At 49.8% G+C, this 115343-nt stretch carries 99 protein-coding genes (1 of these 99 running past the window's edge); 53 read left to right on the top strand and 46 right to left on the bottom strand.

The features are described 5' to 3' along the window. The 8 genes from IEX02_RS11035 to ahpF all read left to right on the top strand — a co-directional run. Window positions 1-1237: the 3' portion of a Gfo/Idh/MocA family protein gene (locus tag IEX02_RS11035; RefSeq protein WP_188694731.1), read on the top strand. 131 nt of this gene lie to the left of the window's left edge; 1237 of the gene's 1368 nt are visible here — the last part of the coding sequence; the start codon falls outside the window, past its left edge; its stop codon occupies window positions 1235-1237. Between the two features lie 109 nt (window positions 1238-1346). Next, window positions 1347-2624 (top strand): D-tagatose-bisphosphate aldolase, class II, non-catalytic subunit, encoded by a 1278-nt coding sequence (locus tag IEX02_RS11030; protein ID WP_188694729.1) that lies wholly within the window; start codon window positions 1347-1349, stop codon window positions 2622-2624. A 12-nt stretch (window positions 2625-2636) separates the two neighbouring features. Then, window positions 2637-3773: an SIS domain-containing protein gene (locus IEX02_RS11025; RefSeq protein WP_188694726.1), complete on the top strand. Its 1137-nt coding sequence runs from the start codon at window positions 2637-2639 to the stop codon at window positions 3771-3773. A gap of 2 nt (window positions 3774-3775) precedes the next feature. Then, window positions 3776-4696: an ROK family protein gene (locus IEX02_RS11020; protein ID WP_188694724.1), complete on the top strand. Its 921-nt coding sequence runs from the start codon at window positions 3776-3778 to the stop codon at window positions 4694-4696. Further along, window positions 4693-5835 (top strand): N-acetylglucosamine-6-phosphate deacetylase, encoded by a 1143-nt coding sequence (gene nagA, locus IEX02_RS11015; protein ID WP_188694721.1) that lies wholly within the window; start codon window positions 4693-4695, stop codon window positions 5833-5835. The genes IEX02_RS11020 and nagA (IEX02_RS11015) overlap by 4 nt, the downstream gene beginning before the upstream one ends. 10 nt (window positions 5836-5845) lie before the next feature. Next, a complete protein-coding gene (locus IEX02_RS11010; protein ID WP_229702192.1) occupies window positions 5846-7168 on the top strand; it encodes a sugar MFS transporter in 1323 nt (440 codons plus the stop codon). A 140-nt stretch (window positions 7169-7308) separates the two neighbouring features. Further along, window positions 7309-7878: an alkyl hydroperoxide reductase subunit C gene (gene ahpC, locus IEX02_RS11005; RefSeq protein ID WP_188694718.1), complete on the top strand. Its 570-nt coding sequence runs from the start codon at window positions 7309-7311 to the stop codon at window positions 7876-7878. 113 nt (window positions 7879-7991) lie between these two features. Further along, the gene (gene ahpF, locus IEX02_RS11000; RefSeq protein WP_188694716.1) at window positions 7992-9548 is read left to right on the top strand and encodes an alkyl hydroperoxide reductase subunit F; all 1557 of its coding nucleotides are present in this window, start codon (window positions 7992-7994) and stop codon (window positions 9546-9548) included. Between the two features lie 34 nt (window positions 9549-9582). Here ahpF and IEX02_RS10995 read toward each other — a convergent pair whose 3' ends face one another. Further along, window positions 9583-10176, bottom strand: a complete 594-nt coding sequence (locus IEX02_RS10995) for a nucleoside deaminase (RefSeq protein WP_188694712.1) — start codon at window positions 10174-10176, stop codon at window positions 9583-9585. A gap of 230 nt (window positions 10177-10406) precedes the next feature. Here IEX02_RS10995 and IEX02_RS10990 point away from each other — a divergent pair, with 230 nt between their 5' ends. Continuing rightward, window positions 10407-10967 (top strand): PhnA domain-containing protein, encoded by a 561-nt coding sequence (locus tag IEX02_RS10990; protein ID WP_188694709.1) that lies wholly within the window; start codon window positions 10407-10409, stop codon window positions 10965-10967. Between the two features lie 33 nt (window positions 10968-11000). Here the strand turns inward: IEX02_RS10990 and IEX02_RS10985 are convergent, their stop codons facing one another. Both IEX02_RS10985 and IEX02_RS10980 read right to left on the bottom strand, forming a co-directional pair. Next, a complete protein-coding gene (locus tag IEX02_RS10985) occupies window positions 11001-12032 on the bottom strand; it encodes a patatin-like phospholipase family protein (RefSeq protein WP_188694706.1) in 1032 nt (343 codons plus the stop codon). A gap of 72 nt (window positions 12033-12104) precedes the next feature. After that, a complete protein-coding gene (locus IEX02_RS10980) occupies window positions 12105-12536 on the bottom strand; it encodes a DUF3224 domain-containing protein (RefSeq protein WP_188694702.1) in 432 nt (143 codons plus the stop codon). A 157-nt stretch (window positions 12537-12693) separates the two neighbouring features. Between IEX02_RS10980 and IEX02_RS10975 the strand changes: the two genes are divergently transcribed. Then, window positions 12694-13710 (top strand): 2-dehydropantoate 2-reductase, encoded by a 1017-nt coding sequence (locus IEX02_RS10975; protein WP_188694699.1) that lies wholly within the window; start codon window positions 12694-12696, stop codon window positions 13708-13710. Between the two features lie 5 nt (window positions 13711-13715). Here the strand turns inward: IEX02_RS10975 and IEX02_RS10970 are convergent, their stop codons facing one another. After that, a complete protein-coding gene (locus tag IEX02_RS10970; protein WP_188694696.1) occupies window positions 13716-14567 on the bottom strand; it encodes a transporter substrate-binding domain-containing protein in 852 nt (283 codons plus the stop codon). A 115-nt stretch (window positions 14568-14682) separates the two neighbouring features. Between IEX02_RS10970 and IEX02_RS10965 the strand changes: the two genes are divergently transcribed. Beyond that, complete coding sequence (locus IEX02_RS10965) at window positions 14683-16107, top strand: YfcC family protein (protein ID WP_188694691.1); 1425 nt, start codon at window positions 14683-14685, stop codon at window positions 16105-16107. A 42-nt stretch (window positions 16108-16149) separates the two neighbouring features. Here IEX02_RS10965 and IEX02_RS10960 read toward each other — a convergent pair whose 3' ends face one another. The 3 genes from IEX02_RS10960 to IEX02_RS10950 form a co-directional block, all read right to left on the bottom strand. Continuing rightward, window positions 16150-16455 (bottom strand): hypothetical protein, encoded by a 306-nt coding sequence (locus IEX02_RS10960; RefSeq protein WP_188694689.1) that lies wholly within the window; start codon window positions 16453-16455, stop codon window positions 16150-16152. Between the two features lie 37 nt (window positions 16456-16492). Next, on the bottom strand, window positions 16493-17881 hold the full coding sequence (locus IEX02_RS10955) for a DEAD/DEAH box helicase (RefSeq protein WP_188694685.1): 1389 nt from the start codon (window positions 17879-17881) through the stop codon (window positions 16493-16495). 93 nt (window positions 17882-17974) lie between these two features. Further along, complete coding sequence (locus IEX02_RS10950) at window positions 17975-18856, bottom strand: LysR family transcriptional regulator (RefSeq protein WP_188694682.1); 882 nt, start codon at window positions 18854-18856, stop codon at window positions 17975-17977. A 362-nt stretch (window positions 18857-19218) separates the two neighbouring features. On the opposite strand from IEX02_RS10950, the gene IEX02_RS10945 reads away from it, so the two are divergent. From IEX02_RS10945 to IEX02_RS10935, 3 genes are all read left to right on the top strand, one after another. Next, window positions 19219-22242 carry a TonB-dependent receptor domain-containing protein gene (locus tag IEX02_RS10945; protein ID WP_188694679.1) on the top strand — a complete coding sequence of 1008 codons (3024 nt, stop codon included), beginning with the start codon at window positions 19219-19221 and terminating at the stop codon, window positions 22240-22242. Between the two features lie 62 nt (window positions 22243-22304). After that, window positions 22305-23882, top strand: coding sequence for an N-acyl-D-amino-acid deacylase family protein (locus IEX02_RS10940; protein ID WP_188694677.1), 1578 nt, complete (start codon window positions 22305-22307; stop codon window positions 23880-23882). Between the two features lie 23 nt (window positions 23883-23905). Continuing rightward, entirely contained in the window at window positions 23906-26494 is a 2589-nt protein-coding gene (locus IEX02_RS10935; RefSeq protein ID WP_188694674.1) for a M14 family zinc carboxypeptidase, read from the top strand. A gap of 235 nt (window positions 26495-26729) precedes the next feature. On the opposite strand, the gene sppA is transcribed toward IEX02_RS10935, so the two are convergent. After that, window positions 26730-28589, bottom strand: coding sequence for a signal peptide peptidase SppA (gene sppA / locus IEX02_RS10930; protein WP_188694671.1), 1860 nt, complete (start codon window positions 28587-28589; stop codon window positions 26730-26732). Between the two features lie 230 nt (window positions 28590-28819). On the opposite strand from sppA, the gene IEX02_RS10925 reads away from it, so the two are divergent. After that, entirely contained in the window at window positions 28820-30847 is a 2028-nt protein-coding gene (locus IEX02_RS10925) for an NADPH-dependent 2,4-dienoyl-CoA reductase (RefSeq protein ID WP_188694668.1), read from the top strand. Window positions 30848-30861: 14 nt separating this feature from the next. Here IEX02_RS10925 and IEX02_RS10920 read toward each other — a convergent pair whose 3' ends face one another. Beyond that, on the bottom strand, window positions 30862-31065 hold the full coding sequence (locus IEX02_RS10920; RefSeq protein WP_188695732.1) for a hypothetical protein: 204 nt from the start codon (window positions 31063-31065) through the stop codon (window positions 30862-30864). Between the two features lie 64 nt (window positions 31066-31129). Here IEX02_RS10920 and IEX02_RS10915 point away from each other — a divergent pair, with 64 nt between their 5' ends. Both IEX02_RS10915 and IEX02_RS10910 read left to right on the top strand, forming a co-directional pair. Then, window positions 31130-31684: an NAD(P)H nitroreductase gene (locus IEX02_RS10915; protein WP_188694665.1), complete on the top strand. Its 555-nt coding sequence runs from the start codon at window positions 31130-31132 to the stop codon at window positions 31682-31684. Between the two features lie 44 nt (window positions 31685-31728). Next, window positions 31729-32295 carry a hypothetical protein gene (locus IEX02_RS10910; RefSeq protein WP_188694662.1) on the top strand — a complete coding sequence of 189 codons (567 nt, stop codon included), beginning with the start codon at window positions 31729-31731 and terminating at the stop codon, window positions 32293-32295. 32 nt (window positions 32296-32327) lie between these two features. Here IEX02_RS10910 and asnS read toward each other — a convergent pair whose 3' ends face one another. Then, window positions 32328-33725: an asparagine--tRNA ligase gene (gene asnS / locus IEX02_RS10905; protein ID WP_188694659.1), complete on the bottom strand. Its 1398-nt coding sequence runs from the start codon at window positions 33723-33725 to the stop codon at window positions 32328-32330. A gap of 177 nt (window positions 33726-33902) precedes the next feature. Between asnS and IEX02_RS10900 the strand changes: the two genes are divergently transcribed. Then, complete coding sequence (locus IEX02_RS10900) at window positions 33903-34289, top strand: hypothetical protein (RefSeq protein ID WP_188694656.1); 387 nt, start codon at window positions 33903-33905, stop codon at window positions 34287-34289. Here IEX02_RS10900 and bioA read toward each other — a convergent pair. Continuing rightward, window positions 34286-35551, bottom strand: a complete 1266-nt coding sequence (bioA, locus tag IEX02_RS10895) for an adenosylmethionine--8-amino-7-oxononanoate transaminase (protein ID WP_229702191.1) — start codon at window positions 35549-35551, stop codon at window positions 34286-34288. The two genes, IEX02_RS10900 and bioA, sit on opposite strands and share 4 nt — an antisense overlap. A 104-nt stretch (window positions 35552-35655) precedes the next feature. On the opposite strand from bioA, the gene bioB reads away from it, so the two are divergent. The 5 genes from bioB (at window position 35656) to IEX02_RS10870 (ending at window position 39846) form a co-directional block, all read left to right on the top strand. Further along, the gene (bioB, locus tag IEX02_RS10890; RefSeq protein WP_188694651.1) at window positions 35656-36705 is read left to right on the top strand and encodes a biotin synthase BioB; all 1050 of its coding nucleotides are present in this window, start codon (window positions 35656-35658) and stop codon (window positions 36703-36705) included. A gap of 5 nt (window positions 36706-36710) precedes the next feature. Further along, entirely contained in the window at window positions 36711-37868 is a 1158-nt protein-coding gene (gene bioF / locus IEX02_RS10885; protein WP_188694649.1) for an 8-amino-7-oxononanoate synthase, read from the top strand. Beyond that, a complete protein-coding gene (locus IEX02_RS10880; RefSeq protein ID WP_188694646.1) occupies window positions 37858-38628 on the top strand; it encodes a methyltransferase domain-containing protein in 771 nt (256 codons plus the stop codon). The genes bioF and IEX02_RS10880 overlap by 11 nt, the downstream gene beginning before the upstream one ends. Continuing rightward, window positions 38625-39296, top strand: coding sequence for a dethiobiotin synthase (bioD, locus tag IEX02_RS10875; RefSeq protein WP_188694643.1), 672 nt, complete (start codon window positions 38625-38627; stop codon window positions 39294-39296). Before IEX02_RS10880 ends, bioD begins: the two co-directional genes overlap by 4 nt. 73 nt (window positions 39297-39369) lie before the next feature. Beyond that, a complete protein-coding gene (locus tag IEX02_RS10870; RefSeq protein WP_188694640.1) occupies window positions 39370-39846 on the top strand; it encodes a DUF4442 domain-containing protein in 477 nt (158 codons plus the stop codon). Window positions 39847-39863: 17 nt separating this feature from the next. Here the strand turns inward: IEX02_RS10870 and upp are convergent, their stop codons facing one another. The 3 genes from upp to IEX02_RS10855 all read right to left on the bottom strand — a co-directional run bounded on the left by upp (window position 39864) and on the right by IEX02_RS10855 (window position 43260). Continuing rightward, the gene (upp, locus tag IEX02_RS10865) at window positions 39864-40490 is read right to left on the bottom strand and encodes a uracil phosphoribosyltransferase (protein WP_188694637.1); all 627 of its coding nucleotides are present in this window, start codon (window positions 40488-40490) and stop codon (window positions 39864-39866) included. A gap of 11 nt (window positions 40491-40501) precedes the next feature. Then, window positions 40502-41194, bottom strand: coding sequence for a dipeptidase PepE (pepE, locus tag IEX02_RS10860; RefSeq protein WP_188694634.1), 693 nt, complete (start codon window positions 41192-41194; stop codon window positions 40502-40504). Between the two features lie 134 nt (window positions 41195-41328). Next, window positions 41329-43260: a metallophosphoesterase family protein gene (locus IEX02_RS10855; RefSeq protein ID WP_188694631.1), complete on the bottom strand. Its 1932-nt coding sequence runs from the start codon at window positions 43258-43260 to the stop codon at window positions 41329-41331. A gap of 237 nt (window positions 43261-43497) precedes the next feature. On the opposite strand from IEX02_RS10855, the gene htpX reads away from it, so the two are divergent. The 5 genes from htpX to IEX02_RS10830 all read left to right on the top strand — a co-directional run bounded on the left by htpX (window position 43498) and on the right by IEX02_RS10830 (window position 48169). After that, window positions 43498-44370: a protease HtpX gene (gene htpX / locus IEX02_RS10850; RefSeq protein ID WP_188694627.1), complete on the top strand. Its 873-nt coding sequence runs from the start codon at window positions 43498-43500 to the stop codon at window positions 44368-44370. A gap of 72 nt (window positions 44371-44442) precedes the next feature. Then, the gene (locus tag IEX02_RS10845; RefSeq protein ID WP_188694624.1) at window positions 44443-44910 is read left to right on the top strand and encodes a low molecular weight protein-tyrosine-phosphatase; all 468 of its coding nucleotides are present in this window, start codon (window positions 44443-44445) and stop codon (window positions 44908-44910) included. Window positions 44911-44912: 2 nt separating this feature from the next. Further along, a complete protein-coding gene (locus IEX02_RS10840) occupies window positions 44913-45872 on the top strand; it encodes a FecCD family ABC transporter permease (protein WP_188694621.1) in 960 nt (319 codons plus the stop codon). 1 nt (window position 45873) lies between these two features. Beyond that, window positions 45874-46614: an ATP-binding cassette domain-containing protein gene (locus IEX02_RS10835; protein ID WP_188694616.1), complete on the top strand. Its 741-nt coding sequence runs from the start codon at window positions 45874-45876 to the stop codon at window positions 46612-46614. A 208-nt stretch (window positions 46615-46822) separates the two neighbouring features. Beyond that, window positions 46823-48169, top strand: a complete 1347-nt coding sequence (locus IEX02_RS10830) for a class II 3-deoxy-7-phosphoheptulonate synthase (protein WP_188694614.1) — start codon at window positions 46823-46825, stop codon at window positions 48167-48169. Between the two features lie 49 nt (window positions 48170-48218). Here IEX02_RS10830 and ppsR read toward each other — a convergent pair whose 3' ends face one another. Beyond that, on the bottom strand, window positions 48219-49031 hold the full coding sequence (gene ppsR / locus IEX02_RS10825; protein WP_188694611.1) for a posphoenolpyruvate synthetase regulatory kinase/phosphorylase PpsR: 813 nt from the start codon (window positions 49029-49031) through the stop codon (window positions 48219-48221). 160 nt (window positions 49032-49191) lie between these two features. Between ppsR and ppsA the strand changes: the two genes are divergently transcribed. Then, complete coding sequence (ppsA, locus tag IEX02_RS10820; protein WP_188694608.1) at window positions 49192-51567, top strand: phosphoenolpyruvate synthase; 2376 nt, start codon at window positions 49192-49194, stop codon at window positions 51565-51567. Window positions 51568-51624: 57 nt separating this feature from the next. On the opposite strand, the gene IEX02_RS10815 is transcribed toward ppsA, so the two are convergent. Continuing rightward, entirely contained in the window at window positions 51625-52185 is a 561-nt protein-coding gene (locus IEX02_RS10815) for a phosphoribosyltransferase (RefSeq protein WP_188694605.1), read from the bottom strand. A 160-nt stretch (window positions 52186-52345) separates the two neighbouring features. On the opposite strand from IEX02_RS10815, the gene IEX02_RS10810 reads away from it, so the two are divergent. The 4 genes from IEX02_RS10810 to IEX02_RS10795 all read left to right on the top strand — a co-directional run bounded on the left by IEX02_RS10810 (window position 52346) and on the right by IEX02_RS10795 (window position 57976). Further along, window positions 52346-52903, top strand: coding sequence for a GNAT family N-acetyltransferase (locus tag IEX02_RS10810; protein ID WP_268237413.1), 558 nt, complete (start codon window positions 52346-52348; stop codon window positions 52901-52903). 27 nt (window positions 52904-52930) lie between these two features. Then, entirely contained in the window at window positions 52931-54670 is a 1740-nt protein-coding gene (gene dauA / locus IEX02_RS10805; protein ID WP_188694598.1) for a C4-dicarboxylic acid transporter DauA, read from the top strand. Between the two features lie 89 nt (window positions 54671-54759). Next, the gene (locus tag IEX02_RS10800) at window positions 54760-56982 is read left to right on the top strand and encodes a YgiQ family radical SAM protein (protein ID WP_268237412.1); all 2223 of its coding nucleotides are present in this window, start codon (window positions 54760-54762) and stop codon (window positions 56980-56982) included. A 118-nt stretch (window positions 56983-57100) separates the two neighbouring features. Then, window positions 57101-57976, top strand: coding sequence for an ion transporter (locus IEX02_RS10795; RefSeq protein WP_188694597.1), 876 nt, complete (start codon window positions 57101-57103; stop codon window positions 57974-57976). A gap of 8 nt (window positions 57977-57984) precedes the next feature. Here the strand turns inward: IEX02_RS10795 and IEX02_RS10790 are convergent, their stop codons facing one another. The 13 genes from IEX02_RS10790 to IEX02_RS10730 all read right to left on the bottom strand — a co-directional run bounded on the left by IEX02_RS10790 (window position 57985) and on the right by IEX02_RS10730 (window position 77436). Beyond that, window positions 57985-59250, bottom strand: a complete 1266-nt coding sequence (locus IEX02_RS10790) for an MgtC/SapB family protein (RefSeq protein ID WP_229702190.1) — start codon at window positions 59248-59250, stop codon at window positions 57985-57987. 58 nt (window positions 59251-59308) lie between these two features. Then, window positions 59309-60556: a sensor histidine kinase gene (locus tag IEX02_RS10785; protein ID WP_188694595.1), complete on the bottom strand. Its 1248-nt coding sequence runs from the start codon at window positions 60554-60556 to the stop codon at window positions 59309-59311. Continuing rightward, window positions 60543-61226, bottom strand: coding sequence for a response regulator transcription factor (locus IEX02_RS10780; protein ID WP_229702189.1), 684 nt, complete (start codon window positions 61224-61226; stop codon window positions 60543-60545). Before IEX02_RS10780 ends, IEX02_RS10785 begins: the two co-directional genes overlap by 14 nt. Before the next feature lie 10 nt (window positions 61227-61236). After that, window positions 61237-62373: a type 1 glutamine amidotransferase domain-containing protein gene (locus IEX02_RS10775; protein WP_188694592.1), complete on the bottom strand. Its 1137-nt coding sequence runs from the start codon at window positions 62371-62373 to the stop codon at window positions 61237-61239. A 101-nt stretch (window positions 62374-62474) separates the two neighbouring features. Continuing rightward, complete coding sequence (locus IEX02_RS10770; RefSeq protein WP_188694588.1) at window positions 62475-63389, bottom strand: alpha/beta hydrolase family protein; 915 nt, start codon at window positions 63387-63389, stop codon at window positions 62475-62477. 100 nt (window positions 63390-63489) lie between these two features. Further along, window positions 63490-64572, bottom strand: a complete 1083-nt coding sequence (locus IEX02_RS10765; protein WP_188694585.1) for an acyltransferase family protein — start codon at window positions 64570-64572, stop codon at window positions 63490-63492. 76 nt (window positions 64573-64648) lie between these two features. Then, window positions 64649-65941, bottom strand: a complete 1293-nt coding sequence (nagP, locus tag IEX02_RS10760) for an N-acetylglucosamine MFS transporter NagP (RefSeq protein ID WP_229702188.1) — start codon at window positions 65939-65941, stop codon at window positions 64649-64651. Window positions 65942-66014: 73 nt separating this feature from the next. Continuing rightward, window positions 66015-67136, bottom strand: a complete 1122-nt coding sequence (nagA, locus tag IEX02_RS10755) for an N-acetylglucosamine-6-phosphate deacetylase (RefSeq protein WP_188694579.1) — start codon at window positions 67134-67136, stop codon at window positions 66015-66017. 13 nt (window positions 67137-67149) lie between these two features. Then, window positions 67150-68148, bottom strand: a complete 999-nt coding sequence (gene nagB-II / locus IEX02_RS10750; RefSeq protein WP_188694576.1) for a glucosamine-6-phosphate deaminase NagB-II — start codon at window positions 68146-68148, stop codon at window positions 67150-67152. Next, window positions 68148-69041, bottom strand: coding sequence for an N-acetylglucosamine kinase (gene nagK, locus IEX02_RS10745; protein WP_188694574.1), 894 nt, complete (start codon window positions 69039-69041; stop codon window positions 68148-68150). The genes nagB-II and nagK overlap by 1 nt, the downstream gene beginning before the upstream one ends. Before the next feature lie 133 nt (window positions 69042-69174). Next, the gene (locus IEX02_RS10740) at window positions 69175-71724 is read right to left on the bottom strand and encodes a family 20 glycosylhydrolase (RefSeq protein ID WP_188694572.1); all 2550 of its coding nucleotides are present in this window, start codon (window positions 71722-71724) and stop codon (window positions 69175-69177) included. 1135 nt (window positions 71725-72859) lie between these two features. Continuing rightward, window positions 72860-74344 carry a tryptophan halogenase family protein gene (locus IEX02_RS10735; protein ID WP_188694570.1) on the bottom strand — a complete coding sequence of 495 codons (1485 nt, stop codon included), beginning with the start codon at window positions 74342-74344 and terminating at the stop codon, window positions 72860-72862. A 74-nt stretch (window positions 74345-74418) separates the two neighbouring features. Next, the gene (locus tag IEX02_RS10730) at window positions 74419-77436 is read right to left on the bottom strand and encodes a TonB-dependent receptor (protein ID WP_188694562.1); all 3018 of its coding nucleotides are present in this window, start codon (window positions 77434-77436) and stop codon (window positions 74419-74421) included. A 388-nt stretch (window positions 77437-77824) separates the two neighbouring features. Here IEX02_RS10730 and IEX02_RS10725 point away from each other — a divergent pair, with 388 nt between their 5' ends. From IEX02_RS10725 to IEX02_RS10700, 6 genes are all read left to right on the top strand, one after another. Beyond that, complete coding sequence (locus tag IEX02_RS10725; RefSeq protein ID WP_188694559.1) at window positions 77825-78865, top strand: LacI family DNA-binding transcriptional regulator; 1041 nt, start codon at window positions 77825-77827, stop codon at window positions 78863-78865. Then, a complete protein-coding gene (gene cobB / locus IEX02_RS10720) occupies window positions 78866-79585 on the top strand; it encodes a Sir2 family NAD+-dependent deacetylase (RefSeq protein WP_188694556.1) in 720 nt (239 codons plus the stop codon). Continuing rightward, window positions 79579-80214 carry a LysE family translocator gene (locus tag IEX02_RS10715; RefSeq protein WP_188694553.1) on the top strand — a complete coding sequence of 212 codons (636 nt, stop codon included), beginning with the start codon at window positions 79579-79581 and terminating at the stop codon, window positions 80212-80214. Before cobB ends, IEX02_RS10715 begins: the two co-directional genes overlap by 7 nt. 131 nt (window positions 80215-80345) lie before the next feature. Next, complete coding sequence (locus tag IEX02_RS10710; protein WP_188694550.1) at window positions 80346-81092, top strand: hypothetical protein; 747 nt, start codon at window positions 80346-80348, stop codon at window positions 81090-81092. Next, a complete protein-coding gene (locus IEX02_RS10705; RefSeq protein ID WP_188694548.1) occupies window positions 81085-81864 on the top strand; it encodes a glucosaminidase domain-containing protein in 780 nt (259 codons plus the stop codon). The genes IEX02_RS10710 and IEX02_RS10705 overlap by 8 nt, the downstream gene beginning before the upstream one ends. Beyond that, window positions 81861-82514 carry a DUF2987 domain-containing protein gene (locus IEX02_RS10700; RefSeq protein WP_188694544.1) on the top strand — a complete coding sequence of 218 codons (654 nt, stop codon included), beginning with the start codon at window positions 81861-81863 and terminating at the stop codon, window positions 82512-82514. Before IEX02_RS10705 ends, IEX02_RS10700 begins: the two co-directional genes overlap by 4 nt. Before the next feature lie 32 nt (window positions 82515-82546). On the opposite strand, the gene ttcA is transcribed toward IEX02_RS10700, so the two are convergent. The 11 genes from ttcA to ccoN all read right to left on the bottom strand — a co-directional run bounded on the left by ttcA (window position 82547) and on the right by ccoN (window position 92527). Further along, window positions 82547-83455, bottom strand: coding sequence for a tRNA 2-thiocytidine(32) synthetase TtcA (gene ttcA, locus IEX02_RS10695; protein WP_188694541.1), 909 nt, complete (start codon window positions 83453-83455; stop codon window positions 82547-82549). 162 nt (window positions 83456-83617) lie between these two features. Beyond that, window positions 83618-84550 (bottom strand): universal stress protein UspE, encoded by a 933-nt coding sequence (gene uspE, locus IEX02_RS10690; RefSeq protein WP_188694538.1) that lies wholly within the window; start codon window positions 84548-84550, stop codon window positions 83618-83620. A 95-nt stretch (window positions 84551-84645) separates the two neighbouring features. Then, on the bottom strand, window positions 84646-85371 hold the full coding sequence (gene fnr, locus IEX02_RS10685) for a fumarate/nitrate reduction transcriptional regulator Fnr (RefSeq protein WP_188694535.1): 726 nt from the start codon (window positions 85369-85371) through the stop codon (window positions 84646-84648). Window positions 85372-85452: 81 nt separating this feature from the next. Then, window positions 85453-86127, bottom strand: a complete 675-nt coding sequence (locus IEX02_RS10680; protein ID WP_188694532.1) for a sulfite exporter TauE/SafE family protein — start codon at window positions 86125-86127, stop codon at window positions 85453-85455. After that, on the bottom strand, window positions 86120-86296 hold the full coding sequence (gene ccoS / locus IEX02_RS10675; protein WP_188694529.1) for a cbb3-type cytochrome oxidase assembly protein CcoS: 177 nt from the start codon (window positions 86294-86296) through the stop codon (window positions 86120-86122). The genes IEX02_RS10680 and ccoS overlap by 8 nt, the downstream gene beginning before the upstream one ends. Beyond that, the gene (locus IEX02_RS10670; RefSeq protein ID WP_229702187.1) at window positions 86296-88665 is read right to left on the bottom strand and encodes a heavy metal translocating P-type ATPase; all 2370 of its coding nucleotides are present in this window, start codon (window positions 88663-88665) and stop codon (window positions 86296-86298) included. The genes ccoS and IEX02_RS10670 overlap by 1 nt, the downstream gene beginning before the upstream one ends. Before the next feature lie 13 nt (window positions 88666-88678). Then, a complete protein-coding gene (locus IEX02_RS10665) occupies window positions 88679-89167 on the bottom strand; it encodes a FixH family protein (RefSeq protein WP_188694527.1) in 489 nt (162 codons plus the stop codon). Between the two features lie 179 nt (window positions 89168-89346). Further along, window positions 89347-90300, bottom strand: coding sequence for a cytochrome-c oxidase, cbb3-type subunit III (gene ccoP / locus IEX02_RS10660; protein ID WP_188694523.1), 954 nt, complete (start codon window positions 90298-90300; stop codon window positions 89347-89349). After that, the gene (locus IEX02_RS10655; RefSeq protein ID WP_188694520.1) at window positions 90293-90478 is read right to left on the bottom strand and encodes a cbb3-type cytochrome oxidase subunit 3; all 186 of its coding nucleotides are present in this window, start codon (window positions 90476-90478) and stop codon (window positions 90293-90295) included. Before IEX02_RS10655 ends, ccoP begins: the two co-directional genes overlap by 8 nt. 1 nt (window position 90479) lies before the next feature. Continuing rightward, the gene (gene ccoO, locus IEX02_RS10650) at window positions 90480-91085 is read right to left on the bottom strand and encodes a cytochrome-c oxidase, cbb3-type subunit II (protein ID WP_188694517.1); all 606 of its coding nucleotides are present in this window, start codon (window positions 91083-91085) and stop codon (window positions 90480-90482) included. Window positions 91086-91099: 14 nt separating this feature from the next. After that, on the bottom strand, window positions 91100-92527 hold the full coding sequence (gene ccoN, locus IEX02_RS10645; RefSeq protein WP_188694514.1) for a cytochrome-c oxidase, cbb3-type subunit I: 1428 nt from the start codon (window positions 92525-92527) through the stop codon (window positions 91100-91102). A gap of 247 nt (window positions 92528-92774) precedes the next feature. Between ccoN and IEX02_RS10640 the strand changes: the two genes are divergently transcribed. Continuing rightward, window positions 92775-93224 carry a hypothetical protein gene (locus tag IEX02_RS10640; RefSeq protein WP_188694511.1) on the top strand — a complete coding sequence of 150 codons (450 nt, stop codon included), beginning with the start codon at window positions 92775-92777 and terminating at the stop codon, window positions 93222-93224. 20 nt (window positions 93225-93244) lie between these two features. Here the strand turns inward: IEX02_RS10640 and IEX02_RS10635 are convergent, their stop codons facing one another. The 3 genes from IEX02_RS10635 to IEX02_RS10625 form a co-directional block, all read right to left on the bottom strand. After that, the gene (locus tag IEX02_RS10635; RefSeq protein ID WP_188694508.1) at window positions 93245-94816 is read right to left on the bottom strand and encodes a cation:proton antiporter domain-containing protein; all 1572 of its coding nucleotides are present in this window, start codon (window positions 94814-94816) and stop codon (window positions 93245-93247) included. A gap of 93 nt (window positions 94817-94909) precedes the next feature. Next, the gene (locus IEX02_RS10630; protein WP_188694505.1) at window positions 94910-95362 is read right to left on the bottom strand and encodes a hypothetical protein; all 453 of its coding nucleotides are present in this window, start codon (window positions 95360-95362) and stop codon (window positions 94910-94912) included. A gap of 114 nt (window positions 95363-95476) precedes the next feature. Further along, on the bottom strand, window positions 95477-95869 hold the full coding sequence (locus IEX02_RS10625) for a YbaN family protein (RefSeq protein WP_229702186.1): 393 nt from the start codon (window positions 95867-95869) through the stop codon (window positions 95477-95479). Window positions 95870-96217: 348 nt separating this feature from the next. Here IEX02_RS10625 and IEX02_RS10620 point away from each other — a divergent pair, with 348 nt between their 5' ends. Then, entirely contained in the window at window positions 96218-96583 is a 366-nt protein-coding gene (locus IEX02_RS10620) for a DUF1428 domain-containing protein (RefSeq protein WP_188694499.1), read from the top strand. Window positions 96584-96626: 43 nt separating this feature from the next. Here the strand turns inward: IEX02_RS10620 and IEX02_RS10615 are convergent, their stop codons facing one another. Beyond that, window positions 96627-99170, bottom strand: coding sequence for a TonB-dependent receptor plug domain-containing protein (locus IEX02_RS10615; RefSeq protein ID WP_188694496.1), 2544 nt, complete (start codon window positions 99168-99170; stop codon window positions 96627-96629). 252 nt (window positions 99171-99422) lie between these two features. Beyond that, entirely contained in the window at window positions 99423-101024 is a 1602-nt protein-coding gene (locus IEX02_RS10610) for an inorganic phosphate transporter (protein ID WP_229702185.1), read from the bottom strand. A gap of 142 nt (window positions 101025-101166) precedes the next feature. On the opposite strand from IEX02_RS10610, the gene modA reads away from it, so the two are divergent. The 9 genes from modA to IEX02_RS10565 all read left to right on the top strand — a co-directional run bounded on the left by modA (window position 101167) and on the right by IEX02_RS10565 (window position 111265). Next, the gene (modA, locus tag IEX02_RS10605; RefSeq protein ID WP_229702184.1) at window positions 101167-101925 is read left to right on the top strand and encodes a molybdate ABC transporter substrate-binding protein; all 759 of its coding nucleotides are present in this window, start codon (window positions 101167-101169) and stop codon (window positions 101923-101925) included. Then, window positions 101915-102613 carry a molybdate ABC transporter permease subunit gene (gene modB / locus IEX02_RS10600; protein ID WP_188695664.1) on the top strand — a complete coding sequence of 233 codons (699 nt, stop codon included), beginning with the start codon at window positions 101915-101917 and terminating at the stop codon, window positions 102611-102613. Before modA ends, modB begins: the two co-directional genes overlap by 11 nt. Beyond that, window positions 102600-103661, top strand: a complete 1062-nt coding sequence (modC, locus tag IEX02_RS10595) for a molybdenum ABC transporter ATP-binding protein (RefSeq protein WP_229702183.1) — start codon at window positions 102600-102602, stop codon at window positions 103659-103661. The genes modB and modC overlap by 14 nt, the downstream gene beginning before the upstream one ends. A gap of 141 nt (window positions 103662-103802) precedes the next feature. Continuing rightward, complete coding sequence (locus IEX02_RS10590; protein WP_188694493.1) at window positions 103803-104492, top strand: GntR family transcriptional regulator; 690 nt, start codon at window positions 103803-103805, stop codon at window positions 104490-104492. Then, a complete protein-coding gene (prpB, locus tag IEX02_RS10585) occupies window positions 104489-105367 on the top strand; it encodes a methylisocitrate lyase (protein ID WP_188694490.1) in 879 nt (292 codons plus the stop codon). Before IEX02_RS10590 ends, prpB begins: the two co-directional genes overlap by 4 nt. 138 nt (window positions 105368-105505) lie before the next feature. Further along, window positions 105506-106633: a bifunctional 2-methylcitrate synthase/citrate synthase gene (prpC, locus tag IEX02_RS10580; protein ID WP_188694489.1), complete on the top strand. Its 1128-nt coding sequence runs from the start codon at window positions 105506-105508 to the stop codon at window positions 106631-106633. A 160-nt stretch (window positions 106634-106793) separates the two neighbouring features. Continuing rightward, window positions 106794-109391: a Fe/S-dependent 2-methylisocitrate dehydratase AcnD gene (gene acnD / locus IEX02_RS10575; protein ID WP_188694486.1), complete on the top strand. Its 2598-nt coding sequence runs from the start codon at window positions 106794-106796 to the stop codon at window positions 109389-109391. Between the two features lie 301 nt (window positions 109392-109692). Beyond that, the gene (gene prpF / locus IEX02_RS10570) at window positions 109693-110877 is read left to right on the top strand and encodes a 2-methylaconitate cis-trans isomerase PrpF (protein ID WP_188694484.1); all 1185 of its coding nucleotides are present in this window, start codon (window positions 109693-109695) and stop codon (window positions 110875-110877) included. A 118-nt stretch (window positions 110878-110995) separates the two neighbouring features. Then, window positions 110996-111265 carry a hypothetical protein gene (locus IEX02_RS10565; RefSeq protein WP_188694482.1) on the top strand — a complete coding sequence of 90 codons (270 nt, stop codon included), beginning with the start codon at window positions 110996-110998 and terminating at the stop codon, window positions 111263-111265. A gap of 17 nt (window positions 111266-111282) precedes the next feature. Here the strand turns inward: IEX02_RS10565 and IEX02_RS10560 are convergent, their stop codons facing one another. Beyond that, complete coding sequence (locus IEX02_RS10560; RefSeq protein ID WP_188694479.1) at window positions 111283-112800, bottom strand: phage tail sheath family protein; 1518 nt, start codon at window positions 112798-112800, stop codon at window positions 111283-111285. A 236-nt stretch (window positions 112801-113036) separates the two neighbouring features. On the opposite strand from IEX02_RS10560, the gene IEX02_RS10555 reads away from it, so the two are divergent. From IEX02_RS10555 to IEX02_RS10550, 3 genes are all read left to right on the top strand, one after another. Further along, window positions 113037-113912 carry a helix-turn-helix transcriptional regulator gene (locus tag IEX02_RS10555; protein ID WP_188694476.1) on the top strand — a complete coding sequence of 292 codons (876 nt, stop codon included), beginning with the start codon at window positions 113037-113039 and terminating at the stop codon, window positions 113910-113912. Between the two features lie 268 nt (window positions 113913-114180). Further along, a complete protein-coding gene (locus IEX02_RS20585; RefSeq protein ID WP_373285002.1) occupies window positions 114181-114333 on the top strand; it encodes a hypothetical protein in 153 nt (50 codons plus the stop codon). Between the two features lie 239 nt (window positions 114334-114572). Continuing rightward, on the top strand, window positions 114573-115190 hold the full coding sequence (locus tag IEX02_RS10550) for a hypothetical protein (protein ID WP_188694472.1): 618 nt from the start codon (window positions 114573-114575) through the stop codon (window positions 115188-115190). The last annotated feature ends 153 nt before the right edge of the window (window positions 115191-115343 follow it).

The following is a 115343-nucleotide window of genomic DNA, read 5'->3' as shown; positions in this document are numbered from 1 at the left end:
GCTCACCGTGGCACCTATGCATACAGTACGCGCCGCCATTATTGGGGTTGGCCAGCGGGGTGTCGGTTTTGTTCGCCACTTATGCAATATCGACGGTGTAGAACTTAAGGCAGTATGTGATATTGACGCTGAGGTCACGGCTAGAGCGGTTAAGATTGCCGTTGAAGAAGGGCATGCAGCACCTGATGTATACGGGAAAAGTGATTTCCACTACCGGGATATGCTGGCCCGTGATGATCTGGATATCGTGATTATTGCTACGCCCTGGCGCTGGCACCACCCCATGGCCAAAGACGCCATGCTGGCCGGTAAACATGCCTTTGTTGAAGTTCCTATGGCCACCACTATGGAAGATCTGTGGGACTTGGTGGACACCTCTGAAGCGACGCAAAAAAATTGCATGATGATGGAAAACGTCTGCTACGGCCGTGATGAGTTGATGGTGTTGAACATGGTGCGTCAGGGGGTATTTGGCGAGCTGTTGCATGGTGAAGCTGCTTATATACATGAGCTACGCTGGCAGATGAAAGAAATCGAGCGGAAAACCGGTTCATGGCGCACTTATCACCATACCCGTACCAACGGTAATTTATATCCGACTCACGGTTTGGGGCCAGTTGCCCAATATATGAATATTAACCGTGGCGACAAATTCGAATATATGAGCTCCATGAGTTCGCCGGCTCTGGGGCGTGCTGCTTATGCTAAGCGCGAATTTGGTGCTGATCATGAGCGCAATCACTTGCACTACATTGCGGGTGATATCAATACCAGCATAATCAAAACGCATCTGGGTCGAACCATTATGGTTCAGCATGACACCACCACGCCGCGGCCTTATACCCGCTTGAATCTGATTCAAGGCACCAATGGTGTGTTTGCCGGTTTTCCAAACCGTATTGCCCTTGAGCAGGGCGGTTCGGGTAATTTCCATGAATGGGATTACGATATGGAGAAATGGTACAAGAAATACGACCATCCGCTGTGGACACGTATGGGGCAGGAAGCCGAGCGCAATGGCGGCCATGGAGGGATGGACTTCTTAATGGTGTGGCGCATGATTTACTGTTTACGTAATGGTGTTCCCCTTGACCAGGACGTATATGACGGTGCTGCCTGGTCGGCTGTTTTTCCGCTTTCCAAAGAGTCTGTCGCCGATCGCGGCAATTCTAAAGACTTCCCTGATTTTACCCGTGGCCAGTGGCAGCACGGTAAGCCACTGGGTATCGTTAGCTGACAAGGTAAAGTGCCGGTATTGGACCGGCTATCACTCATTCATTAGATGTGCTGCGAGGGATACTGCCTGTCGCAGCCAGTTTTATTACTCAGAAATGAGGAAGGTTTTCATGCATCTTCTCCGTGAACTTTTTGCCGCCAACCGTGGTGGAAAGGCGTGCGGTATTTACTCTGTGTGCAGCGCGCATCCTGTTGTGCTCAAAGCTGCCATACTGCAAGCCAAACAAGACCACTCCCTGTTGCTTGTTGAGGCAACGGCCAATCAGGTTAACCAGTTTGGAGGATATACCGGCATGCAGCCGGCTGACTTCATCGGCTTTGTACAAAGCCTGGCCGATGATAATAACTTTAGTCGCGAGGATTTACTGTTCGGCGGTGATCATTTGGGGCCGGTATGCTGGACAGATAAACCCGCTAATGATGCCATGGCCTTATGTCAGGGATTAATTCAAAGTTATGTGGAAGCCGGCTTTGAGAAAATTCATTTGGATACCAGCATGCCTTGTGCTGATGATCCACAAGCATTAAGTGATGAAGTCATTGCTGAACGTGCTGCTATCTTGTGTGAGATTGCAGAACAGACGTCCAAGAAGATGGGACGAGATTTATGTTATGTCATCGGCACTGAAGTGCCGCCCCCTGGTGGTGTTGACGAGCTGGAAGAACATCTGGCACCAACCCCGGTAAACAATGTCATGCATACCCTCAAGGCGCATAGAGCGGCCTTTGCAGCTAGGGGACTGGATGAATCAAGCTGGCACAAAGTGGTAGCCATTGTGGTCCAGCCCGGCGTGGAGTTTGATAACAGTAAGGTGCATGACTTTGTGCCCCAACTGGCCACTGATTTGTCCGCTGCCATTGAGTCTGTTCCAAGACTGGTGTTTGAGGCACACTCTACCGATTATCAATCCCGCTCTGCTTTATGTGAATTGGTAAAAGGGCACTTTGCTATTTTAAAAGTAGGCCCGGCTCTGACCTTTGCCCTGCGAGAGGGGCTCTTTGCGCTGGCGCATATCGAAGAGGCCTTGATTGCACCAGAGCAATGTTCCGACTTGAGAGCGCGCTGTGCAGAGCTTATGCTCGAGCAGCCCAAATATTGGCAAAAATTCTACCCCCACGCCGAGCAACAACCCTGGCTACGCTTTTTCAGCTACAGTGACAGAATTCGCTACTATTGGAGCCAGCCTGACCTACAGGCAGTGGTGAACCAACTGTTTGCCAACCTCTCTGGGGTGACCATTCCATTACCTTTGTTGAGTCAATATTTACCTGTGCAATATCAGGCGGTTCGCGCTGGCCAAGTGAAAGCCGAGGCCGAGGCCTTGTTACTCCATAAAATTGCCGACGTACTGAATGATTACGCGCAGGCATGCCATTTCCAGAATTAAGTAGGAAACATTATGACCGACCAGGTTTATCTCGGCTTTACGTATACAGAGCTTGAGCAAAAGAACGCCGTCTGGACCGCCAGAGAAATCAGTCAGCAGCCCAGGCTATGGCAAATGTTGTCTGAAACCTTAGCTGCCCGTAAAAACCAATTAGACAGCTGGCTAGCGCCTATATTGGCTGAGCCTGTGCTGAGGATCATCATGACCGGTGCTGGTACCTCTGCCTATATAGGTGAAGCCTTACAGCCTCATTTGCAAAAGCATATGTCACTGACCCCGGGACAACGGATTGAGGCGGTTAGTACCACGGATATTCTCAGTAATCCGGATATGTACTTACAAAGCGCTGTACCGACTTTGCTGGTGTCCTATGGTCGCTCTGGTAACAGCCCGGAAAGTAAAGCTGCGGTGCAACTGGCTAATCAATTGGTTGATAAATGCTGGCACTTGGTGGTCAGTTGTAATGGGGAAGGAGCGTTGGCGAAAGCTTGTGAAGGCAATGACCGCTATCAGTTGTTACTGATGCCTGAGCAAGCGCATGATCAAAGCTTTGCCATGACCAGCAGCTTTACTTGCATGATGCTGTCTACATTACAGTTATTTGCACCTAATGAAGCTCAGTTTGAACGGATGCAAGCGTTGGCATTGGGCATTCTAGCTGAGCAAGTGGATGGCATTGCCAATTTGGCGACACTGGCCTGTGAGCGGCTGGTGTTTCTGGGGGCCGGCCCGCTCAAGGCAATTGCCAGAGAAGCGGCCTTGAAGGTCTTGGAGCTTACGGCGGGACAATTGCCCAGTTTTTATGAGACCCCGCTGGGGTTCAGGCATGGTCCCAAGTCGTTAATTAATACGGCCACACAGCTGGTATTGCTGCCCTCGGCCGACCCGTACACCAGTCGTTATGACTCGGACTTACGCCTGGAGCTTGAAAGAGATGGCCAGGTATTGCATCTCGGTGCGCCGCTGCCCTTATCCCAAATTCAGGGACTGGAAGACGCCTGGTTAGGGTTTCCCTATATTCTGTATTGCCAGATCATGGGTTTTTTCAAAGCGTTGCAGCATGGGGTAGGCCCCGATAATCCTTGTCCTACCGGTGAAGTGAACCGCGTGGTGCAAGGGGTGACGTTATACCCTTTCACGCAGGACTGATTATGCATTACGGCCTGGATATCGGTGGTACGAAAATGGAGTTGGCAGTGTTTGATGCCGAGTTTTCGTGCCTGGAGAGAATACGCCGGGAAACACCCATTAATGATTACCGGATATTTCTAGCCGGTGTCGTTGAATTGGTTGAGATGGCGGATACCAAATACGGCGCCAAAGGCTCGTTGGGCATTGGCTTACCCGGTGTTATCAGCGCCCAAGGGTTGGCGCTATCCAGCAATGTGCCCTGTTTGACTGGTCAACCGATCACTGCTGATTTGGCATCTGTATTAGAGAGACCGGTGGCTTTAGGGAATGACTGTCGATGCTTTGCCTATTCAGAAGCCAGGCTGGGCGCAGGAAAAGGCCACTCCAGAGTGCTTGGCGTCATTATTGGCACTGGCTTAGGTGGTGGGCTCTGTGTGGACGAAGAGCGCTTTGCGCCAAACAGTCAACTGGCCGGTGAATTCGGCCATATGGGTTTACATGCGGCGGTAGCGGCGCGCTGGCAGTTACCTGTTTTGCAATGTGGCTGCGGGCTGAGTGGATGCGCAGAAACCATAGTGTCGGGAAACGGCCTGGGCAGGCTTTATCAACATTTCGGTGGTCACAGCGGCGATACCTATCAGTGGTTGACTGCCTATCGCCAAGGTGAGGATAAGGCCATAACGACCTTTAGGTGTTTTATGGATGCGCTGGGCTCAGTGATCGCTGGGCAGATTTTGGTGTTAGACCCAGATGTGATTGTGTTGGGGGGCGGTTTATCTGCCGTTGATGAGATTCGCACTGCGTTGCCTGAAGCGATTCAGCAGCACTTGTTTAGTCATGCACCGCTCGCCCCAGTCGAACTTGCCGAAGGCGGGCCTGCAAGCGGTGTTCGCGGCGCAGCATTACTGGGCGCAGAACTGTGTGAGGAACAAGGTTTATGAGCGCATCTAATTACTGGCTGGTTGCCGAAAAAGCACTGATTGGGCGAGATTGGTTAAGCCCGGCGTATTTGCATATTGTTGAAGGACGCATTCAGACCATCTCTCATCAACCCCCAACACAAGAGCAAGTGCATCAAGCCGGTGAGGGGCTTTTGGTTCCTGGCTTTATTGATGTACAAGTGAATGGTGGTGGGGGCGTACTGCTCAATGACAGCCCAAGCCGAGAAGGTATCCGGCAGATATTTTCGGCCCACGCACAGTTTGGCACCACAGCCATGCTACCGACCCTGATTACCGACAGTGTTGAGGTGATGCGACAAACCGCTGAGGCCATTGCCGAGGCCATTGCCGATAATGAACCTGGCATTGTCGGTGTTCACTTTGAGGGGCCGCATATGTCGCTGGCTAAGCGCGGGGTGCATTCTCCTGCTTATTTGCGTGAGCTCAGTGAGCAGGAAATGGCGGTATTTGCGCGCCAGGATCTGGGAGCCAAAGTCATTACCCTGGCCCCTGAGGTGGTTAGTCCTGAGCAAATTCGTCAATTGGTCAGTATGGGAGTCCGAGTCTGTCTTGGTCATTCCAACGCCACGGCATCCCAGGTGCAAAGTGCCCTTGAGGCGGGTGCTTGTGGCTTCACTCATCTGTATAACGGTATGTCTGCTTTGACTTCTCGTGAGCCCGGTATGGTGGGCACTGCCCTGGCTGATGCCGACAGCTGGTGCGGGTTGATTTTGGATGGCCATCATGTGCACCCGTTGTCTGCTAAGTTGGCTATTCGCGCCAAAGGTATCGAGAAAATTATGCTGGTCACCGATGCCATGCCACCTGTGGGAACCAATCAAACCGACTTTGCCTTCTATGGTGAGCGCGTGGTACGTGAAGGCAGTAAACTCACGGCACCGTCCGGCTCACTGGCCGGTTCGGTATTGGATATGGCGGGGGCGGTACGCTATGTCGTGCAAACCTTGCATTTACCGCTTAACCAAGCGGTTTATATGGCGTCAGCCAGCCCCGCCGCCTTTTTGGGAATGAGTACCCAGCTGGGTTCACTGGAGGCAGGAAAGCGCGCCGACATGTTGTTGTTAAATGCAGATCTTAAAGTGCAACGCAGCTGGATAGCGGGCCACCCCTTAAACTGAGGAATCTGGTATGAACAAGGTTTGCAAAACCAACGGCAATAACATCTGGTTGCCTATGTTGGTCATCTCTATTTTGTTTTTCCTGTTTGGCTTTGTCACCTGGCTAAACGGCTCACTGATACCCTTCCTCCGTATCGTCTGTGAATTAAATGAATTCCAGGCTCTATTGGTGACATTCGCTTTTTATATTGCCTATGTTGTGATGGCTTTGCCCATGTCAGCGTTACTGGACAGAATTGGCTACAAGAAGGGTATGGTGGCCGGGCTTGGCATTATGATTGTGGGCGCGCTGGCCTTTATTCCGGCCGCGCTGAGTGCGCAATTTGGCCTGTTTTTACTGGCGCTTTTTGTGTTAGGAACCGGTCTGACTATTCTGCAAACGGCATCCAATCCTTATTTGGTCTTACTGGGGCCGCCAGAGAGTGCCGCCATGCGTATCTGTGTGATGGGACTGTTAAACAAAGGGGCGGGTTTTATCGTACCTATTGTTTTTACCGCCATTATACTGACCGGGATGGACAGCTATACCCCTGACGCTTTGGCTGGCCTGTCAGACTCTGAGCGACAACTGGCGTTGGATGCGTTGGCACACCGGCTAATCGTCCCTTACTTGTGGATGGCGGGCATGTTATTGGTGTTGACCCTGATGGTAAAGTTTGCACCGCTCCCCGAGCCGGGTGACGAATTGCGGGGCAGTGAGGGTAACAAAGTACGCCGACGCGAGGTATTAGCCCACCCGCAGTTAATACTGGGCGTTATTGCCTTATTCTTCTATGTGGGCGTGGAAGTCATCGCTGGTGATACTATTGGCCTGTTTGGTCAGCAACTTGGCGTCAGCCATTTCGGGGCGCTGACATCTTATACTATGGGCTTTATGATGCTGGGTTATTTACTTGGCGTTGTGGCTATTCCCAGGTTTCTGAGCCAAGGGCAGGGCTTGCAGTTGTCAGCCATAGCTGGTGTGCTGCTCAGTGTCGCGGTGATCAATGCCGAGCCTACTTCCAACACGCTGTCATCGGGCCTGCTTGGCTGGGTAGGGGTGCCGAGCGTGCCAGACCCTGTTTTTTACGTGGCGCTGCTTGGGTTGGCCAATGCGCTGGTGTGGCCCACGGTGTGGCCTTTGGCATTGCAGGGTTTAGGCAGATTGACCGCCACCGGCTCAGCGCTGCTGATTATGGGAATTGCAGGAGGCGCTTTGCTGCCTTTGCTTTATGGTTATCTGGCCCATCAGTGGTTGGACAGCCAGTCCGCCTATCTGATGCTGGTACCTTGTTATGGCTATATCCTGTTCTATGCCTTTAAGGGGCATAAGTTGCGTCATTGGTCACAATAAGCGGAAAAGGGGGCACCCCCTTTTCTAATCTAAAATACCAATCTCATGAATTGAATCAATCAATTATCAAGATTAAACCCGATTGAGTACACTTCTTCCTGTCTTAGAGGCAACCCTTTTAAACAATGGAGAATTCATCAATGACTCAATCACTTATCAATACTAAAATTCTGCCGTTCAACGCCACTGCTTACCACAATGGTGAATTCGTACCGGTTTCTGACAAGGATCTGGCCGGCAAGTGGGCGGTAGTGATGTTCTATCCTGCTGACTTCACTTTCGTATGTCCGACCGAACTGGGTGACCTGGCTGACTACTATGACAGACTGCAAGCCCTGGGTGTAGAAGTTTACTCTGTATCTACTGATACTCACTTCACTCACAAAGCCTGGCATGATGCATCTGAAACCATTAAGAAGATCAAGTTCCCAATGGTGGGTGACCCAACTGGCCGTATCAGCCGTAACTTCGGTGTGATGATTGAAGAAGAAGGTCTGGCACTGCGCGGTACTTTCGTGATTAACCCTGAAGGTGAAATCAAAGTAGCAGAAGTTCATGACCTGGGTATTGGCCGTAGCGCTGCTGAACTGTTCCGTAAGGTACAGGCAGCACAATACGTTGCCAACCATGACGGCGAAGTTTGCCCGGCTAAATGGCAGCCAGGTGAAGAAACTCTGTCTCCTTCGTTAGACCTGGTCGGCAAGATCTAAACCCCGACCCCGGGGCCTGATATCAGGCCCCAGCTTATCCCTTATTTACACCTTACACCGACATCCAGTTGCCGGTGCAGGGAATGTTTTGCCCAGTGAATGTCGAGGTAGTGATGTTAGACAACAATTTAAAAGACCAACTGAAAACCTATTTAGCCAATTTGAAACGCCCTGTGGAGTTGGTGTTGGCCACCGACGACAGCGAGAAATCCCAGCAGTTACTGGCACTGGCGCGAGACATCGAAGAACTGTCAGATTTGGTGAGCTACCGACTGACCACAGAACCCCAGCGCGTTCCTTCCATGCAGGTGAGCAGTCCTGATACTGGGACATCTATGGCCTTTGCCGGGTTGCCCATGGGGCATGAATTTACCTCCTTGGTACTGGCGCTGTTGCACAGTGGCGGCCACCCGATCAAGCAGGAACAGAGCATACTTGAGCAGATTAAAGCGCTGCCGGGGCCTTTGCACTTTGAAACCTATGTATCATTGAGTTGCCAGACTTGCCCAGGGGTTGTTCAGGCGTTGAATTTAATGGCTGCGGTTAACCCACAGGTCAGCCATGTGATGATCGATGGGGCCCTGTTCCAGGACGAAGTCAGCCAGCGTAATGTGATGGCTGTCCCCAGCGTATTTTTGAATGGCGAGAGTTTTTCTCAGGGCGCGATTACCCTGGAGAAAATTCTGGCCAAAGTGGATACCAATGCAGCGGCACGCCAGGCCGATGCGTTAAAAGATAAAGCCGCCTTTGATTTGTTAGTGGTTGGCGCGGGCCCCGCTGGTGCATCTGCGGCTATCTATGCCGCACGTAAAGGCATTCGCACCGGCGTGGTTGCTGATCGCTTTGGTGGTCAGGTGGCCGATACCGTGGGGATCGAGAACTTTATTTCGGTAAAGAAAACCGAAGGCCCCAAACTGGTGGCCAGTCTGGAAGAGCATGTGCGGGACTACGACGTGGACATTATGGCCAATCAACGAGTAGTGAACCTGCGAGAAGGTGACATGCTGGAAATTACGCTAGAAAACGGCGCTGTGCTGAAAAGTAAAAGTCTGGTGTTGGCTACAGGAGCGCGCTGGCGCGAAATGAATGTGCCTGGTGAGCGTGAATATCGTGGTAAAGGCGTAGCGTACTGTCCGCATTGTGATGGTCCGCTGTTTAAAGGCAAGAAAGTCGCCGTTATCGGTGGTGGTAACTCGGGTATAGAGGCTGCAATTGATCTGGCCAATATCGTTGAGCACGTCACAGTGTTGGAATTTGACAGTAAATTACGGGCCGACGAGGTATTGGTACGTAAAGCTCGCTCGATGGCTAATATCGATATCATACTCAATGCCCAAACAACAGCAGTCAATGGCGACGGCCAGCGTGTGCAAGGTCTGAGCTATAAAGACCGGGTGTCCGGCGAAGATAACCAGCTTGAATTGGCGGGTATCTTTGTGCAAATCGGACTGGTACCTAATACCGAGTGGCTTAAAGACAGCGGCGTGGAACTGACAGCGCGCGGCGAGATTGTCACGGCTAGCAATGGCGAAACCTCGGTTAAAGGTGTATTCGCAGCCGGAGATGCGACAACGGCACCGTTCAAGCAAATTATTATTGCTATGGGGAGTGGGGCTACGGCGAGTCTTGGCGCCTTTGATTATCTGATGCGTTCGTCCGCACCAGCTTAATAGATGATGGAGAAGGGCCAACAGGCCCTTTTTTTTATCCATTATAAATAGGGCCACCGGAGGCCTGATAGGAGTTGAGTACCGCTTTGGCCGCATCGCGCTGCAGTTGTCGTTGAATCTGTATGCCGCGCTTCTCAAGGTAGGTATAGCTTTGGCTAAACACCGGGCCTTCATCAAAGCCGATAGCTCTGGCATCATCGCCGGTTGCGGCACAGACCAATCGCTTTACGCCACTCCAAAGTATGGCTCCCAGGCACATGGCACAGGGCTCACAGGAGGTGAAAAGTTCACAACGGGCATTATTTTCCGACAGGCTAAATGTCTTTAACCGTTGCTCTGCCAGCATAATTGCCATCATCTCACCGTGCAGGCAGGAATTATGCGCGGCCATGACCTGGTTGACACCCACAGACAACACCAGTCCGCTGTCCATATCAAAAATGGCGGTGGCAAAAGGGCCTCCCTGGCCATCCTTAACATTTTGCCTGGACAGCGCAATGGCCAATGCCATTTTATCCGCATCTGTCCGATAGGGAGTTGACCAATCGGTGGTTTGCTTGGCCCAATCTGGCAGTTGGATAATAGTGCTGAGCTTAGTGTGCTCTGCAATAGGGGGGAGTCTGTCCATTATTTCTCCGTGCTTAGGGGGCTGCGTGTGTCAGCTTTCTGTAAGGCGACAACTACAGTACCTTCACAACGCCTTGAATTAGCGTCTAGCAAGTGCCTACAAATGACACACAGCTGCTTAATCATACTCAAAAGGTCAATAGGTTTTAGTAAACCTTAAGTAACTTCCGTTGCTGCGTAAAGCGTTCAAAAGTGGCATAATGCGCGCCCGCTACACAACGAGAGATGATCATGTCTATAGAACAAGCCTTGATTGAGCGCGCTGGTGCCAAGTGTGAATTATGTGCCGCGACCGAGAATCTGCAAGGGCTGGCTGTGCCACCCATAGATCAAGTGAGAGTGGATAACCATATTCTGGTTTGTCAGACCTGCCAATCTCAAATTGAAGGAAGTGAACTGGACACTAACCACTGGCGCTGTTTGAATGACAGTATGTGGAGTCAGGTGCCGGCTGTGCAGGTTATGGCGTGGCGAATGCTGAAGCGCTTATCCTCTGAAACCTGGGCACAGGATCTGCTGGATATGTTGTATTTGGATGAGGAAACCAGCACCTGGGCGCAAAAAGGTGATAATTCAGACCGAGAGCCAACCTTGGATAGCAATGGTGCCGTCCTTAGCGCCGGCGATACCGTGGTACTGATTAAAGATCTGGATGTGAAGGGCGGTGGTTTTACCGCTAAACGTGGCACTGCAGTGCGTGGTATCAGCCTGACTGACAATCCTAAGCATGTGGAAGGTCGTGTCAACGGTGTGCGTATTGTACTGGTGGCTGACTACCTGAAAAAAGCCTGATAACTAGTCTAATCTGTATACAAAGTCAGCCCGTTAGCCCAGTCGGTTAACGGGCTGATTGTTTTTGTCTTCAAACCACTGGAAGTAGGTCTCCGCCCCTTGAATACCTTGTTCCAGTAGGGCCTGCTTCTTTTGCTCGCTGATATCAAAGTCGGTGGTCCCGACATCCAAGGTATTAATATATAAGGTGCGTTGCCAATCGTCGCTGTGTAAATGCTGGTTCTCCTGCACCTGCATCAGGGCGCCAATCAGCGCCTTAGCGTAGTCGGAAAAGTTTTTAATGGGCTTACCCTTGGGGCGCTCGTCGTACCGAAACAGGGCCAACTCTTCTTGTTTATCCAAGCGTAGTCCCAAGGTTTGCCGATTGTATATATAGGGGCTGCGATTTGGGTGTGCCAATAAAAAGCGGGCATTCTCTTTGTTATAGTAGGCTGTACTACGCGCCGCCTGCGATTCCGCTGTATCTACGTATCGCTGACGGTCAAATAACTTAATGGGGTAATTACGCATTACGCCGCCATCCACATACAAGTCCTGATTCTCGCCAAAACGCATGGCGGCAAAAAATAGCGGAATAGACATACTGATACGCACCGCCTGAACCAGTGGCATATTGCCATGGCGTTCATGGGAAAATACTTCCGCATAGCCAGTGGAAAGATTGGTTCCTATTACGTGCAGGTCGGGCAAACCTTGTGCTTGCAAGTCAGCAAAGGTTGCCATGCCATGACCGAGCTTTTCATCAATCAGGGCCATCAGCCAGTCAGAAAAGTAATCGCCTTTGTGCCAACCATAATCCTTTGCCAGTCGTCGGATATCGCGGATTACGCCAAAGGAGTCATCCATAAAGGCTTTAAAATCGGTGGAACGCAGTATGGTCAATTGTTGGTCAATATCAAAGCCCAGCGCAAACAATAACGCGTTAATCGCCCCGGCACTGGTTCCGCCTACCCGACGAATGCCTGTCAGGTGTCCCCGTTGGGCCAGCACCTGCATGGCACCCACGTAGGCGATGCCTTTCACACCGCCGCCCTCAAAGATCAGATTGCGAAATTGGCTGGTCATTTGGGTTAGTCTTGTTGCTATGATGCTCTAACGCTAGTTGAACATTGGCAAAGATTCCAAGTCTGGCCGTCGCTAGGACATGGATTCGTCGGGTGCGTCTACAGACTCAGGCTCTGGCAGGCGGTAATCAAACACATAGCTATGCTGGCCCCCACTGAGGTTAATCAGCATGCGTCCTGACAATCCTTGTAATTGCCCAGTGGCCGAGTGAGGTAATACCTCCAACACCAAATGCTGATTGGCGCCTTGCATGGTGCCGTAATGCTGCATGACAAAGCTACCCTGACGTCCGTCCAGGTTGCCGCTAACTTGTTCGATGGCCACATAACCTGCAGCTTGCTTGTCGGCATGCTTGGCACTGAGCATTTCGCCTTTGCTTTGCCCTTGTAAATCACCGCTGAATGTTTTGTCGATGGACATTCTGCCTAATGTGATACCGTCTTTGCCCTGTGTGTAGCTGGGAATAGACTGGACCCTGACTTCAAATTCCCCTCTGGCTTGCATGTGTTTTCCTTGAAAAGGCGCTTGTTATTTTGTCCATGTTAACAATGCCTCAGCGGAATTTCACATGGTTTAAATTTGTCCATCTGTGCCTCTGAGACTTGCTCATCTATTCGGGTTGTCTCTATGATTCAGACAATAACAAAAATGAGTAACAATAATGCAGCATGTGGTGTTTGGTGCCGGACTAATTGGCGGTTACCTGGGGGCGATACTGGCTTATCGAGAGCAGAATGTCAGTTTGGTGGTCAGGGAGGCAGCCCGGCAGCGCTGGAGTAACGGAATCAGGCTCAGCGATTATCAAGGTCATCAGGCTGGCCCCTTGTATCCTGTGATATATGGTAGTAACTGGCCAGAGCATGCCCAACCATGTGACATCTTATGGCTGACGGTAAAATGTACGCAACTGGCTCAGGCGGCCTTGGATGCGCAGCCTTTTGTTGGCCCCCAGACACAGATCTATTGTTGCCAGAACGGGGTAGGCAGTGAGTCTCTGGTTCGTGCTATTTATCCCAATCATCAGGTATATAGCGTGATAGTGCCTTTTAATGTGGTGGAGTCTTCACCCGGGTGTCTGCATCGGGGGTCAGAAGGAGCGCTGACACTGGAAGCGGCCAAAACCGGTCTAGGCAATGATTGGTTGGTATCAAGCCTGGATTGTGACTTGATGCCAACCCAAAGTGCTGCGCAGATGCAGGCATTGCAATGGGCTAAGTTACAGTTGAACTTAAGTAATGCAGTCAATGCGCTGGCCGACATACCGGTAAAAGCCATGCTAGAGCAACGCGGCTACCGACTGGTGTTAGCCGCGTTAATGGATGAATTGTTAGGTGTCTGTCAAAGCCATCAGATTACCTTACCTAAGTTGACTCGATTGCCGGCGGGATGGCTACCCTTTGTATTACGCTTACCCGATTGGCTATTTACCCGTGTGGCCGCCGCGATGCTGGCTATCGACCCTGGTGTACGCACCTCCATGTGGTGGGATCTGCAACAGGGCAAGGATACCGAGATAGCCTATCTCAATGGTGCGGTTATCGAACAGGCACTGAGTTTAGGGCTTAATTGCAGAGTGAATCAGGTTATTGTCACCCTGATTCATCAGGTGGAGCAGGGTAAGCTCAAGATGGGCTTGTCGGCTGAACAGTTGCTGGAATACACCGGGCTGAAGTCATAGGTCTGTTAGGGACGATACCAAAATCGTTCTTGTTCAAGCGGGGTTGCTTGAGGCAACAGTGGATTCCACAGAGAGAGTACTTTACGTTGAGCGAGGCCAGCTTTATCCACGGCGTGCTGATGATACAAAGTAAACAGGCGGTCAAACTCGCCACTTTCCTGCATACGCAATAAACCAGAGGTGACGCCGGTAGCGAGTTTTTGATCGGACTTTCTAAAGAAAAAATACATCGCGGTGGGGTAATACAGTACTAGGTGCTTTTCAACCACCAAGTCATGTTGGTAGTAGTCTTGCTCGCGCCAGATTTCTAATACCGAGCGGGGAAAGGCAACCCCTCTGTCATGCTGTAACATATCAAATAGCCCTTCGATATGCGGTGTACCATAAACCCGTAAACCATTAGCGAGCAGTACATGAGTATCGGGCCAGCCTCGTCCTTGTAGCAAGGGGAGTCTGGCTAACCCGCTCAGATCACTAACCTCCTCAAGTAGGCTTTGCGACTGCGGCTTGATCAATAGCAGACGCCAGCCATAAAGTCCTTTGTAGATGGGAATGCGCACCGGAAGCAGATTTTTCTCGCGCTCAATACTTGTCATGGTCCAGACGACATCTATTCCTTGATCGTCTTCCAGTTGCTTTAATGCGCGACTTTGCACCAGACTTTCAGATGATGCCTGTAACTTATAAGGTAGGCCTGCCGCACTCAATGCCCCCTTGAGCAGTGCTTGTGGGTAGTCAATAATCGTGCTGTCTTGCCTGGCGGGACGGGGGTAAGTCAAAGATTGTTCGGCGGATGCTTTGGGGCCGGGTGCAAAGAGGGCCAACATCAATAAAAAGTAGCAAAAGCGCATAAGCAAGTGTTCTTCCCTGAGGTCCTGACAGCCTGATAAGCAATTTACCGCCCTTAGAATTGCCGTTAACGGTGAGTTTGCGTAGACTCGCCGTCTTTATAACAAAAGCACATAACAACAGATGACACAAGGATTCAAAGTTCCCCACACCTTAGTTTTGCTGCTCGGCATGATGCTGGTGGCTTTCCTCGCTACCTGGATAGTGCCACAGGGCTTTTTCGATACGGCAGTGGCCGATAATGGCAGGGAGATGGTGATACCCGGCACCTATACTCTTAGCGACAGCCGTAATTATCTTACTCCCTGGGATTTTTTAACTGCCATTCCGCGTGCGTTGGCGGCAGCACAGGACGTGATTTTCTTCGTTTTTATTGTGGGGGGCGTGTTATCCATCGCGCGGGCGACCGGTACTATTGATGCTTTGATAGGGCGTTTATTGGAACGCTTTGGTCATAAGCCCAATTTGCTGATTTTTATGGTGGTATTTTGTTTTGCTTTGGCATCGGGTGCCATTGGTACGGCGGGGGAGTACATTCCCTTTGTCCTGATTCTGGTGGCTTTATGTAAAGCCATGCGTCTGGATGCCATGACCGCCGTTGGCATGATTGTGGCTGGCTATGGTATTGGCTATGGTGTCTCGGCTTTTAATCCCTTTACCGTATTGATTGCCCAACAGATTGCCGGCGTACCTGTTTATTCGGGACTGGAATGGCGTCTGGCGATTTTTGTGCCCTTTGTTCTAATAGGTTTTCATCACGTGTGGTCGTATGGCAAGAAGGTACTGGCCGACCCCGATGCTTCACTGACCCGCGATCTAACCTGTCCACTCAGTGGTACGGTGCAAGGAGGCTATCCTAAGTTAAATGGGCGTCATCAACTGATTCTGCTTGGATTTGTGGCGTCTTTGGTCACCGCGGTGTGGGGTATTGCCACCAAAGGCTGGTATTTGTATGAGCTGGGCGGGGTATTTATTGCTTGGGGCATCTATACTACGCTGGTTGGTCAAATAGGGGCCGATGTGGCCGCCAACCGCTTTATTGACGGAGTGAAAGATCTTGCCAGCACGGCCATGCTTATCGGCGTGGCACGCGGCATCGCCTTGATTCTTGAAGACGGACAAGTTCTGCATTCTCTGGTGTATGGTATGTCGCTGCCCTTGTCTTACCTTGGCGCTGAACTTGCGGCAGTAGGCATGTTGATCATCCAGACCATCCTTAACCTGTTTATTCCCTCCGGTAGTGGCCAGGCTTATGTAACCATGCCGCTTATGGCACCCGTTGGGGATCTGATTGGGGTGACTCGCCAGGTGGCAGTGTTGGCCTATCAGTTTGGTGACGGGTTCTCCAATATGATCATTCCTACCAATGCGGTGTTGATGGGCATTATTGGTATGGCAGGGGTGCCATATCATCTCTGGTTCAGGTTCTGCTTGCCGCTGCTGATGAAATTGATGCTGGCGGCGGCTGTGGTACTGATGCTGGCGGTGACCTTTGGATATGGTGAAGATGTTCAGCCGCAAATTGCTCAGCAGAGCCAACAAGGATAAAGAAAAATGGCGCCAGCAGGCGCCATTTTTGGTTTTACTCTGTCAATCATGCTTGGGCGTTATGGCGGCCAACCTGGCGACCTTAGTTTTTGCCTCCAGTGCGCCACGCTGGGGCCTATCGCCAAAGGGAAACAACAATATCCCTAGCGGTACCCGCCACAGCAAAGACCACCAGTTAAGGGGGCCTTCACCATAGCGGGCGTTCAATGCAGCAGCAGACAGGGCCCCGCGCTCTTTTAGCTCTGCGTAAATAGCCCATGCCCGCTCAGGGTAGCGGCTATCATCCACCCGCACAAACATATCCATAAGTTCATCGGTGCTTAAGTCTGCCAGTTTATTCTGATTCATCTCACATCCTTGTAATCAACAAAATAGCGGCCAGGGTTTAGGCTTGGGAGTCACCTTCGGTAAAGGGGGGCTCATGCATAATTTCGTCCTGCTCGACATCCAGTTCTTCATCAGCAGGTCGGCGGGCTTTTTTGCGTACCAGCACCTTGTCACCAATTTCAACACCAGACATGGTGTTCACCCGTTTGACCTTAGGCTTGGCTTGTTGCCAAACATTTCCGTCACCCTGTGCTGTTTTGGACTTGGCGGACTTACCTAGCTGGCGTGCAGGTTTAAGGCCCTTGAATTTACCTTCCAGGCCTTCAATGACTTCAAACTCAATGCTTTGTTCCAGCAAGCTCTTTATCGCCACAAAGCTTTGCCAGTCTTTCGGACCTACCAGTGACACCGCATGACCTTTATTGCCGGCACGACCTGTCCGCCCGATACGGTGTACGTATTCTTCGGCCATTTTGGGTAAGTCAAAGTTCACCACCAGCGATACTTTGAGTAAATCCAGGCCTCGGGATGCCACATCAGTGGTCACCAGTATCTGGTGATGACCGCGAGCAAACTCATTCATAATATTGCTGCGCTGTGATTGGCTTAGGTCACCGGACAAGGCGATGCTGGTCAGATTCCAGTCCTGCAACAGCTTTGCCAGCCTGTCGGTATCGGCACGGGTGGCGGTAAATAAAATGGCTTGGCGATAATCTTGCTTTTCCAACAACGCCTTTAGCAAAGCTTCTTTATGCTCAATATGATCAGCCAGAATAAAGCGCTGTTCTATATCCGCATGTTGCTCACCGGCACTGCCCAGACTAATGCGCTGTGGCGCCTTAAGCAGGGTTTGGGTCAGATAATGTAATTCAGCGTTATCCAAAGTGGCGGAGAACATCATAGTCTGACGTTTACGGTGATCGGCCTTAGCATGAATATGTTTTAGCTGTGGAGCAAAACCGAGGTCCAGCATACGGTCAGCTTCATCCAGAATCAGTAACTCAAGGCCATTGAGAAACAGCGACTTATCCGTTAGATGATCGGCCACCCGGCCAGCAGTACCGACGATAAACTGCGGGCTTCGCTTTAGTGCCTTAACCTGATCGTTGAAGTTTTCGCCGCCTAAAATCAACGCCACATTGGCGCTGGGGCCGTCTAGCAGGGCGCGCAGTTGCAAAAACACCTGCTTAGCCAATTCGCGGGTTGGCGCGAGGATCAGAACGCGAGGATCTTTTTTCGACAGAGGCTTGGTTCTCAACACTCGCTGAATGGCCGGAACCAGATAGGCCAAGGTTTTTCCTGAGCCGGTCTTTGAGGATACAATCAAATCCTTACCCAACAAGGCATGAGGCACGGCCTGCGCCTGAATATCTGTGGCCTGATTAAAGCCTTTTAATTGCAGGACGTGTTGTAATCTGTGATCAAGTGGCAGGTCGGAAAAAAGCAATGAAGTGATCCGGTGACAAATTTGCCGCCAGTATACGTTGTTAGACTGCGTTGAGCCAGAAAAGGCCGACAGAGCTTGTCGGCCGTGCAGGTATTATTGAGAAATTTCCGTTTTCAGGTATTTAAGGAAGGCTTCACTGACCTTGGACAGTGGCCGGTTATCCAGATACAAGCCGTTAATCTTAAAGGTTAAAGGGGGAGCAAAAGAGGCAATGCCTACCTTGTCCGACAGATTTCCCAGCGCGGTAAACTTATCTATGGTGCAGCAACCCAGCCCTTGCGCCACCATACGGGCGGCAACATAATAAGAGGTGACCTGCAGATTACTTTCTACCTGCACACCGTCGTTAGTGAGTCTGTCATAGGCCAGTTCACCCAATGGACCACTGTCCCAGATGCCGATAAGCTCAGTTTTGCCAAGCTGTTCGGGGCTCAGCACTTTAGGTTCGTCTGGAAATTGCGCTTTGGGGTACAAGATCACAATTTCCCCTTCGCCGCATTCAATTTTAGTGACGCCAGGCATAGGCGGAGAGGAATAAAGCAGGGCCAAATCACAGCGATGTTCTGTCAGGGCCTGCAAAGCCTGGTCATTATGCGTGGTTTCCAGATCGAAACGAATATTAGGATGCTCCTGGCGAAACTTTGCCAGCGCCTTGGGCACCACATCAAACCCCAGGGCAGGGGTGAAAGCCAGGTTGATTTGTCCAAAGTCATTACGTTTGATGTTTTCTGACATCTTGCGAATTGAACGTAACTGACGATAGGTTTTGTCTACCTCGGTAAACAACATATCGGCTTCCGGGGTAGGAATTAACTGACCTTTATTACGATGAAATAGCTGGAAACCCAATTGCATCTCGGCATGTGCCAGCACCTTACTGACAGAGGGCTGTGAGACAAATAGTAGCTTGGCGGCGCCTGTTATGGAGCCGGTGGTGTATACCGAGTGAAATACTTCTATATGTCGTAGCCGCATGCTTTATACCCTCGCAAAGAAAACCCGGTCACCTAAAGAGGTGGCAGGCTACCACCAACTTCGAGCGACATATTGTGACGAATCTGACTTGGCCCATAAACCAGGGTTATGGGATTGGTGCATATTACCTGTAATTGGCATGATATTGTCCGGCATTTAACCTGATAAGTCGGCAATTTGCCGCGTCAAGTGGCCGGCCTGCCTGCGCTATGGCATAGTCCGGCACCGCGCGAAAATAGCATAACTCCAGGTTATGAGATGCAAATTTACTTTTAATTGCGCTTGGACAACTTATTCAGGATTGTGTAGGCACCACAACAATAAGGTCCGTCTTTGGCGGCCAAACTCAAATGGGGATAGTCATGAAAACATCCAACAGCAACAAGTGTAATCTGAGCCCATTGGCTCTGTGTATTCTTACCGCGCTTGGGAGCAGCGCGGCAATCGCCCAGCAAACTACTGGTGTTGAACGCACCGAAGTTGCCGGCGCTCAAGTGCAGAACACGGAGAGTACTGCTGCTAAGCTGCAAAAGGAGCAGGAGCAGGATTTAGAAAAGGTGGTCGTGGTTGGTTCAAGCATCAAGGGCTTGAACGTAACCGGCGCATTGCCTGTTTCACTGATGGATCAGAAAGATATTGATGCTATTGCCGCTACCTCAGGTGCGGATTTGTTTGCAGCTATTCCTTCCAATGGCAACGTAAATTTCAATGGTAACGATGTAGTCAGCGGCGTATATGCGTCTCGTGGTGACGTAGCCTCTATTAACCTGCGCAGCATCGGTACCGGTAACACCCTAGTGTTGCTAAACGGCCGCCGTTTGGTTCAGCACCCCGGCTCACAAACGGAAAACTCCGTACCTGTGACCACGGTGAATATGAATGCCATTCCTGTTATGGGCATTCGTCGTGTGGAAGTCCTGCATGACGGTGCTGCGGCAATTTACGGCTCTGACGCCGTTGCCGGTGTAGTAAACAGTGAAATGCGCAGCGACTTCGACGGCTACCGTTTTGATGTGCAGTACGGAGAGGCGGAGAACACCAGCCGTTCCAAGCTTAATATGAATATGCTGGGTGGTTGGTATGTGAATGATCAGGCCACTAACCTGACCTTGTCCATGAACTACTACAAAGCCAGTGACGTGATGGCATCTGAGTTGCCTTATGCCGCTTCCGCTGACAGACGCTCTTATCTCGAGGGAACTTCATGGGAGGGAGACACTCAGTTTAGAAATACTTCCACCACAACACCTTGGGGCCGTTTTGATGCCAGCCAGGGCGTAAGTGGATTAACTACTGGTGCCGGTCGTTTCCATATTGAACCTGTTGATGGCTCGGACAGTAATCAAGAATGTGTTCTGGCCAATGGACTCTGTATCGATAGTGGTTCCATCAGTTCAGACCAGCGCTTTGATACCAACCAGAGCCGCACTATGATTCCTGAGACGGAGCGGGCGAACGCGTTCTTGTTTATCAACCATGAAATGGACAGTGGCACTGAGCTGTATGGTGAGCTGAGCTACTATTGGGCTGAGTCTAATTCCCAGCGCGCTGAGACTGCGACGCTGACGTCCGCGCCGGTTACGATTTCTAAAGATGCTTACTGGAACCCGCTGGGTTCTGGTGTGAACCGTGTTAGTGGATTTGATATTCCTGCCGAAGGCTTGGATGTCAAAATTGACGCTTATCGTGTAGTTGACGCTGGTGTGCGTAAAATTAATGTTGTTAACAAAACATACAGAAGCTTAGCCGGTGCCCGTGGTAACTTTGGTAATTGGGATTGGGATAGCGCGGTACTGTATTCTGCGGCTAAGACCGACGATACCACTTACAACCGTACCAGCCTGACCAAATTCCAGCAGGCGGTAAACCGCACTGACGAAAGTGCTTATAACCCATTCTGTGGTGCAACCTGTAACAGCCAGGCAAGCATAGATCCATTTTTGGTTAACATAAGCCGTGTGGGTGAAACTGAGCTGGCGTTGGTTGATTACAAATTATCTAACCCCAGCCTGTTCAGCCTGCCCGCCGGTAATGTTGGGGTTGCTTTCGGTACAGAGTGGCGCTACGAGAGCTTTGAAAATGATTATGACGACCGTTTGGACGGCACCACTGTCTATACCGATGCGGTAACGGGCACTGTCTATGAAACCGACGTTATGGGCTCAAGTGGTCAGCCCGATGCCGATGGTTCTCGTAATGTATTTTCTGCCTTTGTAGAATTGGCCGGTCCGTTGGTCAGCCCTGAAATGGACATTCCGCTGGTTGAAAAACTGGACTTCCAGATTGCAGGCCGTTACGAGCGTTATAACGATGTAGGTAGCGTATTCAAGCCCAAGGCGGTGTTGTCTTGGTATCCTGCACAGAGCGTACAGATTCGTGCCTCTTATGCTGAAGGTTTCCGTGCACCAAACTTAGAGCAGTTGCATACTGCACGTACAGCCAGAGTGAATTACCCCATTGACTACTACCGTTGTCAGGCGCAAATCAACAAGGGTGAGATCGAAAGCCTAAGTGCCTGTAGTGGTAGTGACAGTAGTGAAAACATTCGTTTTGGTAACCCGGATCTGAAACCAGAGAAGGATTACAACTATGGTTTGGGTATGGTGTATACCCCGGCCTTTGTTGAGAACCTAACTCTGACCGCCGACTTCTGGCGTATTGAACAGGAAGACTTGGTAGGTATTCGTTCTTATCAGAATATTGCCGACCTGGATTACCTGTATCGTATGAACGGTTCAAGCAACCCGAACGTGATTCGTTCAGCGCCTACCGCAGATGATATCGCCTTTTTCGCAGGCTCTGGCTTGGAAGCGGTTGGCGATATGATGGATATCTATGGCTTGTTTGAAAACCTGGACTCACGCACTACCGAAGGTTTGGATCTGGGGATTTACTACAAGCTGAACCGTACGGCTTTCGGCGACTTTGACTTCAAACTGAACGGTGCCAAGCTTCTTGAGTCGTATCAAAGCGTTGATGAAGAGTCTGCCAAGCTGGCTGCTCTGGGTATTAGCCTGGATGATGTGGGTGACATGATTCAGATGGACGGCCGCCCTGAGTGGCAGGCATCCGGTACCATAAGCTGGCGCAATGGTAACTGGGGAGCAGGTTTATTCGCTAAGTATGTAGGTGATTTTTACGACACCAGTGCAGTGAATGATGAAACCGGCGAGTTCTGGCATGTGTCTTCCTGGAACACTGTCAGCCTGTACGGCCAGTATAGCTTTGACGAAGGCGCGATGGACGGCATGCGTCTGCGTGTTGGGGTACGTAACCTGTTTGACCGTGAGCCACCTCTGGCTGACGAAACCTACGGTTATGATGCCAGCCTGCATAGTGCCGAAGGCCGGTACTTCTATGTATCTTTACAGACCAACTTCTTCTAAGTTGAGTCATTTATCATAAAAAAGGGCGAGTTATCGCCCTTTATTTTTTCAGGAGTATACCTATGGGCAATGTGTTCTCACCTTTAAGTGCCTTAAGTTCGGCACTGTTGGCGGCCGGTTTGTTAGCAGGGTGTTCAGGAAATGCCGAGCTTAGCGCTGACTACCTTATTTCCAGTCAGCATATCTACACCGGAGAAGGCCAAAAGCCAATGGCAGGTGTCGTGCTGGTTAAAGATGGTAAGATACTAGATGTATTGCCGGAAGCACCTGCGAATTTACGTGTGACCAAGCGCATCGATGCCGCTAATCTGGTAGTGGCACCTGGCTTTATTGACCCTCATACCCATGCCTGTAATGACTTTAATCAAGGTAAGCCCAACCTGAATGCCAATTACCTGACTCAGGGCGTCACCACGGTATTTTGTGGCAATGACGGCGGGGGCAATGTTGAGGTAGGTGCAACCTTCGATTTGTATGAAAAGCAAGGTATTGGCAGCAATGTAGCCTTGTATGTGGGGCATGGCGCGGTGCGTACTGAAGTCATGGGCCGGGAGAATCGAAAAGCCAGTGTCGATGAGCTTGAACAAATGAAGGCCTTGGTTGAAAAGGCCATGCACGAGGGCGCGTTAGGCTTATCAACCGGGCTGTACTATGTTCCTGGTAATTATGCTGACACGGCTGAAGTTGTGGCTTTGTCTAAGGTGGCCGCCCAATTTGGTGGGGTGTACGACAGCCACATTCGCGACGAAAGTAGCTACCATATTGGTCTGGTTGCGGCGGTACAGGAAGTGCTGGATATTGCTCGCGACGCGGATATTCCTGTTCACCTTGCGCACCTCAAAGCACTGGGTGTGGATGTTTGGGGAGAGAGTCAAACCATCATTAAGATGGTAGAGGATGCCCATGCCAAAGGCTTACAGGTTACGGCCGATCAATATCCCTGGAAAGCCTCCGGAACCAGTGTTGCCGGAGCGTTGATGCCACGTTGGGCGCTGGCTGGTACCACAGAAGAATATCACGCCAGATTGAAGGACCCTGCGCAGTTGCCCGGTATCAAGGTAGAAATGCAAGACAATCTGCGTCGCCGTGGCGGTGCGGAGTCCTTATTGATCAGCGATCCTACTGCCGGTGAGTTGCGTGGCAAGACGCTAGCACAAGTCGCAACAGAAAGGGGCGTTGATCCTATTGAAGCCGCATTGCAGATCATTTTGGCCGGTAATGCCAGGGTGGCCAGCTTTAATATGTCTGAGCAGGATATTGAAGCCTTTATGCAGCAGGATTGGGTGGTGACATCCTCTGACGGTAGTCCCGGCCATCCACGTAAGTATGCCTCTTTCCCTAAAAAGTATCAGGCTTATGTACAGGAAAAACCGCTGTTAACCCTAGGTGAATATATTCAGCGTAGCAGCGGTAAAACTGCCGAGATTTTTGGCTTGGCAGACCGCGGAAAACTACAAGCTGGTTATGCTGCCGATTTAGTCTTGTTCGATGCAAAGCAGTATGCACCGCGTGCTGATTACATGCATCCAGAAGCGTTGAGTGAAGGTGTGCAATGGCTGTTTGTTAATGGCGTTGCCGCCATAGAGGAAGGAAAACTGACCGGTGAGCTTGCCGGCCAGGCCCTACGTAAAAAACCATAATATAGAAGTTGAGCTACATACAGATGTTGATTAGAACCCTTCCCCGTACCCTAAAAGTGGGATTGATATTGGCAGGCTCGGTATTTAGTCTGTCAGTGCAGGCAGATGTTCGGGATGCACAGACCTTTTATCCGCAGGATGTTGGATTTAATCCGACTATTCCTACGCCTGAAGCTTTTTTGGGACACCCATTGGGTAAACGGGTAGCGCGCAATGATTTAATGGTGAGCTACCTTAAGCTGCTGGCAGAAAAATCGGACCGCATCCAGTACGAAGTCATCGCTCGCAGTCATGAGAATCGTCCTATTGTCACCCTGACTATCAGTAGTCCCGAGAATCTGGCTCGCCTGGAAGACATCCGCGCTGCCCACTTGGCTTTGCAAAAGCCGGGTAATAAGAAGGCCATCGGTCAGGACATGCCGGTAGTGAGCTGGGTTAACTACGGGGTACACGGTAGTGAAGTCAGTTCAACCGATGCGGCTATGCCGACGGCTTACCATTTGGCTGCTGCGACCGGTGAGCAAATCGACCGCATTTTAAAAGACAGTGTGATCTTGCTGACCGCCAGCTTCAACCCGGACGGAAATACACGTGAGTCAGGCTGGAACTGGACCTTTGGTTCAGAAGTTCCGATGACCGATGGGGTGAGTGCGCAGCACGGTGAGCCCTGGCCATCAGGTCGCACTAACCACTATTGGTTTGATTTGAACCGTCAGTGGATGTTACAGCAACATCCTGAGCCGGTGGGTTGGGTAGCCAAGTTCCATCAGTGGCGGCCAAATATGGTAGCTGACTTCCACGAAATGCATTCGCACAAGTCATACTATTTCCACCCTGGTGCGCCGGACCGGGTCTTTCCTTTGATTGGAAAAGACGCCATGGCGCTACTCAGTGATGTGGTGCAAGGGCCGCGCGATTTCATGGATAGCGAAGCCCGCCTGTATTTCAATGAAGAATCTTATGACAACTTTTATATAGGTAAGGGTGCAACCTACCCGCATATGTATGGCAGCTTAGGTATTCTGTTTGAACAATCCAGTACTTCAGGTGAACTGAATACCCCTCGTGGTTTGCTATCGTTCAGAGATAACATCCGTACCCAATATCGGGTTGGTATATCTCTGCTCGACAGCGCGGCGGCGAAGCGTGAATCTTTGCTCAGTTTCCAGCGTAAGTTTGCTGATGCAACCAAGTCACTGGCTGAAGATGATAAAACCAAGGCCTATGTATTCTCTGTACCTGGTGATGATGCGCGTGCTTTCCATTTCCTGGAACTCTTACACCGCAACCACATTGAGGTGAAGCGTCTTGCCCGTGATATCAAAGTTGAGGGTAAGGTGTTTTCTGCCAGCAATGCCTTTGTAGTGGAAACTGATCAGCCCACGTACCGGATGATCAAAGGCATGTTTGAGCGTATCACCCGTTTTGAAAATAACACCTTCTACGATGTGTCAGGCTGGACTATGCCATTGGCCTTTGGGGTGGATTATGCTGCAGTGACCAGCCGGTCTTTCAAGACAGGTGATACGGTGTTACCGGCTTTCCCACGTCAACCTGCACCAGCAAAAGCTGATGTGGCTTATGTGTTTGACTGGAGTCACTATTATGCACCGCGTGCCTTGTACCGTTTACTTGATGCAGGTTTCCGTCCGCGAGTAACCACAGAGCCGTTCACTACCGATTCGGATAAAGGCAAAGTTACTCTGGGTCGTGGCAGTATTATGATGTCAGTGGGCTGGCAGGGCGGTGCAAAGCCGGACGAGCTGCATAGTCTGATGAGTCAGATAGCCCAAGAGGACGGTGTGCCGGTTTATGCCGTTGGTACCGCGTTCACGGCCAGCGTTGGCATGGATCTGGGCAGTAACCTGATGCTGGAACTGGATCAGCCTAAGGTGCTGCTGGTTATTGGTGAAGGTATTTCTCAGTACGATGCGGGGGAAGTCTGGCACTTACTGGACAAGCGTATGCAAATGCCCGTGGTGTTGCTGCATAAAGACAAGCTGTCCTGGGTACGTTTGCAGGATTACAGCCACCTGGTAATGGTGGGGGGAAGCTACAGTGATCTGGCCGATAAAACCGTGCAGAAAATCGATACCTGGGTCAAAGACGGTGGCACAGTGGTGGGTATCCGTGACGGTGCCAAGTGGGCAGGACAAAAATTACTTGACTTGAGCCCAGTTAAGTTCAATAAGGGTAAGCTGGCCAGTGCGCCTCGTATCGATTACGCCAACAAAGAGAATGCCGAAGCACAAGACATCATTGGTGGTGCGATTATGGCAGGTGATCTGGACAATACCCATCCGTTGGGTTTTGGTTACCAGCGCCGCGAAATCGCCAGCCAGCGCAACAGCTTGTTGGCTTTTGAGCCGCCGAAAAATCCGTTTGCTACCGTGGTGAAAATTGCTGATAAGCCCTTGCTTAGTGGCTTTGCATCGCCAGAAAACCAGCAACAACTGGCCGGTAAGGCCATGCTGGTCGCTGAGCGCAAGGGCAAAGGGTCGGTTATTTTATTCACCGACAATCCCAATTTCCGTGCTTACTTCTATGGTACAGAAAAGCTCTTTATGAACAGCCTGTTCTTCTCTAAAGCCTTCAATAAGCCACGCGCTTAGTATCAAGTTAAAAGCCCCGGTTTCATCGGGGCTTTTTTTCTGCTGTATCATTGACCTATCCACTACAGGCGTTGCTAGCCTAAACATCCAGGCCTGGATGTGATTCAACATCGAAGATGTCTACATAAGTAAGCTCGTGGTTTACACGATTGAATTTGTGGCAGGAGAGGAGGGACTTTTGTGCTGGCAAAAATAAAGGCACCCAGTTGGGTGCCTTTAAACTTAGTTGAGCGTATCAGAGTTCGCAGGGCAGGCAGAATGCATAAGCACCGCGGGGGTCATTGAATTTGGCAAATACATCAAATTCGGCAACCAGCTGTTTAACCAGCCCCATTAACTCGCCGTCACTTTGGCTCTTCAGGGCTTCACCAAACCACAAGGAGGCAACACCAAAGAATTCATTCCAGAACTGTTCTTTCGGGCTTAAATCACGCTGCACATACTTGGTATCGTATTGCTCAAGCCCAGCGAATTCGGCGGCGGCACTAATAGCATCATCTAAGTAACCTAGCTTATCCACCAATCCCAGCTCCAGTGCTGTTTGACCTATCCACACACGTCCCTGAGCGATACTGTCGACCTGTGCTTTTTCCATATCTCGCTCGGTGGCAACCAAGTCAATAAATTGCTCGTAGCCATGCTCTATGTTGCGCTGAATAACTTCACCAATGCGAGGATCCAGCGCTCTGACTGGGCTCATCCCTGCAAATTCTGTTGTACCCACACCATCGGCATGAATACCCAGGTAATCCAGGCTATTTTCATAGGTCATAAACATACCGAAGATACCGATGGAGCCCGTGATGGTACTAGGGGCAGCCCAGATTTCATCGGCACCGGCTGATATCCAGTAACCGCCGGATGCCGCGTAAGTGCTCATAGACACCACCAAGGGTTTACCGGCGGCTTTGATGTTTTCAACTTCCTGGCGAATCACCTCTGAGGCAAAGGCGCTGCCTCCCGGCGAGTCAACATAGAGCACAACGGCTTTCACACTATCATCCAGGCGGGCTTTGCGCAGCAATGCTGCCGTGCTGTCTCCGCCAATAGTGCCGGCCTTTTGTGTACCATTTAAAATAGTACCGCTGGCCACAACAATCCCCACATGATCGGTATCTTTATGGACAGGCAAATAAGGGCCGTTAATCACCTGTAGATACTGCTTAAAGTTGATGTGCTTGTAACCACGAGCGGATTTATCTTCACCAACCAGGGCGGTCAGTTCAGAGCGAATTTCTTCGCGGTTACGCAAGCCGTCAACCCAGTTATTGTCTACTGCATACTGGGCAAAATCACCGCCCACTTTAGAGAACTTGGCCAGGAAGCTATCCAGCTTCTCGTCAAAGTTACTGATATCCATTCCCCTGGCGGCAGCAACATCGGCCTTATACTGACCCCACAAGGCATCCAACCAGGCTTGATTAGCCTGCTTGGCCGCATCGGACATATCGTCGCGAATAAAGGGTTCAATGGCCGACTTGAAGGTACCTACCCGAAATACATGGGTTGTGGCTTTCAGCTTTTCCAGCATGGATTTGAAGTACAAACGATAACGACCATAGCCATCCAGAATCATCCAGCCCATGGGGTTCATATATAAATGGTCGGCGTGGGCCGCCAGATAATACTGATCCTGACTAAAATAATCGCCGATGGCGTATATGGGCTTTTCGCTTTCTTTAAAACTGTCCAGTGCATCGCCCACTTGCTGCAGCTTATCCAGGCCACCTTGCTGCAAGCCATGCAGATCCAGTACCAGGGCTTTAATGCGACGATCATGCTTGGCATTGTCGATGGCGAACAGAACATCACGCAATAAGACTTCGGGGTTCTCTTCTTTTTCTTCGAAGGCTTCCTGCATAAACTTAGCGAAGGGATCAACGGCGGTTTTCTCAATCACCAGTTTGCCATTCAGGTTTAATACCAATGCCGAATCCTTGGGCACAACGACCTTTCCATCCTCTGACGCGATAGCGATGATCAGCGCTATTACGATAAACAGGAACAACAGATTGAAAAACAGCTTGCGCGAGAAGTTCAATACAGACCACAGCCCTCCTGCGAGGGTGCGGAACAGACCTTTTTGAGTTGCCATAACTACTGCATATTACATTTGTGATAGGTCTATCCTATCCAATGTCGGGCGTAACGAGAAACTGCAAATGTAATTTTTTATGACCGCTTACGAATTTATGCTGTCGCAAAGATGGTTTAATCGTGTTTGTCGTTTCTATTGATAGGTTTTTGCGTTAGGCACCATTAGCAGGTGAACTCCTTGTTAATTTTAAGGTAGACTCACAACAGATTAGACCAGTTGAGAATAATATGAATAAACATCCTCTCTATCCGCACATGCTTAGCCCACTGGATCTGGGTTTTACCTGTCTTAAAAATCGCGTCTTGATGGGCTCAATGCACTTAGGTCTGGAAGAAGAGAAAGATGGCATAGAGAAACTGGCCGCATTTTATGCCGAGCGTGCAGCCGGCGGGGTGGGTTTGATTGTCACCGGGGGCATTAGCCCGAACCGCCAAGGTTGGGTGTTTCCCTTTGCCTCGCGTATGACTAACAGTGCTCATGCTAAAAAACATCGTGTGATTACCGATGCCGTGCATCAGCATGGCGGTAAGATCTGTATGCAAATTTTGCACACTGGTCGTTATGGTTACCATCCTATTAACGTCGCTCCCTCCGCCATTAAAGCGCCTATTAACCCGTTTAAACCTCGCGCCATGTCTGGGCGGGGGATCCGCAGTACCATTAAGGACTACGCGAATTGCGCCGCTATGGCCCAAGCTGCCGGTTATGATGGTGTAGAAATTATGGGCTCTGAAGGTTATCTGATTAATCAGTTTTTATGTCCTCGCACCAATCAGCGTGACGATGAATGGGGGGGCAGTTTTGAAAACCGGGCACGTTTTGCTCTGGAGGTTGTTAAGGCAGTCAAGGCCAAGGTAGGGAATGAATTTATTATTATTTTTAGGCTGTCTATGTTGGATTTGGTGGAAGGGGGCAGTGAATGGCAGGAAGTTGTCGCCCTTGGCAAACTGTTGGAAACTGCCGGGGTCACTATCATCAATACCGGCATTGGTTGGCATGAAGCGCGGGTGCCGACTATAGGCACTATGGTGCCGCGAGCAGCCTTTACCTGGATCACGCAGCGGATGAAACAAGAGCTGTCGGTGCCGCTGATCACCAGTAACCGCATTAACGATCCTCAAGTAGCGGAGCAAGTACTGGCCGATGGTCATGCGGATATGGTGTCTATGGCTCGTCCTTTTTTGGCCGATGCAGAATTTGTGAATAAAGCTGAGCAACAGCGTGCTGAGGAGATTAATACTTGTATTGCCTGTAATCAGGCTTGTCTTGACCATGTATTTAAGAAAAAGCGTGCCAGTTGTCTGGTTAATCCTCGTGCAGGCTTTGAGACCGAGCTCAATTTTCCCCTCACTCATCACAAGAAGAAGCTGGCTGTGGTTGGTGCGGGCCCGGCCGGGTTGGCATTTAGTTGTTATGCGGCCGAGCGCGGCCATGAGGTGCATTTGTTTGACAGAGCCACAGAGATTGGCGGTCAGTTTAATTACGCCAAACAAATACCAGGTAAAGAAGAGTTTTATGAAACCTTACGCTACTTTTCTGCCAGGCTTGCCAAGGCGGGCGTCAATCTGCATTTGAGTACCGAGGTGGATGCAAACACATTAACGCAAGGTCAATTTAATGAGGTGGTGCTGGCCACAGGTATTGTGCCCCGCCAGTTAAACATTCCTGGTATTGAACATGAGAAAGTGCTGAGCTACCTGGACGTATTGCGTGACCATAAAGCGGTGGGGCAGAAAGTCGCTATTGTGGGAGCAGGCGGTATTGGTTTCGATGTCGCCGAATATTTGCTTGAGCAGCCTTCATTGACCACACAACCACTGCAATGGTTACAATCTTGGGGAATTGATAAGCAATATTCCAGCCGGGGAGCTTTGACCACCCCAATCTCCCATATGCCGACAAGAGAAGTTTACCTGTTGCAACGCAAACCCACCAAAGTGGGCAAGGGGCTTGGGCCCACAACAGGCTGGATCCATCGGGCATCACTGCAAAATAAAAAGGTGCAGATGTTACCTGGTGTAAACTACCAGCGAATCGATGACGAAGGCTTACATATTGAGGTGAATGGCAAACCGCGCTGTCTGCCTGTTGATAACGTGATTATTTGCGCAGGTCAGGAGCCTCAACGGGCACTGCAACACGCATTACAGCAGTCAGGAATACCGGTACACCTTATTGGTGGTGCGGATGTCGCGGCAGAGCTCGACGCAAAACGGGCAATACGCCAGGGTGCTGAGTTAGCTTCAGCCATCTGATCAAGGTGCGAGGATTATCCGTGTGGCTGCTCATTTAGCCAATGCGCAATGAGTTTGGCGATGCGCCGATAATCCTCTTCGGCAAAGGTTTTCAGCAGTCTGGCGGTACCGGGCTTGGCATTAACTTTGGTTTGCTGTTTGATAAACAGGCGATGAAAGGCGCCTTTTGGCACTGCACTGTTGATTTTGGTCGGGTTCGGTGGATTTTTTCGCATCATGCCCCTTGTAAATTGGCCTATCCTTTTCTAATTTAGCGCCAGAATCCATTCTTTGATACTTGTTATGCACGCATTAGAGCTGTTATTAAACCGTACCTCCCAGCCCAGATTGCAAGAGCCAGCCCCTGCCGGTGAGGTTCTTGAGAACATTATGCAGGCCGCTTTGCGCGCGCCGGATCATGCTGCCCTGACACCTTGGCGCTTTGTGGTGTGTCAGGGGCAGGGATTAAACCGACTGGGAGAGTTGCTGGAACAAGCAGCTATTGCCTCTGATATGTCGGAAAAGGATATTGAAAGGGCACCACAGTTGCCCCTTCGTGCCCCAATGGTGATTGTTGCTATTACCAAGTATCAGGAGAATCCTAAAGTTCCCTGGATTGAACAGGTTGCCTCAACGGCTTGTGCGGTTCACGCCATGCAAATGGCGGCGCTGGCACAGGGGTTTAACGGTATTTGGCGTACCGGCAGTTATGCCCAGAACGATGAGGTTAAAAAAGCCTTTGCGTTACAAGAGCAGGACGAAATTGTCGGCTTTTTGTATCTGGGCACGCCACAAGCACAGGCATTGCCCAGAAAACCCAAGGACAGTGCTGACTATTTTGAATTCTGGAACGAATAATCTGCTGCCTGTCATTTTGGCAGCATAACGAGAAGGACGATGTGATGAATAAAGCCTGGTTACTGCTGCCGCTGCTATCAGCGAGTTATGGCTTAGCCGCCGAGGAGTCCCCTAAAGAAAGCTGCGAATTGGCTGCCAAGCTCTATGCTAAGGACGATCTGGACGGCGCATTAGAAGAAGCCCGTTGGTGCGTCACACTGCTGGAGCAGGAAAAGCAAAATGTGCTTAGCGCGTTGTTTAAAGATGATATTGCCGGATTCAGCGGCGGAGAAATCGCCCATCAACAGGCCCTGGGGTTTACCAGTCTGGAGCGGGATTACCAAAAGGATGAGCTGAAGGTCAATGTCAGTCTAGCCAGCGGTGCAGCCGGTGGTTTGGTTAGCGCCTTAAGTGCATTCAGCCAGTTAGGCTTGCAGAGCGGACAAGGGCAAGCCCTGCGCATTCAGCGCCGCAGTGCCATGATAATGCAGGAGCCAGACAAACTTGTGCTACAGGTCTCGTTAAGAAGTGGAGGCCTCCTAAGCTTCAGCTCAGAGCAGATGGACAGCGAGCAATTGCAAGCCTTTGCCAACGCCTTTCCGGTAACCGAGTTGGATGAAGCGCTAAAGTAAAAAACGGGCCAGCTGGCCCGTTTTTCAATTCATTAGTAGTTGGCGTTGCCGGGTGTGCGCGGGAAGGGGATAACATCACGCACGTTTTGCATGCCGGTGACATAAGCAACCAAGCGCTCAAAGCCCAGACCAAAGCCAGAATGAGGCACGCTGCCATAACGGCGCAAGTCGCGATACCAGCTGTAATCTTCTTTATTCAGGCCCATTTCTTCCAGGCGTTGGTCGAATACATCCAAGCGCTCTTCACGCTGAGAGCCACCAATGATCTCTCCAATACCAGGCGCCAGCACGTCCATAGCGGCCACTGTTTTACCGTCATCATTAGCACGCATGTAGAAGGCTTTAATGTCTTTGGGGTAGTTCTGCATGATAATGGGCGCACCCACATGCTCTTCTGCCAGATAGCGCTCGTGCTCAGAAGACAGATCCACTCCCCATTCAACCGGGAATTCAAATTGCTTGCCGGACTGTTTGAGGATGTCGATGGCATCGGTGTAATCCATACGCACGAAATCTTGGTCGATCACTTTTTCCAGACGGCTGATGGCATCTTTATTGATACGGTCTGCAAAGAATGCCATATCATCACCGCGTTCTTCGAGTACCGCTTTAAAGACGTACTTGAGCAAATCTTCGGCCAATTGCGCAATATCACTGAGATCAGCAAAAGCCACTTCTGGCTCGATCATCCAAAATTCAGCCAGGTGACGGCTGGTATTGGAGTTTTCTGCCCTGAAGGTGGGACCGAAGGTATAAATCTTGGACAAGGCACAGGCGTAAGTTTCGCCATTTAGCTGACCAGATACGGTCAAAAAGGCTTCTTTACCGAAGAAGTCCTGGCTGAAATCCACTTCGCCTTTGTCGGTTTTAGGAATATTGAGCAAGTCTAAGGTGGATACCCTGAACATTTCGCCAGCACCTTCGGTGTCACTGGCTGTCACAATAGGTGTGCTGATCCACAGATAACCGCGCTCATGGAAAAAGCGGTGAATGGCCTGAGACAGGCAATTACGCACCCTGGTTACGGCGCCAATCACGTTGGTACGTGGACGCAAGTGGGCATGTTCACGCAAAAATTCGATACTGTGGCGTTTAGCGGCCATGGGGTAGGTATCGGGGTTTTCCACCCAACCTACCACCTCAATACCGGTGGCATCGATTTCCAGTGCCTGTCCTTGCCCCTCGGATGCTTTAAGCGTACCTGTGACCGCAACAGAACAGCCTGCGGTAAGCTTTTGCACATCGTTATAATTCTCAAGGTTATTCAGGGCAATAACCTGAATAGCATCAAAGCAGCTGCCATCATGCACTGCGATGAAAGACAAGCCTGCTTTAGAGTCACGGCGGGTACGTACCCAGCCCTTGACTACAACCTCTGCACCTACCTGGTGCTGACCCTTGAGAATTTCTACCACGGGGGTGTGTGCCATCTAACCTCTCCAGACGATCCATGCGCGGATCTCAAATTTGCTCTACAGTATTAATTGGGGAATGCCCCGGCACGTTAGTGCCATTATGCGCCGGGATCGCAACCAACTTAGCTGGAGTGTCCCGGACGGGGTGTGTAATCTTACTTGGCTGACAGCCAGACTCAAGCAAAATCCGTTATGTCACCAATCTCGCGGCGTTACTCAGGTATGGAAAGGCGGCAATTGCCGCCAGAACAGGATTGGCTGTTCCGCATCTTGGTGGCTGGCAGTGTACTGGGCTGGATACTTTTTGTTGCTGCTATGCTGCTGTTTCACTACGCCAGACCTGAGCTGCAGACTGGTTTTATGCAGGCCTTAGGTTTTAGCACCGAACAGGATTGGCATCACTCCCTGACCGCTTGGTTGGTCGTGACCCTGTCCCTGACCGTCTTGCTTAGCCTTATTGCTCTGGTTATCCGCAGGCGCCGTACCAGGCGGCGCAGCGATGGTTTATGGTTGAATCTGGTGATACTGACCATACTCTCGCTGGCTTGCCTGGTGTGGCTGCTGGCTTTTGCCGGTTAATCACTGAGTGCAAACGCGATGCTGTCTACTAACTGAGCGAGCTGCGCCGAATCAATGATGTAAGGCGGCATGATATAGACTAACTTGCCAAACGGACGCACCCAAGCGCCACGGCTGATACAGCGGCGCTGAATCTGGGCCACATCAACCGGGGTTTTGCATTCCACCACACCAATGGCACCCAGTACCCGGGTATCGGCGACAGAGGGCAATGCAGTGAGCGGTAAAAGCTGTTCTTTGAGTTGTGCTTCAATGGTATTGACCTGTGTCTGCCAGTGGCCTTGTTGTAAGATGCTCAAACTGGCATTGGCCACCGCACAGGCCAATGGATTACCCATAAAGGTCGGCCCATGCATAAAGACCCCAGGTTGTCCCTGACATACCCCCACGGCAACATCTTCACTGCATAAGGTAGCGGCCAAGGTCATCATCCCCCCCGTTAAGGCCTTGCCTACGCACAGAATATCCGGGCTGATATCTGCATGCTCGCAGGCAAACAATTTGCCCGTGCGGCCAAAGCCGGTGGCAATTTCATCGGCGATCAACAAAATATTGTATTCATCGCATAGCTGTCGGGCCCGACGCAGGTACTGTGGATGGTAGATGCGCATGCCGCCAGCACCTTGCACCACAGGTTCAAGGATCAGTGCCGCTATCTGATGATGGTGGCGCTCCATCAGCTCTGCCAGCGGTTGGATGTCATCTTCGTTCCAGACCTGACCAAAGCGGGTTTGCGGTGCCGGAGCGAATATCTGCTCGGGCAGTGCCTGACTGAACAGACTGTGCATGCCGTTGACCGGATCGCATACTGACATGGCTGCAAAGGTATCGCCGTGATAGCCGTTTCTTGGGGTCAGAAACTTGTGTTTGTTGGGGTTGCCCTGGCACGCCCAATATTGCAATGCCATTTTCATGGCAACTTCCACCGATACCGAGCCGGAATCCGCCAGAAACACGCGATTTAACCCTTGGGGGGCCATATCGAGTAACGACTGACACAGGCTTATAGCCGGTTGATGGGTTAAACCACCAAACATGACGTGCGACATAGTGTCGATCTGCTGGTGTGCCGCCTGGCAAAGCTGGGGGTGATTGTAACCGTGGATGGCTGACCACCATGAGGCCATACCATCGATCAGCTTCTCACCGCTGCTCAGATGCAGGTATACATTCTCGGTACGTTCTACCCCATAACAAGGCAACGGGTTGAGCGCGGACGTGTACGGATGCCAGATATGCTGGCGATCAAATTGAAGATCCATGATTAAAAAGTATCCAGATGTAAAGTTTGATTTTCGCTTCTGGTTGACAAGGTGCGGGCCGCGCATAGACTACTGAAGCTAAATCCCAGTGTAAAGGAATCCCTATGCAGGCTTCGGCTGCCATCCGTCATGATTGGACGGTTCAACAAGTGCGTGATCTGTTTGCGTTGCCATTCAATGATCTATTGTTCCAGGCGCAGATGGTGCACCGCCAGCATTTTAATCCTAATGAAGTGCAGGTGAGTACACTGCTGTCGATAAAAACCGGCGCCTGTCCGGAGGACTGCAAGTATTGTCCCCAAAGTGCCCGCTATGACACCGGCTTGGAAAAAGAGCGCCTGATGGAAGTGGAAAAAGTGCTGGAGCGAGCCAAAGAGGCCAAAGCGGTGGGCTCCACCCGTTTTTGCATGGGAGCTGCCTGGCGAAATCCTAAAGACAGGGATATGCCCTACGTGATTGAAATGATAAAAGGCGTGAAAAAGCTGGGTATGGAAACCTGTATGACGCTTGGCATGCTGTCCCGTGAACAGGCCATGATGCTTAAGGATGCTGGCTTGGACTATTACAACCACAACCTGGACACCTCGCCTGAATTTTACGGTGAGATCATTAGCACTCGTACCTATCAGGATCGCCTGAATACCCTGGAGAATGTTCGTGCCGCCGGTATGAACGTATGCTCGGGTGGTATTGTCGGTATGGGGGAGAGCGATAACGACAGAGCCGGATTGCTGGTGCAGCTGGCAAATTTACCGCAGCAACCGGAAAGTGTACCTATCAATATGCTCGTGAAGGTGAAGGGCACGCCGCTGGATGATGTGGAAGAACTCGACCAATTTGAATTTATCCGCACTATTGCCATCGCCCGTATTATGATGCCAAAAAGCCATGTGCGACTGTCAGCCGGGCGTGAAGCCATGAACGAACAGATGCAAGCCTTATGCTTTATGGCGGGGGCAAACTCAATCTTTTATGGCTGTAAGCTCCTGACAACCTCAAATCCAGAAGCCCATACCGATGTGCAGTTATTCCGTAAATTGGGCATCAATACCGAGCGAACCCGTCAATACTCTGATGAGGCTCATGAGGCCGTGCTGCGGGACGCAGTAAGCGCCCAGCAAAGTGAAGCCTTGTTCCACGACGCCAGCTTATAATCCTTATGGCTTTTGAATTTGTCGCCTCCGAACTGGCTGAGCGGCGTGCGGCCAGTCTGTTTCGTCAATGTCAGGTGGTGGAACAGACCGATGGTCGCACGCTGGTTGTGAATGGACGGCAATATCTCAACTTCTCAAGCAACGATTATCTGGGCCTGGCGCACAGTGATGCACTTAAACAGGTCGCCACCGAGGCGGCGCAGCATTGGTCGACGGGGAGCGGAGCCTCTGCACTGGTAACCGGCCATAGCCTGGCACATGCAGAGTTGGAAGATTATCTTGCTGAGCGTCTGGAGCGGGAACGGGTATTGCTGTTTAACAGTGGTTTTGCCGCTAACCAGGCCCTGATTCAGACCCTGATGCAGCGTGGCGGCAGTATTCTGGCTGATAAGTTATGCCATGCTTCGATGTTGGACGGTGCACTTGCTTCGGGCGCTAAACTGCAACGCTTTGCGCACAATGACATGACACATTTGGCGTCGCTGCTGCAAAAAGCGCAGGGGGATACCCTGGTAATGAGCGAAGGTGTTTTCAGCATGGATGGCGATGTGGCGCCGCTTGAACAACTGAGCCTTCTTGGCGCACAGCATGAGGCTTTATTGTATGTGGATGATGCCCATGGCTTTGGTGTTTCCGGACATGACGGCTTGGGCGTGGCAAGCCAGTGGGCGCAGCCACAATTGCCTTTACTGATGGCTACCTTCGGCAAAGCCGTTGGCACCAGCGGCGCATTTCTAGCCGTACCAGATGCTATCTATGCTTATTTGGTTAATTATGCCCGCCACTATATCTACAGCACGGCTATGTCCCCGTTGTTGGCGGCGATTACCTTGGGGAGCCTGAAACTTATTGATACGCAAGCCTGGCGAAGAGACAAGTTGAATCACAATATTCAGTTCTTTCGGCACTTGGCCGGTCAGCAGGGACTGCCGTTGATGGCCTCTCAGACAGCCATCCAGCCACTGTTAATTGGTGATGCTAAACACTGCATGGCACTGGCAAGCAAACTAAGAGAACAAGGTATGTGGCTTACGCCTATTCGTCCTCCTACAGTTCCACCGGCCAGTTCAAGGTTACGCATAACCATCAGTGCGGCCCATACAGAAGCAGATATTAATCAATTGATTCAAACACTTGTTAGGGGAATGACGCATGTTGGCTGAATGCCACACTAAACAGCGCATTGCCCAGCGATTCAGTCAGGCGGCCAAGCGTTATGATCAACTGGCCGATGTACAACTGCAAATCGGGCTAGAGGCCATACAAAGGATGCCGGCTAGCTCCGGGCTGGTTTTAGATATTGGCTGTGGAACCGGACGTATCAGTCGACTGCTGGCTGACAAGTGTCAGCGTCTGCTGGCATTGGACCTGGCCGAGGGCATGACCAGGTTTGCCGCGCAGGCCCATGGCAACAGTGCTGATTTTATGGTCGCAGACGCGGAACATTTACCTTTGACTGATGACTGCCTGCATGGCGTGTTTTCCAGCATGGTATTGCAATGGTGCCAGCCTCTTGACCGAGTCTTTAGCGAGCTGGCGCGGGTACTCAAACCTGGTGCAAAAGGATTGCTAGCCATTATGGTGGAGGGCTCGCTGAAGGAGTTACATCAGGGGTGGTTAGCCCTTGGGCAGCCCACTTCGGCTAATGCATTTTGTTCGGTACAAGATATCTACACCAGTGCCCTTAGGGCAGGCCTGCACTGCCAGGTTGAAGACAAAGCTTATCAGACCTGGCATAACAGTCTCAGTGAAGTGCTGCACTCGATGAAAGACATTGGTGCTGGCGTGGCCTTAAGTAACCAGCCTAGTGGTTTAAACCGTCATACCCTAGGCAAACTTGAGGCTTATTATCAGAAGGCCTACGCAAAATCGGGACGTTTGCCGATAAGTTACCAGGTGGCCTTTGTGGAGATACAAAAGTGAAATGTTTTTTTGTAACAGGTACGGATACCGAGGTGGGTAAGACCTTTGTATCACGCGCTATGCTAACCCAGTTTAAAAACCGCCGCTTGAAAACAGCGGCCTTTAAGCCCGTGGCATCCGGCTGTGAAAACACCCCCGATGGGCTTCGTAATGATGATGCACTGACGCTACAGGCGACAAGCAGTCTGCCTCTTGATTACGAATGGGTTAATCCCTTTGCCTTCGAAGCGCCCATCGCGCCGCATCTTGCTGCCGCAGAAGCGGGCATAAGCATAGACATCAACCAACTGGTAGAGGCCCAGCAGCGATTATCAGCCTTAGCGCCTGATGTGTTGCTGGTCGAAGGCGCCGGTGGATGGCGTTTACCCTTGGGAGAGGGACAGTTTATGTCCGACTTCGTGATCCGGCAGAACATGCCGGTTATTTTGGTTGTTGGGATGCGTCTGGGCTGTTTGAATCATGCCTTACTGACCGCTGAAGCGATCCGTCGTGACGGTCTGCCGTTGGCAGGCTGGGTGGCAAATCAGGTAGATGTTGATATGCCGCTACTGGCAGAAAACCAGGCCTTTCTAAAGGCGCATATTGATGCGCCACTGCTGGGTTGCATCCCCAGACTGTCAAACCCTGATATGGCTGCCCGGTACCTGGATCTGACTCCGATTATTTAATCATCATGCATGGTCTTCTGGTCTAACCAGTGTTAATCTGCAGCGATAATAAGCTGTATTGTGAAGAAATGGCATGAAATTAACGACTAAAGCCAACTGGGGATTAAAACTCTTTGCCTGGCGTTATATCCCACTGATTGGCTTTTGCTCACCGCGCATTGAACGTATGGATGAAGACAGTCTGGAAGTTAGCATCCCTCATACCTGGCGTACCAAGAATCACTTGGGGAGCGTATATTTTGGGGCGCTGGCCATCGGCGCTGATCTGGCCGGCGCGTTTTTGGTGTTCCATAAAGCCAAAGCGCGGGGCGTGAATGCGAATTTTGCCTTTAAGGATGTGCAGGGTGAGTTCTTAATGCGGCCCGAAGCACGCGTGCATTTTGTTAGTAACGATGGTGCCTTGATTGATCAGATGCTGGATGAGTCCATTGTTAGTGGGCAGAGAATTAATCGTACCGTCAGTGTCGTGGTAACTTGTCCGACACTGCATGGTGATACGCCAATGGCGACCTTCCGATTGACTTTATCGGTAAAAGCAAAACCCCGCTAATACGGGGTTTTTTGTGTCTATTTGGTGCCGAACAGTTTATCGCCGGCATCACCTAAGCCCGGCAGGATATAGCCCTGTTCGTTTAGCTGCCGATCGACGGCGGCGGTATAGAGTTCCACATCGGGGTGCTTGGCCGCCAGGGCATCAATACCTTCAGGGGCCGCGACTAATACCAGGGCTTTGATTTGCTTACAGCCATTGGCTTTGAGCAGGTCGACTGTAGCAATCATTGACCCCCCGGTGGCGAGCATGGGGTCAACAATAATAGCCAGGCGCTGGTCCAAATCGGCGGTGAGTTTTTGAAAATAGGGCACCGGTTGCAGCGTTTCTTCGTTGCGGTACATGCCGACCACGCTGATTCTCGCATTGGGGATCAATTCCAGTACGCCGTCCATCATCCCAAGACCGGCTCGCAGGATAGGCACGATAGTGACCTTTTTCCCCTGGATCTGATCGATCTCAATTTCACCGCTCCAGCACTGTATATGGGTTTTCTCGGTAGGTAAGTCTGCTGTTGCTTCATAGGTCAGCAGACTGCCTATTTCCCTTGCCAGTGTGCGAAATTCACGGGTACTGATGGCAGCATTGCGAAGCAGGCCAATTTTATGTTTGACCAGTGGGTGCATCACCTCAACCACTTTCATAGCAGTATCTCCTAGAGTAAGTGAGACAGATCCTGTCCAGCAGGGATGTCTTGTTGTTCACCCCCTAAGAACAGAATGCCGGGGTGTGGGCCGGTTAAGGTTAGTTGATTATCTACTCTTTGCAGTGCACTGCCTTCACGGATAGCCACTATCGGCATAGCTGGGTTTAATACCATAAATTCTGCCAGGCGCTGCGCCCTGGTTTCACCGTTATGTCCCGGCGGCTGATAGTCAGTATAGTGGGGGTTTATCTGAAACGGCACGAATTGCAAAGCGTCAAAGGAAGGCGGTTCAATAATAGGCATGTCATTGGTGGTGCGGATGCTGTTACCGCAAATATTTGACCCGGCGCTCCAGCCAATATATGGCAGGCCATTTTTAACTTTGTCGCGAATACAGGCCAACAAGTCTTGCTTGTACAGTTCGTTGAGTAGGTTAAAGGTATTGCCGCCGCCTACGGCAATGGCTTGAGCCGAGTTAACGGCACGCACCGCATCTGCAGTTTGATGGATACCCGTTACTTTTAATTCGGGTAGTGCTAGCTGCACTTTTTCAACATAATCATCCCAGCCTAGGGTGACGCCGGCAAAGGGCACAAACAGCAGTTCATTAATACCTGCAAGGTGTTCCAAAATGGCGGGGCGGGCGGTTTCCAGATAGCCATGCTGGCCTTCTCTGGAGCTACTAAGCATTAATACGTTCATTTGATGTTATATTTCTGGGGTAGGAGAAGGCAGTATAAAATATTCCGTAAGCCCTGATAAGGGCGCATCTGCCAGGTAATGGCAAAGACAGCCTAGGGTTAGCCGCCCAAGGCTGTCTGGTGGCTTAACAAGCCTTAGTGATTTACAGAGAACTCGTCAAACAGTAAGACGTCGCCTTTCAGGTCTGAAGGATCAAACACGTAACTTTTAACGCTACCACTTTGGGTATCCAGTACCGAAAACACGCTCAAGTCATTGGATGCCACAAAAGGCAGGTTGGGATAACTGTCATTGAGCATACTCATTGGGCTGTAGATTGTGGGATAAGCCATTTCGCGTCCTTGGGGATCACCAAAGGCCGGGTAATCATGAGCAGCCCAGCGCGGTGTCTCGGATGCTACATCGGCCCAGAAGTCCGCATAACTGGCACGCTTGTTTTTAGTGTATTGCGCAGAGTTGTCCTGAAAATACGCCCCGTATGAATTGCCGACATTAGAGCTTTCCAGATAATGCATATTGCCCACCTGTGCGCGGTTCCAAACATGGGAATGGCCGATATGAACGAGGTCCACTCCGTGTTGCACCAGTAAGGGTTCAATATCTTTAAACCAAATATCCTGCTCCAGTGGATATTGATAACGTACCTCAGTAATTGTTGCCAGCTTCGGCACGACTTGTTGTTGCCATTGCTCGGCTGTCAGGGGAAAGGCCAGTTCGGTGACTTGCTCGTTATTTGCATCATCCAACTCCACCAGTTGCAGTATTGGGTTAGCCAGTACAGGAACGGTATTATCACCTAAACCAAAGGCGCCCTGGTGGGCCATGACCACTTTGTATTTTGCCTGCTTGAAGGCCGGCGAGTTCAGGACCTGTTCCAGCCATTGGTACTGCTCAGAACCTTGGCCAAATTGTTCAAACAAGAATTCACCAAATCCCCAGGCTTGCGGGTTTTCCAGTTCAGACAGCATCTCGGTGAACTTGCTGCGTGAATTGCCTGAAACGCTCCAGGAACGCCAGATGCGTGAGACATTCATAGAGATCAGGAACACATCGCCAAATGCAGCGGCATAGTATTCTTCACCTCGGGGGCCATCATCAGGAAAAGAAAACAGTTCCAGATAGCTATCCTGATTGTGGGAGTTGTCGGCTATCCATTGGGCTTTCACTTGCGCATCATTGCTTGGATTTACCTGTGCTTTGACCTGTTCATAGGCTTGTTCAGCAAACCACTTGGGCTGGGGATCATTAAACGCCTTGTTCAGACCATATCCTTCCTCTTGTGGTTGATACCTACCCATGACCTCATGATTACCAATAGTGGCAAACAAGCTGGCATGTTGCAGGATTTCGCCCCCCGTATAAGGAAATCCGGGTTTATATTGTTGATAGTTGCCTTGCAGTGAAGGGAAAAAGGCTGGCGCATTGGCTTTGTTTTGATCAAACCACTCGGACGCCCGATCGGGCACATTAACCAGATCTCCGGCAAAAAATACGGCGTCGGGTCGGCCGACGGTTTCCACCATACGTTGATAGTTGGCCGGCGCATTGACTTTAGACTGCAGGTCTGATGTCAGCAATATCTTCATGGCCTGTCCTTTAGCTGGCGTGCCAGCCAGGGTAAAGCGCTCGCTGCTGAGCTGATGGCCATTCTCGTCCACACTGACGACATGGTAATTTTCACGCTGTCCTGCCGTCAGGCCTGTGGCTGTGGCTTCATGACGAAATACCTGTCGGTGGGTTAGTTCAGGATAGTCTTCATCTTTTACACCAGATTGGCTGTCTTCCATCATTCTGCTCATCTGGGTGGTGGTGGCAATGGCGATTTGCCCCTGACCGTATTCAAGCCGGTGTTGTTGACCTTCAAAGTTAGTGAACCACACCACATTGACTGCATCGGGTTGGGGGAGCTGCAAAAACGGATCGCTGAGCATGCGGTTTGCCTGATTAACGGCGACCGGCACTTGTTCTACAACAGTGACTTCTTCTGTGACAATTTTGGTGTCGTCACTACAGCCAGCAACAAGCAAGGTGGCAAGGGCAACTTTGGTTAGGGGAAATCTGTTCATCTTTCAATCCTTTAGGTTACAGAAGGGGCCAGAGGATGACAGTGAGAGATGAAAGAGATATTGAAGTGTCTTGAAGCTTTTATGTCGGTTTAATGAATGTCTGTGGGCGAAAAAGAGGCTAGAGACAAAACCTTAGAGTGTCGAAATACATCACCGACATAAATATTCACACTTTGTATGATTGAAAATTTTGTTTTAGCCCACAAAATAGAGGCGTTTAAACTTATTGGAGACGTTATGAAACGTGTGCTGTTGTTTGTCGCCACCAACCTGGCCGTGGTGCTGGTGTTGAGTATTGTGATGAACTTGGTGTTCAGTTTCCTTAATATTGACCCGCGCGGTCTGGGTGGGTTGTTGATCTTTGCCAGTATCTTTGGATTTGGCGGTGCCTTTATTTCGTTGTTGATGTCCAAATGGATAGCCAAACGTTCGGTTGGAGCACATGTTATTGACCGTCCATCAAGCCATACCGAGCAATGGCTGGTTGACACCATTGCCCGTTTGGCAAAACAGTCTGGTATTGGTATGCCTGAAGTGGCTATCTATCAGTCTCCTGATATGAATGCCTTTGCCACCGGTGCCAATCGCAATAATGCCCTGGTAGCAGTGTCTACAGGGTTACTGGAAAACATGCAGCAGGATGAAGTGGAAGCCGTCTTGGCCCACGAGGTCGCACACATCGCTAACGGTGATATGGTGACCATGACGTTGTTGCAGGGGGTATTGAATACCTTCGTTATTTTCCTAGCCCGGGTTATTGCAAATATTGTCGACAATGCCACTCGCAGTAATAACAGTGAAGGTGGTCTTGGAGGCTTGGCCTATTTTGCCATTGTGTTTGTGCTGGAAATCGTATTTGGTATTCTGGCCAGTATTATCGTGATGGGCTTTAGTCGCTATCGTGAGTACCGGGCCGATGCCGGCTCCGCCTCTTTGGTTGGTCGTAACAAGATGATTGCTGCCTTACAGCGCCTTAAATACAGCCAGGAGTCCAAGCTTGACGGAAACCTGATGGCATTCGGGATTCGCGGAAAATCTGCGATGGCCGAGTTGTTCTTAAGTCACCCTCCGCTGGAAAAACGCATTCAGGCGCTTCAGCAGGGCCGTTAATGCCCTCTAAGGTTGACTGAACCGGCAAATCTGACAGACTAATGGCCACTTTTTTGTGGCCATTATTTGTTTATGAGCACCCGTACCCCTTCCGTTCTTTTTGTTTGTCTTGGTAATTTGTGTCGTTCTCCTACTGCCCATGCGGTGCTCTATACCATGGCATCGGAACAGGGGGTGGAAATGCAGGTAGACTCTGCCGGTACCGCGGCTTATCACAAAGGCAAGCTGCCGGATCCTCGAAGCCGTGAGGCAGGAGAGGCGCGGGGCTATAGTTTCAAAGGTCAGCGTTCTCGTCCGGTGCAGGTTGAAGACTTCAGCAGATTCGATCTGGTACTGGCAATGGATAATAACAATCTTCGTGATTTGTTGGCCGTATGCCCACCAGAACATCAGCATAAGGTCAGGTTGTTTTTAGAATTCTCTGAGCACGACGAGTCTGAAGTGCCGGATCCCTATTATGGTGGCCGCCAGGGATTTGAGTTGGTTCTGGATTTAATTGAACAGGGCTGTACGGTGTTACTAAGCAAAGTGAAGCACTAGCCTTGCTGAACAAAGAGCGCGGATTTCTGCTGGGGCTAGTTGTCGGCCTGTTCGCATTATCGGTCTGGACCTTATCGCATGGATTGCAATGGCAATCTGAAGTAGACAGACAAATTCTGTTGCACTTGCGTCTGCCTCTGGTGGCCAGTGCCCTGTTGGTGGGGGCCTGCCTGGCAAGCAGTTCTGCCATATTGCAGGTGATGCTACGCAACCCGCTGGCCGACCCTGGCCTTATTGGTATCACCAGCGGAGCCAGCCTGTTTGCGGCCATCTACTTATTGGCAGGTGGTGCTGCACTGGCGGGAGTGGCAACTTATGGCTTGCCGCTATTTAGTTTTATTGGCGCGTTACTTTCCACCTTGCTTATCTATGCCATTGCCAAGCGTTTGGGGCTGGAGTCCGGGGCTGGCGTAATCCTGGCGGGGATCGCTATTTCCACCCTCAGTGGTGGGGTTATCGCCTGGCTATACTTTCTTACTGACGCCCAATCTTTGCGAAATCTGACCTTTTGGTTGCTGGGCAGCTTACATCAGGCCGATATCCGCCTTGTCGGCCTTGCGACCCCCTTGGTGCTGCTATTGTTGGTTTATGTGCTGCGTCAGGGACAAGCACTGAATTGGTTGTACTTTGGTAACCATGCCGCGCAGCTAAGGGGACTGGATGTGGCGCGTTTTTATCCGCGTATGCTGCTGGTTAGCGCGCTATTAGTGGGGATCGCGGTGTCGTTGGCCGGCTCTATTGCCTTTGTGGGCTTATTGGTGCCCCATTTACTGCGAAATTTTTTCGGTCACGACAATCGTTTCGTGTTGCCCGCGTCGGCCTTGCTGGGGGCGATCTTACTGCTGTTAGTGGTAGCGGTTTCCAATGTCTTCGGTGGCGTGGTTGTGCCAGTCTCTATGCTAACCGCCACGTTCGGCGGGCCGGTGTTTCTCTATTCGGTTATTCGGTTAGCGAGGAACTGATATGTTGCACGCTGACCAGCTACATTTAACCGCGCGCCTGGATGATATCAGTTTTAGCCTGCTACCTGGCCAGGTGGTGCATGTTTTGGGACCCAATGGGGCAGGTAAGTCGAGTTTACTGTCGGTGCTGGCCGGTTTGGTGCCGCCGGAAAAAGGAGCGATATCGCTATACGGCAAAAACCTTAATGAGTATGCGTTGGGGGAACTGGCCGGTCGCCGCACTCTGATGGAACAGCAACTACATACCGCGTTTAGCTTGTCTGTTCAGGAAAGTTTGTCGTTTTACAGTGCCAGCCCGGATATTCCGGATGAATTGGAAGCGGCCCTGGAAATAAGGGCGTTTTTGTCCCGTTCTCTTAACCATCTGTCCGGTGGAGAACGGCGCAGGGTACAGCTATGTCGCGGATTGATGCAGATCTGGCCCACTATTATGCGTGGCGAAGGACTTTTGCTGTTGGACGAACCTGTGCAGGGGCTAGACTTCGCTCACCAACACAAGCTATGCCGCCTGTTAGGCTCGCTGGCGGGGCGAGGAAATATGGTGGTGGTGAGTCATCATCAGTTAAATTTGGCGCAAATGTATGCCCAGCGGGTCTGGTTGATGTCCGAACAACGTATTGTGGCAGATGGTCATACCGACGAGGTGTTGCAACAACACCAACTGGAAGAGGTGTTCCAGTGCCGGGTGAGGATCGGGCTGGACTCAGAACAAAATAAACTAATTCAGACGTATTTAGACTAGATAAGGGGAATAATTCGTTATCGCGCCTAAATGATTGGGCCTGATGGCCTTCGGGCTGATGCATTATTAAGCAACTTCGGTGTTCAACCCCTCTTTATGGCCTTAGCAGCAATTGTTCATTGAAATTTTCTTTCAGAACTCGTAAGTTTCAGGGTTCCGTTAGCGTGGCAATTTTGCCGCCAATATCCAATCGAGAGAAGGAAAGTAAGTGACACAATGGCAACCCGATAGCTGGCGCCAACTGCCGATCCTGCAGCAGCCCATCTATGAAAATAAACAACAGCTTGAAGATGCAGAAAAACGCCTGGCCAAATACCCACCGCTGGTATTTGCAGCCGAGACGCGTGAGTTGTTTAGACAGTTGGGTGAGGTTGCCAAAGGTAAGGGTTTTTTACTTCAAGGTGGTGACTGCGCCGAGTCTTTTGACGAGTTTAACGCACCGAAAATCCGCGATACCTTTAAGGTCATTTTGCAGATGGCCATTGTGCTGACCTTTGCCGGCCGCTGTCCGGTCACCAAGGTAGCGCGTATGGCAGGCCAGTATGCAAAGCCGCGCTCAGATAACTTTGAAACCATCAATGGTGTGTCACTGCCCAGTTACCGCGGCGATATTATCAACAGTTTCGAGTTTACCGACGCGTCTCGTCAGCCTAATCCAGAGCGCATGATTGAGGCTTATCACCGTTCAGCCGCCACCCTCAACCTGCTGCGCGCTTTCGCTCAGGGAGGCCTGGCAGATTTGCATCAGGTGAACGGCTGGAATATGGCCTTTGTGGAAAATAATCCACTTAAAGAGCGTTATCAGGATGTGGCCAAGCGTATTCAAGATGCCTTGTCCTTTATGGAAGTGATAGGTATTAACGCTGCTAACCACAGAGAGTTACATGAGACATCATTGTTTACGTCTCACGAGGCGCTATTGCTGAATTACGAACAGGCCCTGACCCGCAACGATACGCTGACCGGCAAGTGGTATAACTGCTCCGCTCATATGTTGTGGATAGGGGAACGTACACGTCAGTTGGATCATGCCCATGTTGAATTTTTCCGCGGTATTCACAACCCTATAGGTGTGAAGGTCGGACCTTCAATGCAGGAAGATGAACTGATTCGCTTGATAGACGCACTTAACCCGCAAAATGAAGCGGGACGCTTGACTCTGATCACCCGTATGGGGGCCAATAACCTGGGCGACAAACTGCCATCCTTGTTACGCAGGGTCAAACAGGAAGGCCGTCAGGTGGTATGGAGTTCAGATCCCATGCACGGTAACACAGTCAAAGCGTCAAGCGGCTACAAGACCCGTAACTTTGACGACATTCTGCGTGAGATTCAGCACTTCTTCCAGGCTCATCAAGCTGAAGGTACTCATGCCGGTGGTATTCACCTGGAAATGACCGGCCAGCATGTGACCGAATGCGTAGGGGGAGCTTATGGTATTGGTGAAGCAGACTTGGGACAATGTTATCAAACCCAGTGTGACCCACGTTTGAATGCCGATCAGGTACTGGAGCTTGCCTTCCTGGTGGCCGATTATCTAAAAAAAGATATCTAAGCATAGAGTCCCGGCCACATGATCTAGTGTGGCCGGGTTTTTATCAGCGTTAATATTTTTTACGCTGCAAACCAGTTTCTGCCAAGATCTTGGCTGATATCTCTTCTACCGAAAACTTGGTGCTGTTTAAAAACGGGATAAATTCCCGCCGGTATAGGTTCTCCACTTCCCGCAATTCCATACGGCACTGCCGCATTGAGGCGTAACGGCTGTTTGCGCGCCGCTCAGAGCGGATCTGGTGTAAACGCTCCGGCGCTATGGTTAGGCCAAACAGCTTATTTTTATAATGCCGCAGTTTGGCGGGCAGTTTCAGCATATCGCCCATATCTTCCTCGGTAAAAGGGTAGTTTGCGGCTTTAATGCCGTACTGTAAGGCTAAATACAGGCTGGTAGGGGTTTTTCCCGAGCGCGATACGCCCACCAGAATAATATCTGCTTCACCATAGTTATCCAGATTGGCGCCGTCATCATTGGCCAGGGCGTAATTCACCGCTTCAATACGAATATCATAGGTTTTTTCATGGATACTGTGGGTTCGGTGTTTTTCCGGTTTAGCTGGAATACCTAATACGATTTCCAATGGGGCGACAAATTGGTCGAGAAAGTTGTAATTGATCCCCACGGAATTAGAAATGATTTCCCTGACATCTAAATTGACGATGGTATAAAACACCAAAGGCCGTTCACCGGTTTCCTTAAATGTCTTGGCAATTTTACTGTTTACCTTTTCAGCTTGTTCTGCCGTTTCAACAAAAGGAATGGTGATATGGTTGAATTCTACTGGGAATAGAGACAGTAAGGCATGGCCGAACACCTCCGAAGTAATGGCGGTGCCATCAGAAATATAAAAAGCGGTGCGCACAACAACTCCTTAACAATGTCGTAATTTAATTACGAAAATAAATAAAGTTTTACTTTTTTATTACCGACATTCTAAAATCCTCTGCGAAAAAAGCCAGCAGCCCAAATTACTTAAGGGATTGGGGCGATTTGAAAAACATGCTAATTCGGAGGCATTCGCAGTGCAGAAATACGTTTTGTGGTATCAGCAGCTAGGCATGCATGATGTGGACAAGGTTGGAGGCAAAAATGCGTCTCTGGGAGAGATGATTTCCAATTTGGCCAATGCCGGTGTGATGGTTCCGGGTGGTTTCGCCACAACGGCAGAAGCCTTTAACGAATTTCTGGAGCAAAGTGGTCTGAACAACCGCATCCATGATGCATTGGATGTGCTGGATGTTGACGATGTCAACGCCCTGGCCAAGACCGGTAGTGAAATTCGTCAGTGGATCATTGATACACCATTCCAGGCCGATCTTGAGACGGCCATTAATCAGGCCTATTCACAACTTCTGCAGGAAGCGGGTGGTGATGCGTCTTTTGCGGTGCGCTCTTCCGCCACTGCCGAAGATATGCCCGATGCCTCCTTTGCAGGTCAGCAGGAAACCTTCCTGAACGTCAAAGGCTTGGATGCCGTGATGACCGCCATCAAGCATGTTTTCGCCTCATTGTTTAATGACCGTGCTATCTCTTATCGTGTGCATCAAGGCTATGACCACAAGGGGGTTGCCCTGTCGGCTGGTATTCAGCGTATGGTGCGTTCTGATTGTGCGTCCTCAGGCGTTATGTTCACCATCGATACCGAGTCCGGATTTGAAGATGTGGTGTTTATCACGTCTTCTTATGGTTTGGGTGAGATGGTGGTGCAGGGCGCGGTTAACCCTGATGAATTCTATGTACACAAGCCAACCCTGAATAAGGGCAAGCCGGCCGTTGTACGCCGTAATCTTGGCAGCAAACAGAAGAAAATGATCTACTCCACCGATGTGGGGCATGGCAAGCAGGTGGAGATTGTTGATGTAGATGGCGCAGATAGCCATCGTTTCTCCTTGTCTGATGCCGAAGTCATGGAGCTGGCCAAACAGGCACAGATCATTGAAAAGCATTATCAGCGTCCGATGGATATCGAGTGGGCCAAAGACGGTACTGACGGCAAATTGTATATTGTTCAGGCACGTCCGGAAACGGTTCGCAGCCGTGAGGATGCGCAGACTATCGAGCGTTTCAATCTTAAAGGTAACGCCAAGATCGTCTGTGAAGGACGGGCTATCGGCCATAAGATTGGTAACGGTACCGCCAAAGTACTTAGTTCCATTGAAGAAATGGACAAGATCCAGCCCGGCGATGTGCTGGTGACTGACATGACGGACCCAGATTGGGAACCCATCATGAAAAAAGCGTCTGCCATTGTGACTAATCGTGGCGGTCGTACCTGTCACGCGGCAATTATCGCCCGTGAGCTAGGCATTCCTGCGGTGGTAGGCTGCGGTGACGCCACCGGCAGCATTCAAACCGGTGACAAGGTAACGGTTTCTTGTGCAGAGGGTGACACGGGATACATATACGGTGACGTACTGGAATACGATGTAATTACCTCTCGCATTGATGCGATGCCGGATGTACCGCTGAAGATCATGATGAACGTAGGTAATCCGGATCGCGCCTTTGACTTCGGTCGTTTGCCACATGCGGGTGTTGGTTTGGCCCGACTGGAATTTATCATCAACCGTATGATTGGTGTGCATCCCAAAGCGTTGCTCAATTATGCCGGTCAGCCTGAAGAGGTGAAGGCAGAAATTGACGTGATGATGGCTGGCTATGAGTCACCACGCGAGTTTTATATTCAGAAGCTGGTTGAAGGTATTTCTACCATTGCGGCGGCGTTTGCACCGCAAAAGGTTATCGTTCGTATGTCTGACTTTAAGTCCAACGAATACTTTAACCTGGTGGGTGGATACCAGTATGAGCCTCACGAAGAGAACCCCATGTTGGGCTTCCGTGGCGCGAGCCGCTATGTGTCAGAAGATTTCCGTGAGTGTTTTGCGCTCGAATGTGAAGCCATCAAGCGCGTACGCAACGATATGGACTTTACCAATGTTGAGGTGATGATTCCTTTTGTTCGTACCTTGGATGAAGGCCGTAAAGTCATCGAGCTATTGGCCGAGCGAGGTCTTAAGCAAGGCGAAAATGGCTTACGTGTCATCATGATGTGTGAACTGCCGTCTAATGCGCTGCTGGCCGACCAATTCCTGGATATCTTTGATGGCTTCTCCATCGGCTCTAATGATTTGACCCAGTTGACCCTGGGGCTGGACAGAGATTCCGGGTTAATTGCCCATCTGTTTGATGAGCGGGATGAAGCCGTTAAGATATTGCTGGCGATGGCCATTAAAGCCGCTAAAGCCAGAGGCAAGTATGTGGGGATTTGTGGTCAGGGACCATCGGATCACGAAGACTTGGCTGCCTGGCTAGTTGAGCAGGGCATCGACAGTGTCTCCCTGAATCCGGATACCGTGGTGGATACCTGGTTGTATCTGGGTGAAAAACACGGAATTTAATCCGAACCAAAAAGCCGACGTTAGTCGGCTTTTTTTATGTTGCTGGCTTAGGGCGGTTCAGGTGATGAACAAGTGCTGGATATCGGCCAGATCGGTTTTGCCTTCTTTGAGGTCCTGGGGACTTAGCCCACTGATTTCATGAGGAAAAACCAACCATTCGTCACTTTCGTGTATATAGTAATCCGGCACCAGGTTAGTCTTGTTGTTAGCCGGTTTGTACCAGGGGCAGGCAATGCGAATATCGTGAGGGACGTTGCGTCTGGACAGTTTGCGAATCTGAGCCAGTAATGCTTCAACACTGCGTCCCGAATCAAAGACATCGTCAACAATTAACAAGCTGTCTTCGGCATTGGCATTTTCAATCAGATAGTGCAGCCCATGTACACGAATCTCTTTACTCTGTTGCCCTATACCCTGATAAGACGAGGTGCGCACCGCAATGTGGTCTGTTTCTGCTCCCCTGAAGTCGAAGTATTCCTGTACCGCGATGCCAATAGGTGCACCGCCTCGCCAGATGCCTACAATAAAATGTGGACGCAACCCACTGTCATAGATCTTGGCGGCTAGTCTGAATGCATCCTGCAATAGCTCAGAGGCATTGATAAAGCGTTTATTCATTGTAACAGGCTCCCATTTTCAGTTAACAGTAGATGGGTTCTGTGAGCAGTGGCAAACCATTGGTGGAATATTTATCCGCGTCCATCGAATACCCCTTGAATAACTAGGGCTTTATTGAACAAAATAGCCAATGGCTGAAAGCGTGGACCGGGAGTGAGCGATGACCGTAAAAGGCGACCTGGGGCTATTACACTCGAACTTAACACTGGCGGATGGCCAAGTGATTTGCTTTCGGCCTATCTGTGCGGAGGATGCAGCAATGGAACGTGATTTTATTCGTCAGCTATCTGCACAAACCAAGCACTTTCGTTTTATGGGGAACCTCAAAGATTGTTCAGAGGCCATGCTTTATCAGTTTACCCATCCGGATCCCTGTCATGAAGTCGCCATTGTTGGTTTGGTAAAATGCGCTCAGCAGGAGCAAGAGATCGCGGTGGGGCGATTTTCCGTATTGCCGGATAAGCAAAGTTGCGAATTTGCCGTGGTGATCGCCGATGCCTGGCAACGACGCGGTATTGGCCGGCATTTAATGAGGCAGTTGCTAGCTATTGCTGCACAGCGTGGACTGCATGAAATGCGGGGACTGGTACTCGCGGATAATCCCGGTATGTTGCAACTGTGTAAGGCTCTGGGCTTTGCCATTCACACCGACCCTAACGATCCTCATACTAAGGTCGTGGTTAAATCACTCCGCGAGTCTGTACCATCACAGAGATAAGCCATTTAGCATCATTAGGAGGCTGAGTTGTCACACCGTTCCCATTTGTTTTCATTGCGTATTGGGCATGCGTTTCGCGAAACCTGTTTAAGTGGCGACTATGGTTTAGGGCAACTACGTCAGGATCTGTTTGCCGGTATCAGTGTTGGCATCATTGCGATTCCACTGGCCATGGCACTGGCAATCGCCAGTGGGGTGGCACCCCAGCATGGCTTGTATACGGCCATCATTGCCGGTTTTGTTATTGCGCTTAGCGGTGGTTCCCGGCTGAGTATTTCGGGCCCGACAGCGGCCTTTGTGGTGTTGCTTTTTCCTATCACCAGTCAGTATGGACTAGCGGGTTTACTGCTGGCCACACTGGGGGCGGGTATTATTTTGGTGTTGATGGCCATGCTCAGACTGGGGCGTTTTATTGAGTATATCCCTGAGTCTGTGGTGCTGGGCTTTACCTGTGGTATTGCGCTAGTCATCGCCATACTGCAGATTAAAGATGTTTTTGGCTTACCCATTGAGCAGCTTTCCGATCAGTTCCTGTACAAGGTGCCGCAACTGATAATGGCACTGCCGCAGTTGCACTGGCCGAGTCTGGCGGTTGCGGCGACGACACTGCTGATTATGTGGCTATGGCCGAAGCTTGGTTTTGCCTTGTCTGGACATTTGCCTGCACTGCTTGTTGCCAGCGTATTGGCGTGGGGTTTGATGCAGGCGGGTTTTGATGTGGACACCATTGGCAGCCGTTTCTCTTATCAGAATGCCGATGGCACTATGGGCATGGGGATCCCCTCTGTGCTACCTGCATTTCAATGGCCCTGGCAGTATGCCGGCGACGCTACTTTGAGCCTAAGTTGGCAGTTGGTTAAAGATCTGCTTCCTGCCGCTTTCGCTATTGCCATGTTAGGTGCCATCGAGTCTCTGTTATGTGCCGTGGTACTTGACGGTATGACTGGTCAGCGACACAGTGCGAACAGTGAATTGCTGGGGCAGGGGATCGGCAACATCATTGTGCCCTTTTTTGGCGGTATAACCGCCACTGCTGCATTGGCCCGTTCCGCTGCCAATGTACGAGCCGGCGGTGTTTCGCCTATGTCGGCGATGTTACATGCCCTTACCGTGCTGGCGGCATTGCTGCTGTTCACCGATGTTCTTGCCTTTGTGCCTATGTCTGCCATGGCTGCCTTGTTGCTGGTTGTCGCCTGGAATATGAGTGAAGCGCATAAGGCTGTGCATCTACTTAAAACCGCGCCAAGAACGGATATCTGGGTATTTCTAACCTGTTTCTTGCTTACGGTGGCGCTGGATATGGTGATCGCTATTACCGCCGGTATTTTGCTGGCCGCTATGCTGTTTGTGAAAGATATTGCCGAGATGACCAGAATCACTGATATTTCCAAAAGCAAGCGAGTGGTGGATAAGGCGCTGCCACCAGGATGGTCGGTATTTAAAATTAACGGGCCACTGTTCTTCGCTGCCGCTGACCGAATTTTTGGCGAACTGTCGACCTTGTGTGAAGATCGTCAGGGTTTCGTGTTGTATATGGATGGCGTCACCTTGTTGGATGCCGGTGGCCTGGCGGCCTTGAATAAACTTATCAGTCAGTGCCAGCGCAAGCAGACACAAATCTGCATAGCGGATCTGCAATTTCAACCTCTGCGTGCGCTGGCGAAAGCCGGGGTAAAACCTATTCCAGGTGTGCTGGCGTTTTACCCCAGTTTGGCTGACGCGCTACATCAATTGCAGGAACCTGATACCGCTTTGGTCGCCGAGTAAGGCATGTGATGTCGACTGGTTAAAAAATCCACAGATTAGTGCGTGATTTGCGGTATAATGCCGCGCTTTTTTCCAACCGGTAGTGTCCATTGTCAGTTCAAGCCACCATTAAAGCGGAACGCTCGCTGTTTTCTTACCCTAAGTATTGGCCGCATTGCTACGGCACGGCGCCCTTTTTGCCCATGAGCCGGGCCGAAATGGATGAACTTGGCTGGGATAGCTGCGACATCGTACTGGTGACTGGGGATGCCTATGTCGACCATCCCAGCTTCGGTATGGCGGTGATTGGCAGGGTACTGGAGGCCCATGGTTTTCGCGTGGGCATCATTGCGCAGCCCGATTGGACCAGTAAAGAGCCCTTTATGGCTCTGGGCAAGCCGAATCTGTATTTCGGTGTCACCGCCGGCAATATGGACTCAATGATCAATCGCTACACGGCGGATAAAAAACTACGCCATGACGACGCATATACGCCAGGTAATGTAGGCGGGAAGCGACCAGATAGGGCGGTCACCGTCTATTCCCAGCGCTGCCGTGAGGCTTATAAAGATGTGCCTATTATTCTTGGTGGTATTGAGGCCAGTTTGCGTCGTATAGCCCATTACGATTACTGGTCAGAAAAAGTGCGTCGCAGTATTTTGTTTGATGCCAAGGCGGATTTGCTGATGTACGGCAATGCTGAGCGGCCTTTGGTGGAAGTGACACATCGTCTTGCTGCCGGCGAAAATATTGCCGATATTCGGGATGTCAGAGGCACGGCCATTATTGTTAAGCAGGCCTTGCCAGAATGGCAGGGCGTGGATTCCACCCATTTGGATACGCCGGGAAAGATCGATGCTATTCCGAGTCCCTATCAGGTCGAACCGGATTGTGACGCGCAAAAGCCCGATGCAGCAGTAACGGATGACGGGGTTCAGATCCAGCAGATTCAGGCCAAGCCCATAGTTATTCAGCCAGATAATCGCCGTAAGCCGTGGGAAAAAATGTATGTAAAATTGCCGGCATTTGAGGTGGTACGGGACAATAAGTCTTTGTATGCCCATGCATCCAGGGTCTTGCATCAGGAAGTGAATCCCGGCTGTGCGCGGGCATTAATGCAGCGCCATGGTGACCGACATATTTGGATCAACCCGCCGGCCATGCCACTGGAAACCGAAGAAATGGACGCGGTATTTGACCTGCCATATCAACGGGTTCCGCACCCCGTTTATGGGGATGCGAAAATTCCTGCCTACGATATGATTCGCTTCTCTATCAACATCATGCGTGGTTGTTATGGCGGTTGTACATTCTGCTCTATTACCGAACATGAAGGACGGATTATTCAGAGCCGTTCAGAAGATTCTATTATTCGCGAGATAGAAGAAATTCGCGATAAAGTGCCGGGCTTTACCGGTGTTATCTCAGATTTAGGCGGCCCTACGGCCAATATGTACAGGCTGCGCTGTAAGAGCCCCAAGGCGGAAGCTACCTGTCGACGCCCGTCCTGCGTCTATCCGTCCATTTGTGCGCATATGGATACCAATCATGCGCCAACTATCAATTTGTACCGCCGAGCGCGCAATCTCAAAGGTATTAAGAAGATTCTGATTGCCTCAGGAGTGCGTTACGACCTGGCGGTAGAAGATCCTGAGTATGTGAAGGAGTTGGCCCTGCATCATGTGGGTGGCTACCTGAAAATTGCCCCCGAGCATACCGAAGACGGGCCGCTATCTAAAATGATGAAGCCGGGCATGGGCAGCTATTACCGTTTTAAAGAGCTGTTTGATAAGTACTCGGCCGAAGCGGGTAAAAAGCAGTATTTAATCCCTTACTTTATTGCTTCTCACCCCGGTACCACAGACGAAGATATGTTGGCCCTGGCCATTTGGCTGAAAGAAAACCGTTTCCGTTTAGACCAGGTACAGAATTTCTATCCTTCACCTATGGCCACTGCCACCACTATGTACCACAGTGGTGTCAATTCGCTGAAAAAGGTTAATAAGGAATCAGACGTGGTATTTTCCGCCAAAGGCGAAATTCACCGCCGTTTGCATAAAGCTATGCTGCGTTATCATGACCCCAAAAACTTTGCGCAAATTCGTGAAGCCCTTAAGAAAATGGGCAGGGAAGATCTCATTGGGCGGGGACCACAGCACTTAGTGCCGCCGGAGTCTGCAGATGAACGCAAGCAAAAGCCGGCCAAAGGTGGCCATCGCGCATTGACCAAACATACCGGTTTGCCGCCGCAGCCAAAATGGAAGAAACAAAAGGGCAAGGCGCAATCAGCGGGGGCTAAGGGAAAAGAGAGCCAGCGAAGCCGTCAGCGCTGATAGTGAACTCAATGAAAAAAGCGCCTGCGGGCGCTTTTTACTTTGCAAAGTAAAACCTATCAGTCAAGCTTGAAAAAGCAGCCCTTACAATTCAAGTGGTTGTTTAATAAGGACAGATATGCAGCAGCCAGACAAAAACAAATATCCCAACAGAACCAAGCCGGTAAAAAAGTACATGCAGGGCGAACCCCTAGCGCCCTGGCGTGAGTCCTTACATGAAATTATTTTTGAAGCCGAAACGCCAGCGGGTAAGTGGTTTGATATTGTTCTGATAATTGCCATCGCGGCCAGTATTCTGGTGGTGATGCTGGATAGTGTGGCGGCTATTAGTCTCAACTATAAAACCCTGCTTTTTACCGCCGAATGGGTTTTTACCATTTTATTCAGTGTGGAATACTTGCTGCGGCTGCTTTGTGTCAGGCGCCCGTTGCGGTACGCCAGTAGCTTCTTCGGTATTGTGGACTTAATCTCTATTCTGCCCAGTTTTTTGGCCTTGTTTTTCACCGGTGCACAAACCTTGTTGGTGGTGCGCGGTTTACGGGTGCTTCGTATCTTCAGGATTTTTAAACTTGGTGAGTACCTTGGCGAGGCCCATGCTTTGATTCGGGCTATGCGTAACAGCCGGGCCAAAATAGCCGTGTTTCTGTATACCGTCTGTGTATTTGTGGTGATATTCGGCGCCGCGATGTACCTGATTGAAGGGCCTGAACATGGCTTTACCAGTATTCCGCAGTCTATGTATTGGGCGGTAGTTACCTTAACGACTGTAGGTTATGGGGATATCTCTCCGCATACCCCCCTTGGCCAAATGTTGGCCTCTATGGTGATGATTTTAGGCTACGCCATTATTGCCGTGCCGACCGGCATCTACAGTGCTGAACTGGCACGGGAATATCGGCGAGATGTTACCCGTTTTGCCTGTCGGCACTGCGGTGAGGAAGGGCACGATGAGGACGCCAAATTCTGTAAGTATTGCGGCGGCTCTGTGCCCTAAACTGACTTTCAGGTTTCCCAAAAGGAGATACTAAGACCGACTATAGCGGCACTCAGCAAAGGGATAAACACTCGCCATAACATGCCTTTGCCGGCGATAGACACACTCATGCCGGCTTTAACCAGGGTATTGGTACTGCAGGCGAGGATAATCCCGGTGACTGCCGATGTCAGGGGGATTTGCTCCAGACTCATGCGGGATAAGGTCAGGTTAACCGGATCCACATCGGCAATACCTGAGACTATGGCTAACAGATAAATCCCCTTATCGCCGAAATACTCGGTTAAGGCCCGGCCTACCAGCAAGATAGTGGTCAACAGCATCCCAAAGCCAATGGCAGATTTTAGCTCCAGTGGGTTAACCAAGTGTTCTATGGCCGCCTGTGGGGTGAGGGTGCGTTTAAACCAGAACACCAATGCAAAGCCTAGCGTGACCAATGTCATGGCCGTAATGGGTAATAACAAATAGCTGAATAAGGCTGGATTTATCAGGCTGGCAACCAGCAATACCCGCGGAAACATAGTGCAGCAGGCTAACAGAATGCCTACAGCCAAGGCCCCTTGCAATAAGGGTTGTTTTTGACTGAGTCGGGAATAATTCAGGGTTAAAGCGGTGGAAGAAGCCAGTCCGGCGGTAATCGCTGTCAGCAAAATGCCCTTGTCAGCGCCAGCCAGTTTGATACTGATATAACCTACAAAGGATATGCCGGCTATCAACACTACCATCAGCCAGATTTCGTAAGGGTTTAACACTTGCCAGGGGCCATAGCCCTGGTTAGGTAACACAGGTAGCAACACCAAAGAAATCAGTAACAATTGCAATACAGCCTGCAATTCTCGCTCCTCAAGGCGTTTTAACCAGGCATGCAAGAGTTCCTTATAACGAAGCAGCAGGGCGCTAACAATGGCAGCGGAAACTGCCAACTCGGTCATCTTAAGCGTGGCAAGGGTACCCAGTACTAAAGTGAGCAACAGGGTTACCAGGCTGGTGACGCTGGCATCGCGGTTATCATCTCGCCGTGCCCAGTAGGCTAAGCTGACAGCCAGCGCAAAGCCGATAAAAATGACTGCAAAGGCTGACATGCCGAGAATATCGCTGAGCAGCCCCGCACACCCGCCTAGCAAACCGGTCAGGCCGAAGGTGCGCAGTCCGGCGACCCGGGTACCCTCAGCTTGCAGACGAAAACGCCAGCCACGCTCTACTCCAATAAGTAGTCCAATCGCTAAAGAAATTCCCAAAGAAATCAACGGAGTGGCGGTATCCAGATCTAACACTTTCTATCCTTGCAAACCTTTTGCTCAGCTTAATCAAAAGCCGCCAAAAGGTGAAGCCTCATGCATTTTCAGAATGCGCGAGCAAAGCAGAAAAGTTAAGTTCAAAACAGGTGCCTGTATTGTCTGAGCGACAGGTTATTGCTACCTGATACTGATCGCAAAGTCGCTTAACGATAGACAGACCCATGCCCAATCCCTGGCTTTGCACTCCCTTTATTCCAGCAGCGAATAGATTGGGCTGCAATGCCTTATTGATCTCAGGCCCCTGATTAACAATAGACAAGGTGGCGCGCTGTAGATGAATGTTCAGGCCACCCTGACCATGAGCAATGGCATTGCTTATTAGGTTTGTCAGAATGATGTTTAGTACAGCCGGGGGGATACTGATCTTAAAATTATGCTCAACGTCCAGACTCAGTGAATCCATCGCCAAGGCATCAAGATAGGGAAGTAGGGCCTGCTCCAATGCATTTTGAAGTCGCACATTTTGATGTTGTAGGTTTTCTTCCCTCGCCAGCGCCAGTAACCCGGCAATACATTGCTGCATGCTGCTTTTATTGTCTTCCAGGCGACTAACAAGTTGTAGTTGCCGCGGTTGCAATGGTGTCTCTTTTAATAACGTCAGTGCACCTTCAAAAACCGTCAGGGGGGTGCGCAGTTCATGGCTGACATCGCGGGTAAACTGCTGTTCACGTTGTACAAAGCATTGAATACGTTGCATTTGCTGGTCAAGGACACGGGCTAGCACCCCCACCTCATTGTGCGGGAAGTGCTGGCTAAATCCGCTAACTAGTGGCTTTATCGGCAGATCTTCAACCTGCCTGGTCAGTTGTGATAATGGCCGCAGCAGGCGATTCGCTGTGAACAAAGCCAGCCATAAGGCACCAGCCAACACTATCGCTAGGCATACAAGCAAAAATACCAGCATGCCGCTTTTCATCTGCCTGACCACCAGATAGTCGCTCACCTCAGCCAGCAGTACCCGGCCATCAGACAGTTTTCGAAAATGAAAGTGCCGTCCGTCCGTCAGGCCAACCTCACGGCGTTGTGGTTCATCTGAAAGCACTGACAGAACGGCCCTAGGAAGCGCATTCATGCTTGGATAAACTTGTATAAAAGGAAGATGGGGCGTACTGGTATTATCATGGCTTAATCGCGTTGCTTCATCTTCGAGCAATCGGTTAAAAAATCGATCTTCGATATCGTAAGCAAACAGGAAGCTCACCAGACCAAACAACAAGGCGGTCAAACAAGTGACCAGGCCAATATTAAAAAGTAAGCGGTATTTCAGGCTATGTCTTTGCATGGGAGATTGCCAGGCTGAAACCAATCTGATGTTGAGTTTGTAAGAGCGGCTGGTCGAAAGGTTTATCAAGCCGCTGACGTAATTGGTAGATGTGGGAACGCAGTGCATCCGAGTCCGTGGGAGCGTCCTGCCAGATACGTTCAATAATTTCACTGCGGGTGACGACCCTGGGATGCGCCTGGGCAAGGAGCAGTAATATTTGATAAGGGATAGGGTTCAGGGCTATTAACTGGCCTTGGCGCCAAACTTGGTGCGCGCGCTTATCAATCACCAAAGGGCCCAAGGTGAGTTGATGGGTTTGATTTGCTTCATGGCGTCTGGCCAGAGCTTGGCAGCGCATTTTTAGTTCTTCAAGGGCAAAAGGTTTGGTTAGGTAATCGTCTGCCCCCAACTCAAATCCTTTGACCTTGTCGTTCAGGCTGTCTCTGGCGGTGAGCATCAGGATGGGGATATGCCGGGTGGCCTGACGACGCACTTCGGCACAGAGCTGCCAGCCATCCAATCCGGGGAGCATTAAATCTAAGATGATCAGGTCATAGTAGGCTTGCAGCGCTAGCTGCAAGCCATGCTGACCATGGTAAGCAAAGTCCAGCTGCCAGTCTTCGATAGTCAGGTATTCGGCGATATTGGCAGCAATGTCTTGATTATCTTCCACGATCAGTATTTTCACGCTATGTATCCTAAAGTGAACTTGCTGTTTGCCCTTGCTCGGATGTCAGTTGTTTGAGTAACGCTTGTACCTTAGTCGCCTCGGGATGGCTTTGTAAAAACGTGTTCAAGCTGTCCAGCGCGGCCTGATGTTTACCCAATGCCTGGTATTTTTTGGCAATTTGCATAACGAGCATCGGATGCTGCATGATGGGGCTGACCAGTTCCATAATGCGAATGGCATTGTGCTTGTCATCTTGTTGCTCACCGAACAGGGCAAGATAATAACCATACATACCGACCAGCTCTACTTGCACCTGGGTATTTTGCGATAGCTGCTCTGTACTGTACGGCTTACCTTGTAAAATCTCCCGCACCAGTTTAATACTGTTGTCGTCGGCGTAGTGAGGCACAGTAGTAATGTCCACACCTAACCTGGCAAGAACGGCCAGTGCCGTATCTACGGTGGAAAAGGGATTTTGCCCGGTAATCAAACGATCATCAGTGCTGACATGATTTAGCATTAATGCTGATTGTTCAAATAACGCACCGCGCGCTTTTAACTTGTCTTCCAGTAAAAATGCGAAGTCTTTTTTCCATTTTTTGCCAAATGCCGCCTCTTCCTGATTGGTAAAACCATTGACCTTTTTACCCGCGACAAGATAGCTGCCGTCTGATAGCTTCACATCAACAAAAGCCGCCGGGCCATGGCAAACTCCTGATATCACACCGCGGTTTTCCCATATGTCGCCGATGAGCTGCTGCAAGGTGGCATCCTGCCATAGATCAAACATTGGCCCTTTACCCCCAACGACAAATACCGCCTGAAAATCTCCAGCATCTAAATCAGCCAACTTTAAACTGTTAGTCAACCTGGAATATGCTTTGGGATCAGCTAAAAACAATTGGTTGTAGGGCTTGGTCGGGTCGTAGTTGTCAGCAATCGGATGGCCACCTGCCGGGCTGGCAATATCCACCTCAAGGCCATTGTCGCTAAATACAAGATAGGCTTTGGCCAGCTCGTCAAACTCAAATCCTGGTTGAATAATCTCCTCTGCGGCGTTTTTTTCCCCGTGGCTGCTAATGACCATTAGCACGCGTGGATTAGCATGCAGGTTGTTGCTTAGCAGCAGGCCTAAAATTACCAAGGTATAATGTATAAGTTTCATAAAATGTGTCCTGTTTATTGGCAGGATTAGTCTGCCTGTCAGTATGTGAAACTGCTGTGAAGTGACTTGCTCACAATGTTTTTTTTGCTGTTAGTGCGAGGTTAAAACCAGTGCTGTAATTTTGTAGGGTAATCCTCGGGCAGGATATGACCGGCGTTGAAGCGAATATGCTGCTTAGACTGTGATGGGATAAGATTAAATAATCGTTGATTGTCTTCCTGACTGGCGTGCTCATCGTTATCGGCGCTAAGCAAGGTCACCGAATTATCTTTCAGACCAGCAACCCATTGCAGCACAGAGACTAAGGCTGTCTTATCGTCTACATGGGGTGGCACCACGGCTAATACCTTGCTTATGCGTTTATCCACCGCCGCTAGCAGTAGGCTAACCTGTGCACCCATACTGTAACCAGCAACATGCAGTTGCTGATTATCGAACTGTGGCTGAGTGCTAAGCCAATCAAGCAGTATCCTGTGATCGACAACAGTGTCGTGGATCATGGCCTCATAATGATGTCGCTCTCCCCACAGGTGTAAGCCCCACATGATGCGTTTAAGTGAACGCTCCGGATTTTTGCGTTGGCCATGCTCCCGAGCGTCTATAGCCACTACAGCATAGCCAGCGTCGAGCGCCATGCGGCTAAGTTTATGTACCTGAGTGAGGGTAGGGCTGCCGTTAAAACTGTCTTGCCACCACCGAATCTGACTTCTGCCCATAGCATGGACACCAATTAATACCGGTATTTTGTGGTGAATCTCACTAGGCGGCGCCGGGTAGTGTAACTGCCCGTTTACTGTCGCCCCGTCAAATGACGTATAAGTAAACTGCCAGGCAGTGGTGGACAACGGCTGCATCTTTAACGACAAATCAGCCGCACCAGATACTTCAAAGGCTTGCTGGCGTTGCTGTTCTGTCAAACTATAGGGCGCCAGGCGAAAAAAGTTGTACCAAATGGCGGCAACGCCAACCAAGGCCATAAATAATATGACCAATCTTCGCTGCAAAAATTTAGGCATATCCACTCTCCAAACATAAAGAGGTGTACTGTGCCGCTGCAAAGGTGAAATGAATGTGAAACAAAAAACGCCCTGCGGAGCAGGGCGTTTAACAAGACGACTAAAGCTTGATAAAGATTTTTCGCTTATACAGCCAGGCTGATAGTAAGTAGTGCAAGCCGACAGCGATTAAGGCAAACAGCAGGGAGGCGTTTTTCTGTGACATAAAGTCGCTTAAAAATTCGAACGTCCACTGATAAGCGCTGATGCTCTTACCGTCCACATCAAAGCGAATAACCTGTCCGAGTGTGGCGGCATACAGCCAGGACAAGACATAGATAAACAAGGGATTACTGCCATACACCTGTGCCCAGTGGAAGCCTTTTTGCCATTGCCTGATATCATGACAATAAATGATCAAGGCCAGGGTTAGCCAGGCAAAAGCACTGGTAACCAGCACGTAGGAGCCTGTCCAGAGCGCTTTATTGATAGGTTGCAAGGGGTGCCAGAGCAAACCGGCCAGCAGTGCTATCGCCGCCCAGGTAAGCAGATTTTTAATCTTGGTTTGATGATCTGTGCAACCTGATAACATGCTGGACGTCAGATAGCCGGCAAGCAGCGTAACAGTTGCTGGCAGGCAACTGAGTAAGCCTTCGGGATCAAAAGCCACACCGAAGCCCTGGTACAAGTGGGCAGCACCTAATAGGGTAACATCCACTTGGCGAACCAAGTTGTGTTCTAAGGACCAAGGATCCGCGCTCATTTGCATCAGTAACCAATATCCCACCAGGATCCCTGCGCTAGCCAGCCATACACCGCGGGTATTCAAGCTGAGAATAAGTAAAGCACCAACGAAATAACACAGCGCAATACGTTGCAGTACACCCATGATGCGCCAGTTCTCTGGATCACCAGTAAAGGGGTATATATTTAGCGCAAAACCGATAAGGAACATCAGCAGTGTGCGTTTGATCACTTTTGCCCAGGGAATCTGCCCCTTAGGTATGCGCCCCATGGAGTGAAACATGGCTGCGCCAACAATAAACAGGAAGAAGGGAAAAATAAGATCTGTGGGAGTTAACCCATGCCAACTGGCGTGTAGAAGGGGGGCATAAACATGCGACCAGCTACCCGGCGTATTGACCAAAATCATCGCCGCCAAGGTTAAACCGCGAAAAATATCCAGACTCAATTCACGTTTCATTGAATCACCTCGTCATGTAATTGATACAAAAAAGCGCGCTCTTACATAGCGCGCTTTTTAAGCGTTATTGTGCGGTTTACCAGCTGCGTTTTTTGTGACCGGCGACAGCAAAGTAAAGAATAAACAGGTAGCAGGGCACTAAGACTATGTAGCCAAACTGTTGACCAGCCGCGTCGCCGGCGCCACTGAGCAAACCCCAGAACATTGGGCCGAAGGCGCCACCGGCAATCCCCATTACCAGCAGGCCTGATGCCACGCTAGTTAGTTTGCCCAGACCAGACAGAGCCATGGGCCATACAGCAGGCCACACAATAGCGTTTGCTAAACCCAGAACGGCTATAAGCAGCAGAGAGTTAGGTAACTGGGCGCCACCAAAAGGCACCAACACGGCATCGGCAATGGCAGTAGACTCGGCACTGCCAAAAACAATGGCAAGAGACAGCAGAATACCCAGTACGGCAGAGCAGGTCAGGGCCTTTTGCTGGGAGATAACGCGGGGAATCAGAATGATGCCCAGCACGTAACCAACCACCATACACACCATGGTATAGGAGGTCATGACACTGTAGTTTACAACGCCTAGGGATAACGCATAGGCACCGATAGTGTCGGCAGCAATGACTTCCGCGGCGACATAGAAGAACAAAGACAATACACCCAGTACCAAATGGGGATGACGCAATGCTTCTTTTACCGTGCCTTGGTCGTTGCCGTCTTCATCTTCATCCTGTAATTCAGGAATGGGAGAGAATTTTACCGCCAGCGCAATAACACCAAAAAAGGCGGCCATACCCAGGTAAGGCAGAATCAGGCTGTCAGCCATCATAGTGACTTCTTCGGCGGTCAGCTCTTTACCCACCAAACCGGTAAACTGCGCAGCAATTAAAGCGCTGAATACCAAAGGTGCAACAACACCGGCACTTTTATTCAAAATACCCATGATGCTGACTCGTACTGCCGCAGACTCTTCTGGACCTAAACGCACCACATAAGGGTTAACCGCGGTTTGTAGCAGCGTTTGAGCGATCCCCATAAATAGCTGGGCGACCAGGAATAAACCAAAGGTCTGGGTTTCAGCGGCAGGGATATAAAGCAAAGCTGCCAGTAGCATGCCGCCGATAGCCAGGGCCATACCGTTTTTGTAACCGACTTTGCGAATAACCCAAGCCGAGGGGATCGCAGTAAAGGTCACGGCAATATAAAAGTTACCCAGAATCAAGGCAGCCTGAAAGGGGGTCAGGTCAAAGATTTGCTTTAAGTACGGCATCAGGGAGCCGTTCAGCCAGGTTGCAAAACCCAGTATAAAGAACAGGCCGGCAACAATAGCCATGGGGACGGCATTGCTTTTGGTCAGGTCGCGGCTACTCATTGTGGTATCCATCTTATTCTCACTTTGATTAACGCCAGGCCGAAGCACCGGCACACTTGTTGTTGCCGGCGGCTCAGAGCATTGCCTGACCGCCAATCCAGTTTTGTTTAACCTGCTGATTATCATCCAGCAGTACCATATCAGCTTGATAGCCAGGTAAGAGCTTACCCAGCTTGTTTTCTAAGCCCAGATAGCGGGCGGGCGTCAAAGACGCCATTTGTAAGCTGTCGTTCAATGAGAAACCCAGGTCACGATGACAATTACGCACGGCGCTGGCCATATCCAGTGCCGAACCCGCCAGTGTGCCGCCGGGAATGGTCAGCATGTCGCCATCACGGCGTATGGTGGTGTCAAAGAAGGGTAATTCATTCATATCGGCCCCAACATGGGCCATGGCATCGGTGACCAACATGATACGCTCGATGCCTTTGGCCTTAATGGCTGCCTTGGCACTGACCGCATGGACATGGTAATGGTCCAGAATCAATCCGCAGTAACTGTCGCTGGCGAGCGCTGCACCCACCATACCAGGCTCTCGGCTGGTCATGGCAGACATGGCATTGAACAGATGTGTGAAGCCATCGGCACCGGCTTCAATGGCCGCAAGCGTGGTATCAACATCCGCATTGGAATGACCAAGACAGACTTTCACCCCGCGGCTGACTAATTCGCGGATGATATCGACCGGTACGTTTTCTGGTGCCAGGGTAACCAACACTTTACCCAGATCCGTGCGACAAAACTGTGCAAGTTCGGCGTCCGTGACTGGGCGTATAAACTGCTCCCGGTGAATGCCTTTTTTCGGCATGCTCAGGTGCGGCCCTTCAAAGTGAATACCCCAAATACCTGGTGTATTGGCAGCGATGGCTTCTGCCATGCCATCGGCGGCTTTACGGATAATATCTAATCCGTCAGTTATCAGTGTGGGCAACATGGCGGTTGTACCAAAACGGGCATGGGCCTTGAGTATAGTGGACAGGCCCTGCACGGATTGGTCGGTGTTAAACAATACACCGCCGCCGCCATTGACCTGCACATCCACAAAACCCGGGGCCAACAACCCGTCTACTTCAACCGTTTCAGCGTTGGCTTGGGGTTGAAGTGACACTACTTTGCCATCTTCCACCGTAACACAAGCATCTTGATGAAGTTGTTCACCATCGAAAAACAGTTTGCTTAGGTAACTTACCGCCATGACTACCCCTTAATTACAACGTTTGCGTGACTTTATTCAGGCCAACAGGTGAATCCGGGTCATAACCCAGTTGCTGTGCAACCTGTTCAACGTCTAAATAAAAGCGTTGTAACAGAGTCAAAGGTGCCAAACGCGGGTGAACGTCTTTAGTGGTTTGTGTCATATGACACAGCACAGCTCCGCGGCTGCCAACTTCATCGATTTGCTGACGGTGAGCATCCAAAGACTCATCTTCAATGGTCAGATCTACCACGGCCAGTTTCTTCTGTACCAAAGTGACCGGACCATGCAAAAATTCGGCACTGGAGAAGGCTTCAGCGTGTACGCTGCAGACTTCTTTTAGTTTAAGTGCCAATTCACGGGCGATGGCATAACCAAAACCACGACCCAGCACAACGCAGTGTTTCAGGTCGCGGACAAAATCTGCGGTTAATTGAACCGGTGCTTCAATGGCTTGTTGCAAGGCGTCTGGTAGCTGTTCCAGGGCTGCAATCAGTTCCTTATCTTGTTTCCAGTAGGCCACCATTTGCAGTAATGCACTTAACGTACAGAGGTAGCTCTTGGTTGCCGCTACGGCTTTTTCTGCCCCGGCGTTTAAAGGCAGCACAAAATCTACCATTTCGGCAAGCGGGGAAGTGGTGTCGTTAACCAAGGCTACCACTAAGCCACCGGCATTTTTAGCCGCTTTGGCTTGGGCCAGAATGTCGGGGCTTCGACCCGACTGAGAGATAACGATAACCAAGGCTTGCTTGAGCTTGAGCTCTTTGCCATATACGCTCGCCACGGATGGCGCAGACGCAGTAACCGGCGTACCGGTTTCAATTTCAATCAGGTACTTGGCGAACACACCAGCGTGGTCAGATGAACCTCGTCCCACCATCAACACGAAGGCGGGATCAAACAGCCGGATACGTTGACCCAGCTGATAGCAGGCCTCCTGATTATCTACTAACTGGCTTCTGACTCGATTTGGTGTTTCAGCGGCTTCTTGGGCCATGATACTGGTTGACATTAAGCTTTCTCACTTACTAAGGCTTGTTGTTGAGCAAATAGAATTGCCCCGTTTTCCGGTGGCTGTATGGCAGGTTCGACCCGTTCGCGAACATCTTCATCCAGCCAAGGTTGGATACGTGGTGCCAGACCGCCAATCATCGACAGTCTGGGCGGGTTGTAGGTTAACAGTTTTCGCGCTAGGCGGCTGATGTAATCCGCCCCGTTTAATACGATGTCCAGCGCCAGGGTATCTTTTAATGCGGCTTGTTCGACGACCAGGGGCGCCAACTTGGCATAGGCCGATGGCTTAAGGTTAGCCATTTGTTGTGCTAACTCCTGGGCATTGCGGCACTGGGTAAAGTCCAGTACACGCTGTGTCAGATCGCTGTTAGGCAGCAAACCATCCAGCGCCTGCAAAGCTTGCTTGATAGCAGTGATTCCCATCCAGGCACCGCTACCTTGATCCCCGACGCTAAAGCCATAGCCACCCAGCTCATGGGTCTGCCCATTGACATGGGCCATGCCTATTGAGCCGGTGCCAGCAATAATCACAGCACCTTCCATACCGTTATGGGCGCCCATACAGGCGATTTGCAGGTCGGTGGTAATGTGGAACTGAGTAAAAGGGTGATCCCACTGTTCCAACATAAGGCGATACTTAGGCAAATTCACACCGGCAAGGCCGGCGCCAACGATAAGCTGATCAACCATGCTGGAAGCGAAGCCGGCGGCATGTAGCGCTTGCTCTGTGGCATCCATGATGGAGTTAATGGCCAAGTCTAATCCCTGATTAGGATTGGCTGGACCAGAGATACCTGTACCGAGTGCCTGTCCGTGTTCATCAGCCAGCAAGACTTTGCATTTGCTGCCACCACCATCAATACCGAGGTAGAGTTTTTCCGGCCTCTTCATTTACACATTACCTTCTAACAAATCGGAACAGGTCATGCCTTTTACAGGTTGACCAGCGAAACCGTAGCCTATCAAAGAAATGACAACGTTGTCATTTTGTTTTGTAATCATTTGGTAAAGTTTTTTCATACTTTTAGTTCACCGGAATAATACGGCTACTACGCTGCATGCCGGAAAAACGGGTTCTTAACTCAACCTCTCCGGTTACCTGTACCGGCTGGCGATATTCTGTCCATTTACCACCGGTTTGCCGATACTCTATGGTCAGACCGGGCCACAGGCTATTGGCATGTAACTTACCATCAATCAACTTGGCTCCGGGCGGCGGCAGACGAAACATCACGTTATCGGCCATCTGAGGCAGTACCTGGTTTACCAGGGCCTGGCTGAATGCTGCCCAGTCTTTGCGAAGTTTATCTTGTTGGCTTTGGTCAAAATAAGAGGTGGCAGGGCCATACTCACGACCTGCTACATAGTCCAGTTCCCAATCCGCTTTGTGCCACGCGCGCTCAGCCATGACTTGCAACCTGGGATAGATCATAAACTCTGTACGCTGATCGTCTCTGACGGTTTCACTCCATAACTGACCTTGCATACCGATAAAGCTGGCACCGGGCTTAAGCGGCGAGTCATCTTTGGCGGTAAAAGGGCTTCCCATTCTGTCAGGCCAGAATTCGGCGTGAGCCGGCAGGTTATCTGGCATAAAACGGAAAATCTTAAAGCTGTCGGTATTACGTGACGCCCAGTAGTAGCCAGGCTCTAGTGGGTCAACAGCATAAGGGAAATCAAAATACAGCACATCGGGAATCGACAGCACCACATCCCAGCCCCGGTTGGCAAAGTCTTGTGCTCTATTGTGTCCCTGCCAGAACAAGGCATCCCAGATGTTGGCCTGGATACGGGGAGCGAGCTTTTCCTGCTCCACATGGCTAAGACCATCACTCCAGGCGCCTGCCGTTATCCCCATGGCATTGACGATTTTGGTGACTTTCTCGACGAAGTAAGCCGTGAGTTGCTCCGGGTCGTCAATTCCTTGTTCGGCAATAATAGTGGCGCAAGCAGGGGATTCCTTCCACGCCCCAGCTGTTTCGTCTGCGCCTACATGATAGCGACTCAGAGGCATTTCTGCTTCCTCGTGCATCTTATTGATTTCATTCAGCACTTTACTGACAAATCGGTAAGAAGAGGGCAGGCAGGGGTTAATGGTATTGTCATTATAAAACTGCACAGACGAATACACTGTGGTGTCCTGTAAGTCTGTGAGCAAATATTCATTCGCCAGCTCGGGTTTTTCCTGCTGCATGTATTTATTGTATCTGGCCATCATGGAACGGGTGGCGGCGCGTGAGTGGCCGGGCATATCCATGGAGGGAATAACGTCGATATGACGTGCCTTAGCGTAGGCCAGTATCTCTTTATAGTCAGCGACGCTGTAATAGCCGTTTACCGGCGCATCACGGTGCGGGCCACTGCCTAACTGGGGTAACAAACACTGGCTTTCTGAAGGATCATGGCAACGGTATGCGCCAATCTCGGTAAGCTCAGGCAAACCAGGGATTTCCAGACGCCAGCCTTCATCATCGGCCAGATGGAAGTGCAGTTTATTCAGTTTAACCGCGGCCATCTGATCAAGCAGACGTAACACCATATCTTTGCTGTGGAAATTGCGCGATACATCAAGGTGCATACCACGGAACGGGTATCTTGGACTGTCTTGGTAGACCCCGGTGGGAACTTGCCCTTCCTTCGCCAGCGCAGACAAGCTGGTCAACGCATAGTAGCGGCCGCTGCCGCTGCCCGAGCGGATGGTGATGGCATCTTTTTCCACCGTTAACACATAGGCATCAACGGCCAGGTTCAGATCATCCTCAAAAGATACCTTGATGCCTGTGGGATTGCTGTTAATCCCCTTAGCAGCAAGGCGGGACAGGGCGTGGTCGATGACGTCAGTGGAGGTAATGGCCAATCCTTTGCGCAAGTCCAGCTTATCCCCAGAAAGTGTGGTGCTGCTAATGGCAGGAATAATACGCGCGGGAGAATCACCCTGTGCGGCGTTGGCCTGCTGATAGTGGTCAAACAACCAGGCTGCATCTGCTAATTGCAGTTTATCCTGCTCACTGCGACGATACTGCTCCGGCGAAGATAAAGGAGCCACATGTTGGTTATAAGTTAATTGACTGTCCTGATCGCGAATTTCCCGCGTACTGTCAATAATCACCGGCCGCAGTCCATCGGCAAACAAGTAATAATTGGGCATCTGATCAGACGCCGCCGCCAGCCAGAATGTGCCTTTAAGTGGAATATCCAAGGTTTGACCGGCCTTGAAGCCGGTAAATTCTGGGGTTGGCTTAATGGTGTGCAAGTCACCATTAATATGCTCAATATCAAATAAATCGCTGCTATCACGCTGGATAGGGGTGGTATGACTGAAATAGATCTTCCAGCCAGACGCCTTTGCATCATTGGGAAGTGTTAATGAAATTTTGGCATCAAAGCATTTACCGCCACCCAAGGTCTCACTGCATCCAGTCGCGTCAGTATTGCTGATGACATGGTAAGTCACCGCCAGGTTTTCACCCAGTGCGTCTAACTCAGTTTGATTTAAAGACGACGCTTGAGCAGTAGCCATACTGCTAAGCACGGAAAGACCAACGGCTATTCGCGAAAGTTTGAATCCTGACAAGGTCGGTATCCTTATTGTTGCTAATCACCCTGCTGCGGGTTGTATATTTTTTGATAAATGACAGCGCTGTCATTTATGTTAACAAAGATGTATTCTGTTGCAAATGTTTTGTTCTGCAGGGATGTGGTAGGTGACATTGCTTTAAACCTTATCGCAGTCGATGTAGAGGGTGGTTAACAACGTGGCGGAGCCCTTTTGTCTGTATCAGCAACGGCAATTACTTGTGAAGAAGATTGCAAACGCTATGCAAGGCAACAGCAAGCTTGGTTTGATAGAATCGGTGGAGGTTCTGCTTGCGCGACAAGTGAGCTGCTATTTAATCAATTCTATCAGGAGTGCCTAGCTAATTTCTGTTCGGCTCCTTAATACGTAAAGGCGCTTTTATGCCTCCTCTTTTTTTAGGTAAAAGCTTAATTTAGTTTTTATTCTAACCCTATCTGTCCAGGAAGGCTTAAGTGGCACTCTCAAACAGATGAAATCCCAACGTTATAATATTTTCTTCCGTTGTAGTCATATTATTTAAGATATTACCCTTCGAATGCTAAATCATTCTCCTGATAAAACTATAAAAATGTCCATGTTAAGAATGGGTGAATCTAAAAAAACCTTAATATTTGACAATAATGACAATGCCAAGTAGTTTTATTATGTTGGTTTTTAATAGGCAGCCGCCTTAATAATCCAGCATCTTAGTGGAATAGAGATATTAGTATGCAAACACTCTGATTGTATGCATTATGAAGAAGGAAACTTTATGAAGAATTTTAAAAAAATGTTGTAAATGCAGCTTTTTTTGCATTGGCATCAATTTCATCTTTTACTGTGACTGCAACTGATAGCACTGTAAAAGCCGCATCTCCACCTAGTGGGGAAGATTGTACTTGGGAATTTGTTCAGAACTATTATCGATGGGGCAGTATAGTGATGACACAATATCGCTCTGTGGGTGCCTGTGTGCACAGCTACAAAGATGTAGTGCATATCACAAATAGTGTACATTACTACTAACTTATAAATAGGGCAGGAAACTGCCCTAAATACATGGTTAAGTAGCTTGCTTTTTTAATCTACTTACTTTTGACTGCGAATTTTTAAATTAATACTTATAGAAAGGCATTATTAACTAGAAAGAGATTTAGTATGGAATATTAAGTTTTACCCGATGATCCTGATAGTTAAGCGAACAACTTTGATAAAACTTGTTGATATTTGAAATGGCAGTTGATGCAGTAGGAATATCTTCGCTGTTATATTGGCCCATCCCAGATAATAAACAATACCAAGAAAATGCAGGATAAATATTTTCTATTTTCTGTTTCATTAATTCGTCCTGAATAGAAGAGCCACTTTTCCAGCACTCTAATATTGAGCCAAGTGAATCAGATACGTTACTGATGTTGCAGTTGTTATCCAGCCAGTAGCTACTGTCCTTCCTAGTATTAGTAACGTAGTGAGCGACAATATAGTCTTTAATGCCGTCAATTAGTTGATTAATCTTGAGGTTGTACTCATCTTTATAGGCAGATGTGAAACGTCCCCGTTCAAAGAGTTGACAAAAAATTGCAGCCGATTGCTGCACAACTAACAAAGCCGTTGCCTCCAATGGCTCAACAAAGCCTTGTGATAGCCCTATAGCAAGACAGTTTTTCTCCCACATTTTTTCCAGTCTGCCCACTCTCATTTTAAGATGTCTCGCTTCTTGATCCTTACCTATTTGTAAGTGTTCTCTCAATTCTTGTTCAGCCGCCTTAGCATCAGAATGTGCGGAACTATAAACATAACCATTCCCAAATCTATTTGTAAGAGGGATTTTCCAAGCCCAGCCACAACTCAATGCTGAAGAATAAGTTTGCGAAGGTATTCTATTATTCATACTGGTCGCAAATGTTACCGCAGAGTCATTTAGAAGCAGTTTAGAGTATGAGATATGCTTAACTCCCAAGGATTTTTCCATCAGCACAGATGCAAATCCCGAACAGTCTATAAAAAAGTCGGCAGAGAAAGATTCTCCATCCTTAGTCACCAGTGTCTCTATATAACCATCTGTATTCTTTTCAACATGCTCAATGGTTGCTGTAATACATGTAACACCAAGTTTTTGGGCCTTTTTTTTGAGAAATCTCCCAAGTAAGCCCGCATCAAAGTGATACCCATAAGTTGATAAAAATGGAAAGTTTTCATTCGCTAAAGGTGCTAGATCATTAGCTGCCAAATAACTTGCTAGAAAAAACTGGTTGGGGTGAGGGCCTACAGTCTTATCTTTTATGCTTTTATGACACATATTAAAAAAATATGGTGTATAACGGCTGTCCAGTTCCGATGGAAATGGGTGGAAATAGTTCTCAAACCCTGGTTTTCTGGACCAATTGTTAAAAGTAATCCCACATTTATATGTTGCGTTGCATTCAGGCATCCATTCTGATTCTGGGACATTGATGTGCTCAAAAAATCTTCTTAATGCTGGTGTTGACCCTTCTCCCACTCCAATTGTACTGATTTTGTCAGATTCAATCAGCGTAATATCGACAGCATACTTCTTCCAGCTTGTCGCTAAAATCAGAGCTGTCATCCAACCGGCTGTTCCACCACCAAGTACAATAATTTTGTTCTTTTTTTTCATGTTGACATTCTATAATCAAAAAAATGAAAAAGCCCCGCAAAGCGGGGCCGACATTTAAATGTTAGACAGTAAATTTACAGCCTGCCACGAATACCTAGGGTCAATCGACGCTCATAGATATTCTGTGATAACGTAAAGTCAGACCACTGAAGGTAGTTGCTCTCATATTCTTCTGTAATGTTACTTACACCACCGTAAACGGAAAAGTTTTCATTGATGTCATAACTTGCAGAAAAGTCGAGATAGGTAGTCGCTTCTGTCCACAGTGGTAGGTCGTTACCTGGTGTACCAACGTTACCACCAGTAGCATTCATTGCTGCAAGTCGCTCACTACGATAGTTACCAGCTAAACGAAGTTGGAGCCCATTGTGTTCATACCACAATACCAAGTTGGCAGAGCGTTCTGAGTTGTCAACCATTGGGAGTGGCGCACCATAAAAGTCTACGTTTCCACTATCACTCGGGGCATAAGTGTAGTTTGCCGATACCCCCAAACCTTGCCATAAGTCAGGAAGGAAATCGAAAGCCTGATGATAGGAGAACTCCAGACCGTCAATTGAACCACCTTGACCATTCTGCTCACCTGTTACGGAGACTTGGCGACGAATGACGCCATCTTCGTCAGGTAGCCCCATCATTGAGTTACCGGAAACTATGAACGAATCAATCTTCATATTGAATGCATTTACACTCAATAAAGCTGACTCAGTAAAGTACCACTCTAACCCTAAGTCAAAGTTCGTTGAACTCCAAGGTTTCAGGTTTGGATTTCCATTAAGAGAACCCTGGATAGCAACTTGCAGATCCGGTGACACACCTAGATCGTCTGCACGGTCACCAGCACGAGAGCGACCAACGGACAATCCTCGTCCTAGTCTCCCCAAGTCTAGACGTGAAACATTTTCACCATATGCACCCCTTAGAATCAAATCATCAGAAAGGTCTACTGCGAAGTTAACCGAGGGTAGAATATAGTCGTAAGATTTTTCAGTAATAATATCGCCCGCGTCAGCTGATCCTCCGGCACACAATATACAAATAGCATCGCCAAGCTCATTCTGACGTACGGTCAAATCCATCTTCAAATATTTCAAACCTACATTAGCGCGGTAATTGTCTCCACTGAAATCAGCGCGGACGTATGCCGAAATATTGTCTTCCTCAACTTTATAAGAATCATTGGGGTTAGTTGCTTTGATGTTTCCTGGATAGAATGCGTTCTGGAACGCAATGTTATCTTCCATCATCTCGGGGTTTACGAAATAGAAACTACCAGAGTTTACCGGCCCGAAGTCACTGGACTGAATAATCCAAGATGGATCAAAATTTACCAATCTATTTGGTTGACCTAAGCTGATATCACCGCCTGTCGTACTGCGCTGGCCATCACCGTTAGTATCAATAGCGGCTTCACCAATATCCTTCCACATAACGTACTGGGTTTCTTCCAGCCCAGTTGCACCGTTGATACCGGAAAAAGGCGCAAGCAGTATATAGGTATCCCTTTCTACTTCCCTTTTAGAGCCACGAACACCAAATTTAACAGTGGTAAGGTCACCATAGTCAAAATCGTATTTGCCATCAAAACGCAGTACATTTAGATCACCTTTCTCAGTAAAGTTATTTTCTGAGTAGGTTGAGACCATGTTGTAGCGTTCCAGGTTGGAACCAAATGCCTCACCGTCAATAGTCGGGAAGCTGAGAGTAGGGTGATCACCAGAAACGTCATAACCCAGAGGAATACGGCCTGAATACCCGTTCACGTTAACAGGTTCAAATACATCTTCAGTTCTGCGATTTAAATTATGCGCACTGCCATCAGTAAGATAAGATTGAGCCACGTTTTCAGTGTGGCTGCGCTCAGCATCTCCCCTTAGATACCTAAAAGAACCTGAAAGCTTATCTGTTATTTCGAAGTCAAGCTCAAGGTTGATGTTCAGGGACTCTCGGTCATTAGTCTGCGCTTCCGTGTATGCGTTAACCCGGGGAGCATTCAATGTCATTTGAGTTGCGACATAAGCGTCTAAACCTGTACTTGCCCCAGTGCCCCGAAGTTCTGCATTTAGGGGCTCCATCCAAAGGTAATCAGACCAAGCATTATCTGCAATTAAACCATATTGGTGATCGACATCGTCAAGCTTAGTATAAAATACATCAGCGGTTAACCGCATGGTATCAGTAAGCTGTGCCTGAATTGTGGTGCTCAGACCTGTTCTTTCACGCAAGCTACGACGACTTACGTTACCAAAGTCTACGCCGTGCAAGTACATGTCGTTGTAGTCACCGTCACCGTTGACATCGACTTTTGTGTCTTCGCTCTTACAACCCCAGCGACATCCAACACCTTCATCAACAGCCGGGCCTTCTGCACCGAAAAATGCCCACCCCTCATGCATCAGACCGTAGCGATAGTTAGCCAGCGTGCTCTCATCATAAGAAGCCGACACGACAACGCCAAACTTATCTGTGTTGTAGCCTGCAAACGCAGTGAAGCGGCCATCGTTTTCTTCTGTGTATGAACCTCTGTTGAATTCAGCGGAACTCGCAAATGTTAGCCCCTCTTCCAAATCGAACGGTCGTCTGGTTTTAAGGTCAATTGAGCCTGAAATACCGTTTGATAAAACATCTGCTTCTGCTGATTTACGAACATCCATACCACCTACAAGTGCCGATGGAATGTCAGTGAAATCTGGTTGAGATGTTGTTATAGCTCCAGCGCTTAAAAATTCTTCCCCATTTAACATGGTGCCAACTTGGGCCATACCGCGAATATTTACAGTAGCCCCTTCACCAGATGAACGTCTTATTTGAACGCCAGGAATTCGTTGCAAGGAGTCAGCTATAGTAACGTCTGGCAACTTACCTATGTCATCAGCGGTGATTGAGTCTACAACACCATCGGCAAACCTCTTATTCGAGAGGTTTGCTACTTGAGAAGCCCGTAAGCCCCTAACTTGGATAGTTTCAACATCTTCGGATGCAGTAGCTCCTGCATTTTCTTGTGCAATCAGTTGTTGAGAACTGAAGGTTGCGCCCACGACCAGAGCCAGCTTAAGCCCCTGCGTGATCTTATTGAGTTTGGTTGAAGTCATGATGCCCTCTCATGAAGCTGAATTGTTTAAATGACAACGTTGTCATTTGTTTTTATTTAAAATGACAATCGCTGTAACAACCAGATGACAGCGTTGTCATTAAATAAAGCTACATGAGAATTTTGTGCATAGCAACCAGTTTTTTACAATGTGGTTACAAGTGGGGCTTCTTAATGTAAATACAAAGTGACAGGACTCCTGCTCAGGTAACAAGCCAGTAATGCTGTCAAATAGATTAGAAAAAAAGGTAATAAGGTAGTTATCTTAAGTTAACTCTTTAGTGATCATTGAAGATGACAGCAAAGATCCTTCTACGAAGCGCGCAAAGCACTGGAATTTATGCCACACATCATGTTTACTAACCGCCAATTGAGCTGAGAGAAACCAAATGAAATCAACAATTAAAGATGTTGCCCAACTGGCGGGCGTATCAATAAAAACGGTTTCCAGAGTCATTAATAAAGAAGCATCTGTCCGCGCGGACACGGTGGAGAAGGTCTCGGCTGCCATTCGTGAACTCAAATATGAACCTAATCTGGCGGCCAGGAACCTGGCAGGGACGCGTTCTTACACTATGGGATATGTGTATGACAACCCCAACGCCTATTACGTTATTGATATGCAAAACGGTATTTTGGCCGAGTGTAGAGATAAAGGTTACGAACTTATTATTCACCCTTGTAATGCCAGCTCCCCAACAATATGTGAAGAGCTGAAAAACATGGTGACCAAATCTCAGTTAGCCGGGTTGGTGATATCACCGCCGTTGTCGGAAATGCCCGATGTGATGAATTCGTTGGCTGAATTGGACATCCAATTTGTGCGCATTATTTCAGGGTCGGGACATAAACCCGAAGCTACGCCTTGTATTTTTGTTCACGATCATGAGGCGGCTTATCAAATTACCCGGCATTTACTTGATCTTGGCCATCGCGATATTGCTTTTATCAGCGGGGACAAGGGACACCGTTCTACCGATGAGCGTTTGAACGGGTATAAGGCGGCATTGGAAGATGCCAATATCGATATTGTGCCTGATTATGTCTACGACGGTCAGTACTCATTTGAGTCCGGGGTAAAGGGCGCCAAGCATTTATTGGCTTTGGATAAACCGCCGAGCGCTATTTTTGCCTGTAACGATGAAATTGCCGCTGGTGCCTTGTTTGCTGCGCGGCTGTCAAATGTGTCGGTTCCTGAGCAATTGTCTATTGCGGGATTTGAGGATAGCCCGTTCTCCCGTCAAACCTGGCCAAAGCTCACCACAGCGGCACAGCCTACTAACCTGATAGCTAAAAAAGCGGCCAGCTTGCTTATATCGCAAATCATGCTGCAACGTGCAGGTAAGGGCAAAGTGGAAACGGTGCATCAGCACTTTGAACCCGAATTGGTGGTCAGAGAATCAACACAACGCCAACTCAACGCACACTAAATGAAATATAAAAATATTGTTGTACTGACCGGGGCGGGAATCTCCGCTGAATCCGGCTTAAAAACCTTTCGTGATAATGATGGATTGTGGGAAAACCACCGAGTAGAAGATGTGGCTACCCCGCAAGCCTTCGCGGCTAATCCTGAATTAGTCTATGCATTTTATAATGCCAGACGTCAGCAATTGTTAAATGGCAATGTATCGCCTAATGCCGCTCACCATGCTCTGGTAGCCTTGGAGAAGGCCTGTGAAGGACAATTTTTGCTGGTCACTCAAAATGTAGACAATCTCCATCAGCAAGCCGGTAGCCAGAACATGGTCGCCATGCATGGCGAATTGTTGAAGGCCAGATGCACCCATAGTCAACAAATTATGGATATGCATAGCACCTTCGATGGCCAAGATCGGTGCCACTGTTGTCAGCCCGCCAAACCTTTGCGTCCCCATATTGTCTGGTTTGGTGAAATGCCACTGTTTATGGAACAAATTGTGGATGCCATATGGCATGCCGATTTGTTTATCTCTATCGGTACCTCGGGGAACGTATATCCAGCGGCTGGCTTTGTTAATGAAGCTATTCAGGCCGGCGCGCACACGGTGGAGCTGAATCTAGAGTCCAGTCCTAGTCAGTTTGCAGAAAAACATCAGGGCAGGGCGACAGTATTGGTGCCTGACTATGTATCGGCAATCTTGGCAGGTAAGAGTCAGAATCAATGTTAGCGCAGTTACAACCTTATTGGCTGGAGTTTATAACTATTGCCACCGTTCACTTATTGGCGGTGGCCAGCCCTGGCCCCGATTTTGCGATAGTACTGAAACACAGTGTCAGCTATGGAAGGCGGGCAGCGATATATACCAGTGTTGGTATTGGCCTTGCCATTTTGTTGCACGTTGCCTATTCATTGCTCGGCATCGGTTTGCTTATTCAAACCACCCCTTGGTTGTTTACCGTCTTAACTTACGCCGCCGCGGCGTATCTTGCTTATATTGGTGTTAAAGCCCTGGGAAGTCATGGCGGAGCGAACGCACAAGGAAGTCACAAGTCAGGGCAGTTATCAGATAAGAAAGCCTTTGTTATTGGTTTTATCACCAATGGATTAAATCCTAAGGCGACGCTATTTTTCTTGTCATTGTTTGCCGTGGTCATCTCAGTCAACACGCCGATGCAGATTAAACTGGTTTATGGCGTCTATCTGGCGCTGGCAACCGGGCTTTGGTTTGTCGCCTTATCATTTCTGTTAGGCTCCGGCGCGGTGCGGTCGTTTTTGCAAAGTAAAGGCTATTGGTTTGACCGCATAATGGGGGGCTTGCTCATCGCACTGGCTGTTCGGTTGGTGCTGGCTGGCTGAGCATTAGGCTCTGCTACTAAAAGCTTAGGCGGTTATTTGTACAAACAAGCTTTTTTAAGCCCAAGGTCTTCGCCCGACGGGACGAACAACTGGTATCATAAGCAGGTTTAATTCGCGTAAGGTTACAAGGTTTGGAAGAGAACAAGACACTGATACTGGGGGGCAGCCTGGAAAAGGCCCTGTCCGGCGACTACAGCCTGGACCTTAAAGCTTTGGTCAATGAAGCATGGGATCTCACTCAGAAAACTAAATGGGTGATGGTGCAGGCCATGTTGCTGGTATTTTCCCTGGCCTTACTGGCGGTGCTGATACTTGCCAACCTTGCGCAGTTTAAGGGCCTGGACTTAATGGCCCCCAATGTTCAATTGATGACAGAGATCCTGTTAACCTTGCTGACAGCCCCTTTAATTACCGGGCTGATGATGATGGGCGTGAATCATGCGGTTGGTGGGCAATCTCGTCCTACACACCTTTTTCACTTTTTACCCAAAGCCCTGATTTTATCGCTCAGCGCATTGCTGGTGAGCCTGCTAGTAGAGCTAGGTCTGCTGTTGTTCATTGTCCCCGGTCTGTTTTTAATGATTGCCTGTAGTTTCACGCTACCTTTGGTGGTTGAAAAGGGCATGACCCCACTCAGGGCCATATTCGTATCAATTCGCGTGGTGTGCTTTAAATGGCAGCAGTTTGTTTTACTGTATCTGCTCTTTGCCTTGCTGTTTGTGTTGGTGATCGCCACCTTTGGCATCGCGTTTATTTGGGTTGGGCCTTTTTACTACAACATGAAAGGCGTGCTATACAGAGATATATTCGGTGTTGCTGTCCGTTTGACAGGCCAAAATGGAGTATCTCAAGGTGGCGAATCGATTTTTCATGCCTAAATTAAATCAGTGGGCAAAGGGATTATTCTTTGCCGTGGTAGGCTTTGCACTGCTTTATCCTTTCTTATCCCAGGAGCCCGAGCTGTCGCTTCCGGCCCCAGAGCAGTTGCACCAGCCTGTGCCTGATTTTGCCCGTTACGAGAATGTGGACGAGAAAAAACAGGCCTTCTTTGATTATCTGCGCCCGGCGGTTGAATATCACAATCAAATCATTCTCAATGATCGCAATTTGTTGCAAGCCATACGCCAGAAAATGATCGATGGACTACCACTTAGTCGCTATCAGAAAACTAAGCTGGCCAAACTCAGTCAAGCCTACAAACTAGATTCAGTACCAAGCGACGTTGACGGCATTAACCGTTTACTGCGCCGGGTCGATATTGTTCCGGTGGAATTAGTCCTGGTGCAGGCGGCTAATGAATCCGCTTGGGGAACGTCGCGTTTTGCCAGACAGGGGTTTAATTTTTTCGGCATGTGGTGTTTTCGCAAGGGCTGTGGCTTTGTGCCGAAACAACGTGATGATGATGCTGGTCACGAGGTGGCTAAGTTTAAGGACCTGTCTCACGCCGTGAAAGCTTATCTGACTAATATCAACAGCCATTACGCATACAGTGAGTTGCGTGGTATTCGGGCCGGATTACGTCGCAACCAGCAGACGGTTACCGCTGAATACCTGGTAGAAGGCTTGATGAGCTATTCGGAACGTGGACAGGATTATATCGACGAATTACTGCATATGATCCGTACAAACAGGAAATATTTAACTTCATGAGAGCAATGATTGTCGGCCTGCTGGCCATTACATCGGCATTACCTGCGATTGCAGAGCCTTTGGAACTAGAGTACTCAACCCTTTACAGCCATACAAAGAAGCTGGATAAGGACGAGTTATCTGCATTGCAGTTTGCTTTTGGTTTTATGCACCATCAGAGCAAAAAAATGTGCCATATAGAATCGGCCTACCTGCATACCCAGAAAATGGATATCCCCATTGAGGTGACGCAAGAACAGCGTTTTACCGTGCCGTCTGAAAAAGCCCTGAGACTAGCGAAAGCGGTGGCGCGTTTTGAACTAACCGAACCGGTCAATCTCTGTGATATGTCGGTACAGCTGGAAACGAAGCCTGAATATTTGAAGAGTAGTTACGATCTGGCGGAGCTCAAGATGCTCCATGAACAGTACGCAGAGTTTTTTGACAGCATGGGCAGTTTTCTGTCCTTTATGATGCCGTCTGTCCAGGGGCTGGTATTGCATTTTCCTGAGCAAACACAGAGCACGGTGCGGGTTGATGACAGATTGGAGCCGACTTTACGTATTGAGAATGGCGAGCTGCGACTTGATAAGGAGTGGTTGGATAGCGCTTCAGCTCAGCGTTTAGCCTTTGGCGCTAAACCTTATCGTATTACCGCTATCACCAAATAAGTAGAATGGGGAGGATACACCTCCCCATTAAATCAAGTCAGTTGTACTATCTGAAGACGTTGTGCTTCATCCCGCTGCGGCTGACTCTCCACCTCTGGCTGATCAAAGCCGATATCTCCCCCTTCATAGGGTTGATCCTGGGTTTTTAAACCAACAAAATCAAACAGGTTGGGGTCAGCTAAGTGCGAAGGCGTGACACTTTGCAGGGCTCTGGCCATGTTTTCTATGCGCCCCGGATGTTGCTTATCCCACTGCTGCAACATTTGTTTTATTACCTTACGTTGCAGGTTCTCTTGTGAGCCACAAAGATTGCAAGGAATAATAGGGAAGGCCATGAGTTCGGCATAACGGGCAATGTCTTTTTCTGCACAGTAAGCAAGTGGTCGTATCACCATTTGCTTGCCATCATCGCTGACCAGTTTTGGGGGCATGGATTTAAGTTTGCCGCCATAAAACATATTTAGAAACAACGTTTCCAGCATGTCATCCCGATGATGGCCTAATGCGATTTTCGTCGCGCCAAGCTCTGTCGCGGTGCGATATAAGATCCCACGGCGTAGTCTGGAGCAAAGCGAACAGGTGGTTTTTCCTTCCGGCACTTTCTCTTTCACAATGCTGTAGGTATCTTCATTGACTATCTGGTAGTCAACCCCCTGGCTATCCAGGTACTCGGGCAACACATGCGCAGGAAAACCCGGCTGCTTCTGATCCAGATTCACAGCCACTAAATCAAAGCGAATAGGCGCTACTTTCTGTAAATATCGCAAAATATCCAGCATTGCATAGCTGTCCTTACCACCGGACAGGCACACCATCACCTTGTCGCCATGTTCAATCATATTGAAATCTTCAATGGCTTTTCCGGCACAGCGCCGCAAGCGTTTTTGAAGTTTATTGAAGCTGTACTTTTGCTTAGCGCTCAGTTCGTCTAATGGGGTCATAGGCTACCTCTGCAATGAGGGCGGGATTATACCCGGCTTAACGTCAAGTTACAGTGTTTCTGTGGTGCTTCTGGGTAGGTGTCCATCTCAACGTTAAGGCAGTAGAACGGGAGATTGTGCACAAAAAAGCCGCCAAGCGGCGGCTTGTTTAACCTATTGGGCTTATTTTTGTAACGGGCTGACAAAGCCATCGGGTTTCACGGCCAGTACATCACAATCCAGCATATCGATAACATGCTCAGCGGTATTACCAATAAGCGCTGCCGAAATTCCATGACGACCGACGGTGCCGATAACCACCAATTCAGCATCTACCTCCTTGGCCACAGCCGGGATAACATCCTCAGGTAAACCTTCTTTCACAAAACAATGTTGCGGGGCAACACCATGGGTGCTGGCAAAGGTTTTCATCGCATCATTGTGATGATTACGCACCGATTCATTAAAACTGCCAGGATCAAACTCAGGGATCTCTATGGCGATATTTACTGGTGTGCCGGGATAGGAGTTCACCAGATTAACCTGGCCATTAAGAGTACGGGCAAACTCCAGCGCAGTATGCGTGACTTTCTGGTTTAACGAACTGTGTTCTTCATCTGCTGTGCCCACATTAACGGCGGCAATAATCTGTCCTTGCTCAGGCCAGTCATGTTCTTTTACCAGCAGTACCGGAACCGGGGCTTTTCGCATCAAGTGCCAGTCGGTGGGGGTAAAAATGACCGATTTAAGTCCACCATGTTCATGGGTACCTTTTACAATTAAGTCGAAGCCTTGCTCGATGGCTTCGTAAATAATGCTTTCAAACGGACGGTTGTGCCAAACCACTTTAGCATCAACAGCCAGGGAAGATGACTTCACTTGTTTAGCCAACAACTCGGTCAGCCATTCAGTTCTGTCGTCTACCACAGCCTGACGCATGGTTTCACGCTCATCAACCGACAACATGGTAGTCATCTCATAAGAGAAATCGTAAATAGACAAAAAGGCCGTGACACTGGCCCCGGTTTTCTCAGCAATTAGCAGAGCACGCTTCAGGGCTTTTTGTTGTTCTGTGGTTGGGTCAATCACTACCAACAATTTTTTGTAGTTCATCATTGCCTCTTTGCTTTTATTCCGACTCGATTAAGTCTAGTTCAGATAACCGACTTACCGCTTTGTGCCAGATCAACGTCCTTTACGATATATGGCGATCAGCTGACCGCCACACCATTGTCCTGATTATCCTTGAGCAGTTTGGGCTCAACGATGGTAATGAACTTACCATCAACTCTGATCAAGCCTTGCTTCTGAAACTTGGTCAGCAGACGGCTGATGGTTTCTACTGTGAGTCCAAGATAGTTGCCGATTTCTGCTCGGGTCATGCTCAATCTGAATTGGCTGCCAGAAAATCCCCGGTCATGGTAACGCTCGCCCAGGTGGGCAAGAAAATGCGCCAGGCGCTGGTTTGCGGTGCGCTTGTTCAGCAACATGAACATATCCTGATCGGCCTGAATTTCATGGCTCATCAAACGCATGACTTGCTGACGCAAGCGTGGCAGATCGCCAGACAAACTTTCCATCGTCTGGAACGGAATTTCGCATACCATGGAGGTTTCCAATGCCTGGGCGAAACTTTTATGTTGCTGATTAACAATGGCATCAAAGCCAATAATATCGCCGGGCAAGTGGAAGGCGGTTATTTGTTCTTCACCGTCGGGCGCAAGTACAAAGCTCTTGAACGAGCCAGAGCGTACAGCGTACAAGCTGCTCAGCTTGTCGCCGGACTGAAATAAGCGTTCATTTTTCTGAAACGGACGCTTACGTTGAATAATGTTGTCCAGCTTATCCAGTTCATTGTCATTCAACGTAAAGGGCAGGCATAGCTGACTAATACTGCAATTCTGACAACTGATGGTACATTCACGGTGTTGATTCATGGTCGAACGGTTTAACAGACAAACAGGCTGTTAGCTTAGCATTTTTTACCCGTGGTTAAAGGGAATTCGCTTCTATCCTGATTAATCTGTGGCTTTTGATAAATAAGGGGATATCAGTAGCCAAAGTGCAAAAGTGGCTAATAGAACGGCAATGATCTGGCGACTGCGAGGATGATTCAACAGCGGCCGAAGATGTTGGCTGAATCGTCCCAGGGTTAACAACGCCGGCAAGGTCCCCAGTCCAAACATTAACATGGTGACAGCGCCGTTTAACCACGAGCCACTGGCCAGACTCCATGTCAGTGTGGAGTACACCAGGCCACAGGGGAGCCATCCCCAAATCATACCGTAAGGCACGGCGGCAAGAGGGTGGCGAAAGGGGATAAAACGTTTGGACAAGGGCGCCAGAGGTTTCCATAACCTGGCCCCTTGTTTTTCCAGCCACGACAGACCTCGCCACCAATTACCTATATACAAGGCCATGGCTAATAAGAAGAGCGCGCTAAGGGTGGTTAAAATAGCGATGCCCCCGGACACCTGGTGTGAAAACAGTGTGCCCAGTCCACCGGTAATTGCGCCTGCCAGGGCATAGCTGAATAATCGCCCGAAGTGGTAGCCCAGCTCATAGGGCAGGGCAGGCTTGTGGGATGGGGTAGAAAAGCTCAATGCACTGACAATACCACCGCACATTGCAACACAATGTACGCTGCCGGCCAGGCCCAGCAATAGTGCTGAAAACAGGCTTAACTCAGTCACGCGGCTGGCGTTCCTTGTTCCCCTGTTCTTTGTCGTCGTCGAATAAAATATTGTGTCCCTGGCGTTCCAGATCTTCAAACTGACCCGCTTTAACCGCCCAGAAGAAAATCAAAATGGCCACTGTCACTATAACAATGGCAAGTGGGATCAGAATATACAAAATGCCCATTACGCATCTGCCTTAAGTAATCGAACAGAGTTGGCCACCACGATGATGGAACTCAGTGACATGCCTATCACGCCTAACCAAGGGGTAAGATAACCCGACACCGCCAAAGGCAGCACCAACACATTGTACCCCAACGCCCACGCCATGTTTTGCATAATCTTCTGCTTGGTGCGCTGGGCCATTTTGAACAGCTCGGGCAACAACGTCAGGGTGGGATTGATCAGAATGATATCGGCCGCATTTTTTGCCAAATCGCTGGCGCCACCCACTGCGACTGACACCTGAGCAGCCGCAAGCACCGGCGTGTCATTTATCCCATCGCCCACCATCAACACCTGGTGACCCTGTTGTTGTAGGGTTTGGACGGTTTGCAGCTTTTGTTCAGGTCGGCATTGGCTGTATAGCTTAGTGATTTGCAGTTGTTCGGCAATTTTTTCTACATTGTGCTGGCTGTCACCACTAATAATACAGCGCTCATAACCTTTGAGGTCTTCCAGCATACTCAGGGCGTCACTGCGTACCTGATCGGTTAGCACAAAGCCGGCCAATACCTGCTCGGCATCGGCTAACAACACATTGCAATCTGTTAACGCAGCAGGAATCCCATGCTTGATTAGATGCGAACTTCCTAATTGGTAGTGTATGCCTTTGACTTCTCCACAAAGGCCAAGGCCCGCGATAATCTCAACGTGGGTGGCAGGCTCTACCTGATAATGATTAAAGGCTTTGGCAAGAGGGTGTTCTGAGTGCATCTCCAATGCCGCCGCTATTTCCAATATCTGTTGTTCTGGTAAGGAAGACAGGTTCACCGTGCGCTGAATACTGAATTTTCCTTCGGTCAGGGTGCCGGTTTTGTCAAAGGCCAACATATTTATGCTGGTTAATGACTCCAGCAAGTCCGCCCGCTTTAGCAAGATACCTTGTCGGTTAAGTCTTGCCATGGCGCACGTGAGTGCAGAAGGTGTGGCCAGACCCAGCGCACAAGGGCAGGTGGCGACCAACACCGAGGCGGTGATCCAAAAGGCATCCACATTACCTTGAGCATGCCAATACCAGAAGGTCAGAGCGGAGATGGCTAACACCGCCAGTACAAAATAGCTGGATATTCTGTCTGCCAGCTGGGCGATGGCCGGTTTATTCAGTAGCGCCTCATCCTGTAAACGCAGGATCTGGCTGACCATGGCTTCCTTGAGCGGTCTGAGCACCTTAATCGTCAGGCTACCGCTTTGGTTAAGGGCACCACCGAATACTTCATCGCCGGCTTTTTTATTAACGGGTTCAAACTCACCGGTCAGCATCGACTCGTCCACATGGCTGGTGCCATCAATGACCACGCCATCCACTGGAATGGTTTCACCCGCTTTGACCAGCACCAGTTGGTCAACCTTTAATAGCTTCGCCAGGATATCTGAGGCTTGACCGTTTTCCAGTAAGGTGGCGGTCACGGGAATATACTTGCTCATATTGGCTGAAATTTGTGCCGCTTTATGTCTGGATTTATGTTCGAGAAACCGGCTGATAAGCAGCAAAAAGATAAACATACAAACCGATTCAAAGAAGACTTCACCCTGAGCAATGATGGTGGCTTTGGCACTGGCAATAAATAGCGCCCAAATCGCCACACTAATGGGCACATCCATATTTACTGAACCTGAGCGCAAGGCGCGCCATGCACCTTGATAGAAGATGGCACCTGAATACAGTACGACCGGGACGGACAAGGTCAAACTCACCCAATGCATAAACTGGCGAATGTCCTCATCCAGATTACCGAACAGCCCAAAGTACAAGGCTACGGCGATCATCATCACCTGCATGGTCATCAAGCCCGACAAGCCAATACGTTTTAAGTAGGACTGCTCGGTTTTCTTAAACTGCTCTTCCTGCTGTTTGGGGTGGAAAGGTTGCGCGTGGTAGCCAATGTTTTCAATGGCCGCCAGAATACCACTTAGGGCAAGTTGCTCTGGATACCAGCTCACCAGTGCGCGTCTGGCACTAACGTTTACTGCGATCTGTTTAATCCCGGGCAGCTTGGCCAGTTTTTTCTCAATTAACCAGGCGCAGGCTGCACAGCTGATGCCCTCCAGACTCAACTGAACCTGATTATCTTTGCCTTTGTTAACCACAAACTCTTCTTGCAGTTCGGGCTGGTCAAACAACTTGAGCTTTTCCAACAAGTCATTGGGCATGCCATCTGCACGTTCCGCAGGTTCGGTGCGAAACTTATAATAATCTTCCAAACCATTGGCAACGATGGCTTCAGCGACAGCCTGGCAGCCCGGGCAGCACATGGGCTGTGATTCGCCCAGTACCTTGGCATGGTAACGTCCTTGCTCCGTTACCTCTTGGTGACAATGAAAACAGATCAACGACGTTACCTACTTAAGGGCGAAAAACGACTGGGGAGGCTTGGGGTAAACCAATATCCTGCGACACACGCCAGGACTTATCAAAAGGCTCCAGGGTGAGTTTCCACTTGCCTGACAGGGGCTCTGAAAGCGCGCCACTGAATACGCCAGCGGCATTTTGCGTCAGTAACAACTGAAAATCCTTATCTGCCAGGGTTGGATGTTGGAAAAACAAGGATAAGGCTGCGCCGGTTTCAGGGGCGCCGGCGGCAAAAGATAATTGCACCGTCTCGTCACTGAACTGCAGGCGAACATCAATACCCAAGTCGCGGGCATGCTGAATCTTATCCAGATTCATATTGATACCTTTACCTTCCTTGTAATAATCATCAATCACCATACTGTCATTGCCACCTAGGGCCAGCATCAGCATTTTAGTACTGAGGATGATTGAGGTAACGGGAATGGCGATTAAAAACCATGGCCAAAACTGCTTATACCAGGGGGGAGGGGTTTGACTCATAACGTCTCTAGTTTGAAGGGTTACAAATTCACGCCTGCATTCTACCGGCGGCCGGTACTAGGTGCATGCGCCAGGTCAATAAAAGCCGCATTTTACCTGCCGGGACAAAAAATATCTGCCTTTAGCTTACAAAAAAGCCCCGCAATTGCGGGGCTTTACATAGACTAATACGTCAGACGTTACTGGTCTTGCGACAAGCTGTAAACGTATGCCGTAACAAGATGGATCTTGTTCTCGCCCAGAATGTCCTTCCAGGCAGGCATCACACCATTACGGCCATGGGTAACCGTTTCTGTTACGGCCATTTCACTGCCACCGTACAACCAAATGTTGTCCGTCAGGTCAGGGGCACCAAAGGCGTAGTTACCTTTACCGTCTTGACCGTGACAGGCTGCACACACGGCAAACTGTGCTTTACCAGCATCAGCCAGAACAGGATCTACCTTACGGCCGCTTAAGGACAGTGCATAAGCCACTACTTCCTTAACACCTTGCTCGCCCAAAGAATCAACCCAGGCAGGCATGGCAGCGTGGCGGCCTTGCATGATGGTTTCTTTGATTTGCGCAGGGTTACCGCCATACAACCAATCGTTATCGGTCAGGTCAGGGAAACCGCGCTGACCACGGGCATCTGAACCATGACACTGCGAACAGTTTTGCAAGAACAAACGCTGACCGACTTTCAGGGCTTCCTGGTCGGTAGCCAAATCTTCCACGCTACGCTGAGCATAGGCTTCAAAGATAGGGCCAAAGCGCTCTTCTGCAGCGGCCATAGCACGGCTGTATTCGTTCAGGCTGCCATTGGCCAAATCTTCCGCATGGGCGGCTTTTGACTCTGCCAGGCTACGAATATCCTGATTAGAACTTTCCCAGCCAAGCAGGCCTTTGAAGTTACCTAAACCAGGGTACAGTGCCAGGTAGATAAAGCCCCAAACGATAGTGGCGTAGAACATGATGGTCCACCAGCGAGGTAACGGGTTGTTGATTTCAACAATACCGTCAAATTCGTGGTGCATATCGTCACCTTCTTTTACACCGGTCTTATTTTTAAGACACCAGCGTAGTAGAAGGAAACATCCCAGAATGGTCCCCAAAGTAATGACGGAGATCCAGATACTCCAAAAGCTACTCATTGTTAGATGACTCCCGCTTTTTGTTTGCCTCGGCTGATGGCTTGTCATCGTCAAACACTAGGTTTGCCGCTTCTTCGAAGCCTTTTTGGGCGCGTTTACTGTAGGCCCACAGCACAATGGCAATAAATATAACTAATATGGCCAAAGTCCAGATGATATTGACTGTTATCTGGTCCATGTTATTTCAGTGCCGTGCCCAAAGATTGCAGGTAAGCAATCAGCGCTTCCATTTCGCTTTTGCCTTTAACGGCAGCCTGAGCACCAGCAATATCTTCGTCTGTGTACGGCACGCCGAAATCGCGGAAGACTTCCATCTTCTTAGCGGTCAGCTCACCGTCCAGAGTGTTTTCCGCCAGCCACGGGAAAGCAGGCATGTTGGACTCTGGTACTACAGCGCGAGGATCCATCAGGTGAACACGGTGCCATTCGTCACTATAACGACCGCCAACACGGGCCAGATCAGGACCAGTACGCTTGGAGCCCCACAGGAACGGGTGTTCCCATACGGTTTCACCGGCTACTGAGTAGTGACCATAACGCTCGGTTTCTGAACGGAACGGACGAATCATCTGGCTATGACAGCCAACGCAGCCTTCGCGGATATAAATATCACGGCCTTCCAGTTGCAGAGCGGTATAAGGCTTCAGGCCTTCTACCGGTTCAGTGGTTTGGCGCTGGAACAACAGCGGGCTGATTTCCACTAGCGCACCAAAACTGATAACCACCAGAATCATCACCACCAGCAAGCCGGTATTTTTTTCTACTATCTCATGTACGTTTTTCATAATACTGCGTTCCCTTATGCTGGTTGTGCTTCAGCTTGCAGACTGCCTTTGGGCGCCTTGATGGTGCGATAGCAGTTGTAAGCCATAATCAGCATACCTGCGACAACGAATATGCCGCCCAGGAAGCGCACAAAGTAGAACGGCTTGGAAGCTTCAATACTTTCGATGAAGGTATATGTCAGCGTACCGTCAGTGTTAACTGCACGCCACATCAGGCCCTGCATAACACCAGAGATCCACATGGCTACGATGTACAATACAACACCGATAGTGGCTAACCAGAAATGCACGTTGACTAACTTAGTGGAGTACATCTTAGGTTGGCCGAACAGAATCGGAATTAAGTGGTAGATGGAACCAATTGAAACCATCGCAACCCAACCCAATGCACCTGAGTGAACGTGACCCACTGTCCAGTCGGTATAGTGAGACAGGGCGTTTACTGTCTTAATGGCCATCATCGGACCTTCGAAGGTCGACATACCATAGAATGACAGAGATACAATCAGGAAGCGCAAGATGGGGTCAGTGCGCAGTTTATGCCAGGCACCGGACAGGGTCATGATACCGTTGATCATGCCCCCCCAACTGGGAACAAACAGGATAACTGACATTACCATACCCACAGACTGTGCCCAGTCAGGCAGGGCAGTGTAGTGCAAGTGGTGCGGACCGGCCCAGATATACAGGGAGATCAGCGCCCAGAAGTGCACAACAGATAAACGGTAAGAATACACAGGACGACCGGCTTGTTTGGGTACAAAGTAATACATCATGCCCAGGAAACCTGCGGTCAGGAAAAAACCTACTGCGTTATGTCCGTACCACCATTGCACCATGGCATCCACTGTGCCGGCATACAGGCTGTATGACTTGGTGAAGGACACCGGTACCACCATGCTGTTGGCGATGTGCAAAACGGCAACCGTCAGGATAAAGGCACCAAAGAACCAGTTGGCCACGTAGATATGCGATGTCTTTCGGACCACTAAGGTGCCGAAGAAGTTAATCGCATAGGCCACCCACACCAGGGTAATCAGAATATCGATGGGCCACTCTAACTCCGCGTATTCCTTGGAGGAAGTTAAACCCAGCGGCAGACTGATTACGGCCGCAATAATCACGGCTTGCCAACCCCAGAAGGTAAAAGAGGCTAATTTGTCGCTGAACAGCTTCACCTGACAGGTGCGCTGCACGACATAGTAAGAAGTGGCGAACAGAGCGCAGCCACCAAATGCGAAGATAACTGCATTGGTATGCAGTGGTCTTAATCGCGAGTAGGTTAGCCAGGGTGTATTAAAATTCATCTCTGGCCAGATTAATTGAGAGGCGATTAATACGCCCACGGTCATGCCGACAATTCCCCAAATCACCGTCATGACGGCGAATTGTCGCACTACTTTATAATTGTATTCGGGATGTGCTCGACTGGTTTCACTCATCGTCTTGGTTCTTCCGCTGCTGTTGGTACGTTTTATCACCCGTTAAACATTAGGTAAAAAACTCGAAACCGCCAATATAAGTTCTGTCTCAGAGTTTCCGGTAAAGGATTGATACAAAACTTATATTTGACGGGCCTTCGAGCGCGAATGATAAGGTTTTTGACCCGTAAAAGATAGCCTAAACACAGCTTGATTGATCCTGGTCAATGATCCAAACTTGCGCCCTTCGCATTTGGACGAGTAACAAGTGTCAAAACAGAATCATCTGGGTCTGATAGTGAGCGGCGGCCTGCTGGCCGGGATACTACTTATTACTTACCTGGTGAACCGCACTGAATCCTTAAGTCAGCAAAGTGGACCGTGCCAGTTGCAGCAGGGCGATTGCGAGTTTAATGTGGCGGGGCAGCCCGGCTCTATCGGCCTGTCCCCTAAACCCATACCTATTGAAGAGCCTTTGGCTGTTTCACTTCACTTACCTAAGGGGAGCGCACTGATAAGCGCTCATATAGAAGGGGTGAATATGTATATGGGCCGAATTCCCGTCATTGCAGAACAGCAAAACGGCCAGATTATTACTGCCGTTAGCTATTTAGGCAGTTGCAGTGAACCGAATATGCAGTGGCGCTTGGTATTGGTATTACAAGACGCCACCGGCAAGTCCTTAACGCGAAACTGGGAGTTTTATACTCATCTCTAGTCAGTTACTGTCAGCGAAACTCAGGCAGGCTTTTCCAGCAGCAGCAAGCTTTCCTCAGCAAAACCTGTCCCCGCTTCGGTGTAGAAGTTAAACACATGGTCAATACCATAGTGCAGTAGTTCCAGACGTTCATCTTCATAGCGGGCGATTGCCGCCAACTGCGCCTTATAACCAGCTTTGCGCAACTGGTCATGAATATGGCGAATATCTTCCGTGGAAGGCAGCGCCAGTAATATCAACTCAACATCGGAAAAATCCATATTGTCCCACAAGTCCGCATCTTCACCGTCTCCCAGAATAACCTGCAAATTTAGGCCTTTTTGTCGCTCAATCCTGTCTCGGTCTGCATCCATGCCCCAAACCTGATTGCCCAGGACATCACGCAACGCTAAAAATGCGCCTTTACCTACCCGGCCCATACCTACCACTAGCACTCTGGCATGCTGGGGTTGTTCATATATATCCTCGGCCAAACGGCGGGATTTTTCATAGCCTTTGATCAGTTTTTGGTAGCGACTGTAACCGGCGTGAGAGTAGCGATAGATAACACTGGTCAGAATAAAGGAGAAAGATACCGCCAGCGCGAGGATCACCAGCCACTCTTTACTCATCCAGGCAGCATCGACACAAAGTGCAATGACAATCAGGCCAAACTCACTGAAATTGCTTAGCGCCAGCCCGGCCAAATAGGCGGTACGTCCACGCAAGCGCAGACCGGTAAACAAGAAGAAGAACATGATAAATTTGATTGGCAGTAGCAAGCAGAGTAGTAGTGCCAGGCCAACCATTTGCAAATCCGGCAGCGCAGTAAATCCAATCGAGAGGAAAAAGCCGATTAGGAAAAGGTCTTTAAAACTCATCAACGCCTTGTTCATCTCTGACGCTTTGACGTGACTGCTCATTAAGATCCCCATTACCAGGGCGCCGAGATCACCTTTAATACCTACCAGGTTAAATAATTCATAACCACCCAAGGCGAGGAAAAATCCGGTCAGGGGTAATAATTCGCCGTGGCCCGATAGCTGCACAATGCGCTTTAGTATGGGTTTAACCAGTAACAGACCGAGCAGGGCAAAGGCATAAATAGAAGGGGTTTTACCTGTGGCCAGTACCAGAAACAGTACCGCCAGAATATCTTGCATAACCAGCACGCCAATGGCCAGTTTGCCGTGGCGGGTTTTCATTTCTCCTGCTTCTTCCAGCAGTTTAACGATACATACCGTACTGGAAAAACTTAAAGCGAAGCCCAGTAAGGCTGCGGTTTGCCAATCCAATACGGCAAAGTAAGCCAGAGATACACTGGCCAATAACATAGCGAAGCTGGCTACAAAACCTGTCCAGACCAGCATATGTACACCCGTGCCAAACCACACTTCACGTTTGAGTAAGTCTTTCACGTTGAGTTTTAAGCCGATGGTAAAGAGCATTAGGGTAATGCCCAGGTTCGCGAGTGCTTCCAGGCTTTCAGTGGGCTTAACACCAATAAAGTTCAGTAAGAATCCGGCCGCCAGAAAACCTATCAGGGGTGGAAGATTCAGCACCTTCACACCCAGACCACACACGAAGGCGAATAATACCCAAATGAAATCCATCAATAATCAGACCCGTAGCGACAAAGGAAACATAGAATAATAGAGGTCATGTTGCAGAATCAAAAGCTTATGTGTTGATTCTGCAACAAAAAGTTATTGACTGGCAGTTTGGTTGTAAGACGCTAACTGTTCAATCAGATGGGTAACAGCATTAACATCGAATAACTTGTCACAGGCGGGGTACAAGTTAAATTCCTGATTCTCAAAGTGATCAGACAGCAGGTACTCCAGCCGCTGCTCATCATCATGACTTTCCAGACCTTTTTCGGTTAGGTTAAACACCCAACTTACCTGATCTTTAATTTGCTGATGCTCGTCAATGGCTTTATGAATAAGTTCATTAAGCTGAGAGTCGTTATGAGCCTGCAATACCGGAAACAGAAGTGCTTGATTCCATGCTATTTGCTGTTCCAGTCCGCAACTGAACAACAGAAATAAGCGCTTGGCCCATTCGGGGTCGCGATTTTTGTGCTTTCGAAAAGCAATATATAAAAGCTCCAGACGTTGCTGGTTAGCACTGAAATAATGGGTAATGAATTTGTTCATGAAACGGGCTCCGAACCTTACAATGTCAAGGTTAGCCCAGCTCTAGCGCGCGGAAATTAATCTAAATCAAAGGAAATTAAGATAATCGCTGAGCCTAGTGAAAAGTTCGTAGGCTTAGTTTTCCTGGCTAAGTTCGGGACGCAGCCACAACCAAAGCAGAACACTGGCAAGCACCAGGGTAAGCGCGAATTGCCAGTATAAATGTATGGCTGACAGCCATAGTAAGATCAGGCTCATACTCATCATAATACTGGCCAGTACCTTGGCTTTACGCGGCACTGCGCCATACACACGCCAATTGCGGATAGACAAGCCCCAATGAGGGTGATTGAGCAGCCAGTCTTCCAGTGCTGGCCATCCCTTACCCGCACACCAAGCGGCCATAAGCAAAAATACCACAGTGGGCAGACCGGGCAGCACCACACCTAACAGCCCTACACCCACCAGGCAAATAGCAATTATGCGCCAGAATAGTCTGATTGTTGCTCGCAATTTATGGTTACCCACAACGCATTCCCTGTTCGCTATCATAGCAGAACCTGTGTACCAGCATGGCCCTTTCTGCTTATATTTTGCGGTTCATAAGCTGTTGTTACAAAATGAATTTGTCGCTAGGTTTAGGCGTTACTTTTTTGAGGAGCGGCTTAGCCCTAATTCGCTGCCCTTAGTCTTGCGAAAAGGTCAACTTGAGTTGGCCTTTTTTTCCTTAAATCTGGCAATACTGTCGAAGTCTGCTTTGTTAATACGACCATATCTGACGCATTTAATAGATGCAGGTAGCCCGCTGAGTTGTGTTATCGACTCAAAGGGAATGGATAACAACAGGCGGGGCAGCCCGCAGTCAGGAGAGCAAAAATGGAAAACTACGTAGACGGCTTCGTACTCCCGGTCCCTAAAGACAAGCTGGAGAGTTACCGGGAATCTGCACTTAGGGCAGGTAACATCTGGATAGAGCATGGTGCATTGGCTTACCGTGAGTGGGTGGCTGAGGATGTGCAAGGAGGGAAGGTGACATCGTTTCCGCAGGCAGTGGATCTGAAAGACAATGAGACGGTGATTTTTGCCTGGATCACCTACAAATCGCGGGCGGACAGAGACAGAATTAACGAGTTAGTGATGTCCGATCCCCGTTTAAGCGACATGATGGACCCCAACAACTTACCTTTTGATGGTATGCGCATGTTTTGGGGTGGGTTTGAAAAACTGATCCAACTGCCTTGAAGAAAGGAGCAGAGCGCTAGATTCAGCGCTCTGCTATTAGCGGTTAGAATCGATAGGTGGCTTTAGCATACCAATAGCGACCATCAATGCTGTACGCCGAGAATCCAGAGTAAGGGAATATTTGGTTAAAATCCGTTTGTCCTCTGGTACTGATGGTATCGCGGGGATACTGGTCAAACAGGTTGTTGGCACCAACGGCCACTTGCCAGTTGTCCGTCAGCTCATAAGCCACATCAATGTCGGTGATCCATTTTGCATCCAGCACTTCATCATTGGCTTCCGTACTACCGGCATCCACTACCTCGCCATAGCGCACTGCACGTAAGGTGACCTTGGTACGATCATATTGCCAGGTGGCGGCAAGGTTCAGCTTGGAATCAGGTGTTCCTTCCTCAAACCTTGTCGTTTCCAAACGGCCAAACAAGGTATATTGCTCAGGATCTAACGCATCCAATTGCGGCGGGTTGGGCGCAATGCGCTCTACCTCTGTGTCGTTGCGGTTATAGGCTGCAGTCAGATTCAAGCTGCCATAGTCGGCTAACGGCAGGTTATAACTAGCGGTCACATCGACACCGCGGGTACGAGTATCAATGGCATTGGTAAAGTAACGGACTTGTTGTACTCCGTTTATCCCTGCGGCGTTGAGAATTTGAATGACTTCAGGGCCGCTGAGACTTTCACTCAGTACGATGCGATCATCGATATCAATGCGATACCAGTCGAGCGTCAAACTCAGGTTGCCGGCCTGGTAGGTTACCCCCACGGAGCGGCTTAACGATTGCTCTTCCTGCAAGGGTTGTGAGCCCAGTGCTATAGCGGCAGGATGATCAGCGGTATAGGTACCGACTTCAAAAGGCACCCCATTTACAAATTGTGTGCTGACTGTGGTAAAGGCTGATTGGGCTAGGCTTGGAGCACGAAAACCGTTGCTGACAGAACCACGTACGGCCAAGCCGTCGGTTAACTGATAGCGGCTGGCCAGTTTACCGGAAAGATCGGAGCCAAAGTCACTGTAATCCTCAAAGCGGGTTGCCAACGCGATGTTCCAGCGCTCGGTCAGATTCGTGTCCAGGTCTACATACAGCGACCAGTTGTGGCGGCTGCGATCCGTGGCACTGAGCGGCGAAAAGCCGGGGAACACCTGTGAGCCACCGGCGGCCACCGGATTGCCGTTGCTATCCAATACGGTCAGATAGGACGCTTCCTCACCGGCTTTAATCTCATAGTTCTCTTTGCGGTATTCCGCCCCGACAGCAACCAGTAGACTGTCAGGCAACCAGTTTGGGGTGTAATAGCGAGAAAAATCCAGGTTTAACAGACTCTGTGTGTATTCCAGTGTGCCTGCATCAAAGCGGGTGGGGCTGTCTGCACCCAGCGAGGTATTCAGACTGTTTTCCACATTAAAATTAAAGCTGTCCCAGCCATGAGTCAGGCTGGCATCCCATTGCCATTCTCCAGCCAGACCTTTGGCACCAAAAGTGCCACCGAAATCCTCTATATCTGAGACGATATAGGGCAGAAAACCATCAGGATAAATGGCGGGTACGTTGCGGCTGTCACTGGCACGACGATAAAAGCCACCACTTTCCCCATCACGCAGGCCGTAGCTGGCATAGCCGTATAGTTCCACATCTCCCAGCGAGTAACCGCCATTGGCAATTAAACTATGCTCTTCAAGGGCCGCCTTACCGAATCTGTGATTGTAGCGGTCAATATCAAATTCCCTAGGATCAAAGCTGCCATCAGTTTGCAACGCATACTGGCGACGGGGATCAAAGCCTGAACGGTTGGTAGGTTCGCGATCTCGGTATTCGTAGGTGAGGTTGATAAAACCTTCGTCATTAAGGTTAAAGCCCTTGTTGACGGACAGATTCCAGGTCTCTCCGTCGCTACGTTTGCGATCTTCACCTGTGCTAAAGGCCAGGCCGCCATTACCGTTATCGGACACGCCGGTTAACTGAGGTACGCCGGCCATTTGGGTTTCATGCTGACCGTAGGTCAGGGTAACAGCGCCATCTTCTGCGCTATCTTTGAGTACAATGTTAATTACCCCTGCGATGGCATCAGAGCCATATTGAGAGGCCGCACCATCGCGCAGTATTTCAATCCGCTTTATCGACGCCGCGGGGATCATATTCATATCCACCGCGCTGGAGCCACGCCCCACCGAGCCGTTCAGATTAAGCAGTGCCCCGGCATGACGGCGTTTACCATTGATTAGAACCAGCGTGTGGTCGGGCGCAAGCCCTCGCAATACAGCGGGACGGGCGTGGTCAGTACCGTCAGTAACGGTAGCATGGGGATAGTTAAAACTCGGGGCCAGATTGGTCAGTAACTGACTGACCTCCAGTTGTCCGGAAGAGGTGAGTTGATCCGCATCCAGAATATCAATGGGCACATTACTTTGCGCCACAGTACGGTCGCTACGTCTGGTACCCGTAACAATAATTTGTTCCAGTTGTTCGTTTTGTTCATTGGCACCCTCTTGCGCCACGGCAGTTTGGCTGCCTAGTGCAAGTAAAGGTACCGAAAGTAATCCTGAGCCCAGTAACCGGCCGACATGAGTTGCAAGTGTGGAGATGTGCATAATCGCTCCTGCGTATGTTGTTTTTGTGTGTCCATTTGACTCTAGTCAAGATACTGATCTCAGTCCAAGTCCTGAATAGGCTTGAATATTCCAAAAAGGAATTAAAGGCATCAAATAAATAACTAAATGTTTATTTAGCTAAGAGTAAACGCTAGGTTTGAGACATGTCTGCTAACCGCAATGCGTTAATAGATGCGGCGTTTGAAGAGTTAAATAGCGCAGAGGGGCAGCCCAGCCGGGCTGCCAGAAACACTAGAACAAGTTGCGCAGCACCAAAAAGCACATTGCACTGAGTATAGCGGCGGCGGGCAAGGTGATAATCCAGGCAAGACCAATGGGCTTCATCAGCTCCCAATTGGTTTGACGGTTCACCAGGCCAATGCCCAGTACGGCACCAATCAGGATGTGTGTACTGGAGACGGGTAGCCCCATCAGTGAGGCAATCATCACCACGGCGGCAGCGGCCAGTTCGGCCGAAAAGCCCGACGCCGGGTGCATTCGGGTGAGGTTATGTCCTACGGTTTGAATCACTTCTTTACCAATAAACCATAAACCCACGATCAGAGCGATGCCAAAGCAAATCATCGCCACTGTGGGCACGGCGGCGGTGGCGCCTATCTCCCCGGTACGTAGCACATCCAAAATAGCCGCGAAAGGCCCGATGGCATTGGCAATATCATTAGAGCCATGGCTAAACGCAAAGCCAGACGCGGTAAATACCTGCATCCAACTGAACATCAGATAGGTGGACTGCGACAACGAACCGCCTTTTAAGGTTTTGGCGTAAATAAAGGTCGCCATCCACACCACGGCGCCGATCATCAGCATAATCAGGTAATTGTGTAAGGTGGTCAGGCCCAGATTCATATGCTTCAGGCCTTTAAATAGCAACATGGCAGAAATGACCATGGCCCCCAACGCGGCAATCAGGGGAACCCACTGTTCTAACGCTCTGTGCGCGACAACGTCCTGTTTTTTCTGATCGATTTCGTGCAGGCTGCGATAATAGTCTGATTCCAGCTCATCCGGGCCAAAGTCGCCTTCCACATAAACATGGGCATCTCTGGCCATAGCCCCGGTATAGGCAATCTGTTGCAATTCACTCAAGCGCTCAAATGCCTGTTTATGTTTGACTTTTAACTGCTTCTTTTCCTTTTTGATTTGTTTGAGACGGCTTTCTGCTTCATCGTTGTAGTGCAAAACATGCTTTTTAATCGCCGCATAGAGCAGATAGGATACAAGGCCACCTAACAAAGGCGACAGTACCCAGGAAACAGCAATGCCCCCCACCTGTTGCCAGTGCACCAGTGAAAAGGCCGACTCACTGCCATTCAAAATAAAGCCTAAGGTAATGGAGCTGCCTACTATGCCGCCGATAATGGCATGAGTGGTTGATACCGGGTAGCCGCGTTTAGAGGCAAATAACAACCAAAGCGCTGCCGCAAGCAAAGCGGACATCATAATGTAAACAAACTGCATGGGCTCCATATGCAATTGGCTCATATCCACAATGCCTTTGCGGATCGTTTCGGTGACCTGACCGCCAGCGATAACAGCACCGCTTACCTCAAAAATGGCGGCAATAAAGAGCGCTTGTTTTATGGTGAGAGTGCCAGCCCCAACGCTGGTTCCAAAGGAATTGGCTACATCATTCCCCCCAATGTTAAATGCCATAAACAGCCCAAACAGGGTAGCCAGAACAAACAACAAGGGGTAACTCTGCTGGGTATAGCCAAATCCCCAATACAGGAAGTAGCCTGATGTGGCTATCATCAGGACAATAAAGAACAGGCTGAGTTTGGAATATTCCGCCATCGCACGTGTTGGCGAGATCAGGTTGGTTAGGCTGTTCACTGCACTCTCAGAACATGACTTAATAAGGTAGGCAACCCTAGCAAGCGCAGATGTAACTAATGTGACATCACTGGATACATAAAAAGCTTATCTGCTTCAAACGGTTAAGCTGCTATGCTGGGAGCGTTATTAAGGAGTTATCATGAAAACTAGGTGGATGGGCATGCTCGCCCTGATGTCTTTTCCCGCAATGTGTGAGCCGCTGAATCTGGCGGTTGCGGCGAATTTTACCGCCCCCATGCAGATCATTATCCAAGACTATCAAGATAAAACTGGCGAGCAGGTGAGGATGAGTGTCGGTGCCTCCGGAAAGTTTGTAGCACAAATACGCCATGGAGCGCCGTTTGATATTTTTTTTAGTGCCGACCAGGCTAAACCGCAAGCCCTCATGAAAGCCGGCCTTGCCGAGCCAGGCAGCATGCGTACTTACGCGGTTGGTTCATTGGCGCTGTGGTCGGTCAACCCTGAGGCTGATGTTCGTCAGCAGCTTGAAAAAGGGCACTTTCGTAAACTGGCGCTGGCCAATCCCAAGTTAGCGCCTTACGGCAGTGCGGCCGTTGCGGTACTAGAAAACTTAGGCCTGCACGAGATAACACAAAGCAAATGGGTAAGAGGGGAAAACATCGCCCAGACCTTTCAGTTTGTGCAAAGCGGTAATGCAGACTTGGGGTTTGTGGCGTTATCGCAACTATTAACAGAAAAAGACACTGCAGATACCAACCTATGGATAGTGCCTGCCGCGCTTCACCCGCCGATTCGCCAAGACCGGGTGGTCATGAAAAAGAGTGCCCAAAAGAGCGCCGTTAAGCGTTTCTTAGCCCACTTTCAGGGTGCTGAATCTCAGGCGGTTATCCTTTCTTATGGTTACGCGTTACCTGTTGACGGCACTGATGGCCTTTAGTCAGGGAGATATCAGCGCTATTTGGCTAACGGTTAAGCTGGCCAGCATGGTGACCTTGATTCTGTTATGTATTGGTACGCCAATTGCCTGGTGGTTAAGCCAAACCCGCAGTTGGCTAAAAGGGCCTGTTGCGGCCGTGGTGGCGTTACCCTTAGTGCTACCACCTACTGTCATTGGTTTTTATTTATTAGTGGTCATGGGCCCTCATGGCCCCATCGGACAATTTACTCAGGCCTTGGGCATAGGTTTGTTGCCTTTTACATTCTGGGGGTTGGTGGTAGGTTCAGTGTGTTACTCACTGCCTTTTGTCGTGCAGCCTTTATATAACGCCATGAGCGCTATTGGTTCCAGGCCGCTGGAAGTGGCCGCAACGTTAAGAGCGGGTCCCTGGCAGCGCTTTTTCACCGTGGTGTTACCCTTATGCAAAAGCGGGTTTTTAACGGCGGCGGTGCTGGGCTTCGCCCACACAGTAGGGGAATTTGGTGTTGTACTGATGATAGGTGGCAACATCCCACAAGAAACTCGCCTGGTGTCGGTACAAATCTATGACCATGTAGAGGCCTTAAACTATACCCAGGCACATTGGTTGTCGGCCGCTATGCTGGTGTTTTCTTTTGTGGTGCTTTTGGCGCTTTACAGCCTAACGGCAACAAAATCAACAGTGGGGGCGCGCCGTGAGCCAGATTGAAATTGAGCTGGACTTACCCCTCAGTAGTGGTTTTCGACTGGCGCTGTCTTCGCAGATGCCGGGCCAGGGATTTACCGGCATATTTGGCCCTTCAGGCTCAGGTAAAACCACGCTCCTGAGATTTATTGCCGGATTGCAGCCTTGCCATAGCGCCATATTGAAAGTTGCCGGGCAATACTGGCAACAAGGCAAACAATGCCTGGCGGTACATAAGCGTCCGGTTGGTTACGTTTTTCAGGAAGCCAGCCTGTTTCCCCATTTAAGCGCCCAGGGGAATCTGGACTACGCCATTAAGCGTGCCTGGCCGGGAAAAGCACCCCAGGTATCAGATATGATTGAATTACTGGGCATTGGCCATTTGTTGAAGCAGTTTCCTCATCAATTATCCGGTGGAGAGCGTCAGCGCATTGCTATCGCCCGCGCGCTGCTTATCAATCCTAGTGTACTTTTAATGGATGAACCCTTGGCAGCGCTGGATGAGGCCCGCAAGCAGGATATTCTGCCATACCTTCAGGCCCTGGCCGGAGAAATAGCCATCCCGGTGCTGTACGTGACCCATTCTGTTTCTGAGCTCAGCAAACTGGCCGATGAGGTGGTGATGTTGCATAAAGGCAGAGTTAAAGCTCAGGGGACCATCAGTGAAGTGGGTGACGCACTAGGTTTTAGCGATCCTCAACATCCTTTTAGTATTCTACCGGCCCAGGTTAGCCAAACACATCCCCATTGGAAGCTGGTTAGCGTGCAATGTCATAAAGCCCGTTTGTGGCTGGCCGACAGCGCACTTAAGCCCGGTACGCCGGTGCGCTTACAAGTGCAGGCCAGGGATGTCAGCCTGAGTTTGTCTGCCCATCAGGATTCCAGCATTCTCAATATTGTACCGGCGGTGGTGGACAATATGCTCAACCAGGAAGACGGCATGTTGGTGAGGCTACACAGTGATGCGGGGCCACTGTGGGCAAAAATCAGCCTGCGTTCCGCTGAGCATTTACAGCTACATCAAGGTCAGCGGCTCCATGCCCAGATCAAATCCATGGCATTGACCCGCTAGGTGTCATGGCGTCTTATTTTGCCCTGCCGTGATCACTCTTATTAGACCATTGTCGACAATCTGCCGATTTTTATTTGATCTTCTGCATTTTGATGGCTATATTGTCGACACTTTCCATCGGTATCTAGCGTAGCAAATTTAGTGCAAATGCTCAGTGAACAACCTATTACCTCTGCAGATAAGACATTTTTCCTGCTTCGCAGAGACATTGTTGAAGGTGTCATCCCTTCAGGTACAAAACTAAGCGAAACCGAATTGTCGACAAAGTACGCGGTCAGCCGGGCCGTGATCCGTGAAGCCATTAATCGCCTGGAGTCCTGCCGTTTGGTTGAGCGTAAAGCCAACGTGGGAGCCAGGGTTGTGGCATTAACGGCGCAAGGACTCATAGAACTCTATGAAGTCAGGGAGGCATTAGAAGGCATGGCGGCGCGCTTGGCGGCCAGAAATATGACCGACCAGGAAATAGAAGGCCTGAATGCCTTACTTAATCAACATTTTCAGGAAGTGAAGGGCGGCGAGTCCTATTATCAGGAAGCCGGTGATGTGGATTTTCACTACCGCATTATTCAAGGCAGCAAAAATCAGCATTTAACTAATATGCTAACCAACGGCATCTATCATTTAGTGCGTATGTACCGGGTACAACTCGGCATGGCTGGCCCGCGCGTCACGACGGCCTTCGATGAGCATCGCCATATAGTGCAGGCCATCAGTAATCGAGACGAGGAGTTGGCCGAGATGCTAATGCGTCGCCACATTACCTATTCAAGAAAGAACATTGAGCAAAAGCTGGCTGATGAGGCCGGCAGCAACAGGAGACAACAAGCATGAGTGCAGGTAAGAAATTTCGTCAGGCGCTGATCAACAACAAGCCTCTGCAAATTGTCGGTACCATTAATGCGTATACCGCAATGATGGCCGAAAAAATTGGCCACCAGGCCATTTATCTGTCCGGTGGCGGGGTAGCCAATGCCTCTTATGGCCTGCCGGATCTGGGTATGACCTCACTCAATGATGTGCTGGTGGATGTACAGCGCATTACATCAGCCACCGATGTGCCACTGCTGGTGGACATAGACACCGGCTGGGGCGGTGCATTTAACATCGCTAAAACTGTTAAAGATATGCAAAAAGCCGGCGCGGCCGCCGTGCATATGGAAGATCAGGTAGCGCAAAAGCGCTGCGGTCACCGCCCTAATAAAGAAGTGGTGTCGGTGGAAGAGATGCAGGATCGCATTAAAGCAGCGGTGGATGCTCGCACCGATGAAGACTTCTTTATCATGGCCCGTACCGACGCTTTTGCCATTGAAGGTCTGGATGCTGCTATCGCCAGAGCCAAAGCCTATGTTGAGGCCGGTGCAGATGGCATCTTTGCCGAGGCTATCCAAACCGAAGCCCATTATCGCGAATTCAGTCAGGCGTTGAATGTACCTATTCTGGCCAATATGACCGAGTTTGGTAAAACCGAACTGTGGAGCAAAGAGCAGTTGGCAGAGTGGGGCGCGGATATGGTGCTTTACCCCTTATCAGCCTTCAGAGCCATGAATAAAGCGGCCGAGAATGTCTATCGTCATCTGCTTGCTGATGGCCATCAGCGTAATGTACTGGACACCATGCAAACCCGTATGGAGCTGTATGATTACCTGGGTTATCACGATTATGAGCAGAAACTGGACGCACTCTTTGCTGAAGGTAAGAACAAATAATCTTCTGCCTCCATCGGCCGCGTGCGGTTGATGGGGCAGGCTTTCAGACATGCCGTCATACCTTCGTCATATAAACACGGCATTTCTATATTTAATAAATAATAACTTACGAACCCTATACGATCAGGAGAATGACCAATGGCACAAGGTAAAGTATTGTCCGGCGCCGGCCTGCGCGGCCAGGTAGCAGGAAAAACCGCCCTTTCAACCGTAGGCAAATCCGGCTCTGGCCTGACCTACCGTGGCTATGACGTCAAGGATCTGGCCGAACATTGTCAGTTTGAAGAAGTGGCCTATTTGATCCTGCAAGGCAAACTGCCCAACCAGGCAGAGCTAGATGCATACAAGGCAAAACTCAAAGCCTTGCGTGGTCTGCCACAGGCATTAAAAGACGTATTGGAACGTATTCCTGCCGATGCCCATCCCATGGATGTGCTGCGTACGGGTTGTTCAATGTTGGGTAACCTGGAAATGGAACAGGATTTTTCTCAGCAGCAAGCCGCCACTGAGCGCATGCTAGCCTGTTTCCCCAGCATTATTTGCTATTGGTATCGTTTCAGCCACGATGGTGTGCGTATTGACGTAGAAACCGAAGACGACAGCATTGGCGGCCACTTCCTGCATCTTTTACATGGCGAAGCACCTAAGAGCCTGCATGAACAGGTAATGCATGTTTCGCTGATCTTGTACGCGGAGCATGAGTTTAATGCCTCCACCTTTACCGCCCGCGTTTGCGCGTCCACCTTGTCTGATATGCATTCATGTATCACAGGTGCAATCGGCTCGCTGCGTGGGCCACTGCATGGCGGTGCCAATGAGGCAGCCATGGAGATGATAGAAGGCTTCACCTCTGCCGAGCATGCCGAACAGGAAATGATGGGCAAGCTGGCCCGCAAAGAGAAAATCATGGGCTTTGGCCATGCTATCTATTCTGAGTCTGACCCACGCAACGGCATTATCAAAGCCTGGGCAGCCAGACTCGCCGATGATGTGGGTGACAAGGTGTTATATCCGGTCTCGGTTCGTTGCGAAGAAGTGATGTGGCGCGAGAAGAAACTCTTCTGTAATGCCGACTTCTTCCATGCCTCGGCGTATCACTTTATGGGCATTCCCACTAAGTTATTTACACCCATTTTTGTGATGTCGCGCCTGACTGGCTGGGCCGCGCATGTGATGGAGCAACGGGCAGATAACCGTATTATTCGTCCTTCGGCTGAATATACCGGGGAAGAACTGCGCAAAGTTACGCCCATCGCGCAGCGTTAAGTTAACTAGCGTCACCGAAACGGGGGGCGGCAAAGAGCCAAACGGTATCTACTGCCCTCAGTTTTCGGTGGCAAAGAAGCAGCAAATAACCTCAGCGCGCGGGGATAAGACCAGCTTCACCATTCTCAATTCCTCTGCGCTGTGACTCTGTGGTGCATTTATGAATACCGAATTTAAAAAATCTCTGACGGGTACCAACCTGGAATATTTTGATACCCAGGCCGCGGTAGATACCATTGAACCCGGCGCCTATGCCAAATTGCCCTATACCGCCAAAGTATTGGCCGAAAACCTGGTCAGGCGCGCCGAGCCTGCCAAACTGAACGACTTTCTTGGCCAGTTGATCCACCGTAAGCGGGAGTTGGACTTTCCCTGGTTTCCGGCGCGGGTAGTTTGCCATGACATTCTGGGGCAAACCGCGTTGGTTGACCTGGCCGGCTTGCGTGATGCCATTGCCGATAAAGGCGGCGATCCGGCCAAGGTGAATCCCGTGGTACCAACCCAGCTGATTGTGGATCACAGTTTGGCGGTGGAACATGCTGGTTTTGAAAAAGACGCCTTTGCCAAAAACCGCGCCATTGAAGACAGACGTAACGACGATCGTTTCCATTTTATTAACTGGACCAAAACCGCGTTTAAAAACGTTGACGTGATCCCACCAGGCAACGGCATTATGCACCAGATCAACCTGGAGAAAATGTCACCGGTTATTCAGGTAAAAGACGGTGTGGCCTTTCCCGATACCTGCGTCGGCACAGACAGCCACACTCCCCATGTAGATGCGCTTGGGGTCATTGCCATTGGTGTGGGCGGGTTAGAGGCAGAAAGCGTGATGCTGGGCCGTGCCTCCTGGATGCGTTTGCCCGATATTGTCGGTGTAGAACTGACCGGTAAGCCTCACCCCGGCATTACCGCCACCGACATCGTGCTGGCCATTACCGAGTTTCTGCGTAAGGAAAAAGTGGTCGGTGCCTATCTGGAGTTCTTCGGCGAGGGCGCATCCAGTTTGACTCTGGGCGATCGTGCCACCATTTCCAATATGACTCCAGAATACGGTGCCACGGCAGCCATGTTCTATATCGACAAACAAACCATAGATTATCTGCGCTTAACTGGTCGTGAAGACAAGCAGGTGAGCCTGGTAGAAAACTATGCCAAGGCCACCGGTCTTTGGGCCGATCAAATGCAAGGTGCTGAGTACGAGCGGGTGCTTAAGTTTGACCTTTCATCTGTGGTGCGCAATATGGCCGGGCCGTCTAATCCTCATGCCCGGGTGGCCACCGCAGATCTGTCCGCCAAAGGCATTGCCGCGGACTATCAGGAACAACCAGGGCAGATGCCTGATGGCGCGGTTATTATCGCGGCCATCACCAGTTGTACTAATACCAGTAATCCACGCAACGTGATTGCCGCCGGTTTATTGGCCCGCAATGCCAACGCTAAAGGTTTGCTCAGAAAACCCTGGGTGAAAACCTCATTGGCCCCGGGCTCAAAGGCCGTCCAGCTTTATCTGGAAGAAGCCGGGCTATTGCCAGAGCTGGAAAAGCTTGGCTTTGGTATTGTGGCTTTTGCCTGTACCACCTGTAATGGCATGAGCGGTGCGCTGGATCCGGTTATTCAGCAGGAAATTATCGACCGGGATCTCTATGCTACTGCGGTACTGTCGGGCAACCGTAACTTTGATGGCCGTATTCACCCTTATGCCAAACAAGCATTTTTAGCTTCACCGCCCCTGGTCATTGCTTATGCCATTGCCGGTTCGGTGCGTTTTGATATTGAAAAGGACCCGCTGGGTGTCGATGACCAGGGTAATCCGGTTACCCTCAAAGATATCTGGCCCACGGATGAAGAGATTGATGCGGTTATCGCCACCTCGGTGAAACCCGAACATTTCCGTAAGGTCTACGACCCCATGTTCGATTTAACTGTGGATTATGGCAGTCATATCGACCCGCTGTATAACTGGCGTGAAATGAGCACTTATATTCGTCGCCCACCATACTGGGAAGGGGCGCTGGCGGGTGAGCGCAGCTTGTCTGGTATGCGCCCGCTGGCGGTACTTGGCGATAACATCACCACCGACCACTTATCGCCATCCAATGCCATATTGCTGGATAGCGCCGCCGGGGAATATCTGGCCAAGATGGGCTTGCCGGAGGAAGACTTTAACTCCTACGCCACCCACAGGGGCGATCACCTGACTGCTCAGCGTGCGACTTTTGCCAACCCCAAACTGTTTAACGAAATGGTCAAAGACGATGCTGGCAAGGTCAGACAAGGTTCCTTGGCGCGCATAGAACCAGAAGGGCAAGTTACCCGCATGTGGGAGGCCATCGAAACTTACATGCAACGTAAACAACCGCTGTGCATTATTGCCGGGGCTGACTATGGGCAAGGCTCATCCCGTGATTGGGCCGCCAAAGGGGTACGTTTGGCCGGTGTGGAAGTCATTGTGGCCGAAGGCTTTGAGCGTATTCACCGCACCAATCTGATTGGTATGGGTGTATTGCCGCTGGAATTTTTGCCTGGTACTAACCGCAACACCCTGGGCATTGATGGCACCGAAACCTTTGATGTACAAGGTCAACGTGAACCTGGCGCTATCCTGACCCTGCTCATCCATCGTCAGAATGGCCAGTCACAGAGCGTGTCGGTGAAGTGTCGATTGGATACCGCCGAAGAGGTGTCTATCTATGAAGCCGGTGGCGTATTGCAGCGTTTTGCCCAGGATTTCCTGGAAGCAGAAGGTGACGCGTAACCATAATTTAGGTAGCTGGCGCAGTGGAAAACACCGCGCCAGCCTTTATTCTGAATGGGTTTAGCCCATTAAGATGGTTACTGTGGGAGATGGCAATGTTTAAATCTCAGACTTGTGCTCCTGTTACCTATCTACGTGGCGGATGGCGCTCTTTTAGGTTTGAATTTCTCCTTAAATTCAAACCCGTCGCAGCAGGAAAATGTGATTTTCCTTTGCTCGCAAGCATTGCCATGCTTGGTTGCCCTTCCTTGGGCAACAGAGGTACCGCCAGTTAGCATCACTGCATTATTGGAGAAGATTTATGTTCAAACCTCAGATTCGTATTCCGGCCACCTATATGCGTGGCGGTACCTCTAAGGGCGTGTTTTTTAAGCTGGATGATTTGCCTGAGGCGGCGCAGGTAGCGGGCGCGGCTCGGGATGCGATTTTGCTGCGGGTTATTGGCAGTCCGGACCCATACGCCAAACATACCGACGGTATGGGCGGAGCCACGTCATCCACGTCTAAAACGGTTATCTTAAGTAAAAGCAGTAAGGCCGATCACGATGTGGATTATTTGTTTGGTCAGGTTGCCATTGATAAGCCTTTTATTGATTGGAGCGGTAACTGCGGCAACTTAACCGCTGCGGTCGGCGCCTTTGCCATAAGTAACGGTTTGGTGGATAGCAGTCGGATCCCGCTAGATGGGCACTGCATCGTTCGTATTTGGCAGGCTAATATTCAAAAAACCATTATCGCCCATGTGCCTATTACCGCAGGTGAGGTACAGGAGACCGGTGACTTTGAACTCGATGGTGTGACCTTTCCCGCCGCCGAAGTGCAAATTGAGTTTTTGGATCCGGCCGCCGATGAAGACGGTGAGGGCGGGGCAATGTTTCCCACCGGTAATCTGGTGGACACCCTGGAAGTGCCCGAGGTAGGCAGTTTTCCGGCAACCCTTATCAATGCCGGCATTCCCACTATTTTCGTCAACGCCAAAGATATCGGCTATACCGGTATGGAATTGCAAGATGACATTAATGCTGACCAGGCAGCCCTGGCGCGTTTCGAGTTAATTCGTGCCTATGGCGCACTGAAAATGGGCTTAATTAGCCACATTAGTGAAGCGGCAACCCGTGCACATACACCTAAGATTGCCTTTGTTGCGCCCCCGCTAAACTACATGGCGTCCAGCGGCAAGGCTGTGCATGCCAAAGATATCGACCTACTGGTACGGGCGTTATCTATGGGCAAACTGCATCATGCCATGATGGGAACGGCAGCCGTGGCTATCGGCACAGCGGCGGCTATATCTGGTACCCTGGTGAATCTGGCCGCCGGCGGCGGAGCAAGACAAAATGTAGTGTTTGGGCATCCGTCGGGAACGTTGCGCGTTGGTGCTCAGGCCCAACAGACAGATGGCCAGTGGCAGGTCACTAAAGCCATTATGAGTCGCAGCGCTCGGGTGTTGATGGAAGGCTGGGTAAGAGTGCCGCCCCAGGATTAGGTTTGATTCTGTAACAAAATGGCGTATTGGCATCGGCTGAGAAAAGGTTGATTTTGTTACATAATTCATGATTAATAGCAGGTTAGTAAAATCATGATTATGTAACGGAATCAACCGGATGCGACGACCGATTCGAAAAGAAATTCAGCTCGATTGGCTGGAACAAAAAGCCCCCCGAGGCGGTGCCAGGCCAGGGGCAGGGCGGCCAGCAAAACGCGGCAAAACCCTGGTAAAACGTATCCCGCTGCAATATGCCGAGGCTATTGATACCCTTATTGCCCATTTAGACGAGCAGCGCGATTGTCCGCAACTGGAGTCCAATCTACAGATTCAGGATCTGGACAACCGCGATATTGTGCTTACCCTGAAAACCCAGTCCAAATGTTGATTTCGTTACACAATCAACTAATCGGCCAGTTGTTGCTCTAGTTTGATCACAACAAACTCTGCGGGGCGGGTCAGCGCCAAACCCACTTGTACCACCAAGCGCTTGTCGAGAATATCCTTGGCGGTCATGGTTTGGCCAAGCCCCACCCTGACAAAATAAGCATCCTCTGCCTTAGCTCCGCATAGCCCACCCTGACGCCACAAACGTTGCAGAAAGTCGCTGGTCATATCGCGAGCGGCTATCCAGGTATGGGCATCATTATGTTCAAAGGCCATGGCATTAAGTGCTGTTTGCAGGCTTTGCTTGATAAAAATGGCGGTGCGTCTGACCGGAACATAGCGCCATTCTGAGTTGCCCGCCATGGTGCGTGCCCCCCAAATTAACACGCCCTGACCAATGAAGACCCGCAGTGCGTTAATAGAAATACCACTGGCGGCATCAATGTTCAGACCATCTTGCTGGTCATTGCTGATGTTCACTGGCAGGTCAACAACGTGACGTAGCGCGATATTGGCCGGTGCTTTCCATACCCCATACTCTGCATCCTGTTGACTATAACAACCACAAACGGCCCCACTGGCAGGTTGCAAATTAGCCCATTGACAAGCCTGTTCAATGCAATGTCGATAAATCGGGCTTAGGGCTAACAGAGCATGATGATAAGTAAGCTGCTCGGACTTTTTGGCATAGGGGAGCTTAGCTATCAGAGCCTCTAGCTTTGGCTCTCCATCAGGATTTAGCCAATCATTCAGCCCTTTACTGTTACCCCCCTGAAGCTGCAGATAGGTAATATCATCCTGACCAAAGAGCGCGGTATTGATAAAGGGCAAGTAAGCAGCACCGTAACTAAGGTGCCGATACCCCACCAGTTGGCGAAAACGACTGGACAGTGCGTCAAGTGGGTTATGCTCAGCAAAATCAGCGCCTGGTACATCCAATAAACAAAAGGCAGAGTCCAGATCGCCGGCCTGTGCCAGCATAGCTTGTACCAGATGGCTATAATCCGTGTCATTTAAGCCAATAGCGTCGGGGCATAAATACAAGCTAGGCTCAGGGCAGAGTTTAAGCGCAGCCAGCCCCTGCATCAGTGCTTGAAGCTGAATATGGCGATTGGGTTGACTCCCCAGTCGTTGCTCAGAGCTTTTCGCATATTCGCCCACACTGACAATATAAGCCTGCTGACCGCCATTTTGAAAAAACAGCTTTACCGCCTGAGCCAGATAATAGCGACTGTCGGCACAGGGCAGCACACTGGGTTGAGTCGAGCTTACCTGTGCGCTGTTGTCAGCCTGCGGCTCTGATTGAAAGTAAAAATAAGGTGGGCGGCTATCACCAAAATGGGCAACAAAATCCTGAAAGCTGCTTATTTTCACCGCTTGATTTAACCATGTCTGCCCATCACAACTGCACTTGCGGGTATAGCCGACAAAGGCCGGGATACTGGTTGCTACCCCCCTCACAACGAGCGGTGAGGCGATCTCCTTGATATAGACTCCGGGGGATTTGACTAACGCACTCCGTGTCGGCTTTTTCATGGCAACTCCTTTTCGCTGACAAGCTTGGGCAAAAACGCGCACCAATTAACGGGCGGCCCTTAAGGATCAACTTGTTGCCACCAAGATGACCGCTGTCTAAGTAAGATAAAACATGGCTCACTTGAGCATAGAAGCGCCATGCCGGGCTTGCCAAAAAAACGCGTAAAAATACGCCTTGTTATCCAATTCAAAATAAAGCACACTCGAAAAGTATAAAAGCCTAATCAAGGTGTTACATGAACTTAAAGGACATTCCTTTTGCCCAGCGCCAGCGTCTGGCCTATATTGACTTTGTGCTGTTATTTAAGGGCCATCTGACCCGCCAGGATCTGATTAACCGCTTTGAGGTGGGCTTATCTGCCGGCACCCGCGACTTTAATCTGTATAAAGAGCTGGCTCCCAGCAATATCCACTACGACACCCGTTTAAAGCAGTATTTTCAAACCCCGGGCTTTAAACCCTTGTTTGCCCATGACGCCAAAAAGACCCTGGCCAAGCTTGCCGCCGATATCAGCGACGGTTTTGACGCCATTGGCGAACTCAGCTTTCCGGTCGAAGCGCCCAGCCAGCTTAATGTGCCGGATATTTTTGTGGTGGCGCGTATTATTCAGGCGATTTTAAATGGCAGGGCGGTCAAGGTGATCTACACCTCGCTGTCCAGCGGTTCTGCGGCCCGGGAAATAGTACCGCATAGCATTATCGATAACGGCCTGCGCTGGCATGTGCGTGGTTTTGACCGTAAAACCCAGACCTTTCGGGACTTTGTGCTGACCCGCTTAAGCTCAGTGACACTGTTAGACAAAGCCCCGCAGCCTAATGAAGAACAAAGCGAAGATCATCAGTGGCAGCGCCAGATGCCAATCAAATTGGTGCCTCATCCGCATAATGTTAAACACCCGACCGCCATTGAGCTGGACTACGGCATGCAAAACGGCGCACTGGAACTTAACGTACGCGCCGCCCTGGCAGGTTATCTCCTCAGGCGCTGGAATGTGGATTGCACCGAAAACGCCAGCCTAAGGGGAGGGGAATACCAACTCTGGCTGGAAAATCAGCAAAGCCTGTATGGCGCTGAGAATTTGGCTATTGCCCCTGGGTACAAGCATCAATAAACCGAATCAGATTAAAGAACTAATAGATGAAAGAACAACTAGCATTTTTTGAATTGCCAGAAGGCCCTGGATTAAGTCGACACGACGCGGCACATGAGTCTAATACAAAATTCTGTATAGAAGTTGAGGAAACGCTTGTCCATTGTGGCTATAACGAGAGTCCAAATTTGGAGTCTGCTTGGACATACATAAAAAATAACTCTTTCAAAGACCTATATGGCGCAAATCGTCACAGTGCCTTTGTAATTAACCATCCAAGACTAGGGCAATCAGGATAGAGGTTCATTCGCAAAGGACGAGTGGTTCTGTAGATATGAAATTCCCGTTTTTCCTTGAATCACTTAAGTTATCTCCCGAACCTTGTGCCTGTATATTTTACTGGGAGGCAGTGGTTATAAACGAATGGCCTATGACTGGTTAATTAATGCAGCGGCAGAATGTGAAAGTAAAACTATAAAAGTGTTCAACAGTGTTGAAAGCTTTGCTGATTACATACTTGAATAAACAGCTGCTTGACATCAATGGTAAGCGAAACCAACTAGGTCCCTCGACAGGTCGATGAGCGAATCTGTCGTGACCTGTCACAACACCGATATTACAACCAACCAATAACTCGAATAGAGTTGGGTGTATGCATTTCATTTGTGACAGGTCACGAGATTGAGTTCAAATCAAAACACATTAAATTCATCCACCCAGGATACCAACCAAGCACTCTGGCAACAGTTTGTGCAAAGCGGGCTAATTGAAAAAGCCATTAAGCCGGTGGATATGATTGAGCCAGATACTGTTTTGCCGGATTTTACTCAGCTAACGGCCAGTGAGGCCATGCAGCTACTAAAGCACAGCATTGTGGCGGATTGCTATAAACGCCTAAATGCCAAGTGGCGTAAGTACAAACAGCGCCATTTAAGCAATCTCACCAGCTTAACCATTAAGGCCGAAACCCTGGACAGGCTTAGAGCCTTTGCGGCGAAGGCGGGGCTAGATGGGGATAACTACGACCTGGTTTTAGAATATTTGCTGGACCCGGAAGAAGATCTAGAAAGCGACAAGCAAGCGGTAGCCGAATTGCCAAGCGGACTCAGTACCCAGGATCAGGGCCAGCTGCTGCAAGCCAAACTTAAACTAAGACCCAGTAGCCAACGCTATTTTTACAGTCAGTTAGAGCATGCTTTTGGCCATGGCTGGCTGGCCTGTAAAGCAGCAAAACAGCGAAGCGATAAACACCGCGACCAGGCTTGCGAAGACTTTATGCAGAACATTAAAGGCCAGTAATAGCAGCGAAAATTCAGGCAAAATAGATGGCCACGGATGGCCAGTTTGCATTAGCTAAACTAACGCAAGTTCATATCAAGCAATCAGCATTAAGCACAGCAAAAGCGCACATTCCAACAACGCACTGTGGTGAAATCTGCAAGGTAATGCCAG

Origin of the sequence: Bowmanella pacifica, from assembly GCF_014645355.1 — a bacterium.
Classification (GTDB): domain Bacteria; phylum Pseudomonadota; class Gammaproteobacteria; order Enterobacterales; family Alteromonadaceae; genus Bowmanella; species Bowmanella pacifica.
The sequence above is the reverse complement of the archived record's forward strand: the minus strand, read 5'-3'. Positions and strand labels throughout refer to the sequence as shown.

Coding starts and splice junctions, on each gene's coding strand:
- IEX02_RS11030 (WP_188694729.1), top strand. CDS start 1,347: ATGCATCTTCTCCGTGAACTTTTTGCCGCCAACCGTGGTGGAAAGGCG.
- IEX02_RS11025 (WP_188694726.1), top strand. CDS start 2,637: ATGACCGACCAGGTTTATCTCGGCTTTACGTATACAGAGCTTGAGCAA.
- IEX02_RS11020 (WP_188694724.1), top strand. CDS start 3,776: ATGCATTACGGCCTGGATATCGGTGGTACGAAAATGGAGTTGGCAGTG.
- nagA (WP_188694721.1), top strand. CDS start 4,693: ATGAGCGCATCTAATTACTGGCTGGTTGCCGAAAAAGCACTGATTGGG.
- IEX02_RS11010 (WP_229702192.1), top strand. CDS start 5,846: ATGAACAAGGTTTGCAAAACCAACGGCAATAACATCTGGTTGCCTATG.
- ahpC (WP_188694718.1), top strand. CDS start 7,309: ATGACTCAATCACTTATCAATACTAAAATTCTGCCGTTCAACGCCACT.
- ahpF (WP_188694716.1), top strand. CDS start 7,992: ATGTTAGACAACAATTTAAAAGACCAACTGAAAACCTATTTAGCCAAT.
- IEX02_RS10995 (WP_188694712.1), bottom strand. CDS start 10,176: ATGGACAGACTCCCCCCTATTGCAGAGCACACTAAGCTCAGCACTATT.
- IEX02_RS10990 (WP_188694709.1), top strand. CDS start 10,407: ATGTCTATAGAACAAGCCTTGATTGAGCGCGCTGGTGCCAAGTGTGAA.
- IEX02_RS10985 (WP_188694706.1), bottom strand. CDS start 12,032: ATGACCAGCCAATTTCGCAATCTGATCTTTGAGGGCGGCGGTGTGAAA.
- IEX02_RS10980 (WP_188694702.1), bottom strand. CDS start 12,536: ATGCAAGCCAGAGGGGAATTTGAAGTCAGGGTCCAGTCTATTCCCAGC.
- IEX02_RS10975 (WP_188694699.1), top strand. CDS start 12,694: ATGCAGCATGTGGTGTTTGGTGCCGGACTAATTGGCGGTTACCTGGGG.
- IEX02_RS10965 (WP_188694691.1), top strand. CDS start 14,683: ATGACACAAGGATTCAAAGTTCCCCACACCTTAGTTTTGCTGCTCGGC.
- IEX02_RS10960 (WP_188694689.1), bottom strand. CDS start 16,455: ATGAATCAGAATAAACTGGCAGACTTAAGCACCGATGAACTTATGGAT.
- IEX02_RS10950 (WP_188694682.1), bottom strand. CDS start 18,856: ATGCGGCTACGACATATAGAAGTATTTCACTCGGTATACACCACCGGC.
- IEX02_RS10945 (WP_188694679.1), top strand. CDS start 19,219: ATGAAAACATCCAACAGCAACAAGTGTAATCTGAGCCCATTGGCTCTG.
- IEX02_RS10940 (WP_188694677.1), top strand. CDS start 22,305: ATGGGCAATGTGTTCTCACCTTTAAGTGCCTTAAGTTCGGCACTGTTG.
- IEX02_RS10935 (WP_188694674.1), top strand. CDS start 23,906: ATGTTGATTAGAACCCTTCCCCGTACCCTAAAAGTGGGATTGATATTG.
- sppA (WP_188694671.1), bottom strand. CDS start 28,589: ATGGCAACTCAAAAAGGTCTGTTCCGCACCCTCGCAGGAGGGCTGTGG.
- IEX02_RS10925 (WP_188694668.1), top strand. CDS start 28,820: ATGAATAAACATCCTCTCTATCCGCACATGCTTAGCCCACTGGATCTG.
- IEX02_RS10920 (WP_188695732.1), bottom strand. CDS start 31,065: ATGATGCGAAAAAATCCACCGAACCCGACCAAAATCAACAGTGCAGTG.
- IEX02_RS10915 (WP_188694665.1), top strand. CDS start 31,130: ATGCACGCATTAGAGCTGTTATTAAACCGTACCTCCCAGCCCAGATTG.
- IEX02_RS10910 (WP_188694662.1), top strand. CDS start 31,729: ATGAATAAAGCCTGGTTACTGCTGCCGCTGCTATCAGCGAGTTATGGC.
- asnS (WP_188694659.1), bottom strand. CDS start 33,725: ATGGCACACACCCCCGTGGTAGAAATTCTCAAGGGTCAGCACCAGGTA.
- IEX02_RS10900 (WP_188694656.1), top strand. CDS start 33,903: ATGTCACCAATCTCGCGGCGTTACTCAGGTATGGAAAGGCGGCAATTG.
- bioA (WP_229702191.1), bottom strand. CDS start 35,551: ATGGATCTTCAATTTGATCGCCAGCATATCTGGCATCCGTACACGTCC.
- bioB (WP_188694651.1), top strand. CDS start 35,656: ATGCAGGCTTCGGCTGCCATCCGTCATGATTGGACGGTTCAACAAGTG.
- bioF (WP_188694649.1), top strand. CDS start 36,711: ATGGCTTTTGAATTTGTCGCCTCCGAACTGGCTGAGCGGCGTGCGGCC.
- IEX02_RS10880 (WP_188694646.1), top strand. CDS start 37,858: ATGTTGGCTGAATGCCACACTAAACAGCGCATTGCCCAGCGATTCAGT.
- IEX02_RS10870 (WP_188694640.1), top strand. CDS start 39,370: ATGAAATTAACGACTAAAGCCAACTGGGGATTAAAACTCTTTGCCTGG.
- upp (WP_188694637.1), bottom strand. CDS start 40,490: ATGAAAGTGGTTGAGGTGATGCACCCACTGGTCAAACATAAAATTGGC.
- pepE (WP_188694634.1), bottom strand. CDS start 41,194: ATGAACGTATTAATGCTTAGTAGCTCCAGAGAAGGCCAGCATGGCTAT.
- IEX02_RS10855 (WP_188694631.1), bottom strand. CDS start 43,260: ATGAACAGATTTCCCCTAACCAAAGTTGCCCTTGCCACCTTGCTTGTT.
- htpX (WP_188694627.1), top strand. CDS start 43,498: ATGAAACGTGTGCTGTTGTTTGTCGCCACCAACCTGGCCGTGGTGCTG.
- IEX02_RS10845 (WP_188694624.1), top strand. CDS start 44,443: ATGAGCACCCGTACCCCTTCCGTTCTTTTTGTTTGTCTTGGTAATTTG.
- IEX02_RS10835 (WP_188694616.1), top strand. CDS start 45,874: ATGTTGCACGCTGACCAGCTACATTTAACCGCGCGCCTGGATGATATC.
- IEX02_RS10815 (WP_188694605.1), bottom strand. CDS start 52,185: ATGAATAAACGCTTTATCAATGCCTCTGAGCTATTGCAGGATGCATTC.
- IEX02_RS10810 (WP_268237413.1), top strand. CDS start 52,346: ATGACCGTAAAAGGCGACCTGGGGCTATTACACTCGAACTTAACACTG.
- IEX02_RS10795 (WP_188694597.1), top strand. CDS start 57,101: ATGCAGCAGCCAGACAAAAACAAATATCCCAACAGAACCAAGCCGGTA.
- IEX02_RS10785 (WP_188694595.1), bottom strand. CDS start 60,556: ATGCAAAGACATAGCCTGAAATACCGCTTACTTTTTAATATTGGCCTG.
- IEX02_RS10775 (WP_188694592.1), bottom strand. CDS start 62,373: ATGAAACTTATACATTATACCTTGGTAATTTTAGGCCTGCTGCTAAGC.
- IEX02_RS10770 (WP_188694588.1), bottom strand. CDS start 63,389: ATGCCTAAATTTTTGCAGCGAAGATTGGTCATATTATTTATGGCCTTG.
- IEX02_RS10765 (WP_188694585.1), bottom strand. CDS start 64,572: ATGAAACGTGAATTGAGTCTGGATATTTTTCGCGGTTTAACCTTGGCG.
- nagP (WP_229702188.1), bottom strand. CDS start 65,941: ATGAGTAGCCGCGACCTGACCAAAAGCAATGCCGTCCCCATGGCTATT.
- nagA (WP_188694579.1), bottom strand. CDS start 67,136: ATGGCGGTAAGTTACCTAAGCAAACTGTTTTTCGATGGTGAACAACTT.
- nagB-II (WP_188694576.1), bottom strand. CDS start 68,148: ATGTCAACCAGTATCATGGCCCAAGAAGCCGCTGAAACACCAAATCGA.
- nagK (WP_188694574.1), bottom strand. CDS start 69,041: ATGAAGAGGCCGGAAAAACTCTACCTCGGTATTGATGGTGGTGGCAGC.
- IEX02_RS10735 (WP_188694570.1), bottom strand. CDS start 74,344: ATGAAAAAAAAGAACAAAATTATTGTACTTGGTGGTGGAACAGCCGGT.
- IEX02_RS10730 (WP_188694562.1), bottom strand. CDS start 77,436: ATGACTTCAACCAAACTCAATAAGATCACGCAGGGGCTTAAGCTGGCT.
- IEX02_RS10725 (WP_188694559.1), top strand. CDS start 77,825: ATGAAATCAACAATTAAAGATGTTGCCCAACTGGCGGGCGTATCAATA.
- cobB (WP_188694556.1), top strand. CDS start 78,866: ATGAAATATAAAAATATTGTTGTACTGACCGGGGCGGGAATCTCCGCT.
- IEX02_RS10715 (WP_188694553.1), top strand. CDS start 79,579: ATGTTAGCGCAGTTACAACCTTATTGGCTGGAGTTTATAACTATTGCC.
- IEX02_RS10705 (WP_188694548.1), top strand. CDS start 81,085: ATGCCTAAATTAAATCAGTGGGCAAAGGGATTATTCTTTGCCGTGGTA.
- IEX02_RS10700 (WP_188694544.1), top strand. CDS start 81,861: ATGAGAGCAATGATTGTCGGCCTGCTGGCCATTACATCGGCATTACCT.
- ttcA (WP_188694541.1), bottom strand. CDS start 83,455: ATGACCCCATTAGACGAACTGAGCGCTAAGCAAAAGTACAGCTTCAAT.
- uspE (WP_188694538.1), bottom strand. CDS start 84,550: ATGATGAACTACAAAAAATTGTTGGTAGTGATTGACCCAACCACAGAA.
- fnr (WP_188694535.1), bottom strand. CDS start 85,371: ATGAATCAACACCGTGAATGTACCATCAGTTGTCAGAATTGCAGTATT.
- ccoS (WP_188694529.1), bottom strand. CDS start 86,296: ATGGGCATTTTGTATATTCTGATCCCACTTGCCATTGTTATAGTGACA.
- IEX02_RS10665 (WP_188694527.1), bottom strand. CDS start 89,167: ATGAGTCAAACCCCTCCCCCCTGGTATAAGCAGTTTTGGCCATGGTTT.
- ccoP (WP_188694523.1), bottom strand. CDS start 90,300: ATGAGTAGCTTTTGGAGTATCTGGATCTCCGTCATTACTTTGGGGACC.
- IEX02_RS10655 (WP_188694520.1), bottom strand. CDS start 90,478: ATGGACCAGATAACAGTCAATATCATCTGGACTTTGGCCATATTAGTT.
- ccoO (WP_188694517.1), bottom strand. CDS start 91,085: ATGAAAAACGTACATGAGATAGTAGAAAAAAATACCGGCTTGCTGGTG.
- ccoN (WP_188694514.1), bottom strand. CDS start 92,527: ATGAGTGAAACCAGTCGAGCACATCCCGAATACAATTATAAAGTAGTG.
- IEX02_RS10635 (WP_188694508.1), bottom strand. CDS start 94,816: ATGGATTTCATTTGGGTATTATTCGCCTTCGTGTGTGGTCTGGGTGTG.
- IEX02_RS10630 (WP_188694505.1), bottom strand. CDS start 95,362: ATGAACAAATTCATTACCCATTATTTCAGTGCTAACCAGCAACGTCTG.
- IEX02_RS10620 (WP_188694499.1), top strand. CDS start 96,218: ATGGAAAACTACGTAGACGGCTTCGTACTCCCGGTCCCTAAAGACAAG.
- IEX02_RS10615 (WP_188694496.1), bottom strand. CDS start 99,170: ATGCACATCTCCACACTTGCAACTCATGTCGGCCGGTTACTGGGCTCA.
- modA (WP_229702184.1), top strand. CDS start 101,167: ATGAAAACTAGGTGGATGGGCATGCTCGCCCTGATGTCTTTTCCCGCA.
- modB (WP_188695664.1), top strand. CDS start 101,915: ATGGCCTTTAGTCAGGGAGATATCAGCGCTATTTGGCTAACGGTTAAG.
- prpB (WP_188694490.1), top strand. CDS start 104,489: ATGAGTGCAGGTAAGAAATTTCGTCAGGCGCTGATCAACAACAAGCCT.
- prpC (WP_188694489.1), top strand. CDS start 105,506: ATGGCACAAGGTAAAGTATTGTCCGGCGCCGGCCTGCGCGGCCAGGTA.
- acnD (WP_188694486.1), top strand. CDS start 106,794: ATGAATACCGAATTTAAAAAATCTCTGACGGGTACCAACCTGGAATAT.
- prpF (WP_188694484.1), top strand. CDS start 109,693: ATGTTCAAACCTCAGATTCGTATTCCGGCCACCTATATGCGTGGCGGT.
- IEX02_RS10565 (WP_188694482.1), top strand. CDS start 110,996: ATGCGACGACCGATTCGAAAAGAAATTCAGCTCGATTGGCTGGAACAA.
- IEX02_RS10560 (WP_188694479.1), bottom strand. CDS start 112,800: ATGAAAAAGCCGACACGGAGTGCGTTAGTCAAATCCCCCGGAGTCTAT.
- IEX02_RS10555 (WP_188694476.1), top strand. CDS start 113,037: ATGAACTTAAAGGACATTCCTTTTGCCCAGCGCCAGCGTCTGGCCTAT.